The organism is Mycobacterium sp. AZCC_0083 (assembly GCF_014202335.1).
Taxonomy (GTDB): domain Bacteria; phylum Actinomycetota; class Actinomycetes; order Mycobacteriales; family Mycobacteriaceae; genus Mycobacterium.
This window is the reverse complement of the sequence record NZ_JACHGP010000024.1, coordinates 1-114,453: the sequence shown is the minus strand read 5'-3', so window position 1 is coordinate 114,453 and position 114,453 is coordinate 1. Positions and strand designations below refer to the sequence as shown.

The window sequence follows — 114,453 nt, the reverse complement described above, 5'->3', positions numbered from 1 at the left end:
CTCCGCCACCACAGCACCTACGACGAACACACCGCCTGGGCACACCGCCAACCCGCCAAAGCCGCTTGACACCTTACGAACCTGGGATGTCTAACGAAACCGCCGTCCTCTGTGCTGGCGGCGATGGCACTGCGAGCCGTCGCAAACTTTGTCGCGGACGATGCGCGCCACACCTGCTGAGATCACCTTCGGCAGAATCGGAGCCTTGGCACGAACTGCGGCAAGGTGCTCGACCAAGTCTTGCGCCGTCGCCTCGTGGGATAGACCGAGCGAAAGCGCAACCCGGGCCATCGGATACCGCGGATCACGGCACAATGCGCCAGTGGCGCGCTGTGTCCTAATTGATCGTCGACTGACTGAGGGATTCCAGCACCGCCAGGTACTCGCGAAGGCCCTTGTCTCGGGTCATCGGCCGCTCACCACCATAAGAGTCGCAGCATCTGGTCTGACACGCCGGTTCACATTCTGGCGGTGTGTGATTCGATATCGAACTGCTCCAAGACCCGGGTCACGACGTGCGCGACAATGGACGTCGACCCGGTGATCCAGCTGCAACTACCGTGGCGTTCGACGTGCGGCAACCTATCTGATGGTGGCGGCAACGTCGTTGGCCATCGCTGCTAGTTGGGGACCCCAAGTAGACCAGTCATGGTTGCCGCTGGTCGGGAAGTCGAAGTGAGCGTTGTGGCCCATGTTCGCGCGGTACTGCTGGTAGAAGATCTTGTTGGTGCCCTGGGCCTGATCGCAGTACCCGACCATTACGGCGGGATCACTACATCCCAGCGTGCTCGGGCTAAACACCCAGAGCCGCGAATTGTTGCTCACTAACAGGCCAGAGTGAACGTTGGGGTCGTGCCACTTCCAACGACCCGCTTGAGGTAGCCCCCACATGCTGCGGGTGTCCACCCCACCGAACTGCGCCATTCCCGCGGTGATCGCGCCATTGACCGCAGTGCTCGACGGATACAGATAACCCGACAACGACCCCGCGTAACGAAACCGATCGGGGTGGAACTCAGTCAGCGTGATCGCGGCGGTTCCTCGCTGGGCCGCCCCGACAATCGCATGACCGCCCGGTGCCATTCCCTTATTGACCGCCAACCAGTTCGGGAGTTCACCAGACAGGAACGTCTCCCACTGCTTGCTGCCGTCCTGTTCCCAGTCGGTGTAGAGACTGTAGGCACCACCCGCCGGTGCGACTACCGACACACCTTTGCCGGCAAGAGTATTCATCGCATCGCCCGCGGTAACCCAGTTGCTTACGGTGTCGCCCGCATTGAACGCGTCCAACAGAAAGACAGCGTGCCGACCGCCGCCCAGAAACGCGACGGGTATGTCACGATCCATCGCCGCCGATGGCACCGTCAGGTACTCCACGTCGGCAGCCGTCGCGGTCCCCGAAGCATTGGCAGACAGACCCACGGCCAACAGCATCGTTGCCGCCACACCACGAAGTACCGTCATCGCCCTCATGCAATGCATCGCTGTAATCCCTTGCTTGTCACGGCAATCGCGCTCCGATGCGTACAACGGTGGGTAGACACCACGAAGGACCGGGGCCGGGATCCATCGATCAGGGCTGTCCGTAGACGGCTACGACGACGGTGCGGTCGAGACTGTTCGCCGACCACACCCCGATGAGGGTGTTGCCGCAGTCCTGCATGATCGCGAGGGAGGCGGGGTCGTAGTACCACATGTTGATCAGCTCGATTCCGCTGATGGACAGTGCTGGATTGATGGCAACCGTTTCTGCGACCTTGCCGGTGAACCCGGCTGCCCTGGCCCGATCCTGCGACGTGGATCCGTCGGAACCGATGTCGCCATCCAGATTTCGGTTGTTCAGTACGTCGTTTGTGTGCCACTCTGAGGCGAGCTGCAGTTGGGGACTCACGTAGAGAGTGTTGGTGCAGCCAGCATGGCGTTGCACGGTGTACACGTTGGACACCACACTCTTGTTGAGCCGTGCATTGTCGGCATGACTCGCTGGCGCAGTCACCATAACGACAGCGCCAGCGATTACAACGCCGAGCAACACGGCCGATCGATCAGACATCCCCAACCTCCATGCTTCCCTGGTCATCCCGCGGTCGGCCGATGGTGCGCCGCAGACGTACACGACACACAGCCCGTAGCGGTGGCTGCGACGCAGAGCGCCGGTTGAACTTGCGACTCGTCATAGCGTTCAAACGGGTTCGAATTTCGAAATGAGCCACCGGTCGTGCACCTTCTCGAGTGTGACTCTGACACTCGATGCGGTATCGGTGGGCGCATCGTTGCCGATGGTCGCGGTTTGATTGACGAACACCAACACCACCGCGTGGGCCGCGGTGGCCGATACCGACGCCGCCGCGGGTACGGTCGCGACCGCCGAGATCTGCCGTTGCTTGGCACCAGGAATCACAACGTCATTGGTCAACGACGCATAGGAGTCCCGGAAAGCGCCGGTCATCCGATCACGCGCCGCCGCGAGGTTCCCCTCGACGGTGTCGGGCCTGTACGACAACATCGCCACGGTGCTGTCGATCGCCGCTTGGACAGACTCGACCCGAGTTCGCTCGGCGTCCCGCGCCGTCCCGCCCACGAACTTCAGATAGCCCGCGACACCGCAGAGCAGCAGAGCCACGCCAGGCAGGACGGCATAGGCAACAAGCCGCAGAAGCCACCCCCGACCACGGCCAGCTCCGCCGGTGTCGGACGGACCGGCTGTGTCGGCGATTGGTTGTTCGCGGCGGGCATCGCAGCTCGCATCCTCACTGTCGTTGGCGTCATCGGCGTCCAATGACTCCCCCGACGAATCTGGCCGGATCGACCTGAATCTGGCGAGAATCCGCGCTGGACGCCTCCCGCACCTGTCCAGCGGCATCCCATCGTCACCGGCTGCATCGACGAGGTCGGCGACTGCGGGCACCCTGGGGAGGGCTGCCTCCACACCTGCTATGGACATGTTGATCTCTGCTTTCGTTTGCGTCGGTGGCGTCACGGAACGAATTGGACGTTGGACACTTTGGTGGTGTCGCCCACCTTCTGCATGCTGATGCGCATACGCCAGGCACGCGGTTCCTGTTTGGCCGCACCGGCATTGGACGTCGTGACCGCAACGGAAATGAGCGCCTCAGCAGTGTCCCCGTGCACCGCCTCCAACCCCGACTCGGTGATCGTGCCCTGCGAAGTGGACTGTGCCTGCTTGACCACGTCGACGAATGGTTGCGACCGCTGCTGGAAGTCGTTGTAGAACGCACCCGTCGCCGAGTCCAGAATCCGCTTGATGTCGGCGTCGACCTCGGTGTAGCTGATCGTGGTCAGATTCAGCGCGCCCTGGCGCCCGGCCGCCAGAAACGCGGCACGCTGCTGTTCACGCTGATGAGAATCGTTGGCTCGGAAGCCAAGCCAACCCGCCAAGGCGCCCAACGCCACCACGGTCAGCACGCCCACGGTCAGCGCCAGTCGTAGCCCGTGTCGATTCGAAGGCAACTGCGCCAGCGACTCGGAGCGCTCCGTCGGCTCGCTCTCGACCGCCTCACCGTCGATATCATCTGTCACATCCGCACTTTCGCTTACGGGCTCCCGCAGCGCTAGTTGGGTACCTGCGGCATCAGCATCGTCTGCCACGTCTGCTCCTTTGGCTTGTCTTGGGCCAGATTGGACTGGGTGTAGATATGGCCGTCCGGCCCGACATAGGTACCGGTGGCGGGGTCGTAGCCAGTGACGGCAAGCGGTGGAGCCGGGCCGGGCGCGGCCTGGGCCGCGCCGGCGGGCGGTAGCGCCGCGGGTGGCGATCCCGGCGGAAGCTGCGGTATGTCTTGAGCCGACAAGGTGGCGTTGGGATCGCCCTTCCAGTTCATGCCGTCATTGAGAGGTACGTAGTTCTCGTCGCTTTCGCACATCTTGACCGTGGGCGCGTACTTGCCCGGGCGGGTAATGCAGGGGTCATTGCGCGCGCCACGAACGTTGAACATCGAGTCTTGTGGGACCCGGCAATACAGGTCGCCCGCGGGTCGGTCGGGATAGTCCTCGAAGCTGGGTGGCCGCTGCTGCTGAACCGGCAAGAAGCCGGTCGTACAGGGCGGCGGGACGTTGACGTTCAAGTTGAAGTCCAGATAGGTGCCCTTGACAGGCTGAATGGTGTCTTCGTTTGCGATCATTCCGGCCTGGAGCGCTGCGACCCCTTGCGGAATGAGCACGAGAAGCTGCTCGATCGCTGGTTGGTAGGTGATGGCGACCGAATTGATGCTGACCAGGTTGGCCAGCAGCACCGGCAGTGTGGGCTGCAGGCGCTCGACGAGGGCACGAACCTCGTCGCTGGCCTGCGGGCCGTTGTCGAGGAACCCGTTCAGGGAATTATCGTGCTGCCGAAGCCCTTTGGTGATGACCGCGAGATTGTCCGCCCATGCGTCGATCGCGCCAGCCGTGTCCGTCTGGGAGTCGAGCACCGGGGCCGAGTTGTCGATGAGGTTGATGAGCGGGTCGAGGTTCTTTCGTGCGTCCAGGGCCAATTGCGTCGAACCTTGGACGATCCGGGATAACTCGGGGCCGAGCCCGCCTACAGCGGTATAGGACTCGTCGATCGCCGTCTTGAGGTCGTCCCGTGGGATCGCCTTTAGCCCCTTGGTGATCGTGTCGAGCAGCTTCGTGGTGTCGGGCCCGATGGTGGTTCGGTTCTCCGGGATCACGTCGCCGTTCTTCAATGGCGGCGAGTCAGCGTTGCGGGGTGTCAGTGCGACGTACTGTTCGCCAAGGGGAGTCTGACTGTGCACTGAGGCGTCCAGATCAGACGGAATCTTGATGCCGTTCTTGAGCGAAAGCACCGCCACCACGCCGCCGGTGTCGGTCAACCGAAGGTCCTCCACCAGACCGACTTCGCTACCGCGGTAGGTGACGTTGGCCTTCGGGTAGAGATTGCCCGTTTCGGACATGGTCAGGTCCACGTGGTAGCGGCCGAGGCCGAACCAGTTGCCGGGAGCCTTGATGTAGCCGAAGACCATTATTGCCATCGCGATGATGGACACCACCGCGAACACGATCAGTTGGATGACGGTGCGCCTGTGCAGCCGCATATCAGGGCCCCTGGTCCAGTTGGTAAGGCACCACTAGCGGATTGCGCGCGGTGACCGGGCTCGGCAGCTGCCCGATCGTGCGACCCCAATACATCTCCAGTTTGGTCATGTTGCCCTCCCACCTGGTCCCCGTGAACAGACCGGTGTCCAGCCGGCTCAGGGTCAGGTCGAAGACCGCCGACAGGTTGGCGTAATCACCGCGCACCCAGTTGCCAAGTGTTCCCTTGATCCATGGGAAGGTCGCGATCACGTCGAGCGACCGGGTCATCGCAGGGCCTGCGTTGGCCAGTGACTCCAATACCGGTCCGACATCCTTGAATTCCTGTACCAGCGAGGTCTTGGTCTTATCGACCGAGTCGGCGGTCAGCGCGCTTAGTTTGCCGAACTGATCGAGCGCTTCATTCAGGTTGTCGCGCTGATCGCTGAGTACCGCCAACGCTTGCGGTATGGTGCGAATTGCCCTGTCCACCACGGGTTTATTCGCGGCGAATTTGCCGACGAGCTGATTGAGGCTGTCGGTTGCGGCGATGATGTCATCCTTCTGATCGTTGAGATAACCAACGAACCGGTCGAGCTGCTCCACGAGGCTGCGCAAGTCTGATTCGCGCCCGACGAAGGCGGTGCTGAATGCCTGCGTGATGTCCTGGATTTGGCCCACGCCACCGCCATTGAGCAGCATCGACAGCATCGCCAGCGTCTGCTCGGTGTCGGGGTAGGCGCCCGCCGACGCCAGCGGGATCACTGAGCCGTCCGTCAACTCGCCCTGCGGCGGGATACCGACCGGTGGCGCCAGCGCCAGATGAAGGGTAGCCAGCAGGCTCGTCTGCGCCAGCGTCACCGTGGCATTGGCGGGCAGGTGAACGTCGCCATTGAGGCGCATGGTGACCAGCGCATGCCAGCCCTGACGTTCGATCTTGCTGACGGAGCCGACGGCCACGTCGTCGACGTTGACTGGCGAGTTCGGCTGAAGGTTGCTGACGTCGGGCATCTGAGCCTGCACGACGAACGCGCCGGTGCCGCCGCCTTCCGTGCCGGGTAGTGGCAGAGAGTTCAGTCCGCGCCACCCACAGCCCGCCAGTGTCGGCAGGAACGCCACCGAAAGTAGCAATGCGGCGAGTCGCGACCACCACCGACTCGTCATGATCCGGCCCCGTTCGGCACCATCAGGCCGGGCAGACCCGCGGCTGGGTTGGTGGCAACGGGCTCCGCCGACTCAGGCGGCGGTGCCTCGGCGGCCAGCGGCGCGATCGGCGCGGGCGCCTCGGCGGGCGGGGGCGGGCCGACGGGCGACACGGCTGCGGCGGGGTTGTAATCGGGGCGCATCCAGTCCTCGCTGTACGTGATCTCGTTGGGTCGTGCTTGCGCGCCGACGATGAGGTTCTCCCCGATCGGCAGGAAGTTGTACTGCCGGTTCTTGATGATTGGTGCGAGGTACTGCACGCACAACTTCGCCGAATCTTCGGCGTTCATCCTGGATGCGGCTTGAATTGCACCGCACAGGAACGTGATTGGGTTGGCGAAGTTGTTGAGAGCGAGCGCGCCGGTGAACGCCGCATGTGCCGGTTCGTAGATGTTGAGGAAGTTTTGGAATGCTGTCGGCGCCACGTGCAGCGTTTGTTTGATGTCGTCGAGGCTGTCGTGCACGGCCGTGCTGATCGTGGCGAGTTTGTCGGAGGTGGTGCCGAGCGCTTCGCGGTTCTCGGCGACGAAGTCCTTTACCTTGCCAGAGGCGGTGTTGAGGTCATCGACGACCTGCCCGACCTCATCGGGGTCGTTGGCCAGTAGTCCCGTCACGGCCGCCAGGTTGGTGTTCAACGCACGCATCACGTCGGCGCTGTCATGCAGGGCCGAAACCAAGGTCGACAGATTCCGCAGGGTCGAGAACAGATCATTGCTGTGATCACCCAGCGCCGAAAGCGTCTGTGACAGCTTGATGATCGCGTCGCGGATGCTGCCGCCATTCCCCCGCAGGTTGTTGGCAGCCGTGTTGATCAGCTCCCCAAGCGGGCTGACTCCGCCGGGTGTGGTGGGCTGCAGCGCGTCGGCGAGCTTCTGCAACTGGTCTCGCAGATCGTCCCACTCCACGGGAACGGCCGTGCGGTCCTGAGGTATCACCGCGCCACTCGACAGTGCCGGCCCGCCGCTGTACACCGGCGTGAGGGCGATGGCCCGCGCGGTAATCAACTGCGGCAACAGAATCACGGCCTTGACGTCGGCGGGGATCTTGTACTGGTCGTCGACCCAGAAAGTGATCTTCGCCCTCGATGGCTCTGGCTCGATCTCAACGATCTTGCCGACCGGCACTCCAAGCATGAATACGTCGTCGCCCCGGAAGACACCGTTGCTGTTGTCGAAATAGGCGACGAGTGTCGTCTTGCCGATGTGGCGCACAGTGGCGACTACGGCAATACCACCAACTAGCACGACGGCCAAGAACGCTGCGACAAGTGCCTTTACGCGACGTGGTGTCATTGTCCACCTCCGCTAGGGACTGGCCCGGCCGGTACTTCACCGGGAGCTGGCTCGTATACCGGCTTCGGGGTCGGCTCGGGAGTGTTCGCCAGGTTCGGCGCCGGCGGCAAGGCCGGCGGGCCTGGAGGCGGCCCACCCGGCGGCGGTGCAGGCAGCGGCTCGCGGTAGGGGTAGCAGCCGGTAGGCCCGGGCAATGGCAAACCGGGCGGACCGCAGCCCTGATCGCCGGGGTTTCCGGTAATCGCGTCGGGCAGATTCAGGTGGGGTTCGCCGCCCTGCCCGGTGCGCGGGTACGGCACCGGCAACGCCGGGGTGCCGGGCTGGCCGGTTGGCGGGTCGATGCGTTCCGACGGGGACAGGGTGTTGGGGTCGAGGCCGAGATCGGAGAATGCGGCATCGACGAAGGGTTGCACGAATTGCCCCGGTAGCAGGTTGGCCAGATACGCCTTGAAGAACGGGCCGGACGATACCGATTCGCCGAGCGACATGGCGTAGGCGTTGAGCAGCTTGATGCTCTTCTGTACCTGCGCCTTCCTGTTGTCGACGATGGTGAGTACACCGTTGAGCTTGTCGAGCGCCGGACGCAACTGTGCCCGATTCTCGTCGATGAAACTGGACAGCTGGTGTGCGAGCGCAGAAATGTTGGCAGATATGTTGTCCAACGAGCTGCGCTGGGTCTGCAACGCGGCCAACAGCGAATTGGTGTTGCGGACCAGTCCGACGATCTCCTCGCTGCGTTCGGCTAGGACCGTCGTGGCCTTGTTGGCATTGGCCAGCAGGTCCCGCAGTTGCGCGTCGCGCTCGTTGATCGTTTGAGAAATCCGAGCAACGCCGTCCACTGCGATCCTCACGTTGCCAGGAGTCTCGGCGAAGGTCTGAGCCAGCGTGGTCAGCGACTGGTTCAGCTGATCGGTCTTGAGCCCGCTGATCGTGGTGGACAACTCCCCCAACGCGTCGGCCAGCTGGTAGGCCGGCTTCGTGCGTTCCAGCGGAATCGGGCCGTCCTGCGTGCCGTCACCTCGCGTAGTGATGTCGAGGACCTTGGTCCCAAGCAACGCCTTGGTTCTGATGGTCGCTTCGGATCGGTCGCCGATGCGGACGCCGTTGGAGACGTCGAAGGTGATCAATACCTTGTTCCCGTCCAGTGAGATCGAGTTGACCTTGCCCACTCGCAGGCCTGCCACTTGGACGTCTCCCCCGGTCATCAACCCACTCGCTTCAGAGAAGTAAGCCGAGTACCGCTTACTGCCGTTGAGGAACGGAACATTCGCGAAACTCAGCACGAAGGCAACGATCAGGGCGATCGCGGCAACGCCAATCGCGCCGATGACCACTGGGCTGCGCCACTTGATCGACTTCACTTGGGCGCGCACCTTCCGGTGGACTGGCCCGCCACTTTTACGTAGACCGGTTGACCGCCCTTGCCATTCAGCTTCAGGGACAGATCACAGAGATAGAAGCTGAAGAAGTCGCCGTAGAGCCCTTGGCGACCCAACTTCTGGTATGCGTCGGGCAGCGTGTTGAGCAGGTCATCGAAGTACTCGTGGTCGGCCACCACGATGCCGGCAGCCCGATCGGTTTGCACCACGACGTCGTGCAGCGGCGGGCGACTCTGATCGAGCAAATCGGCAACCGTGGCTGCGGCGGCGTTCGAGTAACCAATCGCGTTGGCTATGTCGGTTTTTCGGGCGGCCAGGCCGCCAATGAGTGTCGACAGCGAGTCGACCGACTTGGCCAGCTCGTCGCTCTGACCGCCCAGGGTCCCCAACACCACGTTGAGGTTGCCGATCACTTCGCCGATCAGGGTGTCGCGGTCGGCGATGGTGTTCGTGAAGGCCGCTGTCTGAGCCAGCAGTGAATTGATCGTGCCTCCCTGTCCCTGAAAAGCCGAGATCAATTGACTGGACAGACTGTTCACCTGATCGGGGCTTAGCGCGCGAAACAGCGGGCGGAAGCCCCCGATCAAGGCGTCGAGGTCGAGTGCAGGCCGGGTCCGGTCGAGGGGAATGGTCGCCCCGGGTGACAGGAGCTTGCCGTCCCCCGGTCCATCCGCGAGTTCCAGGAACCGCCCCCCGATCGGGTTGTCGTAGCGGACGTACGCCTTGGATCCGTCGGTGAGCACCACCGTGTCGTCGACGGCGAAGTCGACCACCGCGTGACCGTCGCTATCGATGGTGATGTCCTTGACCTTGCCGACCTCCACACCGGCGATGCGTACGAAGTTGCCGCCGGAAAGCCCTGACACGGTGGCGAACACGGCCTTGAAGGTCTTTTGATTGCCCTCGACGCGCAGTTGGGCGAAGACCATGACGAGCGCAGCAGCACCCAGCAGGCAGACCGCCACGAACGCGGCGAGACGCCACACCGTAGCCCTGAGGTTGTCTCTCATTTGGCCAATTCCTGTCAACTCGGCGGGGAGTCGGGGGCTGGCGCCGGTGGTGGCGGCGCGGCTGGCGCTCCTGGCGGCGGGTACAGCGGGGTTCCGTCGGGCCCGTACAGCGGCGCGCCGTAGGGGGGCGCCCCTGGGTAGGGAATGGGGCCGATGGCTGGCGGGCCAATGCCAAGGAAGTAGGGGAATTCGGGGATGCCCCGAGTGGCGGGGAAGTAGTTCGCGAACCACGGATGTCCGATGCCAGGGTTGGGCCTGATGTCCAGCCCGGTGCCCCAACCCGTGTTGGTGACCAGCGCGCGCACGGGATAGTTCTTCGCAACATCCGGCAGCGACCCGCAACTGGGCTTCCCACCGGGACCGCCCTTCGCCGCGACGATGGGCAGATTGTCGGGATAACGGTACGGGTCATCGCCGTACAACAGACCGCTGTCGATGACGAGCGAGTACCCGTTGCCACCCCGGGTCTCCCGGCCGCCGTGGTCAATGAAATGTTTGGCGCCGACCAACATGCAGGTGTACTCCGGGTTGTACTTCATCAACAGATCGGTCGTCGGTTGCAGTCCGTTGATGCCAGAGACGAAATTGTCGGCGTTGGGCCCGATGAGGTTGATGCCGGCATGTGACAGCCCGATCGTGTTGAGCAGCAACGTATTCAGGTCCGACTCATGACTGGTGATCGTGGCGCTCGTGGTCGTAGCTGCGTCCAGCACGGACACGATGTTGTCGGCCGCACCGTTGTAGGCATCGCTGAACCCCTTGAACGAGCGCCAGTCCCGCGCGACGGTGTCCATCCGATCGTTGTAGGCGATCAGCACCTCGTTGGCGGCGGTGGTGGCCTCGCCGATCCGTTGGCCCTGACCGCGTACCCCTTCGGCCAGGGCTGCCAGCACGGCGTTGAGTTTCTGCGGATCGATTTCCCGCAGCACGTCCACCAGATCCTGGAAGACCGTGTTGACCTCGGTGCTGACGTTGCGCGACTGCAGCACTTGTCCGCTGGTGAGCCGCTTCGGGCTCGGGTCGTCCGGGTAGATCAAGTCGACGTATTTGGTGCCGAATGCCGTGGTTGCCTTGATCTGCGCGCCAACGTTTTGCGGGATGTACTTGATCTGGTCGGGGTCGATGTCCAGCGTCAGCCTGACCCCAGACCCTTGGCCGGTGATCGTGCCGACATGACCAACCTCGACACCACGCAACTTCACTCTGGCACCGGTGTACATCACCAGTCCAGCGCGGTCAGAGGTAAGGAAGACCGGAACAGCCCGCGACAGCTTTCCCGAGAACAGGGCGATGCTCAGTGCGATCAGCCCGACGACGGTGACGACGAGTGTGACGGTCCACCACAGCGGATGGACGCGTTGCAGCATTGATCTGTTGGGCACGGCGCTATCCGGACATGTGGAAGTTACCGGTGCGCCCGTAGATGGCGAGCGACACGAAGAGGATCACGACTGCCGATACCACCAGCGACGTTCGCACCGCGCGACCGACGGCTTCGCCAACCCCGGCGGGACCGCCGGAGGCGGTGTAGCCGTAATAGGTGTGAACCAGCATGATCACGACAGCCATCGAAAGCGCTTCGAAGAACGACCAAACCAGGTCGAGCGGGATCAAGAACGTGTTGAAGTAGTGGTCGTAGACCCCTTCCGACTGGCCGTAGATGAAGGTGGTGCCGAATCGGGCGGCCAAGAACGACATCAGCATCGCGACGCAGTACAGCGGAATGACGACGATGACACCGGCAAGCACCCGCGTGGAGGCCAGGTAGGCGATCGAGCGAATCCCCATGACCTCGAGGGCATCGATCTCTTCGTTGATCCGCATGGCGCCCAGCTGCGCCGTGGCGCCGGCCCCGATCGTCGCCGCCAGCGCAATCGCCGCAGTCAAGGGCGAGATCAGCCGAACGTTGAAGAATGCCGAGGCGAACCCCGTCAACGCCTCGACACTGGTGGCGGCCAGCTGGTTGTACCCCTGTACGGCGACCAAGGCGCCGGTCATCATCGTCAGGAAGCCAACGACCGCCACCGAACCTCCGATGATCGCCAGCGCGCCTGCCCCCAGGCCCATTTGGGCGATCAGCCGCAGCGTCTCGGTCTTGTAGTGCACGACCGCGTCCCCGATCGAAAGGATCGTGCGCCCGTAGAACTGGGTCTGCTCCCCGACGCGAGTGCCCTCGTCGATCCACCCTCGCACCCTGCGAGTGACGCGTGGATATCGGGCAGCGATGACGTCGGCGCCGCTCATCCGATGGCTCCGACGGTCGACACACTCACGGCGGTGGCGATGATGTTGATCGCGAACAGCGCAACGAATGTGTAGACGACAGTTTCGTTGACCGCGTTCCCAACACCGGCCGGACCGCCTCCGACCGACATGCCCTTGTAGCACGCGATGAGGCCGGCGGCCAGTCCGAACAGCGCGGCCTTGATCCACGCGACGATGACTTTGCTGATTCCGGTGATGAACGTCAGGGACGACACGTACGCCCCGGCACTGACGTCTTGAAAGAACACCGAGAAGAAGAATCCACCCGTGATACCGACGAGGATCACCAACGACGACAGCAGGACCGCGACGAATGTTGCTGCAAGGACACGCGGTACGACCAGCGACTGGATTGGATTGACACCCATGACGCGCAGCGCGTCGAGTTCCTCTCGGATCGTGCGCGCACCCAGATCTGCGCACATGGCCGTGGCGCCGGCTCCCGAGATCACCAGCACCGTCACGATCGGGCCGATCTGGGTCACCCCACCCTCGCCGGCGCCGACGCCGGAGTAGTCGGCAGCACCGAACTCGGAGAGCAGGATGTTGAACATGAACACCGCCAACACGGTGAACGGGATCGCCAGCAGCAAGGTCGGGAGCAGGGCCACGCGTGCCACGAACCATGACTGCAACAGGAATTCGCGCCAAGCAAACGGTCTCCGCGGAATGAGTGTGAGTGTCTCCCAGGACATTCGGAAGAATTCGCCAAGCGAGCGCAGCGGTGTGGTTGCGCCAGCGGAGAGCGCCATCAGTGCTCCGTTCGCCGGGCAGGTCGGTGGCCCGCGTGTCCGGTAAGAGACGTCACGTGCGTGGACATGGGAAACGGCCATGGGCGCAGGTTCGCCACCCGAGTTGACCGACCGGCCGATCCGGCGATGTGCACAACACCTCCCTCTCAGGGGTCACGTCTCTACGCGTCCGTTTCGTATACGTAATATCCGTATACCGTATCCCTCAAAATGCGAAAGGACAACCACTCGTATTCGAGCCCGCCAAGCAGGTCGCGTCCGACATCGGTACGCCGTCGGATCTGTCATCTCGCGCGGGCGCGGCAACACGTCGATCAACACCCAGAGCTCCTCTTGCCCGGGCTCGAACTGTCGCGCAAACGCATCGTCGTCGACATCGCGAGGAGCGCGCCCACCGGCAGCTCCGACATACGACTGGGCGAAAGGCCTTGTCAAATAGAACAAGTCGCGCACACCTGGTTTCTCAGAATGTGCTCCAGCCATTGTCAGTCGGCATGATCACGCCGTTGACGTTGTCAGAGTCGTCCGACAACAGCCACAACATCGCTCGGGTGACAACCTCGGGCTCCACGACCTGGGTTGCCGTGGCGATCGCGGTGGCGGCCCGCTCCTTCGCGAATTTGGACCTGAATTCGATGTCCATCGCCGTCTGAACCGCACCCGGTGCGACCGCGTTGGACCGCACGCCCGTCGGGCCGTAGTAGTAGGCCACCGACTTCACGAACCCATGGAGGGCATGTTTTGAGGTCGTGTAGGCAGCACCAGAGACCGATGAGCGCAGCCCAGCCTCGGACGAGGTAAACACGAGTGCCCCCTTACCCGCACGGATCATCGTCGGCAGCACCGCGCGCGTCAGCCGCATCGGCACCGTGACGTTCAGCTCCATCACGTTGTCCCAGGTCTTGTCGTCCACCTCGCCGGGTGGCAGCCAGCCGTCGAAAATGCCTGCAACACTTGCGACCCCGTCAATCCGATCGCCTGCGCTGGCGACGACGCGGTCGACGGCCCCGTCGTCGGTGAGGTCTCCCGCAACCGCGTGTAGCCGGTCGGTTCCCGCCTCTTCACTGAGCGACTGCAGTCGGTCCGTCGACAAGTCGGCAGCGATGACCGTGGCACCGTTGGCGATCAGGGCCAGCACGGTCGCCCTCCCGATGCCGGCGCCCGCCCCGGTCACGATGATCGTGCGCCCCGCGAATCGGGCGTCGCTGCCGGTATGGTGTTCACTGCTGAATTGCATGAAGGTGGCTCCCTTTCGAGTTAGATTCGGTGGCAAGCACATTCGGTGCGATCTACGGGAGATTGACTATTCGCCCGGCGGCGCTGCAGTCGAGATGGCCGCCATCGCACCGCCATCGACCACCAGATCGGCGCCTGTGACGAACGAGGCCGATGGACTGAGTAGGAACTCGACTGCCGCAGCAATCTCCTCGGCGGTGCCCAATCGACCTGCCGGCGAGCTGGCGATCAGCTGGTGCACCAACCGTTGGTCGCTGCCCACGAGTTCGGCGTGACCCATCGGAGTCGCGATGACGCCGGGACTGACCGAGTTGACCCGGGCCCCTCGCTCGCCCCACGGCAGTGACGCGGCCCGGACCCTCAGTTGGGCCGCTCGCTTGGCGAACACATAAGCGGTCGCGCGGTCTTCGTACCGACTGGCATCGAGCAAGCGCGACGTCGCCAGCTCCCGAGCTGGAATGGTACTGACGGCCCGCTCGTCTTCCGGTGACAACCCCGGAAACATATGGCCCACGTTGCTGGCTATCACGACGGCGGCTGCACCACGCTGTACGTGTCCGACGAACTCTTCCAGCATGAATGCGGGTCCGAGAACATCGACGAACAGGATCGCCTGAATCGGGGCTTGCGCGGGTGACACTCCCGCGGTGTGGATGATCCGGGTGACCGGGCCAAGCGCTGCGGCGGCGCCTGCGAGCGCGGCCATCGACTCGGGTGAGGTCACGTCGGTTGGCTGGGCGGTGGCGTCGAAGCCATCCGAGACGAGCTTTCCGACGGTGTCATCGAGCGATTCCTTGGACAGATCGGCGATCAGCAGCTTCGCGTCCGCCCCGAGCCGACGACCGATTGCGCGGCCCATTCCCCCGTTTCCGATGATGACGGTGACGTTCTCGCGCACTTCACCCTCCTCATCAGTACGGCCGGATCCTTCAATGCACACTGTGACCTAAAACGGTATACGGGATATGGGATGCATACAAGCACCGTGTGGGATAAGGCCCTGACCGTGCTCGACCGCACGCTTGGGACACCGACCTCGTCAGTGCACGCGATGCAGGTCGAGGGACATGTCGCCAAGGCGCGGGATCGGGGGACGGGATTGCTGGGTTCCCCCAACATCCGTCACTTGACTCTCAGCACGGTGCTGCCGCACTGTGGTACATCGCACATGGTGCGGCTGTTCCTACGTGCACGACAACGGAGGTCGCGATGGAGGAATTCGGTCCCGACTTAGCGGGTTACATCCGTCTCAAACGCCAGTTGTTGCGTCCAGAACTGATTGCCTTGCCCGACGAGCGACAGCGGATGGCCGCCGATTTGGACCACCGCTCGGATGTTGCCTCGGCGCTCGGACTGAGTTTGAGCGACTACGACCGGCTCGAAGGTGGCCGTGAGCACCCCTGCGAGTCGGTCCTGTACGGCCTAGTCGATCTTCTCGAGCTGACCAGCGAAGAGGCCGCGGCGCTGATTGCGCTGGTCGACGCAGCGCAGCAGGGCGCTCGCCTAGGAGTCCATCCCAGTCTGCATACGCTGCTACAGAGCTGGCCAATGACCGCGTCCTTTGTTTGCGACACCCGATTCAACGTGCTCGCCTCGAACCCCATCGCCAAGGCCCTGTCACCGATGTTCGATCAGGGGGCAAACGTACTGCGCGAGATGTACCTCGATCCCGACGCCTACGACATGATCCGCAACGTGGAAGAAGTCGACGAAGTGACCGCGGCATGGGCAAAGCAGCTGTCTTCCACACACTGGAACGACACGTCCTGGATCCGGATGGTCATCGAGATCTCGATGAGACGACCGCGCTTCCAACTCGCATGGGAGGCCATGGCGACACCGAGCGGTGTCGGCGATCTGCTGCTGGAGCATCCCGCTGTTGGGGCGTTGGACCTGCACTTTCATCGCTTCCAGCCCGAAAGCTGCCCGGATCAGTTCCTGATCACCTTGCACGCCGACCCGGAGTCTCCGTCGGAGGGCGGTCTACGTCTGCTCAAGGACTTCGCGCCGCCGCAGTGACGACTCCCTAGTGCTGCCGCGAGGCGCTATCCGTCGGGATGTAGCAGGTCAGTACCGATGGAATCGATTGTTGGCCGCCCCGACAACGCCATCGCCATGTCGAGTTCCGTACGGAACACGTCGATCACACCACTGACACCGCGAGCACCGCCCGCAGCCAGCCCCCACCAATACGGTCGGCCCACCAGCACCGCACGCGCACCCAGTGCCAGCGCCTTGAGGATGTCGCTGCCACGCCGCACGCCACCATCGACGAGTACCTCGGCGCTGTCGCCGATTGCCTCGACCACTTGCGGCAGCACTTCAGCGGTCGCAGGAGTGTCGTCCAGTTGCCGCCCGCCGTGATTCGACACCACTATCGCGTCCGCCCCCTCACGAACAGCCGCCCGTGCATCGTCCACCGTCAGAACGCCTTTCACGACGAGAGGCCCGGGCCACAGCCGGCGCAGCCACTGCAGTTCGCTCCACTCCGCGGCAGGGTTGGTGAGTTCGTCGTTGACCCATTGCATCAGTGCCATTCCCTTGGCGCCAGGGGCTAGATCCTTGAAGTTGACGAAGGTGATCTCCGGTCCTCTGACGAGATGCGTGACCCAACCCGGATGACGGGCACCCTGATAGACGTTGCGGGGTGTGATTCGCGGCGGGATGCTCATGCCGTTGCGCAGGTCTCGTTCCCGTCGGCCGAGAAGTGGCACGTCGACGGTGACGACCAACGTTGAATACCCAGCCGCGATCGCGCGGGATATCACGTGCTCGAGGGCCTTGCGGTCACGCCAGGGGTAGACCTGCAGCCACAGGTCCCCAGAACCGGCGTCGGCGATCTCCTCAACGGTGAAGGCGGTCGATGCACTGACCACGAACGGGATGTCGGCTTGGCCGGCGGCTCTTGCGACTTCGAGATCGGCCCGGCGGTGCACGAGTCGCTGCAAGCCGGTGGGTGCCAACAGCAGCGGCATCGACAAGCGACGGCCCAAAACCGTTGTCTCCATGGAGCGTTTGCTCACATCGACCTGCTGGCGAGGATGCAGGCGCAGCTGCGCGAACGCCGCCCGGTTTAGATGCATCGTCGTCTCGTCGCCTGCGGCACCGTCGGCGTAGTCGAAGACGAACTTCGGGAGTCGGCGTTGTGCGATCCGTCGGTAATCCTCGATCGTCACCGGCCGGTCGGTCATGACGGCGACGCCTCGGCGAACTCATTCAGGTGGGCCTGCTGCAGTTGCAGCGCCCGCTGGGCCGACTCGTCCTTGACCGAGTCGTAGCCACGGACCGCTTCGGGCATCGACGCGATCCGGACAGCGGCGTCATAGTTGTCATCACTGAGTTGTTCCAACAGTCCCAAGATCTCACGCTGGTAGTCCCCGATGCGCCGTCGTTCCTCGCGCCGGTGCTTGGTCTTTCCGAAGACGTCCAGCGGAGTTCCACGGACGCGGCGGAGCGCCGAAAGCACGGTGAACGCGGGTTCGATCAACCCGAATGGAATTTCAAACTTTCGTGCCCGGCCGGTCAACGGATCGCGTGCGTTGAACAGCTGTGGCGCCAGGTTCACCGCGATGCGGAAGTCGCCATCGAACTCCTCGTGCAGTCGTCTCTTGAATGCGGGATCCTTGTACATCCGCGCCACCTCGTACTCATCCTTGTACGCCATCAGCTTGAACAGGTAGGTTGCAACGGCCCTGCCCAGCTCGCCATCCACGCGCCCGATGCGCTGCTCGGCGGTCCGGACCTCGTCGACGAAAACTCGGTAACTGCTGGCGTAACCAAGGCTTTGGTATGTCGCCAGCCGTTCGGCACGGTCGTCGACGATTTGCGCAACGGATGGCTCGTCGTCGGTCCCAGACGCCGCGGGGCCGGAGAGCAACTGACCGACCGAACCGTCTCCAACCGCAAGCAGCCGCCCCAGCCGCAACGCCTGCAGATTCTTCTCAACGCTGACCCCGTTGAGCTCGATTGCCTCTTCAATGGCCTTGACGCTGACCGGAAGTCGACCTCGTTGTGCAGCAAATCCGATCAACAGCACGTTGGAGTAGATCTCATCGCCCAGCGCGCCGATCGCCAGCTCGTTGGCATCGACCAGATCAAGCCGGCCGCCGGTGGCCGCCCGCAGTGTCTGCACCATCTGCTCGTCACCCAGGTTCAGATCAGGGTTGTCGGCGAACGCGACCGTCGGCTTGACATCCCGATTCACGACCGCGCAGGCGCGTGCAGTGTCGTACAAATCCAGCGTCGCCTGCGCAGCGGCCACCACGATGTCTCCGCCGATGATCAGATCGGCGGACCCGGGTGCGATCCGCGGTGAGAGCAGGGCGTGGGCTTGCGAGCTGATCCTGACATGGCTCTGCACGCTGCCATTCTTCTGTGCCATCCCAGTCTCGTTGAGAACCGAGACGAACCGCCCCTCGACGAATGCAGCACGGCCCAGGATCGCACCAATGGTCAGCACGCCGCTGCCTCCGATTCCGCCGACGACGATGTCGTAGGTCTCTTGATCATCGCCTGCGAGGACGGGATCTGGAATCGCGGAAACGGTGTCGAGCGCCTCAATGCCCACGATTCGACGCACTCGCGGTGTCGCGCCGTAAAGCGTCACGAAGCTCGGGCAGTACCCGTCGACACAGCTGAAATCCTTGTTGCAAGAGGACTGGTCGATCCGGCGCTTCCGGCCCAACGGAGTATCGAGCGGTTCCACGGAAATGCAGTTCGACGTCGAATTGCAATCGCCGCAGCCTTCACACACGTCGGGGTTGATATAGGCGCGCTTGTCCGGGTCGACGGCGCGGCCGCGCTTGCGGTGACGGCGCAACTCGGCTGCGCACTCTTGGTCGTATACCAGCACGGTCACGCCTGGGACCTTGGCCAACTCGGTCTCGACGTTGAGCAACTTCTTGCGATGCTCGACACGTACCCCACGAGGAAGGTTGCCGCGCTTGCGGACTCGACGTGTGTCCTCGGTGACCACGACAACCTTTGATGCACCTTCGGCCATCACGATGCGGCAGATCGTCGGCGTGTCGAGCTGGCCGGGAATGTCCTGCCCGCCCGTCATCGCGATGAACCCGTTCACCAGAACCTTGAACGTGATGTTGACACCCGCGGCGACAGCGGCGCGCACGCCCATCGAACCCGAATGAGAGAACGTGCCGTCGCCGACGTTCTGGAACATGTGAGTGCGATCGGTGAAGGGCGACATACCGACCCACATGGCGCCTTCCCCACCCATGTGATGCAGGATCTCGGTCTGGCGGCCGTCCATCTCACTCATGGTGGCCATCGCGTGACAACCGGTGCCGCCCAAGTTCATATGGCCGTCGGGCACCCGCATGGAGGTGCTGTGCGGGCAGCCCGAGCAGAACCCCGCCGCCCGGACCAGTGCTCCGCCGACCGGGGTAAGGCTCAAGTTGCGCAGATCCATGGCCGGCGTCTTGTCCGGCGCGGTATCGATGTCGTATCGGCCGAACCGCCTGCGCAGCGCAGAGGCGACGATCCGGGCGTTCAAGCCGCTGAGTTCCGGAACGAGGGGCGCGCCGCGTTCGTCTGTCTTCCCGACGATCAGCGGCCTCTCCGTAGCGGACAGCCGATTGGCCAGCCTGTTCAGCTGGTCTTCGATGATCGGGTGCTTGGCCTCGACGACGATGACTTCGTCCAGGCCGCGCATGAAATCGAGCGCGCCGCTTTCTTCGATCGGCCATACGAGTCCGAGCTTGTAGACGCTGACACCGGCTCGTGCGGCACGGTCCTCGTCGATGCCGAGATGAGCTAGGGCATCGATGACATCCAGATACGCCTTGCCGGCAACGGCAATACCCAGCCGGCGATTGGTTCCGCCGACTGCGATCTGGTTGAGTCCGTTGGCCCTGGCGAACCGGCCAACCGCCGGAATACGCCGAAGGCGGATGTCTTCCTCGATTTCGAGCAGGCCCTTGCGCAACTGGATGGGTGGCGGTTCGTGGCCATCAGGAACGGAGAATCCGGGGATCTGGCTCAGATCGATTGTCGCGGCGGCGTCCACCAGGTCGTTGAGGCAGATCATGCCTACCCATAGCTTGCTGTAGCGCGACAGTGCCCAGCCGGCCAAGCCGAACGTCAGGAACTCCTGGAGTGTGGAGGGGCTCAGGATGGGCATGCCCATGTGCATGAACAGGGGCTCGCTTTGCTGTGCCGTCACAGTGCTTCGGGCCTCGTGATCGTCGCCCGCGAGTGCAAGCGCTCCACCAAGGCGCGAGGTTCCGAAGTAGTTCGCAGTCCGCATCGCGTCCGTTGATCGTTCGACGCCCGGCCCCTTCCCGTACCACATGCCGAAGACGCCGTCGAGGCGGCTACCGACGCCGCCGGTATCGAGGTTTTGCGTGCCCCAGATCGCAGTCGCTGCAAGGTCTTCGTTGATCGCAGGGTTGAACTCGACGCCGAGGGTCTTCAGTCGTGAACGCTCCCGCCGTAGCAGCGAATCAAGTCCACTCAGCGGCGATCCTGGATAGCCCGTGACATAACCGGCTGTGTTGTGGCCGGCGGCCGCATCGAGCTTGCGCTGAATCACGGGCAGTCTCAACAGGATATCCGAACCGGTCAGATAGGCCTGGCCCGTTGTGAAGTCCAATTCATCGAGCGCCGGGTCATGTTGGCGTCCTTTGGGCGTCGGCATGTGAAGGGGAACGACCTTTTCATCGAGTGTGGAGGCGACTCCGCTACGCCGCCCTAACAAACCAGCGGGCCACTAAACCGTATACCGGATACGGTATAAGAGCAAGCGGAACGGGCTCACATTTCCGGTGCCGGCGACCGGTTCGCTCACTTGGTCGGCGGTAACACACCCGCGGGCGTCGCCTCGAACAGGCTGGGTCCAATAACGTTGGTGTGTGGCCGAATTAGGGAATTGCGGCGGTCGGCGTGGCGCGCGGACGCCGATCGCGCAGGAACAACTGGTCTGGGTCGAATGCCCGAAGCACATCGAGCTCCGCGGGTGTGGGTGCCGGCTCCACGATGGGGCGTGGTGCGACGGCATAGGCGAATCCGGTTCGGCGTCGAACTTCGGCGAGAGCTTCGTCGACGTTGTCACCCGACGCCGGGAGCAGTGCGGTCAATACGAAGGATGACTCACCGTCGACGCGCTGGAAGACGCAAAGGTCGGTCACGATGGTGCGAACGCGTGCTCCTGGTGAGGTCACGTACCGCACGCTGTCGACAAGCCTGTCTCGCTGGTGCGACACCGTGACGATCACCTCGTCAGCGCCGCTGAGAACGTCGTTGGCGCCTCCGGAGCCGACGATGAAGTCGCCGTCGTCGGTATAGGTGGAGTTGATGGCCCCGGTGCCGTCGATCTGGCCCGCTCCGACGAGGCCGACGCTCTTCGTCGCCGGACCCGAAACATAGGTGCCGAGCACGCTCATCACGTCGGTGAGCATCTTGTTGGTCGGCACATTCTGGCCCGCAAAGATGAACGGCTCTCCGGGGCCGGGGGTATAGCCGAACAAACCGATCTCGGCCATGAGGTCGACGTCGACGCCTGCATCGCGCAACCGGCGGGCGCCCAGCCACGCGGCGAGATTGGCAAGGCCAACCCCGGCGAGAATGGCATGGTGCCCGCGGGTTCGCACAGCTTGTTCGAGCCGCCGCGCGGTGACGACGACTTGAGTCTCCAGGACCCCGGCGGGGCGGTCGGTCGGTACGTCGGCGACCTTGGGCGGCGTCGTGCTGCGGCGCAGCGCCGCGACGCGGTTCGTACCGAGGTGGGCCAGATAGTCCCTGTGGCCAGGCAGCGCCAGTATCCACTCGGTGATGTAATCGCGAAACGTCGCCGTTGTCTTGCTGGCTGCCAGCGTCGCCGCCATGAACTCGGCATCCTCGGTATAGCTGTCGATCCCAGCGATGCCCGGGTTGTTGAACCCGTACGGATGAGCGCCGAACGGTGCTTCGCAGACCGCCCGCACGACGTGGCCAGGAATGCGGACGAGTGTGTTCATCCTGCGAATCTCTTCGGTGGACACCAGTTTCTCAACCGTCGCGATGACACCTCCGGTCGCCGCCAGTGCGCCGGCCTGGCCTTCGCCGTATGGCGCTGCGAGGACGATGTTGCCGAACTCGTCGGCGGCGGCGGCGTGCAAGAGCACGATGTCGGGCCGTAAGGCACTGACCAAGCTCGTCGAATTATGCTGTTCGCCAGGGACGTTGATGAGTTCGCCGCGGCGCGCTGCCTCATCGCCCATTGAGCTGCCTCTCATCGATTGCACGGGAAAGTGCGACACCCCCAGCGCTCCTGCCGTGAGCCGTGCAATCAGGGCCCACAGCGACCAGTGCTCGATCTCGACCCGCCCTTCGGAGATGGCTCGAACCAGCGCAGGGTTGGGCCGAGCCACTGGATAGTTCTCTCCGGCGAAGGACACGATGAGCTTGCGAACCAGTCCGAGTTCGATCAGAGCGTGCTGAAGATTCACCAGGCCCGCCGAGACGACGGTGAACTGCGGGTTGGTGCCGGCAAAGCGGCGGGCCAGTTCCTGCAGGGCGGCATTGGGCCTGGCGTCGGAGTAGCCGACGTGCACGGTCGCGCCCGGTTTGACGAAGCGCTCGATTGCCTCGCCGAGGTCCGCCAGTTTCGACGCCCCTTCGTCGACGCGCAGGTCGAACCGAACCTGTCGGACGGCGTTCGGAGCGTTCACGATGTCATTGTCAATCCACCACTGACACTTATGGTTTGGCCGGTGATGAAGCTCGCCGCGTCGGACGCCAGAAACACGATCGGGCCCGCCTGTTCGATTGCGGTACCCATTCGCTTGAGCGGCACAGCTCTGATCATCTTCTCTATGACGTGCTGGTCGGATTGCGCACGAAGCAGCGGCGTATCAGTAGGACCCGGAGAGATGGCATTGATGCGGATGCCGTCGCGAGCGACCTCGCGTGCCAACGATTTGACGAACCCGATCACGCCCGCCTTGGCGGCGGCATAGACGGTCTCCCCCATCGTTCCGACTTTGCCGGCATCGGAGCTCGTCAGGACGATCGTCCCCGACTTCTGTTCGCTGAGGATCCGTAATGCGGAGCGGCACAAAAAGATCGAACCCATCAGGTTGATGTCCACGATCTTCCGCCAGTACTCTTCGTCCTCCTGCGCGAAGAACGTCGTGTCGGACCATCCCACCGTGCTGGTCACGATATCGAGCCGGCCATGGGCCTCGATGACCTCGCTGACCAGTAGGTCGGTTTGGTCGGGCTTCGTGATGTCGCAGATGTGTTCGGAGACTCGGGCTCCTAAGGAGCGCAACGTCTCTGCGGTCTCGGCGACACCGTCCTTGTTGATGTCGGCGACTGCGACACTGGCTCCTTGGGCGGCGAACAGTTCCGCCGTCGCTCGGCCGATTCCACTACCACCACCGACGACGATGGCCACCTTGCCGTTGCAATCCACTTTGTTGCCTTTCTCGGAGTTACTTTCGGAACTGTGCGAAATCAGGGGCGCGCTTCTGCAGGAATGCCTGTGTGCCCTCGTGAAATTCGTCGGTGCCGTGGATAAAGTTGATCATCTGCTGGCCGTGTTGCACTGATGGCCATAGTTGGTCGCTTTCAAAGTTCAGCGAGATCTTGGCGACCCGCAGTGCCTGCGGGCTCAGCGCCAGCAGCTGCTGGCACCATTCATCGACCGCCGTGTCGAGTTCATCTGCCGGGACCGCCTTGTTGATCAGGCCCATCTCCACTGCATCAGGGGCCGGGATCTGCTGGCAGAGCATGACGATCTCTCGAGCGCGCCGCTCGCCGACGATGCGGGGCAGGAGCTGGGTGCCCCACCACACGGGCACGCTGCCCATCTTTGGTCCGGCCTGCCCAAACTTGGAATCCTCGGATGCGATGGTGAGGTCGCACAGCATCTGCAACTCGTTGCCACCACCGACGGCATATCCCTTGACGCGAGCAATGATCGGCTTGCCACAGCCGCGCATGATCAGCGACAGATTGCTGGTGCGTCGGTTCATGCGGGCGGCGCCGACCGGGTCGGAGGCGTTCTCCCATGCGATGTCACCGCCCGAGCAGAAGGCCTTGTTGCCGGCGCCGGTGAGGACGATGACCCCGACCGTCCGGTCGGCTTCGGCGGCGCTGAATGCCGCGATCAGATCGTCGAGTGTTTCCTCTCGGAAGGCGTTGTACTTCTCGGGTCGGTTGATGGTGATACGCGCGACGCCGTCGGCGACTTCGTACAACACGTCAGTGAGATGCATGCGTGCTCTCCTATGAGCTCAATGGGGTTGGAAAACGGGTGTGGTGCGCGACCGGAAGGCGTCGAATCCGGTCTGGGCGTCGTCGGATGCCATGTGATCGACGGCCAGGCAGCGCTCAGCGGCGATCGCGTCGGTCAGTGGCCGGTCTGCACCGATGCGCACCGCGGCCTTGATCGCGGCATTGCCCGATCTGCTCTTGCGGGCCAAGGTATCTGCCATGAGTTGCGCCTCATCGAAGACGTCGGCATCGTCGACGACCCGATTGACCAGGCCTAGCTGAAGTGCCGTCTGCGCGTCGACGGCTTCGCCGCTCATCAGCATCCACATAGCCACCCGTGGTGGGATCAGCCGCGGCAGCCGCTGGGTGGAACCGCCGGCGGGGAAGAGACCGAAGTTGGCGTGCTGGTCGCCCAGCACCGCGCTGCGCCCCAGCACGACGAAGTCACATGCCTGGGTCAGTTCAAGACCTCCGGCGTATGCGAACCCGTGGACCGCGGCGATCGACGGCACGGGGCTGTCCTGGAGCAGCAGCAGCGATTCGTGCCAGAAGTCGAGGAATGTGCTGAACTGGGTCTTGTCGCGCACCAGTGCGGAGACCTCATCGAGATCGCCACCGGCCGAGAACGCACGTCCCGTTCCGCGCAGGATCAGTGCGCCAACCGACGGGCTGCCCTCAATGCCGGACAGCGCGGTCCGAATGCCCTTCAGGACACCGGAATCGATTGCATTGAGCTTGTTCGGGCGGTTGATCGTCAGGGTGGCCACCGACGAGGTGATGCTCAGGACGACCCGTCCTTCACAGCTGTTCGACACCTCTCGCGTCAGTGGCAGCCACGAGAGTTCTTCGGTCACCGGGCCAACTCCCCGAAGTAGGTTCGCGCTATGAGCATGCGCAGAATCTGGTTGGTTCCCTCGTAGATCTGATTGATCTTGGCGTCACGCAACAGCATCTCGACCGGAAAGTCACGAACGTATCCGGCTCCACCGTGGACCTGTACGCCCGCAGACGCCACCTCCATCGCGACATCGGATGCATATGTCTTGGCGATCGCCGCCAACCTCGAGGCATCGGGATGCTGCTGGGTGAAGGCACGCACCGCGTCGTAAACCATTGCCCGTGAGGTGTATACGCCGATGGCCATATCGGCGATGAGAAACTGCACCCCTTGGTAGGCCGCGATTTCCTTGCCGAATTGCTTGCGTTGGCCGGCATAGCGGGTCGCGGCGTCCAGCGCTCCTTGAGAGATTCCCAGCGACATCGCTGCCACACCGAGGCGGCCTTCGTCGAATCCGCGCATCAGATAGCTGAATCCACGGTCGGACTCTCCGATGAGGTGATCGGCCGGTACTCGCACGTCGTCGAACTGCATTTCAGCGGTTGCCGAGCCGTGCAGGCCCATCTTCTTCTCCCAGCGCGCTGCAGCGACTCCGTGGCGGTCCGCTTCAACGACGAACAGGGAAAGCCCGCGGGGTCCGGGTCCGCCGGTACGCGCCAGCACGGTGTAGAAGTCTGCGAACCCGCCGTTGGTGATGAATCGTTTGGTGCCGTTGATGATCCAGCGGTCACCGTCCATTCGGGCCTTTGTGGTGATGCTGCCGAGATCTGAGCCGAAGTCGGGCTCGGTGACCGCGATGGCGCCGAGCATGTCTCCGGCCGTCGCTGCCTGCAGCAAGGGACGTACCCAGTCGGCTTCGTTCTCGCCGGTGGCATGCAGGGCGATCAGTTTGGTGGCCAGCCAATGCGCGGTCAGGTACGTGCATGCGCTCGGGTAGACGCGCGCGATCTCCTCTAGGACGACGCACTGATGCCCGATGTCGCTCTGGGTACCACCGTATTCCTCGGGTACCACGAGTCCGAAGAACCCCGCGGTGCCCAAGATCTGCTGGATTTCGGGGTTGAACGTCGCCGATTCCTCGGTCTGTTCAATCAGAGGCGAGATCTTGGACTCGGCGATATCACGTGTCAGAGAGGCGAGATCCCGTAGGTCTTCGCTGAGGTCTGATTGCTGCATCAGGTCTCCACCCTCGAGAACATCGGCGCCAGCACGCGGCGGTCACCGGTGCCTATCCACTCCACGTTCATCGCCACCCGCTGGCCGTGTACCGGTGGCGGTTCACCATCGGCACAGGTGATTTGGGCGAAGAAGCGCACCCCTTCGTCTAGATCGATGTATCCGGCCCAGAAGGGGACATCGAAGCCTTGAGGCGGTATCGCGATCCTCACCGCCTCATAGATCGTGCCGGCACCGGTCAGGCTGGTCGGCGTGCACGGCGTCGCGTCGTTGGGGCACAACTCGCGTGGGGGCACCCTGACGTCCGCGCAACGCGGACAGCGGCTTGCGCGCAACCGGTATGCAGCGCCGCTCCCGTCGAGAAGTGAATACCCCAGCGACAGCTCTCCCAGTTCGGGCATCTCTACCGCGCCGCCAGTATCGTGATCCCCGACGTTGCGAAATCACCTTCGTGGAAGCCACCGGAGATGTGGGCCAATGCAGTTCGGGCGCCACGCACCTGACGCGCACCCGCACGGTCGTTGAGTTGGTCGCTGATCTCGACGATCTGCGCGACTCCGGTTGCGCCGAGCGGGTGGCCTCGGTTGAGCAGGCCTCCGCCGGTATTGACGGGTATGCGGCCATTCAGCGCCGTGTCGCCGTTCTCGACCAGCTTGCCCCCCGCACCTGGTTCGCACAGTCCCAAGTCTTCGTAGTGGATGATCTCGGCGAACGAGAACGAGTCATGGACCTCTGCGACATCGATGTCCGACGGTCCGATGCTGGCGATTTCATAGGCTTTTCGCGACGTGGACCTGTCGAGCGAGAACGACGTCATGTCGCGGTCTTGATCTCGGTAGTACCCCGTCCCCAGTACCGATGCAGCGATGCGGATCGTCGGTTGCAGTCCGAGCTTTTTTGCACCGGCCTCGTTGACCAGAACCGCTGCTGCGGCGCCATCGCCGGTGGGGCAACAATCGAGCAGGTTCAGCGGCGACACCACCGCTTTGGAGCCCACGACATCATCGATGGTGATGGGATCGCGATACTGGGCCTTCGGGTTGTGTTGTGCCGCTGCTCGATTCTTCACCGCAACGGACGCGATCTGCTCGCGAGTGGTGCCATACATCTCCATGTGCCGGCGCGCTGCCATCGCGTAGTAGGCCGGAGGGGTGAACCCTTGTTCGCCCTCCAGCGCCATGCCATCGGAGGTCAGCGGGCGCCCGGCCCCGTCTCGGGACGACATCTTCTCCACGCCGACGACCAGCGCGATGTCGTGGATACCGGCGGCAAGTGCCATGTGCGCGATGTTGAATGCCACCGCACCCGAGGCACAGAACGCCTTCTCGTTGTAGACGGGCACTCCTTCGATGCCGAGCTCCCAACCGATCAGCTGCCCGACGCCGCTTTCGCGGGAGTGCAGCATGCCGCTACGTGCAGACCCGCAGGCGATCATCTCGATGCGCTGTGGTTCAACTCCGGCGTCGGTGAGCGCCTCGCGTCCGGCGGCGCGTCCAAGGGTCGCCAGGGTGGCGTCGCGGAACTTGCCGAACGGCGTCATCCCGACGCCGGCCACGTAGGTAGTGACCATCAATCGTCTCCTGTCCGGGGATACTGGATACGGACTACGTGTACGCAGTGGTTTCTTCAGCGGTACGTCAGACCGTCACCGGAGGCGGCGGCTTGGCGCTGAAACTGCGGGCAGCCGTCAGCTGCTTGCGGGCATGCGCGTGGTCTCTTGGCGAGTTGACTGATTCGCATCCGAGCAGTTCCGTACCCCGGTAGCAGTACACCGAGAACTTGTCAGGTCCGGTCTCGACCTTCTCGGTTCTGTCGTACCCAGAGGTGAGACCGGCCATTTGGAGTTTGCGGCCGTGCTGCTCGGTCCAGAACCACGGGACGACGTCGTATGGCGAGACCTGTTCGCCGGCAATGAACGCCGCGACGTGGCGTGCGTGATCGCTGGCGTTCTGCACTGACTCCAGGCGTATCCCCGATTGCGTGCCTGCAATGACGCGAGGGAAGCGTGCGCAGTCGCCGATCGCCGAGATGTTCGGGTCCGTGGTGCGCAAATGCGCGTCGACGAGTACCCCATCGCTGGTCGCCAGCCCGGCTTGAGCGGCCAGGGCGTCATTTGGAACGACTCCGACGCCGACCACCACGGTATCGGCGGTAATGCTCGATAGTCCAAGGCGCAACTCGATACGATCCGCGACCGGCTGCAGCGACGAGACCTTGCTCAAGAGCCGTACGTCGACGCCGGCGCCGGCGTGCAAGCTGTGGAAGTAACGTGAAATAGGCTCTGAGACAGCGCGTCCCATCAGGCGCGCCGCGGCCTCCAAGACGACGACTTCCTTGCCCGCATGGATGACCATCGACGCGGCTTCCAACCCGATGAATCCACCGCCGATGACGACTACGCGTTTGCTCGCGGCGATCCGCTCGCGCAGTTTGACGCTGTGGTCGGCGGTATGCAGGTGGCAGACGGATTCCGCGCGGGCACCCGCAACCGGCAAGGGGCGTGGGCGTGCGCCAGTCGCGAGCACCAGGTGGTCGTACTCCAGCGACCCGCGCCCCTCAAGGTGCACCGCGCGGGCGATGCGGTCAATACCGATGACTCGATGGCCAAGTGCGAGTTCTATGTCGTGATCGTCGTAGAAGGCGGGCGGCCGAAAATGCGTGTCCGACAGCGTTTCCTGTCCGGCCAGAAACTTCTTGCTCAACGGCGGCCGCTGGTACGGCAAGATCTCTTCCGTGTCGACCAGGGTGAGCTCGCCGTCCCACCCCATCGTCCGAAGTGTGGCGGCTACGGTGAAGCCGCCGTGTCCAGCGCCTACGACTACGACCCGGCGCGCTCTCACAACGCCTGCTCTTCGGGTAGGTAGACGACGATGCCGTCCAGTTCATCACAGGCTTCGAGCTGGCATGACAGTCGACTCGTGGCCCTTCGTTCTGACGCAGTGTCCTCCAACATGGCTTCCTCGTCCTCCGATAGCGGAGGAAGTGCGTCGAGGTCCTTCGAGTCGACATAGACGTGACAGGTCGCGCACATGGCCTGGCCGCCACATTCGCCGAGAATGCCTTCCACGCCGTTGGATTGAGCTCCCAGCATCAGCGATTTTCCGGAAGCGATATCGAATGTTTCTCGGATACCGTCGGATTGAACGTACGTCACCTTCGGCATGCCGGCCGCCCTTTCGTCGCCGTAAACTGTCGCTCCGTGTTCCGTATACGGTATACGGGACACACACAAATTGCAACCGCACGTCCGTCGCCGAAGCGATTGATCAGTCGAACTGAACGCCGTGGGCAGCCAGGTGTTCCACCAGGCCGCGGCCGGATTCCACGACGTGCTCGGTCATGTACTTGCCGGCAGTCTTGTGCTTTTGGGCCCGCATCGCGGCCAAGATCCGCGCGTGATCGGCGTTGGAATTGGCGTTCCACTCTGGAATCTGCTCGAGGAAGTCGCGCGGCAGATCCACCGACACCTTGCGCAGTGCGACTATGAGTTTTCGCGACCCCGACATGTGGTTGATCCTGCGGTGGAAGCTCCAGTTGAGCTCAACCATGGCACCCTGGCGCGTCTGCTCGGCGGCGTCGAGCATCGACCCGTGAAGCCGGTCCAACGATTCCAGATCCGCCGCGGTCGCGCGCTCGGATGCGCGTTCTGCGGCCATACCGGTCAAGACGCCCTCAATGGTGAAGGCATCCATGAGGTCTTCCTTGCTCAGCGGCGCCACCACGATGTGGCGCCCACTGTCGAGCGTCATCAGCCCCTCGTGCACCAGCTCGCGCAGTGCGTCGCGCACCGGCATGCGGCTGGTGCCGAACCGTTCGCACAGTTGTTGCTGTGAGGTTCTGGTTCCGGATGGGAGGACGCCAAGCAGAATTTCGCGTCGCAATGTGTCGGCGATCTGATTCCCGAGCGGATTGCGCTGCAGTTCGCTCGAGGTCAGCACGTTCGAGCCCGCGTCAGCACTCACCTAAATCCTCCTGTTGCCCACGGCCGACTAGGCCCGTTCATCCTGTATACCATATCCCTGTTTCATGTAACGGTCCCCCGCCTGGACGGATCGCCGCTGAACGTTTGCCACCACGACTCGCAACTCCCCTTTCCGCACCTTGCCCGTCGATGTCACGGGAAGCGCGTCGATCAGGTGCAGTCGTTCGGGAAGCGCGAACTTCGCCACCCCGCCTTCGCGCAAGAACGTACACAGATCCTCGAACGTCGGCGCTGCGTCGGCCACCGCCGGCACCACTACCGCGCAGCATCGTTCACCGAGCCTGCGGTCCGGGTAGCCGACCACGGCGACGGCGGCAACACCGGGATGGGTGGCGAGGCGCTCTTCGATACCACGCACGCTGATGTTCTCGCCGCCACGGATGACGATGTCCTTGATCCGGCCCGTGACCCGAATTCGCCCGTCCTCGTCCATGGTCGCGAGGTCGCCCGAACCGATACTAGGAACCGCGGAACGCCCACTGGCCAAGAAGAGGTCGAGCCACGTCTCCGAGGTCCAAAGGCCACGCCCCTCGAACTCGGCACGGATCGAGTCGTCAACCCAGCAGGTGAGATGTGGGCGGTTCGTTGACATCGACTCGCTCATCGCGGCTCGCGCGGCCACTACGCCGATACCGGCAGGCCGATGCACGTCGCTTCACCGGATTCCATGCCGTACAGGTCGTGGGTCTCGCCGAAATCCGAGAACAGGATCGTATTTGCGCCGAGCCGTCGTCCATCCAAAGACATTGCACCCGAGCCAATCCAAAGAATCTGAGTGCGTTCGGCAGACAATCGTAGCGCAGCGTCATCCGACCAGCGGTAACTGACGACGTTGAGATCTTCATCGGTGAAGTGTCCAAGCTCTTTGACGTCTACGCCGTCGGACTTCTTCGACCAATCGAATCCCTCGGGCCGCATCACAATCGGTTGCTGATACTTCGGCGAAGGAATGACCAGAGGCTTGCCGTTGACCGCCTCCCACACGGCGTTGGTGCCGTCCTTGCGCACCTCTTGACCATCGTCGTCAACCGAAACGTAGAACCCGTCCTTGAATTGACCGGTGTTGGCCAGTTCGGCGTAGGCAGCATCCGACTGCTCGCGGGTGACCCAATCCGGACTCCACTGCAGGAGAAAGATCTCCGCAGCCTCGAAGCGCTCGGGGCCGTAATAAGCACCCGCCGGGAAGAACGTCGCGTCGCCAGGACCTGCGATCTGTTCGTATCCGTAATCCGTTTCCCCAGAAAGGGTCAGCCGGATTTGGTCGAAGTTGTGGCGGTGCCGGGGCGCGGTGAACACGCCGTGCCCGTCGTGATACTTGACGAGGTCCGAGGTGTAACCGACACCAGGGGTCAGCTCGCCTTCGCGGATGAACTTGCGGGAGATCTTGCCGGTGCGGGTGTTGGCCTTCACCGGATCCCACGGCATCTCGGCGGTGTCCAAAACGAACATTGTGTGAGCTCCTCCTCAGCGCAGGGTAGTTAGTGTGAAACAGGTGTGCTTGCCCGGTCGGGCGGCCTCAACAACTTGGCTCGCGACTGACGGGTGCTGGCCACACCGGCGTCGAGATACTGAAGATCCGAACCCATGGTGACAATCTGGGCGCCGCGAGTTATCCACGTAGCGGCGGCCTCCTCGTTGCCCGTGAATACGCCAAACGGCATCTGCTGCTCAAGGCACACCGTGGCGATGCGCATAACCGCTTGTGTCACTGCCGGATTGGCCAGATCGTGCAGGTAGCCCATCGACACCGCTAGGTCAGCGGTGCCGACGAACACCGCCGTTAGGTCGTCGGTGGAGACAATCCCGTCAAGGTCGTCCAACGCATCGACGTGCTCGATCATGGCGATGACCGCGATCTCGTCGTTGACCCGCGCAATGTAGTCGGCGCGGCCCCCATGGAGGCGGCTGGCGCGGCGCGGCCCGAAACCGCGAATACCCTTGGGGGCATAGAAACATGACCGCACCGCAAGGTCGCAGTCAGCACGCGAACGCACACCCGGAATGAGCACGCCTTCAGCGCCGAGGTCCAGAGCCTGGCCGACCAGGGCCGGGTTGTTGTCAGCCACCCGTACGACTACGGCCGCCTCCGTGGGATGCAGCGCCGTCAAGACGCCCTGCAGCTGTGCCGCACTCATCGCAGAGTGTTCGGTGTCTACGACGACGAGGTCCACACCGGCGGCTCCCATGACCTCGGCGGTGAACGGATCGGGGATCGTGATGAAGCTCGCCACCGAGGATGAGCCTTCGCGTAGCCGCTTGAGCAATGGGTTGTCACGCATTGTCTACTCCGTCCCGGCGTCCATTAGACGCGCTGAGGATCGATACGGACGTCGAGCACGATCGGTCCGGCTGCGAAGTCGACTTTCTCCAGAGCATCTTCGAGTTCCTTCTTGTTTCGTACTGTGACGCCGTGCGCACCGATGGCCGCAGCGATTGGCCCGAAGTCGGGCCAGTCGAGTGTCGTGCACGCGGGGTCCATCCCGCGATTCGCCAGGTGCACGTACTCCGCGCCGTAGGCGCCGTCGTTGAGCAGCAGCACGATGATGTTGCGCCGCTGCATGACTGCGGTCACGAGTTCGGACAGACCACCCTCGGCGAAGCCGCCGTCGCCGACCGCCAACAGCACTGGGCTGTCAGGAGCGGCGTAGGACGCGCCAAGGGCGACACCGATACCCAGCCCGATCGACCCGTAGTTGACTGCATGGACGTACTGGGACGGGTGCTCCACGTGTAGGGCAACGAAAGCGTGCTTGATGAACCGCCCGTTGTCGGTGACAAGGATGCGGCCACTCGGCACGAAGCTGTCCACCAGGCGCAGCGCCGTGTGGATGTCGACGGTGTCATCGGTGCCGCGGTCGGTCGTCTCGGTGTTGCGCGCGGCGATTCTCTGGACCGCGCGATCGATGAAGGCGGTCTTGGCGACTTCGGCTTCGTCCAGCAACCGCACGAAGTCTCCCGCCGCGCTGGCCGCGTCCGCGGCAACGGCGACGTTGACATGTGAGTAACGGTTCAGACGGGCACGGTCGATGTCGACGTGCACGACCCGCTTGTCGTCGAGCAGTGCGCCCTCTGCAGTGGTCCACTCATTGAGTCCGGCACCGAAAGCGATGACGCAGTCGGCCTGCCCGATGATGTCGAGCGCCACGTCATCGGACAGGGTCCCGAAGATCCCGATGTTGCCGGGAACGTCGGAGAACAGGTCCTTGCCGCGCAGCGTCGTCGCGACGGGGGCACCGAGCCGTGCGGCCAACTGCACTACGGCTGCCCTGGCGTCGTCGCTTCGCGCCCCTCGACCGGCCAGGACCAGCGGCCGGTCGGCGGAGGCGATCACGCCGACGGCCTCTTCGATGGTGTCCTGATCGGCCAACACCGTAGGCGACATCGTCGGCGCGCCGAGTATCGGTTGATAGTCGACCTCTTCCCACTCGATGTCGATGGGGATGTTGACCATTACGGGCGCCGCTTCGGCCCAGGCGAGTCGGACAGCCTCAGCGATGTCGGCAACTGCGCTCGCCGCGCTGCGAACTTGATGAAAGTGCACTCCGGCGCTCACAACGACGGCCCGTTGGTCGATGTCCTGGATGTGATCGTGCTTGGTCATCGGGGTATCGCCGGCGAGAACCAGCATTGGGACTCGGCCCCGTTGTGCCTCGATCAGCGCGGTTAGCGTGTTCGTCAGGCCGGGTCCGTGTGTCACGGTTGCCGCACCGAGCTTGCCCGACACTTGGGCGTAGCCGAAGGCTGCCATCACCGCGCCGGCCTCGCTCGACGTCGGGACGTACCGTCCGCCCGCTTTCGTGCGGAAACTGTCGATGATGAACAGGTTGGCATCACCGACCACGCCGAACAACTCGTGAACATCGTTGTCGGACAGCGCCTGAGCCAGCGCTTCGTGGACATGCATCAGACTCGACCTCGCTGTGGGCACGACGGTGTCACAGGCGTGCCAGAACTTCCTCTGTCGTTGCCAGCTCGGCAAGCTTCGGGAAGATCTGGTTCACGCTGTGGCTGTGGGCATGAGCGTCGAGGTCCCCGATGGCGTCGGTGACGACCACGACATGGTAATTGCGTTCATGAGCGGACCGTGCCGTCGATTCCACGGCCTGGCTGGTGGTGACACCGGTTAGGAACAATTGGCCGGCACCGACCTCCATCAGCAAGGCCTCCATGCGGTCGTCGTGAAACGCGCCCCACCCGAACTTGCTGAACGTCTTGTCCGACGGTGCCACACCGAGCTCCTCGGGCAGGTCGGTCCAGTTCTCCGGCAGGTCCCCCATCTGGGGGGAGACGTCCACCCGTCCCGAACTGCCGCCTGCCACGTTCACCCACACCACCGGAAGGTTCTTGTCGCGGAATGCCTTCGCCAGTCGGGCGGAGTGCTCGAAGATGTCCGAGGATGTGTTCGGCGTTGTCGGCATGCCTGCCGTTGCGACCTGCAGGTCAAGCACGATCAGGGCGGCGTTGTCTTCAATTGCGCTCAATGTCATGAAAATTCCTTTCCGGGGTATTCGCCCGAGAGTTGTTGGAGCGGTTTGTTGAATCGCTACTGGTCACCGGCCATCGCGGCGACGAGAGCAGTGGTGTCGCAGTAGTCACGAAAATGCTTGATCAGGCCGTCCTCGTTGAACTCGATGACACCGCATATCGGAATCGACAGCGCCACCGATCCGTCGGCGCGGATGATGTGGTCGATGCGTTCGTTGTAAACGAGATTGCCTACCTGCGCGATGTTGAGCGTCTCAACGTGGATACGGTCCATCGCCAGCGAACTCTCGTTGGAAGGCCGCAGGATCTGTTCGTACGCCTCGTCGACGCCATGGACTTGAGGGAAAACCGGTGTGTTCCACCAAATCGCGTCTTCTGCGAAGTACTCGTGAAACGACGCGCACATCGTCGGAAAGTCGGTGTTCCAGGCATCGAAGAACTTCAGAGCACTCGCGGCGTGCGGATGATCGGTCATGGGCAGTTCCTTCCTGTTACGTCGTGACTACTCGTCGAAGACCAATGGCGCGCTGAACCAGCTGTGCCGCAACACATGGACGACGGGTACGGGCTCGCTGACCTTGCGTATGCTCGAGAACCGGTCGAGAAGTTGGCTGAGGAAGATCCTCATCTCCGTGCGTACCAGCTGTGCCCCAATGCACATGTGAGGCCCGAACCCGAACGCGACGTGCTGGGTTGCGTTTGCGCGACCGACGTCGAACGTATGTGGATTCGCGAAGGCTTCTTCGTCGAAGTTGCCTGCCGCGTAGAGCAAGAAGATCCGTTGACCAGCCTTGATCTTGACGCCACGAATCTCTGTATCCTGCAATGCAGTCCGGACGAATGAACGGGCGGGAGTTACCCAGCGCAACGCTTCTTCGATGCCGAGATTCACCCGTGACCGGTCCTCTTTGAGAAGAGCCATCTGATCCGGGAAGTCTGCGAACGCCAACATGGTGCCGGTGAGCAGTGCCCTTGTGGTGTCGCTGCCTGCGGCCAATACCGTTGTGCTGTAGGCCAAGATGTTCGCGTCCGTCACCGGTTGCCCGTCAAGGCTGGCCTGCAACATGTCGGCGACCAGACCGCTACCAGGCGTAACACGCTGGCGGGCGAACTCCTCTTCGAATACCGTGTTCATCGCGGCGAACGCTGTCTTTGCCGCTTCGATCTCCTCCAAGGTGTCAACGGAGTTCATGTCTTCGAGGGAGTCGCTCCAGTTCTTGACCATCTCGATGTCTTGCACCGTGATTCCCAACAGGCGGGTGGCGATCATGATGGGGAGCTGGTCGGCGATCTCGGTGACGAAGTCGATCGGAACACCTGGCTGGATCTTGTCGATCAGTTCGGTGATGTACTGCTCGATCAGCGGCTTCATGTCATTGATGTTGCGGACGGCGAAGGCCGGAGTGATCAGGCTCCGCAGTGTCTTGTGGCGAGGTGGGTCGGCAAACGCGAAATGCTCTGCATCGCTGGGGAAGAACCCGTCGAAGACCGACGTCTCGGCGGCGGTGTCCTTCTGCATGCGCAGATCGTTGAGGAACAGCCCATGGCCCGATGAGAAGACACCGGCCTGCCGGGCGGCCTCGCGGATGTCATCGATCTTCGTGAGTACGAAGATGTCCAGCGGTTCGTAGTAGTAGACCGGGTGGTCGCGCTGCAGGCGGGCGAACACCGGATATGGATCACCGATGTAGAAGTTGGGGTCCTCGAACGGAATGAACTGCTCGACCTGTGATGTCATGTACTTCCTCCGGGGCTGTGTTGGCATGTCGGCGATGGACGGCGGAACGCTCGAGGCACGGTCATAGGGCCGGCCCCGCAAGCTGACCCCCGTCGACGAAGAGATGGGACCCGGTGGCGAAGCCGCTGTCGTCGGAGGCCAGAAAGGCTGCGGCGCCTGCGATCTCTTCGGGCTGCGCAATCCGTGGGATCGGGAATCGCGCGTAGAAGGCGTCTTGGTCGAAGCCATCGAATGCAGGACCCTGGCTCATGGGAGTCTCCACTCCCCCGGGGTGCAGCGAGTTGACCCTGATCGCCGATGGCCCCAGCTCGAGCGCTGCCGACTTGGCCAACGACATGTTGGCGGCCTTGCTGGCCGCGTACGAGGCGAACCCTGCCGCTCCAACCATCGAGGCGGTCGAGGACACGATGATCACCGATCCGCCGCCGCGTTCACGCATTGCGGGGATGACGGCCTGGATTCCGAACACCGCGCCGAGCACATTGACGTCGAAGCTCATTCGGTAGTCGCTGCCGTCGGTATCCGCTATCGAGCTGGGGATCATCACGCCGGCGTTGTTGACAAGCACGTTGGGCGGACCGAACACCGCGTGGCATCGAGCGACAATGCGTTTCCACGACTCCCGCTCACGAACATCGAGCGTCTCGAAGCGCAACTGCTCCTTGGCGACGCCATCGGCGTTTGGGCTCGTGACGTCACCGACCATCACGAGGGCCCCCTCAGCGACGAAGCGCTCGGCGATCGCTCGCCCGATGCCGCGCGTCCCTCCGCTGACGATTGCGATCTTGTCCGTCAGTCGCGTGCAGTCCGTGGAAACCGCCATCGTCAGATCGCTCCCTGCAGCCAAACTGCCCAGGTACCACCAGTGGCGTGGTTGCCCAACGGGTTTCGAACGGCGATGATCATGGCTGCTTCGTCGGCGGGGTGACAGTACCTGCGCGATTCAGGAACAACTCACCGCCGCCGTCTGCCATGATCGCCTGGCCGTTGACGAACGACGCCTCATCCGAGCACAGGAACAGGTGCAGGTATGCCACCTCGATCGGCTCGCAGATGACGCGACGCGCGCCCTCGATCTTGCCGGTGCGGCGGGTGGCTCGCGCCTTCTCCAGTTCGTGATCGTCATACTTGTATGACTCGTCGATGTTGGTCAGCATCCGTCCTGGGCACACGCAGTTGACTCGGATGTTGTCGTCGGCGAGCTCGGCGGCGAAATGCCGAGTGATGCTGACGGCCGCCTGCTTCGAGGCGCTGTAGGCGGCCAGCTTCGCGCCACCCAATGTGGTCAGGCCGGCGATCGACGCGCTCGACGTCATCGCGCCACCGCCGGCGCGGCGGATCGCGGGTGCAGCGTATTTGAACGAGCGCCAGGCGCCCGCCGCATTGACCTGCATCACCTCGTCGAACTCGTCCTCGGTGACGTCTTCGAGAAGCTTCCGCGAAGCGGCACCGCCGATTCCGGCGTTGGCCACCATGATGTGCACGTGCCCGAAGGTCTGTTCGGCATGATCCACTAGTGCTTTCACTTGATCGGGATTGCGCACGTCGGTGTATTGGTACGTTGCCTTGCCGCCCTCGGCCTCGATCTTCCTGACCACATCAGCGCCGCGCTCGTCGTGGATGTCACCAAGCGCGATTGCGGCTCCCTCCTCAGCGAAGAGCCGTGCCGTGGCCTCACCCAGTCCAGAGGCTCCCCCGGTGATGATGGCGACCTTGCCCTCAAGCCTGCCCATTGGTTCGTTCTCCTCGCGTTTCGATGTGATCAACATGCGGCCGTTCGCCGCTTGGTCGTTTCTCGCCCTGCGAGCCGTGCGGTCACACCGGCTGCGATGTGAATAGGACGTGAACCGGTGTAGTGAGCTTGAATATGGAGCCCTCCAACCCGGGCTCGGGAGCATCGGGATCCAACCGAAGGTTCTCCAGCCGATTCACGATCCGCGAGACTCCCTCCTGTAACTCGACTCTGGCGAGGGACGAGCCAGCGCACGCACCGATCCCGACGCTGAACGCGAGGTGCTGACGGGGGTTCTTGCGTTCGAGATCTACCTCGTCGGGATCGTCGAACCTGGTGGCGTCACGGTTTCCAGACCCGATCACGGCGGCGACCTTGTCGCCTTCGTGAACGTCCGCGCCCTCTAGCTCAAAGTCTCGCTGGCAGATGCGGTTACGGAAATGAACCGTCCCGACCAGGCGCAACGCCTCTTCGATGAAGTTGCCGACGGTACGCGCATCGGCATGCCGCACCTTCTCGAGCATTCCCGGCGTCGTGAGTATCAGGTGCAGCGCGTTGACCATCGATGTACGCGTCGTATCGCTGCCGCCTGCGAAGAAGGTTCGAACCAGGCCGTACCGGGAATCTTCGGTCCACCCGTCAAGTGCCTCGTCGCGCCACACCCGGCTGATGATGCTGTCGTCGGCATTCGTCTTGCGTTCATCCATGTAGGGGCGCAGGAGCCGGTCCACTTCGTAGGTCGCGGCAAGCGCGATCTCGGCATGCGGTATCGCTTCCTCGGGTTTGAGGTAGACGATGCCCTTGTAGTGCTCGATCTTGTTCAGGTTGACCCGCATCTCGGCCATGTAATCGTCGTCGCGCCACGGCAGACCAAGCACACCGGCGATGACGCGGTCGGACACGCGTTCGGCATAGTCCTGCACCAGTTCTGCGCGCCCGCGCGGGGCGATCTCGTCGACCGTGGCTTCTACGATCTCAGAGACGACACCCGCGCGGTACCGCTCGATCTCGCGCGGGTTGAAGATCTGCAACCACCACCGACGGTGCGCCAGGCGTTCCTCACCGACGAGGCTGAATGGCGAGGCAACGATCCGGCTGTACTTCTCGCTTGGCACGATCTGGGTCGGCAGCGGCCGGGCGAAGGTATCTTCGTCGGTCAGGACGTCCCGAACCGCGTTGTAAGAAGCGGCGACCCAGTTCTTCGTCGGGTCCTCCCAGGTGACCTTCTCGCGCGCACGGGCTTCCGCGTAGTAGTCATAGGGGCACCTGTCGACGGTGTCGCCGAGATAGTGGATTGACTCACTCATGTGCTGATAGCTCCTCATTCCCTTCGTTCTGGCCCATCGGATGCCTTGCGCTCAGGCAGCCAATGACCGTGCGTATTCACCGATCTCGTGGAATGGGTGCTCGCCGGGTGGTAACGGCGGCACGATGCGGAACATCCGGTTATGGCAAATGGCGACCGCGAGGCCGGTGTCCAGGTCGGCCCACGCGATGGATCCTCCAGCGCCGTTGGATGCCAACGTGTGTCGTCCGGTGCCGATGACGGGTTCGGCAGGCGGTGTCTCGCCGCCCAACCAGTACCCGCCGATGCCGATCCATGGCACCTGGCCGAGTACCGGGTCGATCTGATCGGAATTCGGTCGGGGCTCGGTGAAGGCTGCGACGCGGTCTGCGCTGAGTAGCCTGCGGCCGCCCAGGTTCCCCTTACCCGCAATCATCGCGAAAAGTCGTGCCACGGAACGGGCGTTGGCGATACCGCCGGCGCCGGGGATGACGGCGTCGTAGAGGACTGGATTGTTCCACAACTCGCCGGGCTCCACCGCTGCCGGCATCGCCTGCGCCCGAAGTGGTGGCGGATCGACGCGCAGGGTGGCGCCGGTCGTCAGTTGGGCGATCCGGTCATGCTGGCGACCATTCATTCCCACGTAGAAATCGTCGATGCCGAGCGGCTCGAGAATGTCTTCGCGGGTGAACTGGGCGAAATTCCTACGGGCGGGATCGGTGCGGCGGACGAGCTCGCCCAATAGCCATCCGTAGCTCAGCGACGCGTAAGCGCTGGAACCCACGGGCAGGATTGGCTCGAGCGCGGCGATGCTCTCCACACACCACTCCCAGTCCTGCAGACGTTCAGGGGTGACGCCAGCAGGCATCTGCGGAAGGCCGGCTTGATGGGTCAGCAGTTGACGCACCGTGATGTCCTGCTTGCCGTTGACCTTGAACTCAGGCCAGTACGCGGCGGCCGGCGACTCATAGTCCAGCAAGCCCCGCTCAGCTTGTAGGTGAATCGCGGTGGCAGCCAGCCCCTTCGTCACCGAGAAGATGGGGAACAGAGTCGATCCCGTCACCTTGGTCCCGTGCGAATCGGCGTTGCCGATCCAGCTGTCGATGATCAGGTCTTCACCGAGATATGCCGCGACCTGTACACCGCGTTCGCCGCGATCGATCGCGGTCTGCAGCACCGCTTGCAGGGTCGCATCGCTTCGACTCATCGGATGAGTTCCGTTGCTGACAAGGAGATTCCTCTTCTCTAGAACTCGAAGTCGACGACAGTGCGGCTCTCGACCCCTTGCCGGATGAGGTCGACGAGATCGAGGTGCGCCTGGTGCCGTTCGTACGACGCATAGTCACCGACCGAGTCCAGATCGACGATGATCGCGAAGTCGCTGCTGCCCGCGGTGACGCCTGCGTCGGTCCCACACGCCACCGCACGCACCTCCGGAATTGCCTCGGGTAGACCGTTCACGCTTTGCGCGACCTTCGTGCGATACGACTCGTCAGCGTCGGCTTTGAAGTTGATCAGGACCGCGTGACGGAACGTCATTTCTTCCCTCCAGTGATTCGCAATTTCACACAATTGACCAGCGAACGGGTAATCAGGCCAGTTGGCTTCGCGGGCCGCCTTACGGGTCGAACTTGCCCTCATTCGTTACTCGTATACCGTATCCGGTGTACGGATATTAGGCAAGGAGGTGGTGTAACCGTTTCGATTCGACTACCCGGTCTGCTTAGAGCCGCTGAGTTGCTGGCACATGGACGACGAGCCCATCGAGCTTGCCGTGACACCCGATCTGGCACGAGAGACGGCTGAACTTCGTCGGCTCTTCGGATGTCGCTTCAAGCATGTCTTCCTCATCGTCGCTGGGCTGAGGTAGTGCGTCGAACCAGTCCGGGTCGACATAGACATGGCATGTCGCACAAGACAAATCACCGCCACACTCACCGACAATCCCGTCGACGAGATTGTTGACGGCTGCCTGCATTACCGACTCTTCGGTCGCGGCGACGATCTCTTGGCGTTGGCCGTTGGGCTTGATGAAGACAATCCGGGGCATGAGCAACTCCTTGCCAGATCATGCGCGATGGGCTTGCAGGCGCGCCCATATTGCTGTACGTAACGCCTCCCCCGCGCGGAGAGGACGCGCGTGTCGGGCGGGCGGCATCTGCTGCGAGGACGTGATTCCTCAGCGATGCGACTAGACAACGCGGACCGGTAGCGACAGCAGCTGGTTGATGAGTGTGCTCCACCCGCGCTGCGGCTCGCCGTTGATCTCCAGACGAATGTCGCGGCGGTGCATCTCCTCGAACAAGATGCGCGAGTCCATCTTTGCAAGCACGTTGCCCACGCACCGGTGCAGACCACTACCGAACGCTAGGCCGTCCCCACCTGCCAGCGCCTTACCGCGAGGCCGCAGTGGGTCGAAACAGTGTGGGTCGACGAACACCTCGGGGTCACGATTGGCAGCGATCAACATCAGTTGCATCGTGTCGTTGCGTCGGATTGCCTGTCCGTGGAAATCGATGTCCTCGGTGGCCGTGCGAGTGACGTTCATTGCAGGCGTCACGAAGCGAAGGAACTCTTCGACGACGGGGTTGAACTCGCCGGCGTCGAAGGCAGAGTTGCACGTGTCCCGAATATCCTTGTCCTCAAGGATGTGTCGCATGGATTGGCCGATCAGCGTGTGGGTTGTTTCATATCCGGCAATCAGCAGCGCTGCGGTGTACATGGCGTATTCGCCTTCGTCGATCTCGCGGCGGTCTAGGCACTGAGCAAGCACACTGACCACGTCCTCCTGCGGATCACGCAGCTTTTTCTGACCCAGCTCGGCCATGTACGCATTGACTTCCCCGAACGCTTGCGCCAACGCCGCCCCATCATCCTGGTTGACCTGGCCCGTGAAGATGGCGTCGGACCAGTCCACTACCTGGCCGCGCAGTTCGCGCGGCACGCCCATGACCGCCGCGATCACTCGGGACGGAATCAGCCGAGCAACATCCGCGATCCAGTCGAAGCTGCCACGCTGCAAAGCGTCGTCAAGTGTCTCGTTGACGATTTCACGGATCCACTCGTCAAAATGCGCAACCACCCGCGGGCCAAAGGATTTCATCGCCACGCGGCGCACGCGGCTGTGCACGGGTGGGTCCATGAACAGGATGTGCTTGCTCATGGGACCGTCGCCGCCCATGTTCGCCAGGGGAAAGAACGCACCGGGAACCGAGCTGAACGCCCCCGGCTCCTGCTCGATCTCGACAACCTCGTTGAACCGTGTGACAACCCAGAATCCGCCGTTGTAGGTGCCGTCGGCCGCGTCCTGCCAGTACAGGCCCGGCCGCGCACGCAATTCGTCGAAGGCATCGTGCGGAATGCCTGCCACGAACGTAGCCGGATCAGTGAAGTCTGGAATCTCGATCGAGCTATCTGCCAGTGTCGTCACAACTAACACCTCCATACATTTTGTGCGGGTCGGCGCTTGTCGCCTCCGGACAAGCGCGAAGCAGCGGCAGGACGCGAATCGTCCACCGCGTGCTACATCACACTCGACCTGGTATACCGTATCCCGATAGACGGTGTACCTGCAAGTGCCAAACGGTGGGCAGCACGGTGTTGGCTGAAACGCGATCCTTCGGGGCACCGGCGAGGATGTGCAGCACGTCTCGCACAACACATTTCGTCTGTGGACCGCCACAGCCAGCGGTCGGTTTCGTGGCGAACACGCGATAGTCACACCCGGTCATAGCCGCATCCGGTATCCGGCGGCGAGGCTGGGCGTGGCAAAGCGGTGCGAACCGATCCTCGGGACGCCGCCTCGCTGCGCGGGTGCATGTGGGGGACTGCGCGTTCTCGAAGTCGCCTGAGGACACTAGGTTTCCGACCGAAGTGACAATCTCGTCGCGGATGCTGTCGCATGGCGTCTTCGTCGTGGGTTGTTCGTAAGGCTTCATCGACGCGCGTGTCGAACGTCTAGTTACGGGCTAGCCGTCGGGCTAACGGTTGAGCAGTTCCAGGGAGCTCTCCCACAAGCGGGTTGCAGCCTCTGCATCGAGGGCATAAGCGGCCACGCCCTGTTGGCGCTCATGCCCGAGCTCGGGATCTACCACCTCCGCCTCATGGCAGTCTTCGAAATAGCGTCCTCCGATGCCGGCCAGCAGCGGAGTAGTGGCGACGAACACCGTTGTGGCAGCTCCCTCTTCGACCGTCTTCCAGTCGTAGGTCCGGTCGACCTCTTCCCATTCGGGTCCTGACTGATGCCGCTGCAGTTCGGTCCGGATGCCCCCCGGCATCACTGCATTGGCAGTGATGCCGTCTGCGCCCCAACGCCGTGTGGCTTCGACCGCGAAAAGCACACTGGCGGTCTTCGACTGCCCGTAGGCCAGCCACGGGTCGTAAGGCCTACGCTCGAACTGCAGATCGTCGAAGACCACTGGGCTGAAGAAGTGTCCTGACGATGTCAGTGCCACAACCCTTGCCGGTGCGCCGACGGCCAACGCGTCGTGTAATCCCACCGCCAAACCAAAATGCCCAAGGTAGTTCGTGGCGAATTGGTGTTCCCATCCCTCCTCGGTCCGCCGTAGCGGCTCCGCCATTACTCCCGCGTTGTTTATCAGCATGTTCAGCGGACTCTTCCACCGTTTGACGAAGGCGTCCACTGAATGCCGGTCAGCTAGCTCCAAGGGCTCTACAGCGATGTTGGAGTTTCCCGTACGCTCTGTGATCGACTCGGCGACACGACGTCCGGCTTCGACGTTGCGCACTGCCAGAGTTACCTCGGCACCAGCGCCAGCCAGGGCGCGGGCAGTTTCGGCACCGATACCCGAGCTAGCGCCAGTGATGACTGCGCGATGCCCCGTCATGTCCATTCCCGCGATGACCTCGTCGGCGGTGGAATGCCGACCGAATGGGCTGGTAATCGGATCACTTGACGGCACGGGAATCCTTCCTGACGCCACTCAAACAAACAGCATGACGGTATACGAACTAACCGTATACCGATAATTGTGTCGTCGCTACCGGGTTTCGCAATCGGTGCGTTCGGCGAGACGGCACCCGGACTCTTGGCCGCCGATAACTGAGTGGCCACTTGCGCAAATCTGGTGCCCGGCATGCTGCTCGGGCCGGTGCCGCAGGACGAGCATGCAACGTCATGAGCCACACAGCTGTTCCGATACCGTCCAAAGCTGCTCGGCGCGAACAGGATCCGTCGCATAGGGCATCACGTTATCGCTGACCGCGCATTCCTTGAGGTAGAGACCGCCCACTCCAGCCAGATCGTCGGACACCGATGCCCACACCGAGGTGGCCGCACCCTCTTCGGCCGAGATGACCTCCAGCCTGGCAGGCTTCGCGGCCGGCTCACTGCTGGCCGTCCCCAGCCCCATCATCGCCTTCATGTCGTCCCGTGACATGTGCCGCGACAGAGACGTGGCGACCGTACCGGGATGCACCGCGAAGCTCCGCACGCCGGTGTCGCGGTACCGGGCGTCCAGCGCGACGGTGAACAAGACGTTGGCCGTCTTGGACGAGCCGTAGGCCTTGAACTTGTCGTATGGCCGTCGCTCCCAGTTGGGATCCTCCAGATCGATGTCGAAGATGTGATGACCGTCCGAACTGAGGTTCACCACCCGCGCAGACCCCGTGTTGAGCAGCGATGGCATCACGCCGCGCGTCAGCTCGAAATGCCCGAGGTGATTGACGCCCAATTGAAGCTCGAACCCGTCCTCGGTTCGGCCGAAGGGCGTGAACATCACTCCCGCGTTGTTGATCAAGACGTCGATGCCCGGGAACCGCGCCACGAGCTCGGCGGCGGCCGAACGAACACTGGCCAGGTTGCCCAGCTCCATCTCGACCGTTTCGACTGCTGCGGTGGGCGATTCGGATGTGATGTCCTCAGCCGCAGACAGAAGACGTTGCGGATCCCGACCCGCGAGCACCACCGTGGCTCTGGCCGAAGCGAGCCCGCGGGCGGCCATCAGACCGAGTCCGCTGGTGGCGCCGGTGATGACGAAGACCTTCCCGGTCAGGTCAACGCCCGACAGGACCTCGTCGACGGTGAGTCCCATGTGCGTCCCTCTCGAAGGCGGTATTGGTTCAGTGAACTGCATTATTGCAGTGTCCTGCAATCAAGGCTAGTCCATGGACGGTTGACGTAATAGGTAATCCGCGTATGCTTCTTACTATGGAGGATCGCGCAGCGGGCTTCGACTACCCGGCAAGTAGCCGGTTCGGCACCGCCACGCTTGCCCCTGCGCAGCTCGTATTGAGCCAGGAGCTGGCCAACACCATCGGGTTGGGCCACCTGCCCGACTTCGTGGATCTGCTGGGCCAGGTCGACACCGCACAGCACTGGATCGACGCGGTCCTGCCGCATTGGTGCGCATCGTTTGGCGCAGACGACCCGCACCTACTCGCAACCGAGGCCGAACTCCCCCGCCTACGTGCCGTCCGAGACACCCTGCGCTCGGTCCTTGGCGACCACGACGCTCTCCGCACCGATGCCGTCATCACAGGCACCGCAGGCGTCACCATCACCAGCGCAGGCGCGCACCTCGAACCACGCGGTTCGGGTGCCGCGTGGCTGGCCGCGGCCATCGCCATCGAAGCCGCCACCGCCCACGGCCAGGACACCTTCCGCCGGCTCAAGCTCTGCCACGAACCGCTATGCCGCACCGCGCTTTACGACCGCTCCAAGAACAACAGCAGGGTCTGGCACGACACCGCAACATGCGGCAACAAGGCCAACGCCCGCGCCCACCGCGCACGACGCCGAGCAACCGCTCGCGACGACCCATCTCAATAAAATGGAGGACCGATGTCTGACACCTACCGCGCCTGGCAAGCGACCGGACAGCACCAGTTCGAGTTGGTGGACCGCGAGGTGGCTGCGCCGAATGCCGACCACGTTCGCATCCGGGTAGAGACCTGCGGTGTCTGCCACAGTGACTTCCTTGGCGCTGAGGGCATTCGTCCCGATCCCAGCCAGCCCGTCGTCCCCGGGCACGAGATCGTCGGAACGATCGACGCGGTCGGCGACGCCGTGACCACCTGGAAGGTCGGCGACCGGGTCGGAGTGGGCTTCCTCGGCGGGCACTGTGGTGTCTGCGAGTGGTGTGCCCGCGGCGACTTCGTCAACTGCACCAACCAGCCCCAGCCCGGCACGACCGAGGACGGCGGCTACGCCGAAGTCGTCTACGCCAGGGCCACCGGTCTGGTCGGGATCCCGACCGAGCTGTCGTCGCTGGACGCCAGCCCGCTGCTGTGCGCAGGCATCACCACGTTCAACGCGCTACAGAGCATCGACGCGCCTCCCGGCGCGCTGGTCGCCATCCAGGGCATCGGCGGTCTGGGCCACCTCGGTGTGCAGTACGCGAACAGACTGGGGTATCGGGTGGCGGCGATCGCCCGGGGCGAAGACAAGCGTGCACTTGCCGAACAGCTTGGCGCACACCACTACATCGATAGTGCGGCAACCGATCCCGGCGCAGCGTTGACCGAACTCGGCGGTGCTGCCGCCATCATCGCGACCGCCGCCAGCGGGGCGTCGATGTCGCCATTGCTGGCCGGTCTGCGGCCACACGGCCAACTGGTGGTCGTCGGCGCCGCGCCCGACCCCATCGAGGTCTCGACGTCCGACCTGATCTTTGGCGGTCGTTCGATCCTGGGGAGCCTGACCGGCACCCCCATCCAGAACGAGGACAGCCTGGCCTTCAGCGCCGCGAACGGCGTGGCCGCGATGATCGAGAAGCTGCCCTTCGAGGACGCCCCGAAGGCCTACGAACGGATGATGTCGGGTCAGGCCCGGTTCCGGGTCGTGCTCGACGTGGCAGGCAAGTAGCGAGTCGCGTATCGGCCACCAGGAGGGGGCGGCACGATCGCAGGTAACCACGTGAGGTACCTCATGAATATAGTATCGATGTGTGCCGCCCGGAGCCGTCCCAAGGACTGACGCGATGACCGTGGCCGACGGCTCCGAGCCCGAGCGGCTGGGATTGCGTTATCTCGTCCTGGCCCAACAGGTTCGGAAGGTGCTGGACAAACACATGGTCAGCAGCGGCCTGTCGCTGGCGCGCTGGAAGGTACTGGAAGTACTCGAGGGGACGGGCTCGATCCGTCAGACGGCGCTGGCCCAGGAGTTGGGCTTCGCCCCGCGGTCGGTCACTCAGGCGGTCGAGAGTCTGGCGAGCGACGGGCTTGTCGAACGCACGCCCGATCCGGACGACGGTCGGGCCAAACTCGTCGCGCTCACCGACGAGGGAGCCGCGGCGCTCGCGGCGGGCACCAAGGCGGGCGAACACATGCTCCGGCAAATCTTCGGCGCCCTCGACCGCAAGCAGCTGGCGCGTCTGGACGAAATCCTCAGAGTCATCGACGACACCACAGGGGAACTGAGCTAAGGCCACCGGCCCGTTCGTCGCCGAAGGTCTTGGCGCCCAGCGCGAACGGCGATACGGCACAGCGCTTCCACCGAGACTTCGGAATTCATGAGGTACCTCAGCGATGCTATAGTCCTGAGGTACCTCATTACTAGGTGCGAACGGAGAATCCATGGACACCCGACCGGTCGTCATCATCACCGGGGCCACCAACGGCCTTGGCCGAATCGCTGCCCTCGAGCTCGCCCGCTGGGGCGCCCACCTTGGCGTCGTCGTCCGCAGCCAGGTGAAGGTGGACGAGCTGCGCCGGGAGATCCTGCTGGTGGCCCCAGGTACGCCGGTCGACGCGTTCTTCGCCGACCTCACGTCGTTGCGAGACGTTCAGCGAGCAGGGAAGCAGATCGACGCACGCTACGAGCGAATCGACGTGTTGATCAACAACGCTGGTGTGCATGCCTTTTCCCAGCGCATCACACCCGACGGATTCGCCGAGATGGTGGCCGTGAACTACCTCGCTCCGTGGGTGCTGACCAACACGCTGCGCGGCAAGCTGGTGGCGTCGGCGCCAGCGCGGGTCGTCACGGTCGCGTCCGAGGGTGCCCGGTGGGCCGGCCGCATCGACCCCCTCCCAGATCTGACCGCGACCGCGACGTACACCAGGCGCGAGGCCATGACTCTGTACTTCCGATCGAAGTTGATGGACATCATGGTCACCCAAGAACTCGGCAGACGGTTGGCAGGCACGGGTGTGACGGCGAACTGCTGTGATCCCGGTTTCAACGTCAGCGGCCTCGGCAGGGACCTACCGTTCGCCGGAGTACTCGAACGACTTCTGCGCGCATTGCGGATCGGCGACCCGCGCCGCGGCGCAGGAATCATCGTGCGACTTGCCACCGACCCCGTCTTCGCCGAAACCACCAGTGGTTATTTCTCCGTCAAGGACGCCGCGCCCCTCGCCTGCCCAGAACCCGGACGTAGTGCGCGATTTCAAGCCGACCTGTGGGAGACCACGGCCACCCTGCTCGACGGAGTTCTGTCCTCAACCGGATGACAGGACACCAGATTCCGACGACCCGAATCAGCCCGAGCGCGAGGCGTTCGCGGCTGCCAAGGTGAGCCGGGCGATGCGTTTGGCGGTCATCGCCGCGGTCCGCGCCGGCTCGGCCGTACTCGCCGTCGCCAACGCGCCGTCGTAGAGGAGGACGAGTGCGTCGGCCAGCGCCTCGGAGTCAGCGAGCCCGGTTGCTGCGGCGAGTTCGACGAAGGTCTGCCGGATCCAATCGCGGTACTCCTCGATGGCCTGCTGGTGGGATTCTCCCGCCGGGGCTTCGGCGGCGGCATTGACGAAGGGACAGCCGCGGAACCCCGGAAGGGACACATAGTCAGCGATCGCGTCGAAGATCGCGAGGATCTTCTCGTCTGGATCGTCGACACCGGCCTGGCGCTCCTCGATTCGCTGCTGCCACGCATGGAGGCGGCCACGAAGATAGGCGGCGACCAGTTCGTCTTTCCCCCCGAAGATGTAATACAACGAGCCCTTGGCCACGCCCGCCTTCGCGATGACGGCGTCGATACCGGTGGAATGGACACCGTCGCGGTAGAACAGCTCGTCAGACGCGGCGAGCAGTCGTTCACGCGCCGACGGCCGTTTCGCTGTCTTCGTCGCCATCACGGCAGTTTACCAGACAGACTTGTCTGAACATCAGGATGCGCGTCAATGTACGCGACAGACGCAGGATCGTGCCCGCAGCAGTGGCGACAGGCGTTGACAGGGTTGGCGGGCTACGGCTATCTTCATCTTTAGTCAGACCTGTCTAAATGGAACGAGCAGGTCGCCAGACATCGAAGGGCCGAGAGATGACTCTGATTGCCGAGAGCAGCCTTGACGGCGAATACGTGCCAAGCCGCGTGGAACGCAGCCGCAACCAGGTGGCCGAGTATGAAGCCAGCGACGGGCGCGAGGGCGGAACGTTGGAAGGCCGGCCGGTGGTGATCTTGACGTCCGTGGGAACGAAATCGGGCAAGGTCCGGAAGAACCCGGTGATGCGGATCGTCGACGGTGATCGGTACGTGGCCGTGGCATCCGCGGGTGGTGCGCCCGCAAACCCGTCGTGGTACGCCAATCTGGTTGCCCACCCACGGGTTCGACTTCAGGACGGCGCCAGCGTCAAGGAGTTCCAGGCCCGCGAGGTCAGCGGGGACGAGAAACGGCACTACTGGACGGTGGCCGAGCGATTTTGGCCGCACTTTCCCGAGTATCGACGGCTCGCCGCGGGACGCGACATCCCGATCATGGTGTTCGAGCCCGTCGCACCGCGGACGTCCATCGGTATTCCGGCCGAGGAGCGCAACAAGACGCTCGTGCTGGAGGCGTTCGACACGTTGTTCAATCGGCGTGATTACGCAGCGGCGCAACGGTTCTGGTCGCCTGATTACATCCAGCACAGCGCGCACATCGAGCCGGGCCGTGACGGCCTGTTCAATCTGATCAAGGCCTCACCGGCAGAGATGCGTTACGAGAACGCGCTGACCATCGCCAACGGCGACTACGTGATGCTGCACGGCCGGTTCTCCAATACCGGGCTGCCGGCCAACTGGATCGCTGTCGACGTCGTGCGCATGCAGGACGGCCTGCTCGCCGAACACTGGGATGTCCTGCAGGACGAGGCCACAGCGGAGGAGTCCAAGAGTGGGCTCCCCATGTTCGGCGACACCTTCCCGACGAGGGGCTAACGCCATGCCGACCAAGATGAACATCTCCGCCCAGTTCGCCACCTCGCTGCACTCCCCCGAGCACATCGCGGCCGCCGAGCAACTCGGCTACGACCGGGCCTGGCTGTTCGACACACCGCACCAAAGCCCGGACGTGTGGATGATGCTCGCGTTGGCGGCCGAACGCACCACCACGATCGGCCTGGGTCCTGGCGTGCTCGTCCCCACCCTGCGTCATCCCATGGTCAACGCCTCGGCCACCGCGGCGCTGGAAGCGCTTGCCCCAGGACGGGTCGCGGTCGCATTCGGCACCGGCTTCACCGGCGCCCGCGCGCTAGGCGCCGCACCGAGCACCTGGTCGTTTCTGGAAGACTACATCCGCACGTTCCGCGCCCTGCTCCGCGGCGAACCCGTCCGCTGGCGGAACTGCCTGATGCAGATGCTGCACCCGCCCGGGTTCGCACCCCTGCGCCCCATCGAGGTTCCCCTCCTCATCTCCGCGCTCGGCCCCAAGGGCGTCAACGTCGCCATCGAACATGCCGACGGGCTGTTCACCGTCAACGGCGAGACCCGCTACGCCACGCAGTTCACCTGGGCTGCCCTCGGCGTGCACGGCACCGTCCTCGCCCAGGGCGAGACACTGGACTCGCCACGGGTGCAAGCGGCCGCTGGGCCAGGAAACGCATTGGCCTACCACGCCGCATACGAATTCGGCGGCGACGTCACCACCCTGCCCGGCGGCGACGTCTGGCTCGAGACCATCAACCAGACCCCGTCGCAGGAGCGGCACCTCGCGGTGCACGACCAACACCTGGTGGCGCTGAACCGCGCCGACACCGCCGCGTGGGCGGCGGGCAGTTGGAAGGCCATCACCCAGACCACCCTGACCGGCACAGCCGACCAAATCAGCCGCCGCGTCGCCGAACTCGCCGACCAGGGCATCACCGAAATCATCTACCAACCGACCGGGCCCGACATCATCGACGAACTCGAGGCCTTCCACGCGGTAGCGCGCAACGCTACAAATGCCGCAGCGTAAGACAATTCGCCACGCTAATCGAAACAGAATGTCGATTCCCGCGGAACTACAAGCCCACCTACGAGTCACGAGAGGCAATCATGACATCTACCGAGGAACAGACCAAGTCATTCGTCCTGCACGCATTCGACACATTGTTCAACAAGCGGGATTACGCAGCGGCGGAAGCGTTTTGGTCGGCAACTTACATTCAGCACAGCGCGCACATCCAGCCGGGACGCGAGGGCCTGTTCGAGCTCGTCAAAGCCTCGCCCGCAGATATGCGCTACGAGAACGGGCTGGTCGTCGCCACTGACGACTACGTGATGCTGCACGGCCGGTTCACCAATGTCGGCCAACCCGCCAACTGGATAGCCGCAGACATCGTGAGGATCGAAAACGGTCTGCTTGCCGAACATTGGGATGTCATCCAAGACGAAGCGACACGGGAGGACTCCCAAAGCGGGCTGCCGATGTTCAAAGACGAATTCCCTTCCTAGCCAGACCTGGAATCGGTCGTAGGCCATGTCCACCGGAGTCGTCATCGGACCTGACCCCGCCGCCGCGAACGCGGTAGACGATGCGGTTTCACAAGCGTCTACGGCCTTCCACCGCGGCGTGCGCCACGTGTGGCTCGGTCAACGATTCGATGTCGACGCGTTGGCACTGGCAGCGGTGATCGCCAGCGCGGTACCCGGCCTCGGCGTCGGCACCGCCATCGTTCCGATCAACCCTCGTCATCCGTTGCTCGTCGCCGCCGCGGCGCAGACCGCGCAGGCCGCCGCGCACGGAAACTTCAGCCTCGGCATCGGTCCCGGCGGAAACGCTCTGCAACAGCGCGCATTTGGAATTCCGCCTGGCAAGGAGATCGCGTTCCTCCGCGAATACCTCACCGTGTTGCGGTCGATCCGCGATGACGGCGAGGTCGACTTCCACGGCCAGGAACTGGTCGCAAGCCCACCCCTGTCACCAGCGGTAGCCGGCGGTACCCCGTTCCCCATCTACGTCGCAGCGTTGGGGCCGCGCGCGCTGCGGGTCGCGGGCGAACTGGCCGACGGCACCCTGTCCTATCTGGCCGGCCCACGCACCGTCGAAGAGTTCATCGCGCCCACCATCGCTCAAGCCGCCACCGACGCAGGCCGCCCACCGCCGCGGATCATCGCCTCCATCCCCGTGGCCGTCACCAACCACCCCGACGCAGCCCGCGCGGAGGCGGCGAAGAGCCTGGGGTTCTACGACCAATTCCCCTCCTACCAGAAGGTCATGGCGCGTGAGGGCATCAATCGCGCCGCCGACATCGCAGTCATCGGCAATCCGGATGAGGTGATCGGTCAGCTCCTGCGATACCGCGCCGCAGGCGCGACCGACCTGGTGCTCAACCCCTTCCAAACAGACGCATCGGCGCTGCACGCGGTGTGGGCCGTAGCCGGCGAACTGTAGGCCGACAGGAATCGCCTTTGTTCTCCTACTTCCCGAACAACTACACCTGGTCGTCTGCGGTGATGTTGTGCCTCATGGCCGGCGGTCAACTCGGGCAGATCGACCGCTTGCTGGCGTCGCTGCGCAACGGCGACCCCGACATCGACGCTTGGACCGCGGCTTGGGGCAACGCTGCAGCGGACCGAGAAGGACACGCCAAACAGGACCTGCGGCAAGGTTTTACGCGCAGCGCCAGTGCCCGGTATCTACGGGCGTCGACCTACTACCTGACCGGGGAGCGGCAAACACCGCCCGGTCTGGCGAAAAGCCGCAGCTACGCGGCGGGGCTGTTCGCGCGTTTTCCCCCCAAGGCGACGAAGTCATCTTCCAGGGCGCCCTCGATTCGCACTCGGCGTTGTCCAAAGGCTGGCTGCGCGCGTCGAAGCGCGAGCTCGACCCCGTGATGAGCACGCCATACCGGCCGTACCACACGCACGATGAGATCCAACCGCTCACGCCGGGCCAGACCTATCAGTTGGACATCGAGATCTGGCCCACCAGCGTGGTGTTGCCCCGGGGCTACCGCGTGGCGCTGACCGTCCAAGGCACCGATTGGAAGTTCCCCGGTGTCGTCAATGCGGGACGCCTGCTCAATTTCGGTGTCCCGCTGCAGGGTTCGGGGCCATTCCAGCACAACGATCTTCTCGACCGGCCGGCCGATATCTTCGGCGGCCGTACCACGGTGCACACCGGCGGCGACGCAGCGTCTTGGCTGCAGCTTCCGATCGTCGGATGAAACGGCTGACGTACCCGACAATTCGTGCAGGAAGACAGCCCCGACGAGATCAGCGCCACGATCGCGGACTTCATCTACGAGTGCCGCCAAGCGAGTCCGAATCATTGTTTCACTGATCGTCCCCACCAACGGTGGAGCCGGGAATACCCTCTAGCCGACCGCTGGTTACCCCTTGAGGAGTGTCGCCGCGTCGGTGGCGGCGGCCCAATTGGCAGATGGGATCACGGATATGGACGAGCCCGTCATCGATCGCGCATCGGTTCGTCAACGTCTTCTCGACGCCGCCGACGAGCTGTTCTATCACGAGGGCCTGCACCGGGTGCACATCGACCGGGTCATCGAGAAGGCCGGCGTCCCGCTCGACACGCTTCGCGACGCGTTCGGAAGCACAGACGAGCTCATCCGCACCTACCTGCGTGCCCGTCACACCCGGCTGCAGGACGCGGTTGCCCGAGAACTCCCTCGGTACAACACACCCCGAGAACGTCTGGTGGGCGTCTTCGAGGTCCAAGGGCAGTCGTTCGTCGAACCAGGTTTTCACGGGTGTGCGCTGGTGACCGCGAGCGCCGAAGCCTTACCGGGCGAAGTCGTCGAGGAAATCGTCACCGAATACCGGGACTGGCTACAGAACCTGTTCTTCGATCTGGCCTTTGCCGCCGAGGTACCGCATGCCGAGGAGCTGGCCGAGCAGCTTGTCGTGCTGTTCGACGGCGCAGGAGTTTCGGCATGGCTGGACAGACGACCCTCAACCGTCAACACGTCTCGCGCAGTAGCCGAAGCGCTCATCGACGCAGCCCTGCAGAGGCAGCCCTAGCCGAAGTGGGTGTGCGGCCGAGGCAATCGGGCACCGTCGACGAAGATGTCCAGCTTTTCGTTGTAGAACGCGATCATCCCGGCGATGGGAGCGACCTCGCGCAACGGGTAGTCGTAGGTCCAGGCGAGATCGGGATACACAGCCTGCCCGACCCTGACTGTCCAGTAGCCCGAGGTGATTCCTTTGTAGGGGCATATGGTTTCGGTGTTGCTCGGCTCCAAGTGTGAGAACGCGACGTCAGTGCGGTCGATGTAGAAACGGGTCGGCAGCCCTGTCTCGAAGAGCAAGACTGGGCTGTGGGTTTCGGCCAGAACGACGCCGTCGAGCTCCACCCTGATGTGACGATGGGAACGCAACGAGTCGACACGGATGTAGGGGTTGCGTGGATGACCGATAATGGGTTCATCCTCTTCGAACCACTCGAGCGCGTCCCATTCGAATCGGACGGTGCCGGCGACCGAACCCGAATCGTACACGCGGGCAGCAGACTTCAGTGTGCGCTCAGGCGAGGTCAACGAATGTAGCCGCGAGGAACCGAACTGCAGCTTCTGGGCGTGGTTCTCGTCCTGCAAACGCTCCATGCGAACGTCAGACACCGGAATGTAATACTGCGGGTAGTAGGAGATCTCCCAGACGTAAAGGGCGCGGGTCGTGTCGAATACGAGTACGTCATCGAAGTAGCCGCGTACCCGACGTGGTGAGGGCTCGACGAGACCGCGGTCCCCCACCATCTGGGGGTAGTCGCGATCGGGATTCCGCGACTCCGGAGTCACTGGTCCTCGGCTTCCGACGATTGGCGTAGTCATGAGGCCGACTCCTGTCTGCGTGGCGGGAGTGTCTGTCCACCCACCGCTTTAGACCGATCTGTATATATTTGACGTTACGCCCCGAATCAAGGTCGCGTCAACCTCGCCGATCACCAGCTGCCGACGGAAGAACCGCGGGTAGGCCGGCCGGTGGTAACGTTGCGAACAGCCCACACCTTCGGCGAATGCGGTGATCATCGTGGGCAAGGCGCAGCGATGGTAGTGAGCTACTTGACGGATATCAGCGATCCAACCCGGGACCTTCACGCGGGAACAACCCCCGAATTACGCGACGGTGCGGGTGCCGCTGTGCCACCGTTAGCGCGCGTCGCAAGTCCGGCATACTCTGCACCGCTGAGCGTATCTGGTGAGCTTGGACCAGCATTGCGGGCGTGGCGCGAGCGGTTGACGCCGGAAGGCGCCGGAGTGCCGGCGACCGGTCCACGCCGCACACCCGGTCTGCGGCGGCGCGAGTTGGCCATACTGGCCGGCGTCTCACCGGACTACATCACCCAGCTCGAACAGGGTCGCGCATCGACGCCATCGGCCCAAGTGTTGATCGCGCTGTCGCGCACCCTGCAGCTATCCGAAACTGAGCAGGAACACCTGTTTCGTCTCGCTCGGCAACCGGCACCGTCGAACCAGCAATCCGGCGCCTCACTGCCTCCCGAAGTGATGCGTCTGATCAATCAACTCGACGCGAGCCCGGCAGCCGTTTACGACGCGCTATGGAGCCCCCTGACCTGGAACCCGCTGTGGTCGGCGGTCCACGGCGACGTTCAGTCGCGACCCAACGCAGAGCGCAACCTGGTTTGGCGAACGTTCAACGACTTAGGTACACGACTCGTGCGGACGAATAGCGACAAGGCCGCCTTCGAGGAGCGGCTCGTCGGCGACCTTCGCCTGACGTCGAGTCGATATCAGCGCGACCCTGGCCTGACCAGCTTGCTGGATGATCTGACCCAACGAAGTAGGCGCTTTTGCCGACTGTGGGACTCACGAAGCGTCGACGTCTACGACAACGAACGCAAGACAATCAAGCATCCCTCGGTTGGGACGATCAGAGTCACGTGCAACGTGCTCTTGACACGCCGCAGCGATCTACGAGTCATCGTCTACACACCCGAAACCGGCACGTCTTTGGGGCGCCTCAAGGAATTGCGCGCCGCCATTACCGACGCCTAGCTGGACTGAACGATATTCGCGGTCCCGATACACACCACCGCACCGGTTCTTTGTTGGCTTCCAGATCTGCGTTCGTCGAGATGCGCAGTAATTCCCGCATCGTGTTTTGAGACCTCCGCTGTGTGATTGATGGGCCAAATGTTTGGCTCGGGTTCAGGCGATCCAGCGCACTATTCGAAACCTGTCGCCGGTGCGCCTGATTTCTGCGGCGTGCCCGCCAGCGAAGTGGTTGGCCAAGAGGAGTGCGTTCGTGTCCGCAGCGCGAGAAAGCACCTCGCGACGGGTCCACCGTGCTTGTTGGGGATCCTCGCAGAAGCAGCTGTTCCAATGCGGCTCCACGATCTGTATCGGATTGTTCAATACGTCACCGACGAAAATTGCACGGTCAGAGCCGGACTCGAGAGTGACGATCGCGCTTCCCGGCGTGTGGCCTGGGGCGGCCACGAGGCTCAAGTTCTCGTCAATGGTGTGGCTGCCGCTCCACAACACGGCCTGCCCGGCATTGTGGATCGGCGCAATGCTGTCCTCGTATGCGTTTTGATTGACAAGCGCGCCAAGCGGCTTGGTGTCGTTGAGCGGATTCCAATAATCGAAGTCTTCGAGGGTGAACAGATAGGAGGCGTTGGGAAACGTGGGAACCCACTCGCGATTTTCCAACACCGTGTTCCAGCCGACGTGGTCGAAGTGAAGGTGGGTGCAGACAACGATATCCACGTCTTCGGGTTTCACTCCCGCGCGACCGAGGTCCTGGATATAGGGAGTATCGAGGTGTGACGACAGCGGAAAGTAGGGGCGTTCCTTGCCGTTTCCGGATGCTGTATCGATCAGGATGTTCTTGCCGGCACTGCGGACCAAATACGATGCCGAACAGGTGACGACCTCGTTCGACTCCCGGTTCCAGAACCTAGGTGCCAGCCACGAACTGTGTCGCTCCCAGACCTCGCGGCCGCCTTCAGGGGCGAGCTGGGCAGTTATCGGGGCGCAGCCTTCCCATTCCGTGATGCGCGTGACTGTCACGTCACCCAGGGTGATCGATTCCATCAGTCTCCCTCGATCTGTTGTCTCCAGTAAGGCGTCCGCAACGGTTTGGTCCGCCCGCTCAATTGGCGACGGCGCAATCGCGGCATTTCGCGTAGCGACCACACCCGAGGAGTCGGCCTCGTGCCGAAGCCTGTCGCGTCTTTTTCGGCATCGAACAAGGCTATCAGACAGTTCTGTCTAATTCCATCGTTGGTTCGCTGATGAGACTGCGGCGCAACGGTTCTGGTCGTTGCGTTGGGACATTTCGTCCAGGAAGTCAGTGCTTGCCAGCGCATCCACTGCTGGGTTACTTGCGGTCGCCCCGAAGCCGGCACGCGCACGTGGTGACCCGAACGAGCGTGGCGTTATTGGTACCACTCTGCAACCAGTGAAAGGACGTCGGTCGGTACTAGCGTTGTAACCGCAAAACCGTTAGCAGACGCGTGGCAGCGAAAAGTGCGGAGACTGGCCCGTGCGTGATCATCGCGCGCTCCCTCAGGCAACTGCCAGCACCGACCTCGGCAACCAAAGGAGCCGCCGATGACCTCACCCACCCGACCCCACCCGGTCGTCGTCATCCGCCCAACTGGGATCCAGCGCGCCTTTTTCGACGAGGTCGTGACAAAGTCAGGAATTCCCGAAGCTGGGTTGGGCGACGGGGACGACGACGACCTGATCCGGGCCTACCTGCAGTCCCGGTTCGCCAGAATCCAGGATCGGATGCTGCGCGAGCTTTCACGCTTCCCCTCTGCCCGGCAACGCATTATCGGCGTCTTTGAAATCCTAGGCCCGTCGTTTGCCGAGCCAGCCTTTGAGCGTGACGTAGAGGAGTTAACCCTGGCCACCGAAGCCAGCCTGCCCGAGGCGCTGGTCGAGGGGGTGAGGACGAGATATCACAACTGGATTCACAACCTGTTCTGCGATCTGGCTCACGCCGCGCAGGTTACTCGTCCAGAGGAACTCGCCGAACAGCTTGTCATGATCTACCGCGGCACCTGCGTCACAGCCTGGATGGACCGACGGCCCGACACCGCCGCGACGGCATCTTCGCTGGCCCGCAAGGTGGTGGCCGCCGCGACGGACCCGTCCCCGAACTAGAACGGGCAGTCGAGCTGAAGACTCTGCCTCGGATCAGAGCCACGCCCTGTGTCTCTGGTAATAGACGGCGACACTTGATAATTCGACACGTGGGTCGAGCCGTCGACATCAGTTCGGCGTAACATTTCGTCGGGCACATTTGCCGACTCCCTGCGGTTCGCCAGCCGGTAGGGGGACCCGGCTCAGGAGGCGACCTCGCTGCGACGACGTTGCCCCTCAGGGAATATTGGACGATGGGCTTGCGTCTTTAGTCTGGTCGGTCTAAATTTTGGCTGGGCTGTCCGATCAAACAGATCGGTACAAAGACATGAGGAGCGGACATGACAAGCCCCACGGTGGTTCGGGATCTGGAAGGCAAGGTCGCGCTGGTCACCGGCGCGACATCGGGTATCGGTAGGGCCGCTGCGGTGCAGCTGGCCGCACAGGGGGCCACGGTGATCGTGCACGGCCGCGATGCCAGCCGGGGCGCTGAGGTGGTCGCCGAAATCGAAACACTCGGTGGCTCAGCGCGTTTCGTCGGCGCCAACCTGGGCGACCCCGCGGTAGCACTGCGGTTGGCTCATGAGGTCGGCGACGTCGACATCCTCGTCAACAATGCAGGGTTCGCCTGGTTCGGTCCAACCGAGAAGCTGGCCGTCAACACGCTGGATCAGCTGTTCGTCGCCAACGTGGAGGCCCCCTACCTGCTGGTGTCGGTACTGGCCCCGAAGATGGTGGCCCGGGGCGATGGCGTGATCATCAACCTGGCCAGCAGGGCCGGCATCGTCGGTAAGCCCGACAGTGCCGCCTACGGCGCCACCAAAGCCGCACTGGCCTCCTTGGCCCGCTCATGGGCCGCCGAATACGGACCCGCCGGCATCAGGGTCAACGCCATCTCACCGGGACCCGTCTACACCAACGCAGCCCCACGGGAGCTGTTCGATTCCATGGCCGAGACCACTCTGCTCGGTCGGGTTGCCGAGCCGCAGGAGATCGCCGACGTGATCGGATTCCTGGCTTCCCCCCGCGCGTCCTACATCACCGGTACCAACGTGGCCGTCGACGCCGGTCGCCCCGCCGCCGCAAATAAGCAACGAACCGAATTGGCATCATGAGCATCTCGATAATGGCGGTCAGCTTCGACGCCCGCGACGCCGCCCAACTCGCACAGTTCTGGGCCCAGGTCCTGCACCGCACCGTCAATGACGGCGCAACCGAGGACTCCGCGTCGATCCCGGCAGACACCGACGGTGAACAGGGACCCCTCCTGTTGTTTCACAAGGTGGCCGAGGACAAGACCGTGAAGAACCGCGTGCACTTCGATCTGCGGTCCAGCGACGTCGCCGCCGACGCCGAGCGACTGATTAACCTGGGCGCCAAGCAGATCCGCTCACTGGCGGAGAACGACAACCGATGGATCGGCTTCATCGACCCCGACGGCAACGAGTTCGATCTCGTGGCCAGCTGACCGCTGCCGCTGCCCGCACGAGGAAGGGATGCGCCATGAGCAACCCCGCTACGTTCGCTAGTACTGAAACACCCGTCATGCAGCGCCAGATCCTGCTTGTTGGACCATACGGCGTCCTTGGTACTGGCGTTATCGACGCCGTCGCCGAGAACCCGCAGTGGACGGTCACCACAGCCGCGCGTCGACCCGCACCGGCCTATCGAGCGCAGTCCGCACCCCCTCACATCAGCGTCGATCTGCTGGACCGCGAGGGCACGAAGAGCGCCTTCTCGTCTCTCTATGAGGTGACCGATCTGGTCTTCGCCGCCTACGTCGAGAAACCCACAATGGCCGAACCGTCGAGCCAAATGCCAGAATGTTGAGAAATACGCTCGACGCTCTCGCGGCGGGCAACGTGCGCATTGAACGTGTCGTACTCGCCGGCGGTGCCAAGTCCTACGGCTTCAGCCTCGGCGCCTTCAATGCTCCAGCGAAGGAGACAGACCCACGTCTCATTGCGCCGATCCACTACCACCAGCAGGAAGACATTCTGGCTGACTGGGCCGCTGAGACTGGGGCTAGTTGGACGGTTTTCCGTCCCCATCTGGTCATGGGACCAAGCCAGAACTCGCCAATGAACCTGGTTACCAGTCTCGCGACGTATGCCGCGATGAGTCGCGAACTGGGGTTGCCGTTGCGTTTTCCTGGCACCAAAGTGGGATGGAACAGTCTCCAGGAGACAACGGACGCCGAATTGTTCGGCCGCGCAACGTTGTGGGCCCTGGGTGAAGACAAAGCACGCAATGAGATCTTCAACGTGTCGAACGGCGACGTCTATCGCTGGAGGCAACTGTGGAATGAGCTCGCCGCCTTCTACGATCTGCCAGTCGCAGAGCCGCTTGCCATGTCCACCGTTTCTGAGATGAGCGAGAAGGCTCCGTTGTGGGATTCCATGGTTGCCCGCTATGGCCTGTACCCCACGCCCTATGAGCAGATCGCGAACTGGTCGTTCGTGGACTGGATGCTCAACTTCGGTGAAGAGACCATCTAGAGCACAATCAAGATCCGTCAGGCGGGGTTCGCGGATTGCATCGACACGCACCAGAGCTTCGGGCGGCAGCTCACGAGACTCCGCCAACTTCGCATCATCCCCTAAATGGTTCCACTCGGGTTGCCGCAGGCGCTGCGACCAAGCCGCCGGAGACCTCATGCGCTAGGAGGCACATCGTGGTGGGAGCAAAACCCTACGGGCAACTGAAGTATCGCAACGTCAATGGGTACCGGATGGCCTACGTCGACGAGGGCGACGGCAACGCCATCGTCTTTCAGCACGGCAACCCGACCTCGTCCTACCTGTGGCGCAACGTGATGCCGCACCTGGAAGGGCTGGGCCGGCTCGTGGCGTGCGATCTCATCGGAATGGGCGGCTCGGACAAGTTGCGCCCGTCGGGCCCAGATCGCTACAACTATGCCGAACAACGTGACTACCTGTTCGCGCTGTGGGACGCACTGGATCTCGGCGACAACGTGACACTCGTGCTGCACGACTGGGGTTCGGTCCTCGGCTTCGACTGGGCCAACCAACACCGCGACCGTGTGCAGGGGATCGCGTTCACGGAGGCCATCGTGATCCCGATGACATGGCCGGAATTCCCCAGCGCGATCCGCGAAATCTTTGAGGGCTTTCGCTCCCCGCGCGGCGAGCCAATGGTGCTGGAGCAGAACGTGTTCATAGAGCGTGTCCTACCTGCCCAGATCCAGCGCGAACTCAGTGACGCAGAGATGGACCACTATCGGCGACCCTTCGTCATGCCAGGCGAAGGCCGCCGCCCAATGCTGTCGTGGCCACGCAATCTGCCGATTGACGGTGAGCCGGCAGACGTGGTCTCGGTCGTTGATGAATACAGCAACTGGCTGGCGGCAACCGAGATGCCCAAGCTGTTCATCAATGCCGAACCGGGTGCCATTGCCCACGGCCACGTCCGCGAACTCATCCGATCCTGGCCCAGCCTGACCGAAACGACCGTTAGCGGAATTCATTTCGTTCAAGAGGACAGCCCGGATGAAATCGGTACCGCAATCGCGGAGTTCGTGCGTAAGTAATAACCACCCGGGCGCGGGCGAATGGTCAGACGGCGGTACGGCGTCCGTGCGTTGACAGCAGCGGCGAGTACAAGTAATCTTGATTTAGACAGATCGGTCTAATCAATGCGATCGGTCCCATCACCGAAGACGGACGCCGCACGAGCCCGTCCAACACAGCACGAAATAGGAGGATCAACTGATGACACGACTGGATGGCAAGGTCGCCGTGATCACCGGCGGCAGTAGCGGTATCGGACTGGCGATCGCACAGAGGTTCGTCCAAGAAGGCGCCCACGTCTTCATCACCGGGCGCCGACAGAGTGAGTTGGACGCGGCCAAGGCGTCGATCGACGACGGCGTGACCACCATCGCAGGCGACGCCACCATCTCCGCGGACTTGGACAAGCTCTTCGCCACCGTTCTCTCGGAGAAGGGCGCGCTGGACATCCTGGTGGTCAACTCGGGCCGGGTGGAGCCGGAGGAGTTGGGAAAGATCACCGAGGAGAACTTCGACCTCACCTTCGACCTCAACGCCCGGGCAGCCCTGTTCACGGTGCAGAAGGCGCTGCCGCTGATACGCAACGGCGGCTCGGTCATCCTGGTCGCCTCGATCGCGGGCTACGTGGGCATTCGCGGCTACAGCACCTACAGCGCCACCAAGGCCGCGCTGCGTTCCTACGCGCGCACGTGGACCCGCGAGTTCAACGACCGTGGCATCCGGTTCAACACATTGAGCCCGGGCCCGATCGACACCCCCATCATGGACGGTCAGGCCGACTCACCCGAGGGCGCGGCCGCGATCAGGGCGGCGTTTGCCGCGGCGATACCGCTGAACCGGATGGGCCGCCCCGAGGAGATCGCCGCTGCCGCACTGTTCTTGGCGTCCGATGACAGCAGCTTCGTGGCCGGCGCCGAACTGAGCGTCGACGGCGGTATGGCGCAGGTCTAGACCTGTGCGCACGACGGAGTAGGCGCGTTCGTCAGGTGAGTCGCCGGCGCGTATTGCGTTGGCGCAGCAATTCCGTCGTCTGGTCCGACACCGGACTCGCCAAGACCGCCGCGACCAAGTCGATCAGCCTGCTGGTGAACAACCGGTCGTCGGCGCGGGGCCGCGCGGCCGCGCGGGCGGCCAGTTCGACATGCGTGAAGCGGATCGCCGCAAAGCGGGTGTGGAAGATCTCGACGGACTCCCGGCTCAGCAGGGGGTCAACGCATTCGCGCCAGGTCAGGATGCCGACGCCGATGGCCTCGTTCATGAGAACGTCGAACTGCGGGTCCGGACGATTGACCAGTTCGGCAAAGATCCTCAGGAACTCGCGGCCACCGTCGGGGTCCGACAGCTTCGCCGCGACGGGTAGGACCAGCGCGGCTGCCAGTGCACGCAAGTCAGCTTGCCCGGCATCGCGGTACTGCTGAAGCAACACGTCACGGCGCGCGTCGACGTCGGGCCCGTGCTTGTCCATGATGGCTTTCAGCAGCCCCGCGCGGTCTGAGAAGTGGTACTGCAGGGCACTGGCATTGCGTTGGCCCGCATCCCGATTGATCTCGTTGAGCGACACGCCGTCGACCCCCCGCTCCGCGAACAGCCGCTCGGCGGCGGAGATGAGCTGCGACCGGGTGTCCTGCCCGGCCACCGACGCTTTCACTTCCCTGCCCTCCTCGTGCTAGCTTGATTGATGCGATCACATTAAATCACAAGTTGACCGCATTACACGCGATGGGAGCGCACAGTGGCATGGGACTTTGAGACCGACCCGGACTTTCAACGCGAACTGGACTGGATCGACACGTTCGTCAGGGACGAAGTCGAACCGTTGGATCACGTGCTCGGCGACACCGCGGACAAGACCGATCAGCTGGTCGCCTCGCTGGTGCGACCGTTGCAGCAACAGGTCAAGGACCGCGGACTGTGGGCGTGTCACCTCGGTCCCGAACTCGGTGGACCGGGCTACGGTCAGTTGAAGCTGGCACTGATGAACGAGATCCTCGGCCGCTCCCGTTGGGCGCCAACGATCTTCGGCTGCCAAGCTCCCGATTCGGGCAATGCCGAGATCCTCGCGCACTTCGGCAACCCCGCACAAAAGGACCGGTTCCTGCGCCCGCTGCTGGCAGGCGAGATCTCCTCCTGCTACGCGATGACCGAACCACACGCCGGGGCCGACCCGACGCTCTTCCGCACCCACGCCACCCGCGACGGCGACGAGTGGGTGATCAACGGCGAGAAGTGGTTCGCCTCGAACGCTTCGTCCGCGGCGTTCTTCATCGTGATGGTCGTGAGCAATACCGAAGTCGCTGCGCATCAAGGAATGTCGATGTTCCTGGTGCCCGCCGGCACGCCGGGACTGGAGTTCGTGCGCAACGTGCACACCGAGGGCGAGCACCACGGCTCGCACTCGTATCTGCGGTTCGACAACATGCGGGTGCCTGCGGAGAACCTGCTCGGCGACGAGGGCACGGCCTTCGCCATCGCACAGACCCGACTGGGCGGCGGCCGGATCCACCACGCGATGCGCACGATCGCGCTGGTTCGGCAGGCGTTCGACATGATGTGCGAGCGTGCGGTCTCCCGCCAGACCAGGGCCGGCACCTTGGCCACCTTCCAGATGACCCAGGAGAAGATCGCCGACAGCTGGATCGAGATGGAACAGTTCCGCCTTCTCGTACTGCGCACCGCATGGCTGATCGACAAGCATCAGGACTACCGCGTCGTGCGCAAGGACATCGCTGCGGTCAAAATCGCCATGCCGAAGGTGCTGCACGACGTGGCACAGCGCGCGCTGCACCTGCACGGCGCACTCGGTGCGTCCACCGAAATGCCGCTTGCGGCAATGCTGCTCGCCTCAGAGGTCATGGGGCTGGCCGACGGTCCGACCGAGGTGCACAAGATCACCCTGGCCCGCGAACTCCTCCGCGACCGCGTCCCTGCGCCTGGCCTGTTCCCCACCGCACACCTGCCCACCCGCCGCGCCGAAGCCCGTGCCCGCTATGCCGACCTGCTCGAACACGCCGTCGGCAACGACGACCCCGCTCTCCTCACTCGATGACCGCGACGCCCGCAGAGGCCGAGACGGGAGTCGATCTGGACCGGCTCGCCACCTGGATGGACGAGCAGGGCCTGCCCAGCGGTCCCATCACCCACGTCGAGCGACTCACCGGTGGCACGCAGAACATCCTGCTCAGGTTCCGTCGCAACGGGAGCGACTACGTGCTGCGGCGCCCGCCAATCCACAAGCGCGCCAAGAGCGACGAGACGATGCGTCGGGAGGCCCGCGTACTCGCCGCGCTTCGCGATTCGCCCGTTCCTCATCCCGCTCTGATCGCCGCATGCGTCGACACCGACGTCCTCGGCTGCGCGTTCTACCTGATGGAACCCATCGACGGATTCAATCCGGTCAGCGGGCTACCGGCACCACACCGAGACGATCCGGCGATCCGGCATCAGATGGGTTTGTCCATGGTGGACGCGGCCGCGGCGATGTCCAAGGTGGACGTCGATGCCGCAGGGATCGGAGACCTGGGGCGCCGGGAAGGCTATCTCGAAAGGCAGTCCGCGCGTTGGCAATCGCAACTGGAGAGCTACCGCGAGCTTCCCGGTTACGCGGGTTCAGAGCTATCCAGCGTCGACGCCGTCGGCCAGTGGCTGGACCGCAACCGACCGTCGAGCTGGCAACCCGGACTCGTGCACGGCGACTTCCACCTCGCCAACGTCCTGTTCTCACCATCAGGTCCCGCGCTTGCCGCAGTGGTCGACTGGGAGATGGCCACGGTCGGCGATCCGCTGCTCGACCTGGGCTGGTTGCTCGCCACCTGGCCGGACAGCGACGGTCGATCCGCGTCGACCCTCCCAATCGAGCCGTGGTCGGGATTCCCGACTAGTGACGAGCTCATTGCGAGGTACCAGGACGTCAGCGGTCGCGACTTGACCGCCCTGCCGTGGTTCCAGGTCCTCGCCGGTTACAAGCTCGGCATCGTCCTCGAAGGCACCCATGCCCGCGCTTGCGCCGGACTGGCCGACAAACCGACCGGCGATCTCCTCCACGCCGCCGCGGTGAGCCTGCTCGAACGCGCCGGGAAACTCATCGCCCAGTACTGACAGCTCGACCGAGAAGGCGTTCAGTCTTGCCAGAAGTCCATGACGAGCTTGCGGCGCTGGTCACGCGTGCCCTTCTCGACGAAGTCGGCGATGCCTTGCCGTTCGAGCTGACGGGGCGGTGCGACTTCGAAGATCATGCTGTTCGCCAGGTCGAGGTCGGCACCCTTGTCGAGGAAGTACTTCGTGACCTGCAGGGTGGCAGGGTTTTTGGCCAGCATGACCTCGACGAGTGCGTCGACCTCGTGATCGAGCAGTTCCGGTTCGCATAGACGGTTGATGAGGTTGTGGCGTTCAGCGACCGCAGCGCTGAACATGGCGCCAATGAGGTTCCACTCCTTGGCCTTTCGACGACCCGCGAATTTCGCGATCTTCGCGGTGCCACCCCAGCCGGGGGTGATGTCCCAGTTGATCTCCGGCATGCCCCACCGTGAGCGGTTGGTAGCCACCACGAAGTCACACACCAGGGTGAGCTCCAGTCCACCGCCAGTGCACACGCCATCGACAGCGGCGATCGTGACGGGCACCATGTCGTCGATCACGTTGACGGTGTCCTGATACATGCGGACCTGCCAGATGAAATCGTCAGGGCCCCAGTCGTTGAACTCCTTGATGTCATCGCCTGCGCAAAAGGTATCGCCGGCCCCGCGAATGATCACGACGCGACAATCCCGGTCGACGGAGACCTCCTTGACGGCGGCGTTGAGCTCAGCGGAGACCTCACGATCGAGCGCGTTGTGGCATTCCGGGCGATTCAACGTGATCGTCGTGACCGGCCCCTCACGACTCACGATCAGCTTGCCGGACGGCGACGGGTGATCAGACATGTGCGACTCCTCGATCTGGATTGGACACGATTGGCCGACGTTATCGAGTATGGTCTTCTTATGCAAGCGTCTTTTTTAGAGAGACAATCTATGATCGGTCGGACCATGAGCAGCGATCGAGGAGATCAGGCCCTCGCCGTCGACCTCGATTCGATCTATCGCACCGGCGAGGTCGTTGGAGACGCGTGGTCGTGGTTGGTCATGCGTGAATCGGTGCTCTATGACGTTCGCCGGTTCTCCCAGTTCCAGGCCCGACTCGGTGTCGCCCGCTCAACCCTGATTGCGCGCCTGCGGCAACTCACTTCTGGAGGCCTGCTCACCGAGCACCCTCAGGCGTCCGGGCCCGAGTACCACCCCACCGAGAGTGGCCGCGACTTCCTCACCTGCTTGATGGTGGCGATGCGCTGGAGCGACCGGTGGTACTTCGAGGGGCGCACGCGTCCAACCCCGGCGATTCACGTTGGCTGCGGCCAACCGCTCGAGGCGGTACTGCGGTGCGACGACTGCCGGGAGGTAATCTCCGCTCGCGACGTCACTGCCTGGAGACCCGGCCCCTTCACCGCATCACCCCGCCTGGGCCAACGACGGCGCACACCCAATCTGTCTCTGCTGGAACGGAACCGAACGTGTTCGATCGGCCGGACCCTGGGCGTGATGGGTGATCACTGGACGAGCCTGCTCATTCGAGAGGCCTTCTTCGGGACCCGCCGATTCGACGACTTCCAACAAAACCTCGCCATCGCGCCGAACATTCTGTCGGGCCGGCTTCGACGCCTCGTGGAACAAGGGATCCTCGTTGCAGCGCCCTACGGCGATTGGCCGGTTCGCCACGAGTACCGGCTCACTGAACGAGGACTCGACCTTTATCAGCTGCCACTCTCGATGCTCACCTGGGGTCAACGCTGGCTCGACCCCAATGAGTCAGACATCCACCTGACCCACACGGTGTGCGGCAATGAGCTCAAGCCGGTGCTCAGCTGCGACCGCTGCGCCGCCCCCATCGCCCGCGAGGACATTCGGCTGAGTTAGCGGACTTGGGGCGCGGAGATAAAGCGCCCGAATCCAACCAGGCGATGAGTGCGGGCGGTGGGACTCGAACCCACAAGCTCTCTCGAGCACGGGCACCTAAAGCCCGCATGTTTTCCAATTTCATCACGCCCGCAGCGTCCAAATAGTACCGCGCCGATCGCTCCCCGAATTTGTCGGAGGCCGTCTCTAGTTTGGAGACATCGGGACGGCGGGGGGCAAACAATGAGGTCCTTGGAGGAGTTCGACCAGGCCCAACTACTCATTGCAGCGGGCACAAACGACTGCGCCATCGCGCGGCAGACGGGCATACCGCGAACTACCGTGCGCGATTGGCGGCGCCGACGGCAGGTCCTACCGAGAACGCCCGGAGGCTCATCGGGGTGCGATATCAGCCACGACTTCACCGAACTTCCGGCTGCACCGTACTCGTACTTGCTCGGGATGTACCTTGGCGACGGTTACATCTCACGTCAACGCCGAGTCTGGCGTCTCCGTGTCACCTGCGCTACGCAATACCCCGCGATCATCGCTCGCTGCTGCGAAACGATCGACGCTCTGATGCCAAAGCAACACGCGACAGTCGTGCAGCGTAAAGGCCGCTGCGTAGACGTCTCGCACTTTTCCAAACACTGGCCATGCCTCTTCCCTCAGCATGGCCCCGGCCGAAAGCACAACAGGCCGATCCGGCTCGAGCCGTGGCAGGAAGCGATCATGTACGAGGAGACCGAAGAATTCGTCCGCGGCCTGATCCATAGCGACGGCTGCCGCGTCGTCGCCAATGATCGCGGGGTCATGAGCATCCGGTACCACTTCTCGAACCGGTCGGAAGACATCATCGGCCTGTTCACCGCCGCACTCGACCACCTCGAAATCCCCTGGACGCGGTCGACGAAGTACATCGTCTCGATCTACCGCAAGGCCGCCACGGCCCGCCTCGACGAGTTCATCGGGCCGAAGTCGTGATCGGCAGTCTCAGGTGTACAGCGTGATGGGCTGCACGTCGCCGGTCAGGAAGTTGGCGCCAACCTCGATCTTCTTGTAGTCGATGGGGTCGTGCAGCGAATGGGTGCGGATGTTGCGCCAGTACAGATCCAGGCCGACGTCACTGCGCACGGAGCTGGTGCCGGTGACCTCGTACACGCGCTGAGCCACCTCGAGGGCGGTCTCGGTGGACACCACCTTCAGTTGGGCAATGCCGACCTCCACCTCGGCGCGGTCGGCCGCGGTGACCTCCGAGCCGCGGGTGATCACCAGGTCGTAGCGGGCGTTCCAGTGGTCGGCGAGGGCTTCGACTGCGGCCACCCGCGACACCAGCTCTCCGAAGACCCTCTGCACCAAGGGATCTCGAGAATAGTGTTCGGCGCTGCTCAGCAGCCAGGCTCCTCGTCGATCCAGCGTGAGCTTGCGGGCCTTCTGCAGCGCGCCCTGCGCGATGCCGAGATAGAGGTTGCCGAATGCGAGCTGTATACCCGGCGTCACCAGCGTCGAATACGGTTCCTCGCCGACGACGCCGAGCACGTCGGACGTCGCGACCGCGGCGCCCTCGAACTCGACCGAGCCACTCGCCGAGAGTCGCTGCCCTAGGGCATCCCAATCATCGACGAACCGCACCCCGGCTCGTTCGTGATCGATGACCACCGCAAGTATCCGGTCGCGCCCCTGCTCGGCCCCCATCACCAGCGTGACGTCCCCGGTGGACGCGCCAGTGGAGTAGCGCTTGCGGCCGTCGAGCCGGTACCCGGGACCGTCCGCGGTCAACGCGAGGTCGGGGTCGATCGGGTTGACCGAGTCACCCCACAACCAGTTCCCGGCAGCGGAGGCCTGGAACCAATGCGACCAGCGAGCCGGATCCCCGAAGAAGACGATGCCCGCGTGGTTGACGTAGTGGTAGGCCAGGATCTGCGCGATGGACGCGTCCGCGCGCGCGAGTATGCGGACCGCCCGCAGCGCGGTGCTCCAATGTCCGCCGTGCCCGCCGTACTCGGTCGGGATGAGCAGGTCGACCAGACCTGACTCCTTGAGGAGTTTGAGTTCGGCGGTGGGTTGCTCGTTGGCACGGTCGCGGGCCAGTGCATCGACAGCCAGTGCCGTGGCGACGTCGGCGGCCGTCGCATCCCATTGCGCCGACTCCGCCGCGTCGGGCAACGTGGTCCAGGGAGTGCGCGGCATCGGTGCTCCTTCACTAAGAACGGCGAGGCCACGGTAGCTCCGCCGATCGGGCTCAGGAGCGAGCGTCGTGATCATCACTTCCGCGGCCAGCACGAAGACTTATCGTCACGGTGAGCGATACGGTGAAGAGCCGCTATGCGGCAGGCAGTCGGATCCCTGAGCTCTCGTCGAACAGGTGCAGACGGTCCGGCCGAACCGTCACGGCGACGCCGTCGCCGGGCACCGGCGGTCGTGCCCAGCGCGCCACCTCGGCGTCCTCAACGACGGCGGTCAATCGCTGTTCGCCGATCGTGATGATGAAGACGTATCGGGGACCGAGCAATTCGACCAACTCGAAGCGCCCTGCCCCACCGGCGTCGGGTCGCACCAACACGTCCTCGGGCCGCACTGCGACCGTCACAGCCGCCTGATCGGGACCGGTAACGTCCCAGTGAATGCCGTCGGCCGTGAAGGACCCGCCGTCGATCCGGCCTGTGATCAGGTTGGCGGTCGGCGATCCGATGAAGCCTGCGACGAACGTGTTGGCAGGAGTCCGGTAGAGGTCGTGCGGCGTGCCGCGCTGCTCGATCCGGCCCGCGTTGAGCACCACCAGCTGGTCGGCGATGGTCATCGCCTCCTCCTGGTCGTGGGTGACGTACAGCGCGGTGATGCCGAGTTCCTGCTGCAGCCGCCGAATCTCGGAGCGCAACTCGACCCGCAGCTTGGCATCGAGGTTGCTCAACGGCTCGTCGAAGAGGAACACCGACGGTGTGCGCACCAGGGCACGCGCGATCGCCACCCGCTGCTGCTGGCCACCGGACAACTGGCGCGGCTTGCGGTCGAGCAACTTCGTGATGCCCACCCGCTCGGCGGCCTCACGGGCCCGTTGTGCGGCAACGTCTTTGGCTATCCCCGCGTTGCGGAGTGGGAACGCGATGTTGCCCGCGACGCTCAACTGCGGGTAGAGCGCGTAGTTCTGGAACACCATCGCCACGTCGCGCTGCCTCGGGGTGGCGGCGGTGACGTCGCGGTCACCGATGTGCACCGTGCCGCTGTCGGCCGATTCCAGCCCGGCCACGATCCGCAGGGTGGTGGACTTGCCGCAGCCCGACGGCCCGACCAGCACCGTCAACGAACCATCGGGAAGGGACAGGCTCACATCGTCGACGACCGCGTTGTCACCGTAGGACTTCGTAATACCAACCAGCTCAACGGCACTCACTTGATCGCCCCCGTCGCAAGCCCGCCAACCAGGTACCGCTGGGCCGCCAGCGCCAGGACGTACACCGGCGCGATGCCAAGCAGTCCCGCCGCCGCCTGCTGGCCGAACTGCACATTGCGATCACCCTGAAACAGCGACAATCCGACCGTCAAAGTCTGACTCTCCTTGGTCACCGCGAGATACACCGCGAACAGAAAATCGTTGTAGCTCAGGAAGAACACCACCAGCAGCGCCGCCACGACACCTGGCCAGAGCAGCGGCAGCACCGCCTTGCGGAACGCACCGACCACCGACAAGCCGTCGATGACCGCCGCCTCCTCGATCTCGACCGGGATACGGCGCACGAAGCCGTCGAGCAGCCACACCGCGACCGGGACGTTGGCGATCCCGTTGACCACCACGAGGCCCAGCAGGTTGTTGGTCAGACCCGCATACCGCAGCAGAAAGAACAGCGGGATGATCGCCACGATCGGCGGTGCACAGTAGCTGGCCAGCAGGGCCGTCAGAAGTCGTTCCCCGCGGTAGCGGCGCGCCGTGAAATACGCTGCAGGCGTGGCGATCACGACTGCGAGCACCGCCGCGCCCACCGCGATCACCCAGGAGTTGCGCAACATCGTACCCAGCGCGATCGTGTCGAACACCTTGGTGAAGTTGGTGAGCGTCCACTCGGTCGGCCACAGCCGGGAGTTCAGCACGTCGTCGGGGGGCCGCAGCGACAGCGACACCAGATAGCCGACCGGTATCAGCGCGGCGATCGCGATCACCGCCAGCGCGACCCGGACCGCCCAGTAGTGCCGACGGGTCGGGTTCACGAGCCCTCCGCCTTCAGCGCGCGTGCCCGGGTGGCGGTGACGATCGTGGCGACCGCGCCGACGACGGCCGCGAAGATCAGCGTCTGAGCGGCCGCAGTGCCCATGTCGAAACTGCCACGAAGGCCGGTCTGGTAGATCGCGTACGGAGACAGGGTGGTCGCGAAACCCGGTCCCCCTGCGGTGATCACGACAATCAGGTCGAACACCTTGTAGCCGATCACCAACTCCAGGACGGCCACCGCACACTGGGTGGGCGCAATCGCAGGCCACACCACGGTGGTGAAGGTCCGCCACGTGCCTGCACCGTCGATCCGGGCCGACTCGAGCAGCTCGGGGCGCACCACGCCGAGCGCGGCGAACGAGATCAGGACGGCGAACGGCGTCCACTGCCAGACGTGGATGAGCAGAATCACCAGGAACGCACCGACTCCGGAGCCCAGCGGATTGAACCCGCCAAGGCCAATGGCCGAGAACGCTTGCGCGAAGCCGCCGCCGACCGGAGCGAGCAGCAGTTTCCACGCCACCCCGATGAGGACGGGGGCGGTCACCAACGGCAGCAGTAGGAGCGCGCCGACCACGCCGAACTTCGTCCCGCGGGCCCGAAGCAGTACGGCGAGCGCCAATCCCAACGAGGTGGTCGCGACCGTCGCGAGCACGGCGAAGACTGTGGAGCGCGCCAGCGAAGGGACGAACGCCGCCGACGACAGCGCCGACGAGAAGTTCTCGGCACCGGAGAAGCTGCGGAGCGGATGGGCCAGCGATGAATGCGTAATCGCCAGGGCGATCAGGTATCCCGTCGGATAGACCAGGAACAGCAGCAGCCCGGCCACGGCCGGCAGCGCCAGCCAGAGCGGGACACGCCGACTCATGTCAGCGATTTCTCCCAGCTGGACTGCGCGTTGCCCAGTGACTGTTCCACGGTTTGGCTGCCCGCGATCGCCAGCGCGAGCTGATCGACCAGATCCTGCAGAAGCTTCGGTGCGCCAGCCTCCTTCGGCCACACCAGGGGTCGGCCACCGAGGCCTTCCCTGATCGGTCCGATCGCCTTGGTGACCACCTTCGCGTATCCGTCGGCGCCGAGTACGGCGCCACGGACCGGGTCGATGCCTGCGCCTGCCGTCGACGAGACGCTGAGATTCTGCGCCGCCGCCGTGGCCCACGCCACGAAGGCCGCTGCCGCGTCGGGGTTCTTGGCGGCAGTAGAGATGCCGAGCCCGAATCCGGCGTCCAGCGCCGTGCGCGGCGTCTTGTTCGTTCCGCCGACGGGCAGCGATACCGCACCCCACCGACCCGAGATCTTCGACGCCGTTGGATCCTCGGCACGCAGTGCCATGTCCGTCCAGGTGTCCAGCAGCGCGCCCTGCCCCGACAGGAACGCCTGGTTGGCCTGGTCGAACCCGATCTGCAACGGGGTGGGCAGTGCGGAAGGGGTGACCGCGACGAGGTGGTTGGCCGCGGCGATGGCGGCATCGGAGGTCAGTGCGGGCTTGCCGTTGGCGTCGACGAGCTCCCCGCCGTAACCGGTGAGCCGGTTGATGAACGAGCAGCCCAGGATCATCGGCACCTGCTGGCCGGACACGATCGCGCCGTACGCCGAGCCGCGGGCGTCCGTGGTGATCTTGGCCGAGACGGCGTCGTAGTCGTCCCAGGTCTTCGGCGGTTCGACCTTGTAGCGGTCCAGCAATTCGGCGTTGTAGAACAGGATGTGGACGTCCCCGTCGTAGGGCAGGCCGTAGCGCTTGCCGCCGAGCAGGGTGTACGGGTCGTAGATCGACGGCAGGTAACCGGCCACGTCGATCTTGTCCTTGTTGGTGTCGATCCACGCGGTCAGGTCGGTAAGGGCACCGGCGTCGACGAGATCGCCCAAGCCGAAGTAGAAGTAATCGAAGACGTCGAATTCGCCTGTGCCGCTTTGCACGTCGAGGATCTGCTTGCTGGTCAGCTGGTCGTACGGCGCGGCCGTCACGTCGAGATCGCCGCCAGAGGCCGCCTTCCACGCCGGCGCAAGCACGTCGCGGAACGACGTGACGTGCGGTTGGTTCACCAGCAGCTTGAGCGTGATGCCGTCGAATCTGCCTGACACTGGGGCATTCCCCGCCAAGGCGCGGGCACCGTCGGAGGAACCGCAGGCGGCCAGCACCGGGCCAAGGACGGCTGCCCCGCCAGCCAGACCGATCAATTGCAGCGCGCGGCGCCGTGAAAAGGGGGAAGTAGTCACGACCTCTGAAGCTATAAAGCCGCGGCCACCGAGGGCGAGGTAAAAACTCATCACGATCGCTAGGCGGAGTCGTCGTTCCACCCCGCCTGCAGGTGAAGGCCAGAAACCGGGCGCGGTACCGTGGAACGATGTCCACTACACGGCGTAGGAGGCCAGCACTCATCCTGCTGGTCGTCGTCGCCGCGGCCGGCTGCCTTGGCCTGGCCTGGTGGCAGTGGACCCGCTACGAGTCGACCTCGGGCACCTTCCAGAACCTGGGCTACGCCCTTCAATGGCCGATGTTCGCCGCGTTCTGCTTCTACGCCTACTACAAGTTCGTCCGCTACGAGGAAGCCCCGCCCGTGAAGGCCGGCAAGGGCGAGCCAACCGAGATCCCGGCAGGCCTGCTGCCCGAACGGCCGAAACCCGCACCCGCATCCGCGAACGACCCGGCGCTGCGCGAGTACAACGCCTACCTGGCCGCGCTCGCCAAGTCCGACGCCCCTTCCGATACCGCCGATGACAGGACCACCCCATGAGCAGCCCCGACCCCGAAGCACCAGCCGAACGCCCGGAAGCCGCTGACCCGGCGCCCGTGGCACCGCAGGCGGAGACGATCCGGAAGGCACTGCTCGGCTACCGCGTGATGGCGTGGACGACCGGCATCTGGCTGATCGCGCTGTGCTACGAGATGGTGCTGAAGTACATCGTCAAGGTCGAGGACCCGCCCAGCTGGATCGGCATCGTGCACGGCTGGGTGTACTTCGTCTACCTGCTGTTCACGGCGAACCTGGCGGTCAAGGCGCGCTGGCCGATCGGCAAGACCGTCGGCGTGCTTCTCGCCGGCACCATCCCCCTGCTCGGCATCATCGTCGAGCACTTCCAGACCAGGAACATCAAACAGCAGTTCAACATCTGACGTCCTCAGGTCAGGTGCTTGAGCACTTCTTCGGCCAGCCGCTCGCCACGATCCTCCTGAAGGAAGTGCGAGGCACCCTCGATCTCGACCTGCTCCGTCGCGGTCGGAATCAGATCGCAAAAGGCTTGTCCCGCTTTCGGATACGGAAAGACCGGATCCTGATCCGAGAACGCCACCAGTGCCGGCTTCTGCCACCGTGACAATTCATCGGTGACCGCACGCATCGCCTGCGCGCCCGGCGCATCCTCGGTGAGCGGCACCAGCAGTGGGAACTGCGCCGCCCCGGCCTTCGACTCCGCATTGGGATAGGGCGCGTCATAGGCGGCGACGACGTCATCCGGCAATTCGGTCGCCGTTGCGCCCTGAATCACGAAGCCGACCGGTAGATCCGGATTCTTCTCGGCGAAGTTCCGCCACGCCATGAAGCCCTTGGAGACGCGGCCGGTGAACAAACCCGTATTGAAGATCGCAAGCGCGCCGACGTCATCTGCGTTCTCCACGGCCCAGCGCAGCCCAATCGGCCCACCCCAGTCCTGCACGACCACGATGGCGTCGCGCAGATCGAGGCCGCCAAGGACCTTCGACGTCAGCTCCACATGCCGGTCGTAGGTGTACCAGCCCCGGTCGGTGGGTTTGTCGGAGCGCCCGAATCCGGCGTAGTCGGGGACGACGACGCGGTGTCCGGCAGCCACCAACGGGCCGATCATCTTGCGGTACAGATACGCCCAACTCGGTTCTCCGTGGAAGCACACGATCGGTCTTCCGTCGCGAGGCCCCTCGTCGAGGTAGTGCATTCGCAACCCGTCGACGTCGGCGTAGTTCGGGGTGAAGCCGTAACCCGGGAGATCTGTGAAGCGGTCGTCGGGTGTGCGGAAGACCTCGGATGTCGTAGCCATCGCCTCAACCTAACTTCACTTGACCGACCGGTCAACTACTTCCTATGATCGGCCCATGCCCCGCACGTCGGACGCCCGCGAGCGCATCGTCTCGACCGCTGCGCGGCTGTTCCTCGAGCGCAGCTACCAGGCGGTCGGGGTCGACGAGTTATGCCAGTCCTCCGATGTGCGCAAAGGCAGCTTCTACCACTACTTCTCGTCGAAGTCAGAACTCGGCAAGGCCGTGATCGACCTGCACGCGCAGGCGTTCGAAAAGCAGCTGTCCGGCTCTGTTGCCACCACCCCGACGCAGAAGCTGCACGCGATCCCCGACGCGATCGGCGCGATTCAGACCGCGCTGGAAGCACAGTTCGGTCGCGCGGTCGGGTGCCCATTCGGCAACTTCGCCGCTGAGCTGTCGACCACCGACGACGATCTGCGCAGGCACCTCGCCGACAGGCTCGCCGCCATGGAGCGCCACCTGGCAGCGGTGTGCCACGACGCGGCCGCGGCAGGCGCACTGCGTGCAGGCACCGATCCGGATCGACTCGCGCATGCACTCTTGGCGCAGTACCAAGGCATCATCTTGCTGGCGAAACTCAATGACTCAGGCGTATCTGCTCTAGCGCCGGCACTTCACGACTTCATCGACGGCTATGTGGTCGACGGATCCGCAAGCTCGGTCAGCCAGCGAGCGCGCGCAGCGCAGGCACCAGCAGCGCCAAAGCCCGACCCCGATGCGACGCCGCGTCCTTCTCCGCAGGAGTGAGTTCGGCGGCCGAGCGCGCTGACCCGAGGGGCACGAAGATCGGGTCGTAGCCGAACCCGCCGTCGCCGCACGGCTCGCGCGCCACGACCCCGGGCCACTCCCCCCGCACCACGGTCTCGCCAGCCGACGACACCAAGGCACACGCCGAGACGAACGCGGCCCCGCGCCGGGAATCGGGCACGTCGCCGAGTTGGCCCAACAGCAGTCTCAGATTCGCCACATCGTCGCCGTGGGATCCGGCCCATCGCGCCGACAACACACCCGGCATGCCGTTCAGCGCGTCCACCGCCAACCCGGAGTCGTCTGCCACGGCGGGCACGCCGGTCGCCTGGAACGCATCACGCGCCTTGGCCAACGCGTTCTCCTCGAACGTCGCACCCGTCTCGGGCGCCTCGTCGAACGCCGGCACGTCGTCCAACGACAGCAGGCGCAAGCCCGACACCCCCGCGGCGTCCAGCACCCGGTGTAGTTCGGCCAGCTTCTTGAGGTTGCGGCTGGCAACCAGCAGGTCGGTCATCGGGTAACGCGTCAGCTCCCGAACGCCTTCTTGGCCGGCGTGGACGGCTCAGGCAGCACGCCGGGGTACGGCAACGCGAGCGCCGCCTGCTGAATCGCGAACAGTTGCTCGGTGGCGACGAGCGCCAAGTCGAGCATCTTGTCCAGCGTCGAGCGCGGGAACGTCGCGCCCTCACCCGTGCCCTGGATCTCGACCAGAGTGCCGGTGTCGGTGGCGACGACGTTCATGTCCACCTCGGCGCGCGAGTCCTCGGTGTAGGGCAGGTCAACGCGCACCCGGCCGTCGACCACCCCGACGGACACCGCGGCGATCGCGCAGGACAACGGCCGCGGGTCGGACAGCCGGCCCGCGGCGGACAGGTACGCCACCGCGTCGGCCAACGCCACGTAGGCGCCGGTGATCGCGGCGGTGCGGGTGCCACCGTCGGCCTGAAGCACGTCGCAGTCGATCGCGATGGTGTTCTCGCCGAGCGCGCCGAGGTCGATGCACGCTCGCAGTGAGCGGCCGACGAGTCGGCTGATCTCCTGGGTGCGACCGCCGACGCGGCCCTTGACCGACTCGCGGTCCGACCGTTCGTGGGTGGCGGCGGGCAGCATGGCGTACTCGGCAGTGAGCCAGCCCTGGCCGGATCCCTTGCGCCACCGGGGCACGCCCTCGGTGACGCTTGCCGCGCACATCACCCGGGTCTGCCCGAACTCGACCAGCACCGAGCCTGCCGGGTGGGAGGTGAAGCCGCGGGTGATGGTTACCGGGCGCAGCTCGTCGTCGAGGCGGCCGTCTTCTCGTCTGGACACGCAGCAACCCTATCGGGCGGCTATGACTCAGTGATGGGTGACGTCGAACGTCTCGTCGCACACGACCGCGTGCACCGGACCGTCGAACTCGGCCTTGGCCTCGCTGATCACGTCCTCACGGGACGTCCACGGCGGAATGTGGGTCAGCAGCAGTTCACGCACACCGGCGTTCCTCGCCGCCATGCCCGCCTCGGTGCCGGACAGGTGAAGTTTCGGCGGACGGTCGGGCGCGTGGGTCCAGGACGCCTCGCACAGGAACACGTCGGCGCCACGCGCGAGTTCGACCAGCGCGTCGCAGTACCCGGTGTCACCGCTGTAGACGAACGTCGCACCGGACGGGTCGGTGAACCGCATGCCGTAGGACTCCGTCGGATGGCACACCAGACGGGGCACCACCGAAAGCGACCCGATGTTGACCGGCTGGTTGTCGACCCAGTTGTGGATCTCGAAGACGTCGGAGAAGTCGTCGATCTCGCGGCCCTCTGGTGAGGACGCCGCACCCAACCGTGCCCAGGTGTTGGCTGGCCCGTACATCAAGGCGCGGCCCTCTGGCGGATTGGGGTGGTAGCGGCGCCAGACGAACAGGCCGGGGAGATCGAGGCAATGATCGGCGTGCAGGTGCGAGAGGAGCACGCTCACGGTGCCGGGATCGGCGTGGCGTTGCAGCGCGCCCAGCACGCCGCCGCCGAAGTCGATCACCAGCGGTGGCGTATCGGGTGCGCTAACCAAATATCCCGAAGCCGGCGAATCTGGCCCGACGACACTGCCGGAGCAACCCAGTACGGTGATTCGCACGCTCACTAGCTTGCCATGCCCGATCTTGCTTTCGCGAAAACATCACGGCATTGAGCGATGAGTTTCATTCTTGCTACACGATGTGATGTCTCACGGGGTTCGACGGCCGCAGCGGCGTCACACCCGAATCGCCGGGAATGTGGCGAACGACTCATCCCAGCAAAGGGCTGCGCGGGTCAGTAGGACAGCTGCGGCGCTGTCCCGGACTTGCGCTTCTCCCGGGCCTTGCGCTCAGGCCCGGACAGCAGGTACGCGGCGAATACGCCCGCAATGCCGCCACACAGGTGGCCCTGCCACGACACCCCGAAGGTGCCAGGTAGCGCGCCGAGCAGAACTCCGCCGTAGATGAACAGGACGACGATGCCGACGATGATCTGCCACGCCTTTCGGGTGAAGAACCCGAACACGATGAGGAAGGTCAGCCAGCCGAAGATCAGCCCGGAGGCGCCGATGTGGTTGGTCTCCACGCCGGGCGGGGCGCCGATGTTGCCGATCAGCCAGGTACCGAAGCCGCCCAAGATCCAGACGATCGCGGTCGCGTAGATGAACCGGGACATTCCGGCCAGCGTGACGAGGAAGCCGAGCACCAGGGCAGGCCCAGTGTTGGCGATGAGGTGTTCCCAGTTGGCGTGCAGCAGTGGCGCCCAGATGATGCCCCACAGCCCGTCGGATTCCAGTGGTCGGATGCCGTCGGCGTTGAGCTCCTGGTGGTTGACCGCATCCCACGCCTCGATGACGTAGAGCAGCGCCACAAAGCTGACGACGGTGGCCCCGCCGATGACCCAGGCGGGGCGCTCCTTCTTCTGCGGCGCGGGTGTGTAACCGGCAGTGCCGCCGCTCATGCCCATAGCTGCCCTTCCAATGCGTCCTCTGCATCATCAAGGCTACCGGCGTATGCGCCGGTCGACAGATACTTCCAACCGGCGTCGGCCACCACGAACGCGATATCGGCGCGCTCGCCTGCCTTGCGTGCCTTGGCCGCCATGCCAAGCGCCGCGTGCAGGATGGCGCCGGTCGAGATGCCTGCGAAGATGCCCTCGACCTGGACCAGTTCGCGGGTGCGTTTGACGGCGTCGAACGAGCCGACGGAGAAGCGCGCGGTGAGCACGTCGGGGTGGTAGAGCTCGGGGATGAAGCCCTCGTCGATGTTGCGCAGCGCGTAGACGCCCTCGCCGTAGCGTGGCTCGGCGGCGACGATCTGAACGCCGGGTACCTGCTCGCGCAGGAACCGCCCGGTGCCCATCAGCGTGCCGGTCGTGCCCAGACCCGCGACGAAGTGCGTGATCTCCGGCAGGTCGGCGAGGATCTCCGGACCGGTGCCGTAGTAGTGCGCGTCGGCGTTGGCCGGGTTGCCGTACTGGTAGAGCATCACCCACTCGGGGTGCTCGTCGGCCAGCTGCTTGGCCGTGGCCACCGCGGTGTTCGAGCCGCCCTCGGCGGGCGAGTAGATGATCTTCGCGCCGTAGAGCTCCAACAGCTGACGACGCTCGATCGACGTGTTCTCCGGCATCACGCAGATCATTCGATAACCCTTGATCAGCGCGGCCATCGCCATGGAGATGCCGGTGTTGCCACTCGTCGGCTCCATGATCGTCGCGCCCGGCCGCAGCAGCCCGTCACGCTCGGCCTGTTCGATCATCCGCAACGCGGGCCGGTCCTTGATGGAGCCGGTCGGGTTGCGGTCCTCGAGCTTGGCCCACAGCCGAACGTGTGGGACGTCGGTCCCGTCGTCCCACTGCGGTGAAAGCGTGCGCAACCCGACGAGCGGGGTGTTGCCGAGCGCCTCGAGCAGTGAGTCAAACCTTGTCATGCGGGGCCAGCCCTACCCGCCGGCGACGGCGGGCAGGATCGTCACCGAGTCGCCGTCGGAGATTTCGGTGGCCAGCCCGCCGGAGAACCGCACGTCCTCGTCGTTGACGTAGATGTTGACGAACCGGTGCAGCTTGTCGCCGTCCACGATCCGCTCGGTGATCCCCGAGTAGTTGGCTTCGAGATCGGTGATGACCGCCTGCAGCGTGTCACCGGTGGCGTTGACCCGCTTCTCCCCTCCGGTGTGGGTGCGCAGGATGGTCGGGATGGAAACGATGACGGTCATGGGCTGGTCCTTCTAGTAGGCAGAGACGATGTTGACGGGTTCTTCGGTGACGACGCCGTCGAGGATGCGGTAGCTGCGCAGCTCGTGCTCTCGTGCGTCGCGGGTGGAGATCAGGACGTAGTGGGCGTCGGGCTCCGAGGCATAGGAGATGTCGGTGCGGCTCGGGTACGCCTCGGTGGCGGTGTGCGAGTGGTAGATGACGACGGGCGTCTCGTCGGCCTCGTCCATCGCGCGCCACACCTTGAGCTGTTCGCCCGAGTCGAACCGGTAGAACGTCGGCGACCGCTCGGCGTTGTCCATCTTGATGAATCGCTCAGGACGGTCGGAACCCTCCGGTCCCGCGATCACACCGCACGCCTCGTCGGGATGGTCGGCGCGCGCGTGGGTGACCATGGCGTCGACCAGATCGCTGCGAATCACCAGCACGGTCCGTTCCCTCCTAGTCGCAGAACGCACTACTGTCCATGGTCGCTGAACGCTCCCGGCAACATGCCACGGTAGGTCGGTATTCCAGCGACCGACTCGGCGGCCAGCACTCCGGCCAGGACCGCTCGGGCCAGGCAGTCCGCAGCTGCGGCACCGACGACCGTCGTCAACTTCGTCTCCGGCGACATCGCAGCGGGGGTATCGCCGGCAGGTTCGACCTCGATGGCACCGGTCGCCAACGCGAACACGGAGTCACCGTCCAACGGGGTGTGCGAAGGGCGGATGGTGCGGGCAAGGCCGTCCTGGGCGGCCACCGCGACGCGCCGGCACGCGGCCGGGCTCAGCAGCGCGTCCGTGGCGACGACGGCGATCGTCGTGTTCAACGGCGACAGTTCGGTGACGCGGTCGGCGAAGGCGCTGATCTGATCGGCAGGCGGCGCGACGAGGTTCAGCTCGGCGATGTGCTCGGCCATCCACGGCAGCCCGGTCGCCGGGTCGGCGACGTTGCCCGCCGCATTGACCGCGACGATGGCGCCGACCGTCACGCCGATGTCGTCGAGCCGAATCGATGCCGTGCCGATGCCGCCCTTGAGCGCGCCCGCACGTGCACCGACGCCAGCGCCGACGGTGCCGGTCGCCACGTCGACGCCTGCGGCCTCGGCGGCCGCGTAGCCGAACTCGGCGGTCGGGCGGCACTGCCAGCCGCCGACGGGGAGGTCGAAGATCACCGCGGACGGCACGATCGGCACGACGCCGCCGTCCATCACCACGCCGCGGTCGTGCTGTTCGAGCCAGGTCATGACGCCATCGGCGGCGGCCAACCCGTACGCGCTGCCACCGGTGAGCACGACGGCGTCGACGTAGCGCACGCTGTTGGCCGGGTCCAGCAGGTCCGTCTCACGGGTGCCAGGCGCTCCCCCGCGGACGTCGACGGCGCCGACGGTTCCCGGTGGAGTCAGTACGACGGTGGTCCCGGACGCCCAGCCAGTCCCGAGCGTGGCGTCGTCGTCGAGCCGGTGGTGGTGCCCGACGAGGATGCCCGACACGTCGGTGATGGAGCCGGTCACGAGCGGCTGTTCAGGCCAAGGACGAGGTACTCCTGCAGCACGGTCAGCCACTGATACACGTCGAGATGCCCGGCCATCGGATGCTCGGGCGGAAGCCGGTCTGGGCCATCGGGACCGATGTCGAGCATGGTGCCCAAGGCAAGTCGCACGTCGTTGACGGCGGCCGCCCAGCAGTGCCCGTCCTCCTCGGTGATCTCGAACTTGCCGCCCTTCGGCGGGACGGTGTCCAGCAGCCGGTGTGCCGCTTGACGTTTGGCGTCGATGATGTCGGGCTCGTGCAGGCCGCGCAGTGCACTGTTGAGGCTCTCCGCGGCGGCTGAACCGGCCGGATGTTCGGTCTGGGGTTTGTAGAAGTCGGGCAGCAGCCGCTTCATCGTGTCGTCCTCTGGCGGCGTGGAGTGACCCGTCCGCATGCCGGTGATTTCCGCGAGTTCATCTCTTGGCGAGGTTGATTCGCGGCCATCGAGCATGTCCACCAATGACTTCACCAGGCTCTGCAGCAGCGCCGACTCATGCGCAGCCAACGACGAACGCAGGCGCGTTCCTTCCGCGGTGTCCACCCGCTTCCACTTGCGCACGTACGCCTCAGCGGTCCTGCTGCATCGTGGCCCACAGCCCTGCGGCGTGCAGTTTGGAGACGTCGACCTCCATCGACTCACGACTGCCCGCAGACACGACGGCCTTGCCCTCCTCGTGCACCTGCATCATCAATTTGGTGGCGTGCGGTTCGCTGTAGCCGAAGAGCTTCTGGAAGACGTAGGTGACGTATGACATGAGGTTCACGGGGTCGTCCCAGACGAGCGTCACCCACGGGCTGTCGGTGGCCGCCTCCTCGCCCGAAGACGGATCGACGCTCGTTTCCTCGCTCGTCCCCGGACGTGTCTTCGCCGGCGTAACCATGTCGCCAAGAATAGCGGGGCGCCAAACCCGATACGGTTGGGCGTGTGACCGTGGCGTTGCTCACCGACAAGTACGAACTGACGATGCTTGCCGCCGCGCTGCACGACGGCACCGCGGAGCGTCGCACCACCTTCGAATTGTTCGCCCGCCGACTGCCGGAGGGCCGCCGCTACGGAGTGGTCGCGGGCACAGCCCGGTTCGTGGAATCCTTGCCGCAGTTCACGTTCGACGACGACGCGCTTGGCATGGTCGCGGAGTTCCTCGACCCGGCGACCCTGGCCTACCTGGCGAGTTACCGGTTCAGTGGCGACGTCGACGGCTACCCAGAGGGTGAGCTGTACTTCGCAGGCTCCCCCGTGCTGTCGGTGCACGGCACCTTCGCCGAGTGCGTAATCCTCGAGACGCTGGCCCTGTCGATCTTCAACCATGACTCGGCGATCGCTTCGGCGGCCGCCAGGATGGTCAGCGCAGCCGAGGGGCGACAGCTGATCGAGATGGGCTCGCGTCGCACCCACGAACAGGCCGCCGTCGCCGCTGCGCGGGCCGCCTACCTGGCCGGGTTCACCGGAACCTCGAACCTCGCCGCACAGCGCCGCTACGGCGTGCCGACGACGGGCACCAGCGCCCACGCGTTCACGCTTCTGCACGCCACCGGGGACGGCCCCGACGAGCTGGCGGCGTTCCGGTCGCAGGTCGCGGCGCTCGGCGTCGGCACAACGCTGCTCGTCGACACCTACGACATCACCGCGGGGGTGGCCAACGCCGTCGCTGCCGCAGGTCCAGACCTCGGCGCCGTCCGCATCGACTCCGGTGATCTCGGCGTGCTCGTTCGACAAGTCCGCGCCCAACTCGACGGCCTCGGCGCCACCGGGACGAAGATCGTCGTGTCGAGCGACCTCGACGAGTTCGCCATCGCCGCCCTTCGCGCCGAGCCCGTCGACAGCTTCGGGGTGGGCACGTCGCTGGTCACCGGGTCCGGCGCCCCCACCGCGGGCATGGTCTACAAACTGGTCGAGGTGGATGGCGTCCCCGTGGAGAAACGCAGCAGTCACAAGGAATCCCACGGCGGCCGCAAACAGGCCCACCGGTTGGCCAAGCCGTCGGGCACCATCGTCGAAGAGGTCGTGCATCCGGCCGGTGAGCCGCCCGCCGCGGAGGGTGACCTCGTCGCCCGGCCGCTGGCCGTGCCGCTGGTCCAGCAAGGCGAACCCGTCGCCGATCTCGTCCTGGCCGACGCCCGCGAGCGCGTTGGCGCTGGGCTGCACAGCCTGCCCTGGCACGGGCTGAAGCTCTCCCGCGGCGAGCCGGCCATCCCGACCCGCATGGTCCCGCTGCGCCGTGGCTGACCCTCCCGCCCGCACCACCGCCCTGCTGGCCGCCGCCGTCGCCGCGCTGGGTGGTACCGAGCGCAGCGGCCAGATCGAGATGGCCGAAGCGGTCGAGCGCGCCTTCGACAGCGGCGAACACCTCGCCGTGCAGGCGGGCACCGGTACTGGCAAGTCGCTGGCCTACCTGGTGCCTGCCATCGCGAAGGCCATCGAAGCCAATGAACCGGTGGTGGTCTCGACGGCGACGATCGCGCTTCAGCGTCAACTCGTCGACCGCGACTTGCCGCGCCTTGCGGACGCGTTGACCGCCGAGCTGCCCCGCAGGCCGGTCTTCGCTCTGCTCAAGGGTCGCGGAAACTATCTGTGCCTGAACAAGATTCACAACGGGTCGGCCGAGTCAAGCGAGGACCGGCCGCAGGAGGAACTGTTCGACGCGGTCGCGACGACGGCCCTCGGCCGCGACGTCAAGCGGCTCACCGAATGGTCGTCGGACACCGAGACGGGTGACCGCGACGACGTCGTCCCCGGCGTGCAGGACCGGTCATGGGGCCAGGTCAGCGTCTCGGCACGTGAGTGCATCGGCGCCACGCGCTGCACGTTCGGCACCGACTGCTTCGCCGAGAAGGCCCGTGCCAAGGCCGGCTCGGCCGACGTCGTGGTGACCAATCACGCACTGCTCGCCATCGACGCCATCGCCGAGGCCAACGTGCTCCCCGAGCACGACCTGCTCATCGTCGACGAGGCGCACGAACTCGTCGACCGGGTGACGAGCGTGGCGACCGCGGAGCTGTCGGCGACCGCACTCGGGGTCGCCCAGCGGCGAGCCGGGCGGCTGGTGGAACCCGAACTCGCGCAACGCTTCGAGGCCGCGTCGGCGACGTTCTCCTCGGCCATCCACGACGCTGAACCCGGACGTATGGACCGCCTCGACGACGAGATGGCCACCTACCTGACGGCGCTGCGCGACGCCGCCGACAAGGTCCGCTCCGCCATCGACACCGCGCCCGGCGACCCCAAGGCCGCGGCGGCCCGCAACGAAGCGGTGACGACGCTGACCGACATCAGCGACACCGCATCGCGCATCCTGGTGTCGTTCGGGCCTGCCATCCCCGACCGCACCGACGTGGTGTGGTTGGACCACGAGGAGGCGCGGGGCGCCAGCACCTCGATGCGGGCCATTCTCCGAGTTGCACCGCTGTCGGTGGCGAACCTGTTGCGCGGCAGGATCTTCGACCAGTCGACGGTGATCCTGACCTCGGCCACCCTGACCGTCGGCGGCACGTTCGACGCGATGGCACGGTCCTGGGGACTCAGCGGCGACGACGAGGACCCCGGCTGGCGAGGCATCGACGTCGGGTCTCCCTTCGCGCACGCCAAGTCCGGCATCCTCTACGTCGCCGCGCACCTGCCTCCGCCTGGCCGCGACGGCGCGGGGTCCGCCGAACAACTCGATGAGATCGAGGGCCTGATCACCGCGGCGGGCGGGCGCACGCTTGGCCTGTTCTCGTCGATGCGCGCGGCCAAGGCCGCCACCGAGGCGATGCGTGGTCGGCTCGACACCCCGGTGCTGTGCCAGGGCGAGGACACCACGATGGCCTTGGTCCGCCGGTTCGCCGAGGACGAGGAGACCTCGCTGTTCGGCACGCTGTCGCTGTGGCAGGGCGTCGACGTGCCAGGCCCGTCGCTGTCACTGGTGCTGATCGACCGCATCCCGTTCCCCCGGCCCGACGATCCACTGATCACGGCGCGGCAGCGCGCCATCGCCGCACATGGTGGCAACGGGTTCATGGCCGTCGCGGCCAGCCACGCCGCGCTTCTGCTCGCCCAGGGCGCGGGCCGGCTGCTACGCGGCGTCGACGACAGGGGCGTCGTCGCCGTGCTCGACTCGCGGATGGCGACGGCGCGGTACGCAGGATTCCTGCGGGCGTCGCTGCCGCCGTTCTGGTCCACGACCGACTCCGAGCGGGTCAGGGCCGCGCTGGAGCGCCTCAGATCAACCTGAGTTGGCAGCTCACGGCCATTTCGAGTCGGTGCCGCACTGCGTTCACTATCCTGACAGCGAACTTTCAGCGCGCGCCGCCCCGGCCGCCGGACGACATGAAAGGCGGCGGCATGAGCCGACGGCACCTCGCAGGCGTCGCCATCGCCGCGTGCACGGTCCTGCTCGTCGCGTCCTGCTCGACGACGCTGCAAGGCAAGCCGGTCTCGGTGTTCAGCGACCCGTTCAGCGTCGCAGGGATGCCTGCCACCGACGGCCCCACCGGCTTGCGTGACGACGCCGCCGAGCCGTCGCGCGTCGTGATCGGCACCGACAACGGCCGCATCGACGAACTCGGTCGCCAAGCGGTCAGCGACATCGAGGAGTTCTGGCAGCAAGCCTTCCCAGGCACGTTCGACGGCGAGTTCACCCCCGTCAAGCAGGTCATCTCCTGGGACTCCGACGGATTGGACGGAGAATTCTGCGGCGATGCCACCTACGGCCTGGTCAACGCCGGCTACTGCTTCGACGACAACACCATCGGATGGGACCGCGGCCAGCTGCTGCCCGCACTGCGCAAGGCCAACGGCGACATGGCCGTCACGATGGTGCTCGCGCACGAGTACGGGCACTCGGTGCAACACCAGGCCGGCCTGGTCAAGCCGCGAACCCCGACGCTGGTGTCCGAACAGCAGGCCGACTGCTTGGCAGGGGTCTACATGCGCTGGGTCGCCGAGGGGCACTCGCCGCGGTTCACGCTGAACACCGGCGACGGGCTCAACAATCTGCTGGCCGCGATGATCGCCTTCCGCGATCCACTGCTCAACCAATCCGACCCCGAGGTCGGCGAGGACGAACACGGCTCGGCGTTCGAGCGGGTGTCGGCGTTCCAGTTCGGCTTCTCCGACGGCGCGGCGTCCTGCGCGGCGATCGACACCAAGGAGATCGAGCAGCGCCGCGGCGATCTGCCCGTGCTGCTGCCCGACGACCAGACCGGCGAGCTGCCCGTCACCGAACAGTCGGTGCGCTCCATCCTCGAGGCGATGGGCATCCTGTTCACGCCTGCCAAACCTCCCGCGCTGACGTTCGAATCGCAGGACTGCGCAGACGCCAGGGTCACCCCGCCGGTCGCCTACTGCCCATCGAGCAACACAATCATCGTCGACCTGCCCGAGCTGGCGAAGGTGGGCACAGCGGGAGAGGGTGGCGACGGCGGCGGCCTCGTCACCGGCGACAACACCGCATATTCGATCCTGGTGTCGCGCTACATGCAGGCCCTTCAGCGCGAGCACGGCGGTGTCGCGCTCGACAACGCCGAGGCCGCGCTGCGCACCGCCTGCCTCACCGGCGTGGCCACGGTGAAGATGACGCACGAGGTGACCACCCCCGACGGCAACACCATCGCGCTGACCGCAGGCGACGTCGACGAGGCCGTCTCGGGCATTCTGGTCAACGGCCTGGTCGCCAGCGACGTCAACGGCGAATCGGTGCCGTCCGGGTTCTCCCGCATCGACGCCTTCCGCGTCGGCGTGCTCGGCGATGAAGCGCGCTGCTTCAAGCGCTTCAACTAGGCCCCTCCTCCCCCGCGGTTTCGGCGCTCGCGGACGGTCAGCGTCCGGAATCGCGCCGAAATCGCAAGGGGGGTGGGTCAGTTGGTGGGGAGCCGCCACACGTAACCGGCCTCGAGCGCCACCCACAGCGCACCGTCGCGCCCGATGGCCATGCCGTGCGGCTCGCTGCCCGACGGCAGGTCGATCGAGACGACGACCTCACCGTCGGCGCTCACCTTGACTACCTGGTCGGAACCCCACAGGCTCACCCAGACCCCACCCATCGGATCGGCGACAACCGCGTGCGGCTTGCCGGGTAGGTCGAGTTCCTGGATCGCGTCGTCCGTCGGGATGCGGCCGAGCTTGTCGGCGCGGATCGCGGCGAACCACACCGCGTCGTCGTGCGTCGCGGCGATGCCGACGGGTCCGGCAGCGGGCGTCGGCACCGCCCGAATCGTCAGGTCGCCCGACGGCACCAATCGCCCAATTGCGTTGGCCGCGTTGAGCGTGAACCACAGGGCGCCATCGGGTCCCGCGGTGATCATCGACGGCATGCCGCCAGGAGCGGCGACGTCGGTGATCTCGCCGTCGAGGCTGATCCGACCCACCACGCCCGAGGACATCGCAGTGAACCACAACGCCCCATCCGGGCCCGCTGCGAGACCGAACGGCGCACTGCCGCTTGTCAATTCGAATGCGCTCAACTCACCGCCGGTGGTAATCCGGCCGATGCGGTCGTCGCCGCTGCGGGTGAACCACAGCGCGCCGTCGGCGCCGGCCACGATGATGGACGGCTTGCTTTCCGGCGCAACCAGATACACCTCTAGCGCACCGCCGTCGGTCACGCGGGCGATCTCGCCGCTATGCACCAGCGTCACCCACATCGCACCGTCGGAACCAGCGGCCAGCGCGTATGGCCCACCCGGAATGGGGACCTCCAGAATGCCGCTCACGCCAGGGTGACGAGGCCCAGTTCGGTGTCGGCGGCCAGCAACGGGTGGTGCGGCAGGACCCGGACCGTGTAGCCCACCGGCCCGGCGACCGGCAGTGGCGTCGTCGTCGTGAACACCTCGTTGCCTCCGTCGGCCGTCCCGGTGTGCGCCATCGACACGGTCTCCGGTTCCACCAGCACGTCCCCGGCGTCCACCCGTCCGACGACGGCCTCCACCACCACCTCGTCGGGGCGCAGCCCGGCCAACTGCACCGTCGCGGTCAGAGTGAGTTCCGAGCCGAGCAGCGGCGTATCCGGCAGCCCATAGCTGTCCACGTCGGTGATCTGGATCTTCGGCCAGGCGTCCTCCGCCCGCTGACGGTAGGCGGCGAGCTGCCTGGCCGCGCCGAACGGCACGCCGTCTTTCGCTTCGATGGTCCTGTGCAGCGACTGGGCGGCAGGCGCGTAGTACTTCTCGGTGTAATCGCGCACCATCCGCGACGCCAGCACCTTGGGTCCGAGCACCTGCAGCGTGTGCCTCACCATCTCGACCCAGCGGGCCGGGATGCCCTGCTCGTTGCGGTCGTAGAACGTCGTGGTCACCGAGTTCTCCAGCAGGTCGTACAACGCGGCGGCTTCCAGGTCGTCGCGGCGGGTCTCGTCGATCACCCCGTCGGCGGTCGGGATCTCCCAGCCGTTCTCGCCGTCGTACCACTCGTCCCACCAGCCGTCGCGAATCGACAGGTTCAGCCCGCCGTTGAGCGCGCTCTTCATGCCCGACGTGCCGCACGCCTCCAGCGGGCGCAGCGGGTTGTTCAGCCAGACGTCACAACCCCAATAGAGGAGCCGGGCCATCGACATGTCGTAGTCGGGCAGGAACGCGATGCGGTGGCGCACCTCGGGCCGGTCGGCGAACTTCACGACCTGCTGGATCAGCGCCTTGCCGCCATCGTCGGCGGGGTGCGACTTGCCCGCCACGATGAGCTGAAGGGGACGCTTCTCGTCGAGCAGCAGCTTCTCCAGCCGGTCGGGGTCGCGCAGCATCAGGGTCAGCCGCTTGTACGTCGGGACGCGCCTTGCGAATCCGATGGTGAGTACGTTCGGGTCGAATGCCGTTGCAATCCAGCCCAACTCGGCATCCGACGCGCCGCGCTCCAGCCACGACCGGCGCAGCCTGGCCCGCACGTCGTCGACGAGCAGCTCGCGCAGCTGCGAGCGGATCCACCACAGGTGACCGGGATCGACCTGCTGAAGCCGCTCCCAGGTTTCGGGCTCGCTCAGCGAACCGAGGTCGTCGCTGCCGAGCAGTTCGCGACCGAGCTCCAGCCATTGCGGCGCAGCCCACGTCGGTGCGTGCACGCCGTTGGTGATCGAGCCGATCGGCACCTCGGCGGTGTCGAAACCTGGCCACAGTTCGTTGAACATCCCTCGACTGACCCGGCCGTGCAGCAGCGACACCCCGTTCGCGCGCTGCGCCAACCGCAGGCCCATGTACGCCATGTTGAACTTGGACGGATCGTCCTCGGCGCCGAACGCGACGATGCGATCCAGCGGCACGCCGGGAAGCAACCGGGAATTCGCCCCAGAGCTGCCGAAGTAGTGCTCGACCATCTCCACCGGGAATCGGTCGATGCCTGCGGGCACGGGCGTGTGGGTGGTGAACACCGTGCTCGACCGCACCACCGCCAGCGCGGTGTCGAAGTCGAGACCACCGTCGGTGACGAGTTCGCGGATGCGCTCGACGCCGAGGAAACCGGCGTGGCCCTCGTTCATGTGGAAGACCTGCGGCTCCGGCAACTCTTCGACGGCGGTGAACGCGCGGATCGCCCGCACCCCCCCGATGCCTGCGAGGATCTCCTGCTTGATCCGGTGCTCCTGGTCGCCGCCGTAGAGCCGGTCGGTGACGCCGCGCAAATCGTGCTCGGTCTCCGGGATGTCGGAGTCCAGCAGCAGCAACGGAATTCGACCGACTTGGGCAACCCACACCCGCGCGTTGAGCTGGGCCGAGTCCGGCATCGCCAGTGAGACCAGAACCGGCTCGCCCGCGGCGTCGGTGAGCAGCCGCAGCGGCAGACCCTGCGGGTCGAGTGACGGGTAGTTCTCGTGTTGCCAGCCCTCGGCGGTCAGCGATTGGCGAAAGTAACCCGACCGGTAGTACAACCCAACGGCGATGAGCGGCAACCCCAGGTCCGACGCCGACTTCAGGTGGTCACCTGCAAGGATGCCGAGGCCACCGGAGTAGTTCGGCAACACCTCGGCGACGCCGAACTCCATGGAGAAGTAGGCGATGCCGTTGGGCAGCTCGACGCCTGCGGCGACCCGCTCCTGATACCACATCGGTCGGGTCAGGTAGTTGTCCAACTCGCCGGCTAGATGGTCCAGCCGGGCCAGGAAGGATTCGTCGACCGCCAGCTCGTCAAGACGCTTGGGGCTGACTGCGCCGAGCAGCGCCACCGGGTCGCCAACCTGGTCCCACAGTTCCTGATCCACCGTGGCGAACAAGTGTTGGGTGGGCGTATCCCACGACCACCGCAGGTTTATCGACAGTCTCTCCAGCGCAGCGAGACGCTCGGGCAGATGAGTGCGGACGGTGAACCGGCGGAGGGCTTTCACGTGGCTCCACCTTACTGAAAAATCCAGGGTGTGCAGGCGAGCGTGGGGCGAAGAGCAGATGTGCGGCGATGAGCGCTTGCGCGAAGAGCAGATGTGCGGGGGTCACTGTGATCACTGCATCGGGGCCCATGGGGTTGAGCCGGACACTACGGTGGGTATAGGACGCGACGAGGCTTTGAAACTAATCGGACGACAAGCGCGCGGCGGTGTGGCCGCGCCAGCGTAAGGAGTTGGGTGGTGGCCGGTCGTATCGAGATCGACGACGTCGCACCAGTGGTTTCGGGCGGCCGTTTCCCGGCCAAGGCCGTGACCGGCGAAGTGGTTCCGGTCAAGGCGACGGTGTGGCGCGAGGGCCACGACGCCGTCGCGGCGACGCTCGTCGTCAGGTACCACGGCACCGCGTATCCGCGGCTGGCAAAGACGCCCGCCGGCGTCCCTGCCCCACAGGTGACGGCGGTCCCGATCGAGGAGGTCGTTGGGGCGACTCCGAAGGTCAAGCCACAACTGTTGGCGATGTCACCCGGTCGCACCCCCGACGTCTTCCACGGCCAATTCACCCCCGACGCCGTCGGATTGTGGACGTTCCGGGTGGACGGCTGGGGCAACCCGCTCGCGACGTGGCGGAAGAACGTCACGGCCAAGCTCGAAGCGGGCCAAGGCGAGTCGGAACTGTCCAACGATCTGATTCTCGGTGCGCAACTACTCGAGCGCGCCTCGACGGGCGTGCCGCGCCAGGACCGCTATCCGCTGATCGAGGCGGCGGCCAGACTGCGCGAACCTGGCGACCCGTTCGCCCGCGCAGGTGCCGCGCTCGCACCCGAGGTCACCGAGCTGCTGCGCAAGTACCCGTTGCGCGAACTCGTCACCCGCGGTGAGCAGTACGGCGTCTGGGTCGACCGCCCGCTGGCCCGTTTCAGCGCCTGGTACGAGATGTTCCCCCGCTCCACCGGCGGGTGGGACGGCAAGGGCAATCCCGTTCACGGGACGTTCGCCACCGCCAGCAAGGCGCTGTCCCGGATCGCGAAGATGGGCTTCGACATCGTCTACCTGCCGCCGATCCACCCGATCGGCAAGGTGCACCGCAAGGGGCGCAACAACAGCGTGACTGCGGCCCCGAAGGACGTCGGGTCGCCGTGGGCGATCGGCAGTGACAAGGGCGGTCACGACGCCGTACACCCGAAGCTCGGCACCATCGAGGACTTCGACGACTTCGTGGCCGCGGCGCGCGACCAGGGTCTCGAAGTCGCGCTCGACTTCGCGCTGCAGTGCGCTCCTGACCATCCGTGGGCGAAGGCCCATCCGGAGTGGTTCACGGTGCTGCCCGACGGCACCATCGCCTACGCCGAGAACCCGCCGAAGAAGTATCAGGACATCTATCCGGTCAACTTCGACAACGATCCGGCGGGCATCTACGCCGAGGTGCTGCGCGTCGTCCGGTTCTGGATATCGCACGGGGTCAAGGTGTTCCGGGTCGACAACCCGCACACGAAACCGCCCAACTTCTGGGCATGGCTCATCGGCGAGGCCAAGAACGACGATCCCGACGTCCTGTTCCTGGCAGAGGCGTTCACCCGCCCTGCGCGACTGTTCGGGTTGGCCAAACTCGGCTTCACGCAGTCGTACACGTACTTCACCTGGCGTACGGCGAAGTGGGAGTTGCAGGAGTTCGGCGAATCCATCGCCGAGCACGCGGACTACTCACGACAGAGCCTGTGGGTGAACACGCCGGACATCCTGCACGAGAGCCTGCAGCACGGCGGCCCGGGGATGTTCGCGATCCGCGCGGCGATGGCGTCGACCATGAGCCCGACCTGGGGCGTCTACTCCGGCTACGAACTGTTCGAGCACCAATCCGTCCGCGCGGGCAGCGAGGAGTACTTGGACTCGGAGAAGTATCAGTTGCGTCCCCGCGACTTCGAGGCCGCCCTGGCCAACGGTGACTCGTTGGAGCCGTTCTTGCAGCGGCTCAACGAGATTCGCCACCTCCATCCCGCGTTGAGCCAACTTCGCACCATCAAGTTCCACCCCATCGACAATGACGCGCTGCTGGCCTACAGCAAGTTCGACCCGGTCACCGGCGACTGTGTCCTGGTGGTGGTGACGCTCAACGCATTTGGCCCGGAGGAGGCCACCATCTGGCTCGACATGGGCGCCCTCGGGATGGAGGCCTACGACCGGTTCTGGGTGCGCGACGAGGTCACCGGTGACGAATACCAGTGGGGCCAGGCGAATTACGTACGAATCGACCCCGCAAAGTCCGTCGCCCACATCCTGAACATGCCGCAAATTCCGAGCGAGAAGCGGCTCAACCTGCTGCGGAGGGAATGAACACATGACCCGCGCCAACGACATCGCCAGCGACCACCTTCGACCGGACAACGGCGACCTCGGCCGTCTGCTGTCCGGGGAGCACCACGACCCGCACTCGATCCTGGGCGCACACGAATACGGCGACCACACGGTGATCCGGGCCCTGCGGCCGTGGGCCAGCGAGGTCGTCGCGTTGATCGGCGACGAGCGCTTTCCGTTCGCCCACGTCGAAAAGGGACTGTTCGCCGTCGCGGTGCCGTTCACCGGCTTGATCGACTACCGGATCGAAGTCAGCTATCCCGGCGGCGACTCCCCCGTCGTACATACCGCGGCGGACCCGTACCGCTTCCTGCCCACGCTCGGCGAGGTGGACCTGCATCTGTTCGCCGAGGGCCGCCACGAGCGGCTGTGGGAGATCCTCGGCGCGCACCCGCGCAGCTTCACCACCCCCGACGGCGTCGTGGATGGGGTGTCGTTCGCCGTGTGGGCGCCGAATGCCAAGGGCGTCAGTTTGGTCGGCGAGTTCAACCACTGGGAGGGCGACGAGGCGCCGCTGCGGGTGCTGGGCTCCACGGGGGTTTGGGAGCTGTTCTGGCCAGGCTTCCCCGTCGACGGTCTGTACAAGTTCCGGGTGCACGGCATCGACGGATCCGTCGTCACCCGCGCCGACCCGATGGCGTTCGCCACCGAGGTGCCACCGCAGACGGCGTCGCGGGTGACGTCCAGCGATTACGCCTGGGCCGACGGCGACTGGATGGGCGGCCGCGCGCTGAGGAACCCGGTGTTCGAGCCGATGAGCACCTACGAGGTGCACCTGATGTCGTGGCGCCCCGGCCTGAACTATCGCCAGCTGGCTGGCGAGCTCACCGAATACGTGGTGTCGCAAGGGTTCACCCACGTCGAACTACTGCCCGTCGCCGAGCACCCGTTCGGCCCGTCGTGGGGCTACCAGGTCACGTCGTACTACGCGCCGACGTCGCGATTGGGATCTCCCGACGATTTCCGCTACCTCGTCGACCGGCTGCATCAGGCCGGCATCGGCGTGATCGTCGACTGGGTGCCCGCCCACTTCCCGAAGGACTCCTGGGCGCTCGGCCGGTTCGACGGCACGCCCCTCTACGAGCACTCCGACCCCACACGGGGTGAGCAACTCGACTGGGGCACCTACGTTTTCGACTTCGGCCGGCCAGAGGTGCGCAACTTCCTGGTGGCCAACGCGCTGTACTGGCTGCAGGAGTACCACATCGACGGCCTGCGCGTGGACGCCGTCGCATCGATGCTGTACCTCGACTACTCGCGCCCGGCGGGCGGTTGGACGCCCAACATCTACGGCGGGCGGGAGAACCTGGAGGCGGTCCAGTTCCTGCAGGAGATGAACGCCACCGTGCACAAGATCGCACCCGGCATCGTCACCATCGCCGAGGAATCCACATCGTGGCCCGGCGTGACCCGTCCGACGAACCTTGGCGGACTTGGCTTCTCGATGAAGTGGAACATGGGCTGGATGAACGACACGCTGGCGTTCATCAGCCGCGACCCGATCCACCGCAGCTATCACCACCACGAGGTCACGTTCTCGATGCTCTACGCATTCAGCGAGAACTTCGTGCTGCCGATCAGCCACGACGAGGTGGTGCACGGCAAGGGCACGCTGTGGGGCCGGATGCCGGGCAATGACCACGTCAAGGCGGCGGGGCTGCGCGGGCTGCTGGCATATCAGTGGGCCCACCCCGGTAAGCAGCTGCTGTTCATGGGCCAGGAGTTCGGCCAGCGTGCCGAGTGGTCCGAGGAGCGGGGCCTTGACTGGTTCCAGCTCGGCGAGGAGAGCTTCTCGACCGGAATTCAGCGGATGGTGTCCGACATGAACGGCGTCTACCGCAGCCGGCGGGCGCTGTGGTCGCGCGATAGCAGCCCCGACGGCTACTCCTGGATCGACGCCAACGACTCGGCCAACAACGTGCTGAGCTTCCTGCGGTACGGCGACGACGGCTCGGTGCTGGCCTGCGTCTTCAACTTCTCCGGCAGCGAGCACACCCGCTACCAGCTCGGCCTGCCACACACCGGCACGTGGCGCGAGGTGCTCAACACCGATGCGACGGTCTACAACGGTGCGGGCGTTGGCAATTACGGTGCCGTCGAGGCCCGAGACGAGCCGTGGCACGGCAGGCCGGCATCCGCCGTGATGGTGCTGCCCCCGATGGCCGCGCTCTGGTTCGAGCCCGCCTAGTACAGCGCGTTGGCGAGGTTCCTGCGGCCCGCGATGACCTGAGGATCGGCGGGATCGAACAGGTCGAACAACTCGATCAGCCGCGTCCGCACGGCCGTGCGCTCGTCGCCCGCGGTGCGCTTCACCAAGGCGATCAACCGCTCGAAAGCCGCAATGACGTCCTGCTGCAAGATCTCCACGTCCGCCGCGGCGAGGGCTGCGTCGATGTCATCGGGTGCGGCATCGGCAGCCGCCAACGCGTCGGGGCGCTGCGCGGTCGCGCGCTGCAGGAAGGCGATCTGGCGGACCGCGCCCTTGGCCTCGGCATGGTTGGGCTTGGCGTCGAGGATCGCCTGATACGCCGCGAGCGCGGCGTCGAAGTCGCCGCCGTCGAGATGGTCACGCGCCTGCACGAGTTCGGGATCGACCTCCTCGGCGTCCTCTGCCCCGGCTTCGAGCTTGCCCGCGGTCGCATCGAGCAGCGAGTCGATCCAGCGCCGCAACTGCTCGGGGGGCTGTGCCCCCTGGAAGCTCGACAGCGGCTGACCACCTGCGAGGGCGATCACGGTCGGGACGGCCTGCACGCCGAACATCTGCCCGACCCGCGGGACGGCGTCGACGTTGACCGTTGCGAGCGCCCACTTGCCGCCGTCCGCGTCCGCCAGTCCGGAAAGGAGCTGCCCTAGTTGGGCACTGGCCTCGCTACGCGGCGACCACAGCAACACCACGACCGGAACCTGGCTGGACCGGACGATTACCTCGGCTTCGATGTTCGCTTCGGTAATCTCCACGCCGCCGGGCGCACCGCCTGCCGGTTCAGCGCCGGCGCTGGGCGGGGGTTGTTTGAGAGCCGACAGGTCGACCGCGCCGGCCAAGCCGGCGCCCATGGAAGGTCGTGGACGCGTCACGCCCTCAAGTCTGTCACGTCGTGCCGGACGCCGATGTTGCCGGTGCGGCCACCGTTCCGGCACCCACGCGACCGGTGCGATCCACCCATATGAGGAAGATCACACTGGCCAGCGGCACGATGCTCGCCAGCAAAGCCAGGAACCACGTCGAGACCGTCCACTTGTACGCCATTCCGACCAAGAGTGCGACGACCACGAAAGCGATGAAGACCAGCCCGTGGGCCATGCCGAACACCTTCACGCCGATCTCCGTGCGCGGGCTGCCCAGGTACTTGAAGTACATCCCGACCAGCAGCCCGACCCAAGTGACTGCTTCGGCCAGCGCGACGAGCCGGAACCACCCGGCGACGTTTCGACCAGAAAAAGTGCTTGTCATGGCGCCATTGTGCCCGAAGCGAGCGTCAGCTACTACGCTGCGTCGTTTTAGACGGAGTTTTGGGTGGTAGTTGTCGTTACGGCCGGCGAAGAATCAGCGCGTCACCCTGGCCACCTGCGCCGCAGAGCGCCGCGACCGCGTAGCGAGGCCCTTCCTTCTTCCCGTCGCTTCGCTCGCCCAGGCGTGCCAGCTCAAGGGCCGCATGCAGGGTGATTCGCGCGCCCGACATGCCGATCGGATGGCCGATCGCGATGGCACCGCCATCGACGTTCACCTTCGCCGGGTCGAGGCCCAGCTCCTTGGTCGACGCCAGAGCGACGGCCGAGAACGCCTCGTTGATCTCGACGACGTCGAGCTGATCGATCGAGATGCCCTCCTTGGCGATCGCCTTCTTGATGGCGTTCGCCGGCTGGCTCTGCAGCGTCGAATCCGGGCCCGCGACCACGCCGTGCGCACCGATCTCGACGAGCCAGCTAAGTCCCAGCTCTTCGGCCTTGGCCTTGTTCATCACCACGACAGCGCACGCACCATCGGAGATCTGCGACGCCGAGCCTGCCGTGATGGTGCCGTCCTTGCGGAAGGCCCGCTTGAGCCCGCCCAGTGACTCAGCCGTGGTGTTGGCGCGAATGCCCTCGTCCTCGGTGAACTCGATCGGGTCACCCTTGCGCTGCGGGATCTTCACCGGCACAACCTCATCGGTGTAGACGCCGTCCTTCCACGCCGCGGCGGCCCGCTGGTGCGACAGCGCAGCGAACTCGTCCTGCTCGAGCCTGGTGAACTGGTCGACGTCGTTGCGCTGCTCGGTGAGCGCCCCCATCGGCTGATCGGTGAAGACGTCGAACAGGCCGTCGTAGGCCATGTGGTCGAGCACCGTGACGTCGCCGTAGTTGTAACCCGACCGGCTGTCCATCAGCAGGTGCGGGGCCTTGGTCATCGACTCCTGGCCACCCGCGACCACCACGTCGAACTCACCCGCGCGGATCAGCTGATCGGCCAGCGCGATGGCGTCGATGCCGGACAGGCACATCTTGTTGATGGTCAGCGCGGGCACGTCCCAGCCGATGCCTGCGGACACCGCGGCCTGGCGGGCGGGCATCTGCCCCGCGCCCGCGGTCAGCACCTGGCCCATGATCACGTACTCGATAAGGGAAGCCGGAGACTCAACATTCGGGAAGGCCTTCTCCAGTGCCCCCGCGATCGCGATGGCACCCAGATCACTGCCGGAGAAGTCCTTCAGCGAACCCATCAGCTTGCCGACGGGGGTACGGGCTCCGGCAACTATCACCGACGTCGTCATTTATTGCCTCCAAAGGCTTCTCGGCGGGCCGGTGTGGCCCATCACACATTCCGAAAACGTTCTAGTAAAGGTTACCGTTACGTTATGACGGCCGAGCAGGTTGATGCACGTCCAGTGCTTGCCAGTGCACTGGTGACCGGTGTCGATCACGTCGGCATCGCAGTCCCCGACCTCGATGTCGCGATCAAGTGGTATCACGACTTCCTCGGCATGATAGTTCTGCACGAAGAGGTCAACGAGGACCAGGGCATCCGCGAGGCCATGCTGGCCGTCCGCGGCGCACCCAAGGGCAGCGCTCAGGTTCAGCTGATGGCTGCGCTCGACGAAACCTCGACCATCGCCAAGTTCATCGACAAGCGCGGTCCAGGGATTCAGCAGCTCGCTTACCGGGTTAGCGATCTCGACGCGCTGTCGCAGCGGCTTCGCGATCAGGGCGTGCGGTTGCTGTACGACGCACCTCGTCGGGGCACGGCAAACTCCCGGATCAACTTCATCCACCCCAAGGATGCGGGTGGCGTGCTCGTCGAGCTGGTCGAGCCAGCCACAGACGAGCACTAGCAGAGCACTGAGTTCTCAGCTCAGGACCACTTCCTCGTCGGACTGCGGTCGGTCCGCTTGGCCCAGCATGGCGTTTGCCAGTGCCTGCGGTCCTCGAGCGCGGCCTCCCCAATCTCGGCCCTCCACACCACCACGTGAGCCGTGCTCGGCCTGATCTCGTGGTCACACCCCGGACAGCGGTAGGCCTTGGTCGCCCGCGCCGCCGCGACGGGCTTGACCTCGTAGTCGTACCCATCGGGCCCCTCCTCGACGCGGCGCTGCGCAGGGAGCGGCGTTAGCGAGCGTTGCCTGCGGGGCGGGACGCGGCGACTGGCCATGCCACCATTCTAGGCCGTCAGAACAGTCGGAATTCGCTACTGTCCATGCCGCGCATGACGTCGTAATCCAATGTCACACAACGAATTCCGCGATCGACCGCAAGCGTCCGTGCTTGCGGCTTGATCTGCTGCGCGGCGAACACCCCACTCACCGGCGCCAGCACGGTGTCCCGGTTGAGCAGGTCGAGGTAGCGGGTGAGTTGCTCGACGCCGTCGATCTCGCCGCGGCGCTTGATCTCGACGGCCACCGACTGCCCCAACTCGTCGCGGCACATCAGGTCAACCGGGCCGATCGCGGTCATGTACTCACGACGGACCAGCGTGTAGCCGACGCCCAGCAGTTCGACGTGCTCGGCCAGCAATTTCTGCAGGTGCGCCTCGACCCCGTCCTTGACCAGACCGGGATCCACGCCCAACTCGTGAGTGGAGTCGTGCTCGACGTCTTCCACGGTGATGCGCAGTTGCTCCCCCGCCTTGTTCTCCACCACCCAGACCAGCGCGCCCTCACCGTCCTCCTCGGTAACCCAGCACGGCGGGCTCATCCAGTTCAACGGCTTGTAGGCGCGGTCGTCGGCATGCACGCTGACCGAGCCGTCGGACTTGAACAGAAGCAGCCTCCGGGCCGAAGGGAGGTGGGCGGTGAGCCGCCCGACATAGTCAACGGTGCACTGGGCGATCACGAGACGCACGCGAACAACCTTAGGTGCAGGGACCGGCAAATTAAGCTGGGGCCACGATGACCGCCAACAAGAGTGTCGCGCAACGGCTGGGCGGGGTTCTGGAGAAGGTCACTCGGCAGAGCGGACGCCTGCCCGAGACGCCGGAGTACGGGTCCTGGCTCCTCGGCAAGTCCTCGGAGAGCCAGCGGCGCAGGCGGATCCGCATTCAGGTGATCATGACCGTGCTCATCCTGTTTTGGAACATGCTCGGGATCGGCTCGGCGTTGCTGCTCGTGACCGTCGCATTTCCCGTCCCGAGCATCTTCACCGACGCTCCGTGGTGGATCACGTTCGCAGCGCTACCGGCCTACGTCCTTCTGGCGTTGGTGCTCGGCATCTTCTGGATCACCGGGCGGACGGTCAACGCGCTGAGGTGGTCGATCGAGGAACGCTCACCCACCCGAGAGAACCAGCTCAACACCTTCCGGGCGCCTTGGCGGGTCGCGAAGGCGCACCTCGTTCTATGGGGCATCGGATCTGTGCTGTCGACGATCCTCTACGGGATGGTCAACACCATCTTCATCCCGCGATTCCTGTTCGCCATCGGATTCGCGGGTGTCATCGTGGCGACGGCCTGCTACCTCACGACCGAGTTCGCGCTGCGCCCGGTCGCCGCCCAGGCGCTCGAAGCCGGCCCCCCGCCTCGTCGGCTCAGCGCAGGGATCATGGGCCGCACCATGACGGTGTGGTTGCTCGGCTCCGGGGTTCCGATGGTCGGCATCGTCGTCACCGGGGTGTTCGCACTTTCGCTGCAGAACCTGACCGAGACCCAATTCGCCGTCGCGGTGATGATCATCGCGGTGCTGGCGCTCGTCTTCGGGTTCATCTTGATGTGGCTGCTGTCCTGGCTTACGGCGACCCCGGTACGGGTGGTTCGCGCCGCCCTCAAACGCGTCGAGCAGGGCGACCTGGACTGCAACGTGGTCGTGTTCGACGGCACCGAACTCGGCGAGCTGCAACGGGGCTTCAACTCGATGGTGGATGGCTTGAAACAGCGCGAACGGGTGCGCGATCTGTTCGGCCGCCACGTCGGGCGCGAGGTGGCGGCCGCCGCGGAGTTGCAGCGCCCCCGGCTGGGCGGCGAGGAACGCCATGTGGCGGTGATCTTCGTCGACATCATCGGATCCACACAGCTGGTCACCGGTCGGCCCGCGACCGAGGTGGTCGACCTGCTGAATCGCTTCTTCGCGGTCATCGTCGACGAGGTCGACCGCCACCACGGGTTCGTCAACAAGTTCGAGGGCGATGCCGCGCTGGCAGTGTTCGGTGCACCGAATCACCTCGAGGACCCCGAGGGCGAAGCGCTCGCGGCGGGCCGCGCGATCGCCAGGCGGATCCGCGACGAAGCCCCCGCATGTGATGCGGGCATCGGCATCGCGTCTGGAGAGGCGGTGGCGGGCAACGTCGGCGCCAAGGAACGCTTCGAGTACACCGTGATCGGTGAGCCCGTCAACGAGGCCGCCCGCCTGTGCGAGCTGTCCAAGACGGTCGACGGTCATCTGGTCGCCTCGTCGGAGACGGTGCTGCGAGCCAGCGAGACCGAAAGTGCGCATTGGACTTTGGGCGAGACGGTGACGCTGCGCGGTCACGACGAGCCGACCCGGCTGGCCACGCCGGTCTGACATCCGATCAGCCGGAGAGGCCACCGTGGACGGAAGCGCGCGCGGCCGCGACCGCATCGTCGACGGTGCGGTAGCGGACCGCTTCGAGCTCCGGTTCGGTGCGGAAGACGATGCCGTCCGGGTCGACGAGGTAACCGTCCTTGCCCTGGGTGCGCAATGCGGCGGCCATCCCCGCCAGCAGCGCGCGGGCCGCGTCGTCGATCTCGTCGACCCTCGACACGTCGAGGATGGCGACGTCGAAGTCCTTGCGCTCGCGGTCCATCGTGCGCACCACCTGCTCCGCGCCGCAGAACAACAGGTCGCCGTGCGTCTCGTAGACGCGCACGTTGTCGCACGGCTCGTACACGGCACGCAGCGACGCGCGGGAGTCCCGCGATACGTTCAGGAAGTGCAACCCAAGTTGCTCGGACATGCTGCGGCACACCCGAACTCCCCGCACACTGTTGCCCTTGGCGTCCAGCAGCGGTGAGTAGACGCCGATCCCGAGCTGGCCGGGCAGAACCGCGACGATGCCGCCGCCGACCCCGCTCTTGGCAGGCATGCCGACGGCGCTCACCCAGTCACCCGCGGCGTCGTACATGCCGCACGTCACCATCACCGACAGCGTGCGCCTCACCACAGCGGCGTCGGTGACCCGACGGCCCGTCATGGGGTTGACGCCGCCGCGCGCGAGCGTGGCCGCCATCCGCGCCAGGTCGGTGGCCGTCGCGTTGAACGAGCACTGCCGGAAGTACACGTCGAGCACGTCGTCGGGATCGTCGTCGAGCACGCCGAAGCTCTGCAACATGTACGCGATGGCACGGTTGCGGCTGCCGAAGGCCTTCTCCGACGCGTACACGTCGGCGTCGAGTTCCAGGCGCCGGCCCGCGAACGCCGAGTAGAAGTCCTGGATCAGCGCGAATCGTTCATCCGGCGTGCTCGCGGGGATCAGCGACACCGCGGCGATCGCGCCCGCGTTGATCATCGGGTTCTTCGGCGTCTTCGTCGTCTTGTCGACGCTGATCTCGTTGAACGCCTCACCGGAGGGTTCCACGCCGATCCTGGCGTCCACCGCGTCCTGCCCGATCCGGTCGAGCGCCAGTGCGTAGGTGAACGGCTTGGAGATCGACTGGATGGTGAATTCGACTGCGGCATCTCCGGATTCGTAGACGTACCCGTCGCCAGACGACAGCGATAGGCCGAACCCGTTCGGGTCGACCCGCGTCAGTTCGGGGATGTAGCACGCCAAGGCACCGTCGGATACCTGGGCGTGCTCGGCGCGAATCCGGTTCAGGTACTGCTGCACCAGTGCTGCCACGCAGCCGATCCTATCGAGGTGTCAACGGCGGTCGACCGACCGTCACTGCGGGTACGGCGCGAATCGGTTGTCGAAGCCCGCCTTGCGCGCGGCGAGTTGGGCGGCGCGCTCCGCGGGAGTGACGTAAATCGTGTTCGCGGGCAGCACGCTGGCGAGTTGGCTGAGCGGCACGACCTGCGACTGGACGGTCGGCAGATGCGTTGGGTCGAGGGGAAGGTCCTGGAACCGGATCGAGATGGTGCCCTGGTTCAATCCCCCGGTGGAGACCCAGTTCGCCACGCCAGGATCGGTCGGCGAGATGACGATCGTGTACACCCCGTCAATCGCGGTGGCCTGCACGTTGTTCAGGCTGGTCTGCTGATCCCAGTAGTCGTCGGTGATGGTCCAGTCGTTGGTCACAGGAACCACGAAGTAGGTCGCGTCGCCCGGATCGATGGTGAGCACCAGCGCCTGGTCGTCGGCCAGCTGGAAGTACCCGGCGCTCTGCAGTTGCGTGGCGAGGAATTCCGCGTTGCGGGTGGGGTTCTTCAGCACGTTGGGCTGGATGCGCGCGCCGGTCGTGGGATCGGTGGTGGCCACCGCGATGTACTGCGCCTCGCGCTGAATTCCGAGCAGCATGATGCCTGCGGCCACCACGCCCCGCAGCAGCGGCGGCGGGTCGGCCAGCGGCGGAACCAACGACACCAGCGTCGTCAACAGCGGACTATTGGCGACCAGCGTGCCGATCACCGGGAGCGCGAACCCGCCGAACTGACTGAACAAGCTGTTGGGTGGCCCGCTGACACGCTGGATCGACAGAGACATCGGTTCCTGGTTTGCCAAGTCCGACAGCGTGTTTCGCGTCGCGATCAGGGTGGAGTCCGATGTCAGCTGGATGTGATTCTCCCCCGGCGCTCCTGGCGCCGCACTCACGGTGATGGTGAACGTGCCGTCCGGGTTGACCACCAAGTCTCGTCCGCTGATGTTCTGCGCGGTGGTGCCCTGCAGTCCGGCCAGCAGGCTGAAGTTCGTGTTCTCCCGCACGCCGTCGGTGAGGTTCGCGAAGCGGCCGGTGATCACGTACGTCGACGTCCTGTTGACGCCCATGAAGCGGTAGATGGTGTCCGGGTTGTCGTAGAGGATGCGGGAGCCGTCGACGTCCTGCTCGTACCAGCCGTGTGGCGGCGCGACCTGCATGACGACCGTGGGATCCATCGAGTTCAGCAGCTGTTGCTGAAATGCCGCACCCATCGCGTATTCGTCGACGGCCCTGCTCAATTGGGCGAGGTTCTCCTGATCCGGACCATCCACCAGGTTGAATTGCTGCTGCGCCGCGTTGAGGAAGCCGAACCGCAGCACCAACTTCGCCAGCTGGACGGGCAGGCTGTCGACGGTCTGGGCGGCAATCTGCTCGGCCACGAGCTGCTGCGCGGTGCCCAGCGGACTGACCGCGGCGATCGAGGCGGCCGGCGCCGAGGCGTTATCGGTCTCGCGGCGCGCCACCGCCAGCATCGCCAACGGGGCCGGTGATTGCGGTGGTGTCGCCGGGGCGGTGGGTGTCTCCGTAACGGCGGTCGACGCGGAGTCGACCGCCGCAACCAGAGCTCGTACGGGCGGATCCGCCTGCGCGGGTTGTGATTTCACCGCCGCGACGGGAGCGCTGGCCGCGCTCGTATCGCTGGATGCCGTCGTGCCGCGGTTGGTTTGGGCCGTCACCGACGTCGGCGGGTGTGGCTTGTCAGCCTTCGACTCCGCTGAAGTGGTGTCGGCGTCCTTGGCCTCTGGGTCCTTTGTCCCTACGTCCTTCGTCCCTACGTCCTTGGTCTCTGCGTGCGATGCCGATGGCGGAGACGTCGAGGGCGAGCCGTTCGTCGCGCCGGAGCCGGCGGACGCATCCGAAGGACCGGCATCCGACGACGAATCGGACCCAGTGGTTTCGGCGGCCGCAATCCCGGGGCTGTTCGCAACAGCGGCCCCGATCCCCAGTGCCACCGCCAACCCTCCGACCCGGCCGATGAACCTGGCGGAGGACGGGGCTTGCCGTCGGCGATGCCGCGCCACGGGCCGTGGAGTGCAGGATTCATCGCGTGGCATCGACATTGAGGCGCACCTTCCGGGACGGGCAAAGACCCGAACGCCGGGGCGAGCGAAGCGACGGGGAGAATTTGGTTATAGCAGCGTTTGCCAGGTTTGCTGCGGGTTCTTCGGTTCCTGGTCATCGGACCCGGCCGGCCGGCCGGGCGCGAGATGAATCACACGACCCGATCCAAAAAGTTAGTGATACCGTCCGTCACGGTAATTAAGCTGGTGTCATGGATCGCGGTACGGGGCACGGATTGGTGGAGCACGACGGTCTGTTGCAGATCGAGGAATGCCTGGATTCCAGGGGTGACGTGGTGTTGCCGCCCGGGGTCAACCTGATATCACTCATCGACCGCAACATCGCGAACGTGGGTGACGAGGTGGCCTATCGCTATCTGGACTACACCGGCTCGTCGGACGTCCGGGCCGTCGAACTGACTTGGACCCAGCTCGGTCGTCGAATGCGGGCCATCGGCGCTCGTCTGCAGCAGGTCTCCTCTCGGGGTGACCGGGTGGCGATCCTTGCCCCGCAAGGTCTCGACTACATCGCCGGGTTCTTTGCGGCGATCAAGGCGGGCATGATCGCCGTGCCGTTGTTCGCACCAGAGCTCCAGGGCCACGCCGAACGTCTCGAAACGGCGCTGCGCGACGCCCGGCCCTCCAGCGTCGTCACCACCACCGCGGCGGCCGATGCGGTGTGCGCGTCGCTGTCGAAGCTCGAGTTCGCCCGCAGTCCGCACGTCGTGATCATCGACGAGATACCCGACGCCGCGGAGGACGCGTTCGTTCCCGTCGACATCGACGTCGACGACGTCTCCCACCTGCAGTACACCTCGGGCTCGACGCGGCCACCGGTCGGCATAGAGATCACGCACCGGGCGGTCGGCACCAACCTGATTCAGATGATCCTGTCGATCGACCTGCTGGACCGAAACACCCACGGTGTCAGCTGGCTGCCGCTGTACCACGACATGGGACTGTCGATGATCGGCTTCCCCGCGGTGTACGGAGGACACTCGACCCTGCTGTCACCCACGGCGTTCATTCGCAGGCCCCAACGCTGGATCCACGCGCTTGCGGCTGGGTCGCGGCGTGGACGCGTGGTCACCGCCGCACCCAACTTCGCCTACGAATACACCGCGCAGCGCGGCTTGCCCACCGCCGGTGAGGATCTCGACCTCAGCAATGTGGTGATGATCATCGGCTCCGAACCCGTGAGCATGGATGCGATCGCGACCTTCAATGCCGCGTTCGCGCCCTACGGGCTATCCCCCTCGGCGATCAAACCCTCGTACGGCATCGCTGAGGCGACTCTGTTCGTCTCGACCATCGCGCCGGCCGCTCGCGCCACGGTCGTCCATCTCGATCGCGACCAACTGGCCGTCGGTCGCGCCGTGCGCGTCGGGGCGGACGCCGCAAGCGCAGTGGCCCAGGTGTCCTGCGGGCAGATTGCTCGCAGTCAGTGGGCCGTCATCGTCGACCCCGACTCCCACGGCGAACTGCCCGACGCGCGGGTCGGCGAGATCTGGTTGCACGGCAACAACGTTGCCCCGCGTTATTGGGGACGTCCCGAGGATTCCCGGCTGACGTTCGGCGCCACGCTTCGGTCGCCACGGGGCGCGGGCAGCCACGCCGACGGCGCGCCGATCGACGCAACGTGGCTGCGGACCGGAGACCTCGGCGTATACCTGGACGGTGGGTTGTACGTGACCGGCCGCCTCGCCGATCTGGTGGTCATCGGCGACCGTCAGCACTACCCGCAAGACATCGAGGCGACGGCGTCCGCGGCCTCACCGATGGTGCGGCAGGGGTACGCCGCGGCATTCTCCACCGACGAGGGCGTCGTGATCGTGGCGGAACGCGCCTCGGGTACCCGCCGGGCAGACCCGGCGGCCGCGATCGACGCCATCCGAGCGGCAGTCTCCGACCAACACGGGCTCTCCGTCGCCGACGTCCGCTTGGTGCCGGCCGGCGCGCTGCCCCGCACGACGAGCGGCAAACTGGCTCGCCTCGCGTGCCGCAGCGCCTATCTTCGCGGCGAATTTGGCAGCCGGTAGATCGTGCAGTCGACGACACCCATACCCGGCTGGTCGGTGCCGCTGTTCTTCGTGGTCGGCGCGGTCTCGCAGTACGTCGGTGCCGCCATCGGCGTGTTCCTGTTTCAGACGACCGAACCGTCGACGGTGGCGTGGTTGCGTGCTGCCGCTGCCGGTACGGCGTTGTTGCTCTGGCGGCGGCCCTGGCGGAGTGGGCTGACCCGGCACGACATCTTCGTGGCGGTTCAGTTCGGCCTCGTGACGATCGCGATGAACATCGCGTTCTACGAGGCCATTGCTCGGATTCCCCTTGGCACTGCCGTGGCCATCGAGTTCCTCGGGCCAATCGCGGTCGCGGCCCTCAGTTCCCGGCGAGCCACGGACCTGGTGGCCGCCGCGCTAGTCTGCGCGGGAGTGGTGCTGCTCGCCGGGTTCGAATTCGACGTCGACTGGGCGGGATTCGGCTTCGCCCTGGCAGCCGCGGCCCTATGGGCGGGATACATCCTGCTCGGCAAGCGGGTCGCCGACAAGGGTGATGGGCTCGATTCGCTGGCGCTCGGGATGGCCATCGGCGCTGCGGTATTGGCGCCATTCATCTTGATCCCGCAGGCATTCGTCGACTCTTCGGTATTCCTCGATTCGCGGACATGGCTACTCGGTGTGGCCGTCGGTCTGCTGTCCACCGCGGTGCCGTATGTACTCGATCAGCTCGTACTGACGGTAGTCGGTCGAGCCAAGTTCGCGTTGCTGCTCGCGCTACTGCCTGCTACTGCGGCCATCATCGGCGCGACCGTTCTAGGACAGACTCCCACGCTCGCAGAGCTTGTCGGCATCGGGCTGGTCATGCTGGCGCTCCTGATCGGTGCACGGCCCGATGGCTCGTCGAGCACTGCGCCGACGGGCGCTCCACCCACCTAGCCGCGGACGCTCACGGGCACTGGCCGTTGTTCACACATCCAGGCGCCGCCGTTGCCTTGAAGGTCGGGGCGGCGAACGACGTCGCCACGGTCTCTGCCGGTTTCGCCGCGGTGACCGTAGCTCCCATCTTGAGGTTCGTCGGATCGATCGTCATCGCCGGGACCACCGGAGATGAATACGTCCCACCGGTCGACGAATCGCCCGAACCTCCGGCGAGATGGGTCACCGGCTGACTGGGATGCATGAAACCTATTGCGATCGCGACCAAGATGGCACTGCCACCAACCAATCCCGCGACTTCCTTGATGCGCATGACCGTCATCTGAGTCCTCCTCATCGGCAGCGGACACACCACCGTGGCCTCCACTTCCGTCCTACCTACGCGTGCGCCGACCGTCAATCAATTCCGACGCTGTCTACGCATACGCGAAGCCGACTATCAGCATCAATCACCCGCGTGTCGGATCGTAATCGACTGACCTCCAACATATTTCAGGCAAAAGTGCGTCGATGGAGCTGCGAACGGGCCGGTGACGTTCAACTGCTCCCCAGCGAATACCACAGGAAATCACAGCAGGATTCATGGTGCCGTCACAGCCAGCGCGCGACCATGGAATGATGAAATCACTTGCAGCGCCGCCCCATCAGGCAGGGCGTGTCCAGCGGCCCGCCGCGCACCGAGCAAACGTGGCCCTGAATCAGGTATTGATCACCGTCGGCTTCACCTCAGCAATCGTGGCAGCCGCGGCGGCCGGAACTGGCGTGGCTCAGGCCGCTTCATCGCCGAGTGTCGTTGGACAGAAGTATTCCGACGCCCGAGCGGCACTTTCTGGCGCCGGATTCACGGTCGTGGTCTCGAACACGGTCGGCGATCAGACCGCATGGCCCGATTGCATCGTCGCCCGCCAGCAAGACCAATCCGTGCCGCCACCAGAGAACACTGGCGCATCGGCTACCAACCAGACGCTGCTGGCCCTGAACTGCGACGCGCAGGTGGCTTCGGCGAAATCGCCAGGCAACTCGCTGGCGAGCCCACAAGGCCGTGCCGCCGCGGCGTCCGCTGCCGCAGCCACGACGAAACCGGCCGCTCCACCCGCCTAGTGGCTTTCACCCACGACGAAGCGTCAGCACGGTGATCTCGCTCGGGGCGAACACTCGGAAGGGCGGGCCCCAGAAACCCGTGCCGCGGCTGGTGTAGAGCTGTGTGCGCGCGCCGTGCGAGCTCAGTCCGTGGACCACCGGCTGATCGAGTCTGACGAGGAAGTTGAACGGCCAGATCTGCCCACCGTGGGTGTGCCCGGAGATCTGCAGGTCCACGCCCGCGTTCGCCGCCGAGGTGACCTGCTTGGGCTGATGTGCGAGAAGCAGCACCGGCAGCGCCGGGTCGGAACCCGCAAGGGCCGCATCCAGATTCGCGCCGTGCCCGTCGACACCCGACGCCTGGGCCGTCGCGTCGTCCACTCCAGCGACGATCAGCTCGTCACCCCCACGCTCGACGACGATGTGCCGGTTGTGCAGGGAGTCCCAGCCGATGGTCTCCATGTAGTCGAGCCAGCCCTGCGCCTCGCTGAAGTATTCGTGGTTGCCGGTGACGTACACGCGGGCGAGCTTGCCCCGCGCCGCGGCGAGCGGCTTCACCTGCTCCTCGCGAACCTCCACCGTGCCGTCCGCGAGATCGCCGACATGGCACACGATGTCGGCGTCGAGCTCGTTGACGCGGTCCGTCACCGCCGCCGACCAGCCGGCGCGGTCGATCGGCCCGAAGTGGGTGTCGGTGATGATCGCCACGCGCAGGCCGTCCAGTGCGCTTCCGAGCCTGGCGATCGGTACGTCGACCTGTTTCGTACGTGGAAGTCGCATTGCTTCGGTGTATCCCCACACGAGCAGCGCCGCGACGACGGCGACGACCGCGCCTGCCACGACGCGCGATCTCGTCGGATCGTCCACGCCGAGTGCGAACAACGCCAGCCGTAGCAGTTGGGCCAACACCGACCAGACGAACAGCACCCACACCCCGCCGAGCAGCGCGTCACCGGTCACGGCCGCCGAGTCCAGGTGCCTGCGGCCGTGGCCCCACATCATCGCCGCGGGCAGCCCAGCGAACACGGCCGCGAACACCAGCGTGCCGACGACCACCACCGCAGCCGGCCACCGCGTACCGGCCGAAAGCAGCGTCCACCACGGCACACCGAGCAGGATCAGCACGATCGCGAACACGGGAAGCAGGCGACGCCACGAGCGCCGCGAACGGTGGTGCTCGCCGGGCTTCACCTGAACGGATGGCGAGTCAGACATCGCGGAGCGCCTCGGTTTTCTGTGCGGCGGAACTATCGACGAGGTTACCCGCGTGCCGAATGTGCGCTGGGTTGCTGAGTCAGCACACGGTGCTGGATGCGACGAGATTCGCGTGGTCCGGCAGGATCACGTTCAGCATGATCACGACTGACGGTTCCTCCGCGACGTCCCGACGGCGCCACATCGTGCGCCTCGCCCTGTTCGCCGCGTTCTTGCTCGGGCTGTTCTATGTGGTCGCCGTCACGCGGGTCGTCGACGTCGAGGAGGTCCGGCGTGCGGTCGCGGCGACGGGTCCCGCTGCCCCGCTGACCTATGTCGTGGTGTCCGCGTTGCTCGGCGCGGTATTCGTCCCTGGACCGATCCTCGCTGCGGGCAGCGGTGTGCTCTTCGGGCCCGTGCTCGGCACATTCGTGACGCTCGGCGCGACGGTTGGCACCGCAACCGTCACCAGCCTCGTCGGACGGCGAGCGGGCCGGGACAGTGCACGTGCGCTCCTCGGAGGTCGACGTGCGGACCGCATCGATGCCCAGATCGAGCGGAGGGGATTGTGGGCGGTGGTCGGCCAGCGCTTCATCCCCGGCATCTCCGATGCGCTCGCCTCCTACGCCTTCGGTGCGTTCGGAGTTCCGTTGTGGCAGATGGCCATCGGAGCCTTCATTGGATCGGTGCCACGCGCATTCGTGTACACCGCGCTCGGCTCGTCGATAGGCGACTTGTCGTCGCCTTTGGCATACTCGGCGATCGCGGTGTGGTGTGCGACTGCCATCGTCGGCGCCGTCGCCGCACACCACGGATACCGCCACTGGCGCAGCAGCCGCGCCGGCGAGCGGGAGCCCGACGCAGCTGCAGATTCGGATTCCGAAGGGGACCCGAGCAACTGATCCGGCCATGAGCCGACGATTCTCCAACAAATGGCTCCACTTCGATGTCGGTTTTCCGCCAGTGATGTCAGACCCGTCGTGTAATGGTCGAAGCATGCACGAGGATTTCGACCGCTGTTACCGCGCCGTCCAGTCCAAGGACGCCCGGTTCGATGGCTGGTTCGTCACCGCGGTGCTCACCACGAAGATCTACTGCAGGTCGAGCTGCCCGGTTCGGCCCCCGCTCGCCCGGAACATGCGGTTCTACCCGACAGCGGCGGCCGCGCAGCGGGCGGGCTTCCGGGCCTGTAAGCGGTGCCGTCCGGATGCGTCGCCGGGATCCCCGGAGTGGAACGTCCGCGGAGACGTGGTGGCCCGGACGATGCGGCTGATCGCCGACGGCACTGTGGACCGGGACGGTGTCACCGGATTGGCGGCCCGCGTCGGCTACACCACCCGGCAGTTGGAACGGCTGCTGCAAGCCGAGGTCGGTGCCAATCCCCTGGCCCTGGCCCGCGCGCAGCGGACGCAGACCGCGCGGGTATTGATCGAGACGACGGACCTGCCGTTCGGCGACGTCGCGTTCGCCGCCGGCTTCTCCAGCATTCGCCAGTTCAACGACACGGTGCTGTCGATATGCGCACTCACGCCTACTGCGCTGCGGGCACGTGCCCGCACCCGCTTCGGGCGAGACGCCGGTGGCTCGGGAGTGTTGTCGGTGCGGCTGCCGGTGCGCACGCCGTTCGCCTACGAAGGCCTGTTCGGCCATCTGGCGGCCAGCGCCGTGCCCGGTGTCGAGGAGGTCCGCGACGGCGCCTACCGACGCACGTTGCGCCTGCCTAGCGGTAACGGTGTCGCGAGCTTGACCCCCCAGGTCGACCACGTCAGATGCGAGTTGGTGCTCGACGAATTCCGCGACCTGTCTACGGCGATCGCCCGGTGCCGGCGGCTGCTCGATCTGGACGCCGACCCGGAGGCGACGGTCGACGTGTTGAGTAGCGACCCCGAGCTGAGCGCCCTGGTCGCCAAGGCACCGGGACAACGCATCCCACGGACCGTCGACGAGACCGAACTCGCGCTGCGGGTGGTGATCGGCCAGCAGGTGTCGATAAAGGCGGCACGCACGCACGCCCGGCGTCTTGCGGAGGCGTATGGCGCACCGGTCGACGACGCCAACGGTGGGCTCACCCATGTGTTTCCCGCGGTCAAGCAGCTCGCCGAGATCGATCCCGCCCATCTGGCGTTCCCCAAGTCTCGACAGCGCACCGTCGCAGCGCTGGTCCGTGCGCTCGCAAACGGGGACGTCGTCCTCGATCCAGGATCCGACTGGAACCGTGCCCGTGATCAGCTCCTAGCATTGCCCGGCATCGGCCCGTGGACCGCCGAGGTGATCGCCATGCGCGGACTGGGCGATCCCGACGCCTTCCCGGTGACCGACCTAGGCGTTCAGTACGCCGCCAAGCAGTTGGGCCTGCCAACCCTCGTTCCCGCCCTGACCGAGCGCAGTTCTCGTTGGCGACCGTGGCGGGCGTATGCGACCCAGCACCTATGGACGGCACTCGATCATGAAGTCAATGACTGGCCTCCCCACGATGACAAGAAGCCAGCCGAGAAGGAGAAGTGATGGAAACGCTGCAATACCGCGCCGTCGACAGCCCGGTGGGGAAGCTGACCCTAGCGGGCCGCGAGAACCGGCTGCGGCATCTGCGCATGGACGATCAGACCTACGAGCCCAGCCACGAGGGGTGGGAGCCCGACGACGATTCGTTCCCCGACGCCGTCGCACAATTGGAGGCGTACTTCGCCGGCGATTTGGTCGAATTCGATCTCGAGATGGACCTGGTCGGAACGGAGTTTCAACGCCGCGTGTGGGCAGCACTGCTGACCATTCCCTATGGGCAGACTCGCTCCTATGGCGAGATCGCTTTACAGATCGGATCGCCCAACGCTTTTCGCGCAGTCGGGTTGGCCAATGGCCACAATCCGATCGGCATCATCGTGCCGTGCCATCGCGTCATCGGAGCGAATGGCAGCCTCACCGGATATGGCGGTGGAATTGAACGAAAGAAGAGTCTTCTCGATATGGAAAGGCAGCGAACGGATCCGGTCGCGACGCTATTCGACTGACAATTCGAATTGAAATGGAAATGCCGGTGCCCCCCGAACTGTTGTTTGGGGGGCACCGGTTGTAAAGGGTGTTCGGCGGTGTCCTACTTTTCCGCCCGAAGGGGCAGTATCATTGGCGCTGGTAGGCTTAGCTTCCGGGTTCGGGATGGGACCGGGCGTTTCCCTACCGCTCTTGCCGCCGTAACTCTATTCACTCATTTCCGAGTGCCCCCACATCTGGTGTGTGGGGAAGTGTTTTTGGTGGTGGGGTATGGATCTGAATTCGTGGTTGCGTGGTTGCGGACGCGTCGTGCTGCGGTGTAA

112 protein-coding genes, 1 tRNA gene, 1 rRNA gene and 1 pseudogene are annotated in these 114,453 nt (G+C 64.9%); 39 read left to right on the top strand and 76 right to left on the bottom strand.

Translation table 11 applies throughout. The annotated features are described in order from the left end of the window. Positions 1–582 precede the first annotated feature (582 nt). The 14 genes and pseudogenes from HNP02_RS38435 to HNP02_RS38370 form a co-directional block, all read right to left on the bottom strand. Positions 583–1,464, bottom strand: a complete 882-nt coding sequence (locus HNP02_RS38435) for an alpha/beta hydrolase-fold protein (protein WP_184445895.1) — start codon at positions 1,462–1,464, stop codon at positions 583–585. Between the two features lie 112 nt (positions 1,465–1,576). Continuing rightward, positions 1,577–2,053: pseudogene (locus HNP02_RS38430) on the bottom strand (CAP domain-containing protein); the annotation flags it as partial. A 129-nt stretch (positions 2,054–2,182) separates the two neighbouring features. Continuing rightward, complete coding sequence (locus HNP02_RS38425) at positions 2,183–2,944, bottom strand: hypothetical protein (protein WP_255507445.1); 762 nt, start codon at positions 2,942–2,944, stop codon at positions 2,183–2,185. Between the two features lie 32 nt (positions 2,945–2,976). Further along, the gene (locus tag HNP02_RS38420) at positions 2,977–3,540 is read right to left on the bottom strand and encodes a mammalian cell entry protein (protein ID WP_221318476.1); all 564 of its coding nucleotides are present in this window, start codon (positions 3,538–3,540) and stop codon (positions 2,977–2,979) included. A 32-nt stretch (positions 3,541–3,572) separates the two neighbouring features. Beyond that, the gene (locus tag HNP02_RS38415; protein WP_184445892.1) at positions 3,573–5,054 is read right to left on the bottom strand and encodes an MCE family protein; all 1,482 of its coding nucleotides are present in this window, start codon (positions 5,052–5,054) and stop codon (positions 3,573–3,575) included. Between the two features lies 1 nt (position 5,055). Next, positions 5,056–6,195 (bottom strand): MCE family protein, encoded by a 1,140-nt coding sequence (locus HNP02_RS38410; RefSeq protein WP_184445891.1) that lies wholly within the window; start codon positions 6,193–6,195, stop codon positions 5,056–5,058. Next, positions 6,192–7,526: an MCE family protein gene (locus HNP02_RS38405; protein WP_184445890.1), complete on the bottom strand. Its 1,335-nt coding sequence runs from the start codon at positions 7,524–7,526 to the stop codon at positions 6,192–6,194. Before HNP02_RS38405 ends, HNP02_RS38410 begins: the two co-directional genes overlap by 4 nt. Continuing rightward, on the bottom strand, positions 7,523–8,887 hold the full coding sequence (locus HNP02_RS38400; RefSeq protein ID WP_309241854.1) for an MCE family protein: 1,365 nt from the start codon (positions 8,885–8,887) through the stop codon (positions 7,523–7,525). The genes HNP02_RS38405 and HNP02_RS38400 overlap by 4 nt, the downstream gene beginning before the upstream one ends. Next, positions 8,884–9,915, bottom strand: a complete 1,032-nt coding sequence (locus HNP02_RS38395; protein WP_184445888.1) for an MCE family protein — start codon at positions 9,913–9,915, stop codon at positions 8,884–8,886. Before HNP02_RS38395 ends, HNP02_RS38400 begins: the two co-directional genes overlap by 4 nt. 14 nt (positions 9,916–9,929) lie before the next feature. Then, positions 9,930–11,282: an MCE family protein gene (locus HNP02_RS38390; protein ID WP_184445911.1), complete on the bottom strand. Its 1,353-nt coding sequence runs from the start codon at positions 11,280–11,282 to the stop codon at positions 9,930–9,932. Between the two features lie 19 nt (positions 11,283–11,301). Continuing rightward, positions 11,302–12,159, bottom strand: a complete 858-nt coding sequence (locus HNP02_RS38385) for an ABC transporter permease (RefSeq protein WP_184445887.1) — start codon at positions 12,157–12,159, stop codon at positions 11,302–11,304. After that, positions 12,156–12,932 carry an ABC transporter permease gene (locus HNP02_RS38380; protein WP_184445886.1) on the bottom strand — a complete coding sequence of 259 codons (777 nt, stop codon included), beginning with the start codon at positions 12,930–12,932 and terminating at the stop codon, positions 12,156–12,158. Before HNP02_RS38380 ends, HNP02_RS38385 begins: the two co-directional genes overlap by 4 nt. Positions 12,933–13,395: 463 nt before the next feature. Beyond that, positions 13,396–14,169, bottom strand: coding sequence for an SDR family NAD(P)-dependent oxidoreductase (locus HNP02_RS38375; protein ID WP_184445885.1), 774 nt, complete (start codon positions 14,167–14,169; stop codon positions 13,396–13,398). A gap of 66 nt (positions 14,170–14,235) precedes the next feature. Beyond that, positions 14,236–15,066, bottom strand: a complete 831-nt coding sequence (locus tag HNP02_RS38370; RefSeq protein ID WP_184445884.1) for an SDR family oxidoreductase — start codon at positions 15,064–15,066, stop codon at positions 14,236–14,238. A 311-nt stretch (positions 15,067–15,377) separates the two neighbouring features. Here HNP02_RS38370 and HNP02_RS38365 point away from each other — a divergent pair, with 311 nt between their 5' ends. Then, positions 15,378–16,187 carry a hypothetical protein gene (locus tag HNP02_RS38365; RefSeq protein WP_184445883.1) on the top strand — a complete coding sequence of 270 codons (810 nt, stop codon included), beginning with the start codon at positions 15,378–15,380 and terminating at the stop codon, positions 16,185–16,187. Between the two features lie 26 nt (positions 16,188–16,213). Here the strand turns inward: HNP02_RS38365 and HNP02_RS38360 are convergent, their stop codons facing one another. From HNP02_RS38360 to HNP02_RS38225, 28 genes are all read right to left on the bottom strand, one after another. Beyond that, on the bottom strand, positions 16,214–17,359 hold the full coding sequence (locus tag HNP02_RS38360) for an alpha-hydroxy acid oxidase (RefSeq protein ID WP_184445882.1): 1,146 nt from the start codon (positions 17,357–17,359) through the stop codon (positions 16,214–16,216). Then, a complete protein-coding gene (locus HNP02_RS38355) occupies positions 17,356–20,823 on the bottom strand; it encodes an indolepyruvate ferredoxin oxidoreductase family protein (protein ID WP_184445881.1) in 3,468 nt (1,155 codons plus the stop codon). The genes HNP02_RS38360 and HNP02_RS38355 overlap by 4 nt, the downstream gene beginning before the upstream one ends. 223 nt (positions 20,824–21,046) lie before the next feature. Beyond that, the gene (locus HNP02_RS38350) at positions 21,047–22,834 is read right to left on the bottom strand and encodes a CoA-transferase (RefSeq protein WP_309241853.1); all 1,788 of its coding nucleotides are present in this window, start codon (positions 22,832–22,834) and stop codon (positions 21,047–21,049) included. Continuing rightward, positions 22,831–23,562: an SDR family oxidoreductase gene (locus tag HNP02_RS38345; RefSeq protein ID WP_309241852.1), complete on the bottom strand. Its 732-nt coding sequence runs from the start codon at positions 23,560–23,562 to the stop codon at positions 22,831–22,833. Before HNP02_RS38345 ends, HNP02_RS38350 begins: the two co-directional genes overlap by 4 nt. A gap of 37 nt (positions 23,563–23,599) precedes the next feature. Further along, positions 23,600–24,385 carry an enoyl-CoA hydratase-related protein gene (locus tag HNP02_RS38340; protein ID WP_184445879.1) on the bottom strand — a complete coding sequence of 262 codons (786 nt, stop codon included), beginning with the start codon at positions 24,383–24,385 and terminating at the stop codon, positions 23,600–23,602. Positions 24,386–24,403: 18 nt separating this feature from the next. Then, positions 24,404–25,237 (bottom strand): enoyl-CoA hydratase/isomerase family protein, encoded by an 834-nt coding sequence (locus HNP02_RS38335; protein ID WP_184445878.1) that lies wholly within the window; start codon positions 25,235–25,237, stop codon positions 24,404–24,406. Next, complete coding sequence (locus HNP02_RS38330; protein ID WP_184445877.1) at positions 25,234–26,397, bottom strand: acyl-CoA dehydrogenase family protein; 1,164 nt, start codon at positions 26,395–26,397, stop codon at positions 25,234–25,236. The genes HNP02_RS38335 and HNP02_RS38330 overlap by 4 nt, the downstream gene beginning before the upstream one ends. After that, complete coding sequence (locus tag HNP02_RS38325; protein WP_184445876.1) at positions 26,397–26,798, bottom strand: Zn-ribbon domain-containing OB-fold protein; 402 nt, start codon at positions 26,796–26,798, stop codon at positions 26,397–26,399. Before HNP02_RS38325 ends, HNP02_RS38330 begins: the two co-directional genes overlap by 1 nt. A 2-nt stretch (positions 26,799–26,800) precedes the next feature. Continuing rightward, positions 26,801–27,967: a thiolase family protein gene (locus HNP02_RS38320; RefSeq protein WP_184445875.1), complete on the bottom strand. Its 1,167-nt coding sequence runs from the start codon at positions 27,965–27,967 to the stop codon at positions 26,801–26,803. Positions 27,968–28,034: 67 nt separating this feature from the next. Beyond that, complete coding sequence (locus tag HNP02_RS38315) at positions 28,035–29,237, bottom strand: FAD-dependent oxidoreductase (protein ID WP_184445874.1); 1,203 nt, start codon at positions 29,235–29,237, stop codon at positions 28,035–28,037. Beyond that, positions 29,234–29,560 carry a 2Fe-2S iron-sulfur cluster-binding protein gene (locus HNP02_RS38310; protein ID WP_184445873.1) on the bottom strand — a complete coding sequence of 109 codons (327 nt, stop codon included), beginning with the start codon at positions 29,558–29,560 and terminating at the stop codon, positions 29,234–29,236. The genes HNP02_RS38315 and HNP02_RS38310 overlap by 4 nt, the downstream gene beginning before the upstream one ends. 103 nt (positions 29,561–29,663) lie before the next feature. After that, the gene (locus HNP02_RS38305) at positions 29,664–30,359 is read right to left on the bottom strand and encodes a GntR family transcriptional regulator (RefSeq protein WP_309241851.1); all 696 of its coding nucleotides are present in this window, start codon (positions 30,357–30,359) and stop codon (positions 29,664–29,666) included. Between the two features lie 27 nt (positions 30,360–30,386). Further along, positions 30,387–30,971 (bottom strand): hypothetical protein, encoded by a 585-nt coding sequence (locus tag HNP02_RS38300; RefSeq protein WP_255507444.1) that lies wholly within the window; start codon positions 30,969–30,971, stop codon positions 30,387–30,389. Between the two features lie 29 nt (positions 30,972–31,000). Continuing rightward, a complete protein-coding gene (locus HNP02_RS38295; RefSeq protein ID WP_184445871.1) occupies positions 31,001–31,828 on the bottom strand; it encodes a hypothetical protein in 828 nt (275 codons plus the stop codon). 29 nt (positions 31,829–31,857) lie between these two features. Continuing rightward, the gene (locus tag HNP02_RS38290) at positions 31,858–32,658 is read right to left on the bottom strand and encodes an HpcH/HpaI aldolase/citrate lyase family protein (protein ID WP_184445870.1); all 801 of its coding nucleotides are present in this window, start codon (positions 32,656–32,658) and stop codon (positions 31,858–31,860) included. A 23-nt stretch (positions 32,659–32,681) separates the two neighbouring features. Further along, positions 32,682–34,283, bottom strand: a complete 1,602-nt coding sequence (locus tag HNP02_RS38285) for a thiamine pyrophosphate-binding protein (protein ID WP_184445869.1) — start codon at positions 34,281–34,283, stop codon at positions 32,682–32,684. Positions 34,284–34,314: 31 nt separating this feature from the next. Then, entirely contained in the window at positions 34,315–34,866 is a 552-nt protein-coding gene (locus HNP02_RS38280) for an isochorismatase family protein (protein WP_184445868.1), read from the bottom strand. 56 nt (positions 34,867–34,922) lie between these two features. Further along, a complete protein-coding gene (locus HNP02_RS38275; RefSeq protein WP_184445867.1) occupies positions 34,923–35,339 on the bottom strand; it encodes a limonene-1,2-epoxide hydrolase family protein in 417 nt (138 codons plus the stop codon). Between the two features lie 27 nt (positions 35,340–35,366). Continuing rightward, a complete protein-coding gene (locus tag HNP02_RS38270) occupies positions 35,367–36,602 on the bottom strand; it encodes a cytochrome P450 (protein WP_184445866.1) in 1,236 nt (411 codons plus the stop codon). A gap of 61 nt (positions 36,603–36,663) precedes the next feature. Further along, on the bottom strand, positions 36,664–37,425 hold the full coding sequence (locus tag HNP02_RS38265; RefSeq protein ID WP_184445865.1) for an SDR family NAD(P)-dependent oxidoreductase: 762 nt from the start codon (positions 37,423–37,425) through the stop codon (positions 36,664–36,666). A gap of 79 nt (positions 37,426–37,504) precedes the next feature. Then, positions 37,505–38,335, bottom strand: a complete 831-nt coding sequence (locus HNP02_RS38260) for an SDR family NAD(P)-dependent oxidoreductase (protein WP_184445864.1) — start codon at positions 38,333–38,335, stop codon at positions 37,505–37,507. An 82-nt stretch (positions 38,336–38,417) separates the two neighbouring features. Further along, complete coding sequence (locus HNP02_RS38255) at positions 38,418–39,641, bottom strand: cytochrome P450 (RefSeq protein WP_184445863.1); 1,224 nt, start codon at positions 39,639–39,641, stop codon at positions 38,418–38,420. A 51-nt stretch (positions 39,642–39,692) separates the two neighbouring features. After that, a complete protein-coding gene (locus tag HNP02_RS38250) occupies positions 39,693–40,826 on the bottom strand; it encodes a serine hydrolase (RefSeq protein WP_184445862.1) in 1,134 nt (377 codons plus the stop codon). Between the two features lie 38 nt (positions 40,827–40,864). Further along, complete coding sequence (locus HNP02_RS38245) at positions 40,865–41,158, bottom strand: Dabb family protein (protein WP_184445861.1); 294 nt, start codon at positions 41,156–41,158, stop codon at positions 40,865–40,867. A gap of 184 nt (positions 41,159–41,342) precedes the next feature. Then, complete coding sequence (locus HNP02_RS38240; RefSeq protein WP_184445860.1) at positions 41,343–41,669, bottom strand: 2Fe-2S iron-sulfur cluster-binding protein; 327 nt, start codon at positions 41,667–41,669, stop codon at positions 41,343–41,345. Positions 41,670–41,810: 141 nt separating this feature from the next. Next, complete coding sequence (locus HNP02_RS38235; protein WP_309241850.1) at positions 41,811–42,989, bottom strand: cytochrome P450; 1,179 nt, start codon at positions 42,987–42,989, stop codon at positions 41,811–41,813. A 610-nt stretch (positions 42,990–43,599) separates the two neighbouring features. Further along, a complete protein-coding gene (locus tag HNP02_RS38230) occupies positions 43,600–44,541 on the bottom strand; it encodes an SDR family NAD(P)-dependent oxidoreductase (RefSeq protein ID WP_309241849.1) in 942 nt (313 codons plus the stop codon). A 213-nt stretch (positions 44,542–44,754) separates the two neighbouring features. Further along, complete coding sequence (locus HNP02_RS38225; protein WP_184445859.1) at positions 44,755–45,672, bottom strand: SDR family NAD(P)-dependent oxidoreductase; 918 nt, start codon at positions 45,670–45,672, stop codon at positions 44,755–44,757. A 116-nt stretch (positions 45,673–45,788) separates the two neighbouring features. Between HNP02_RS38225 and HNP02_RS38220 the strand changes: the two genes are divergently transcribed. The 4 genes from HNP02_RS38220 to HNP02_RS38205 all read left to right on the top strand — a co-directional run bounded on the left by HNP02_RS38220 (position 45,789) and on the right by HNP02_RS38205 (position 49,033). Further along, on the top strand, positions 45,789–46,409 hold the full coding sequence (locus HNP02_RS38220; protein ID WP_184445858.1) for a CGNR zinc finger domain-containing protein: 621 nt from the start codon (positions 45,789–45,791) through the stop codon (positions 46,407–46,409). Between the two features lie 12 nt (positions 46,410–46,421). Then, a complete protein-coding gene (locus tag HNP02_RS38215) occupies positions 46,422–47,444 on the top strand; it encodes an alcohol dehydrogenase catalytic domain-containing protein (protein WP_184445857.1) in 1,023 nt (340 codons plus the stop codon). Positions 47,445–47,559: 115 nt separating this feature from the next. Further along, positions 47,560–48,003: a MarR family winged helix-turn-helix transcriptional regulator gene (locus tag HNP02_RS38210; protein ID WP_221318475.1), complete on the top strand. Its 444-nt coding sequence runs from the start codon at positions 47,560–47,562 to the stop codon at positions 48,001–48,003. Between the two features lie 151 nt (positions 48,004–48,154). After that, positions 48,155–49,033, top strand: a complete 879-nt coding sequence (locus HNP02_RS38205; protein ID WP_221318474.1) for an SDR family NAD(P)-dependent oxidoreductase — start codon at positions 48,155–48,157, stop codon at positions 49,031–49,033. A gap of 27 nt (positions 49,034–49,060) precedes the next feature. On the opposite strand, the gene HNP02_RS38200 is transcribed toward HNP02_RS38205, so the two are convergent. Further along, positions 49,061–49,651 (bottom strand): TetR/AcrR family transcriptional regulator, encoded by a 591-nt coding sequence (locus HNP02_RS38200; RefSeq protein WP_184445856.1) that lies wholly within the window; start codon positions 49,649–49,651, stop codon positions 49,061–49,063. A gap of 188 nt (positions 49,652–49,839) precedes the next feature. Between HNP02_RS38200 and HNP02_RS43925 the strand changes: the two genes are divergently transcribed. From HNP02_RS43925 to HNP02_RS38165, 6 genes are all read left to right on the top strand, one after another. Next, on the top strand, positions 49,840–50,715 hold the full coding sequence (locus HNP02_RS43925; protein ID WP_309241848.1) for a nitroreductase/quinone reductase family protein: 876 nt from the start codon (positions 49,840–49,842) through the stop codon (positions 50,713–50,715). 4 nt (positions 50,716–50,719) lie between these two features. After that, entirely contained in the window at positions 50,720–51,733 is a 1,014-nt protein-coding gene (locus HNP02_RS38185; RefSeq protein ID WP_255507443.1) for an LLM class flavin-dependent oxidoreductase, read from the top strand. A gap of 80 nt (positions 51,734–51,813) precedes the next feature. Next, a complete protein-coding gene (locus HNP02_RS38180) occupies positions 51,814–52,212 on the top strand; it encodes a nuclear transport factor 2 family protein (protein WP_184445855.1) in 399 nt (132 codons plus the stop codon). A gap of 25 nt (positions 52,213–52,237) precedes the next feature. After that, the gene (locus tag HNP02_RS38175; protein ID WP_184445854.1) at positions 52,238–53,152 is read left to right on the top strand and encodes a TIGR03564 family F420-dependent LLM class oxidoreductase; all 915 of its coding nucleotides are present in this window, start codon (positions 52,238–52,240) and stop codon (positions 53,150–53,152) included. A 394-nt stretch (positions 53,153–53,546) separates the two neighbouring features. Further along, positions 53,547–53,927 (top strand): CocE/NonD family hydrolase C-terminal non-catalytic domain-containing protein, encoded by a 381-nt coding sequence (locus tag HNP02_RS44235; RefSeq protein ID WP_375373760.1) that lies wholly within the window; start codon positions 53,547–53,549, stop codon positions 53,925–53,927. Positions 53,928–54,156: 229 nt separating this feature from the next. Beyond that, complete coding sequence (locus tag HNP02_RS38165; protein ID WP_184445852.1) at positions 54,157–54,741, top strand: TetR/AcrR family transcriptional regulator; 585 nt, start codon at positions 54,157–54,159, stop codon at positions 54,739–54,741. On the opposite strand, the gene HNP02_RS38160 is transcribed toward HNP02_RS38165, so the two are convergent. Further along, positions 54,738–55,472 (bottom strand): DUF427 domain-containing protein, encoded by a 735-nt coding sequence (locus HNP02_RS38160; protein ID WP_255507452.1) that lies wholly within the window; start codon positions 55,470–55,472, stop codon positions 54,738–54,740. The genes HNP02_RS38165 and HNP02_RS38160 overlap by 4 nt on opposite strands. Before the next feature lie 291 nt (positions 55,473–55,763). Between HNP02_RS38160 and HNP02_RS38155 the strand changes: the two genes are divergently transcribed. Continuing rightward, positions 55,764–56,732 (top strand): helix-turn-helix transcriptional regulator, encoded by a 969-nt coding sequence (locus HNP02_RS38155; protein WP_255507442.1) that lies wholly within the window; start codon positions 55,764–55,766, stop codon positions 56,730–56,732. A gap of 153 nt (positions 56,733–56,885) precedes the next feature. Here the strand turns inward: HNP02_RS38155 and HNP02_RS38150 are convergent, their stop codons facing one another. Continuing rightward, positions 56,886–57,773, bottom strand: a complete 888-nt coding sequence (locus HNP02_RS38150) for an MBL fold metallo-hydrolase (protein WP_184445849.1) — start codon at positions 57,771–57,773, stop codon at positions 56,886–56,888. Between the two features lie 519 nt (positions 57,774–58,292). Between HNP02_RS38150 and HNP02_RS38145 the strand changes: the two genes are divergently transcribed. From HNP02_RS38145 to HNP02_RS38120, 7 genes are all read left to right on the top strand, one after another. Then, the gene (locus HNP02_RS38145; RefSeq protein WP_184445848.1) at positions 58,293–58,850 is read left to right on the top strand and encodes a hypothetical protein; all 558 of its coding nucleotides are present in this window, start codon (positions 58,293–58,295) and stop codon (positions 58,848–58,850) included. Positions 58,851–59,170: 320 nt separating this feature from the next. Further along, positions 59,171–59,944 carry an SDR family NAD(P)-dependent oxidoreductase gene (locus HNP02_RS38140; protein WP_184445847.1) on the top strand — a complete coding sequence of 258 codons (774 nt, stop codon included), beginning with the start codon at positions 59,171–59,173 and terminating at the stop codon, positions 59,942–59,944. Beyond that, positions 59,941–60,297 (top strand): VOC family protein, encoded by a 357-nt coding sequence (locus HNP02_RS38135; RefSeq protein ID WP_184445846.1) that lies wholly within the window; start codon positions 59,941–59,943, stop codon positions 60,295–60,297. Before HNP02_RS38140 ends, HNP02_RS38135 begins: the two co-directional genes overlap by 4 nt. 35 nt (positions 60,298–60,332) lie before the next feature. Further along, positions 60,333–60,659, top strand: a complete 327-nt coding sequence (locus tag HNP02_RS42360; protein ID WP_221318473.1) for a hypothetical protein — start codon at positions 60,333–60,335, stop codon at positions 60,657–60,659. Beyond that, positions 60,653–61,327, top strand: coding sequence for a hypothetical protein (locus HNP02_RS42355; RefSeq protein WP_221318472.1), 675 nt, complete (start codon positions 60,653–60,655; stop codon positions 61,325–61,327). The genes HNP02_RS42360 and HNP02_RS42355 overlap by 7 nt, the downstream gene beginning before the upstream one ends. A 176-nt stretch (positions 61,328–61,503) precedes the next feature. Further along, a complete protein-coding gene (locus HNP02_RS38125) occupies positions 61,504–62,379 on the top strand; it encodes a haloalkane dehalogenase (protein ID WP_184445845.1) in 876 nt (291 codons plus the stop codon). Between the two features lie 181 nt (positions 62,380–62,560). Continuing rightward, entirely contained in the window at positions 62,561–63,310 is a 750-nt protein-coding gene (locus HNP02_RS38120) for an SDR family NAD(P)-dependent oxidoreductase (RefSeq protein WP_184445844.1), read from the top strand. Between the two features lie 31 nt (positions 63,311–63,341). On the opposite strand, the gene HNP02_RS38115 is transcribed toward HNP02_RS38120, so the two are convergent. Further along, positions 63,342–64,007 (bottom strand): helix-turn-helix domain-containing protein, encoded by a 666-nt coding sequence (locus HNP02_RS38115; RefSeq protein ID WP_309241846.1) that lies wholly within the window; start codon positions 64,005–64,007, stop codon positions 63,342–63,344. Positions 64,008–64,091: 84 nt separating this feature from the next. Between HNP02_RS38115 and HNP02_RS38110 the strand changes: the two genes are divergently transcribed. Next, positions 64,092–65,405: an acyl-CoA dehydrogenase family protein gene (locus HNP02_RS38110; protein ID WP_184445843.1), complete on the top strand. Its 1,314-nt coding sequence runs from the start codon at positions 64,092–64,094 to the stop codon at positions 65,403–65,405. Next, the gene (locus tag HNP02_RS38105; RefSeq protein WP_184445842.1) at positions 65,402–66,454 is read left to right on the top strand and encodes a phosphotransferase family protein; all 1,053 of its coding nucleotides are present in this window, start codon (positions 65,402–65,404) and stop codon (positions 66,452–66,454) included. Before HNP02_RS38110 ends, HNP02_RS38105 begins: the two co-directional genes overlap by 4 nt. Positions 66,455–66,474: 20 nt before the next feature. Here the strand turns inward: HNP02_RS38105 and HNP02_RS38100 are convergent, their stop codons facing one another. After that, the gene (locus HNP02_RS38100) at positions 66,475–67,278 is read right to left on the bottom strand and encodes an enoyl-CoA hydratase/isomerase family protein (protein ID WP_184445841.1); all 804 of its coding nucleotides are present in this window, start codon (positions 67,276–67,278) and stop codon (positions 66,475–66,477) included. Positions 67,279–67,383: 105 nt separating this feature from the next. On the opposite strand from HNP02_RS38100, the gene HNP02_RS38095 reads away from it, so the two are divergent. After that, positions 67,384–68,307 (top strand): helix-turn-helix domain-containing protein, encoded by a 924-nt coding sequence (locus HNP02_RS38095; RefSeq protein ID WP_184445840.1) that lies wholly within the window; start codon positions 67,384–67,386, stop codon positions 68,305–68,307. A gap of 49 nt (positions 68,308–68,356) precedes the next feature. Here HNP02_RS38095 and HNP02_RS38090 read toward each other — a convergent pair. Beyond that, positions 68,357–68,440, bottom strand: a tRNA-Leu gene (locus HNP02_RS38090). A 578-nt stretch (positions 68,441–69,018) separates the two neighbouring features. Here HNP02_RS38090 and HNP02_RS43400 point away from each other — a divergent pair. Further along, entirely contained in the window at positions 69,019–69,270 is a 252-nt protein-coding gene (locus tag HNP02_RS43400) for a hypothetical protein (protein WP_255507441.1), read from the top strand. A gap of 9 nt (positions 69,271–69,279) precedes the next feature. Here HNP02_RS43400 and HNP02_RS38080 read toward each other — a convergent pair whose 3' ends face one another. The 5 genes from HNP02_RS38080 to HNP02_RS38060 form a co-directional block, all read right to left on the bottom strand. Continuing rightward, a complete protein-coding gene (locus HNP02_RS38080; protein ID WP_184445838.1) occupies positions 69,280–70,476 on the bottom strand; it encodes an acyl-CoA dehydrogenase family protein in 1,197 nt (398 codons plus the stop codon). Positions 70,477–70,609: 133 nt separating this feature from the next. Then, a complete protein-coding gene (locus HNP02_RS38075) occupies positions 70,610–71,677 on the bottom strand; it encodes an ABC transporter ATP-binding protein (RefSeq protein ID WP_184445837.1) in 1,068 nt (355 codons plus the stop codon). Beyond that, positions 71,674–72,489 carry a carbohydrate ABC transporter permease gene (locus tag HNP02_RS38070; protein ID WP_309241845.1) on the bottom strand — a complete coding sequence of 272 codons (816 nt, stop codon included), beginning with the start codon at positions 72,487–72,489 and terminating at the stop codon, positions 71,674–71,676. Before HNP02_RS38070 ends, HNP02_RS38075 begins: the two co-directional genes overlap by 4 nt. Further along, a complete protein-coding gene (locus tag HNP02_RS38065) occupies positions 72,486–73,358 on the bottom strand; it encodes a carbohydrate ABC transporter permease (protein ID WP_184445836.1) in 873 nt (290 codons plus the stop codon). The genes HNP02_RS38070 and HNP02_RS38065 overlap by 4 nt, the downstream gene beginning before the upstream one ends. After that, positions 73,355–74,707: an extracellular solute-binding protein gene (locus HNP02_RS38060; protein ID WP_184445835.1), complete on the bottom strand. Its 1,353-nt coding sequence runs from the start codon at positions 74,705–74,707 to the stop codon at positions 73,355–73,357. Before HNP02_RS38060 ends, HNP02_RS38065 begins: the two co-directional genes overlap by 4 nt. Before the next feature lie 128 nt (positions 74,708–74,835). Between HNP02_RS38060 and HNP02_RS38055 the strand changes: the two genes are divergently transcribed. Together HNP02_RS38055 and HNP02_RS38050 are read left to right on the top strand one after the other, a co-directional pair. Further along, positions 74,836–75,225 (top strand): hypothetical protein, encoded by a 390-nt coding sequence (locus HNP02_RS38055; RefSeq protein WP_184445834.1) that lies wholly within the window; start codon positions 74,836–74,838, stop codon positions 75,223–75,225. Beyond that, on the top strand, positions 75,222–75,605 hold the full coding sequence (locus HNP02_RS38050; RefSeq protein WP_184445833.1) for a DUF3817 domain-containing protein: 384 nt from the start codon (positions 75,222–75,224) through the stop codon (positions 75,603–75,605). The genes HNP02_RS38055 and HNP02_RS38050 overlap by 4 nt, the downstream gene beginning before the upstream one ends. A 5-nt stretch (positions 75,606–75,610) precedes the next feature. Here HNP02_RS38050 and HNP02_RS38045 read toward each other — a convergent pair whose 3' ends face one another. After that, the gene (locus HNP02_RS38045; RefSeq protein WP_184445832.1) at positions 75,611–76,501 is read right to left on the bottom strand and encodes a haloalkane dehalogenase; all 891 of its coding nucleotides are present in this window, start codon (positions 76,499–76,501) and stop codon (positions 75,611–75,613) included. A 55-nt stretch (positions 76,502–76,556) separates the two neighbouring features. On the opposite strand from HNP02_RS38045, the gene HNP02_RS38040 reads away from it, so the two are divergent. After that, positions 76,557–77,249, top strand: a complete 693-nt coding sequence (locus HNP02_RS38040) for a TetR/AcrR family transcriptional regulator (RefSeq protein ID WP_184445831.1) — start codon at positions 76,557–76,559, stop codon at positions 77,247–77,249. Here HNP02_RS38040 and rdgB read toward each other — a convergent pair. The 10 genes from rdgB to clpS all read right to left on the bottom strand — a co-directional run bounded on the left by rdgB (position 77,164) and on the right by clpS (position 83,843). Beyond that, a complete protein-coding gene (gene rdgB / locus HNP02_RS38035) occupies positions 77,164–77,766 on the bottom strand; it encodes an RdgB/HAM1 family non-canonical purine NTP pyrophosphatase (protein ID WP_184445830.1) in 603 nt (200 codons plus the stop codon). The genes HNP02_RS38040 and rdgB overlap by 86 nt on opposite strands. Before the next feature lie 11 nt (positions 77,767–77,777). Beyond that, positions 77,778–78,560, bottom strand: coding sequence for a ribonuclease PH (gene rph, locus HNP02_RS38030; RefSeq protein WP_184445829.1), 783 nt, complete (start codon positions 78,558–78,560; stop codon positions 77,778–77,780). A gap of 27 nt (positions 78,561–78,587) precedes the next feature. After that, the gene (locus HNP02_RS38025) at positions 78,588–79,361 is read right to left on the bottom strand and encodes a cyclic nucleotide-degrading phosphodiesterase (RefSeq protein WP_184445828.1); all 774 of its coding nucleotides are present in this window, start codon (positions 79,359–79,361) and stop codon (positions 78,588–78,590) included. A gap of 170 nt (positions 79,362–79,531) precedes the next feature. After that, positions 79,532–80,203 carry a rhomboid family intramembrane serine protease gene (locus HNP02_RS38020; protein WP_184445827.1) on the bottom strand — a complete coding sequence of 224 codons (672 nt, stop codon included), beginning with the start codon at positions 80,201–80,203 and terminating at the stop codon, positions 79,532–79,534. Continuing rightward, complete coding sequence (locus tag HNP02_RS38015) at positions 80,194–81,165, bottom strand: cysteine synthase (RefSeq protein ID WP_184445826.1); 972 nt, start codon at positions 81,163–81,165, stop codon at positions 80,194–80,196. The genes HNP02_RS38020 and HNP02_RS38015 overlap by 10 nt, the downstream gene beginning before the upstream one ends. Before the next feature lie 12 nt (positions 81,166–81,177). Continuing rightward, the gene (locus HNP02_RS38010) at positions 81,178–81,450 is read right to left on the bottom strand and encodes a MoaD/ThiS family protein (RefSeq protein ID WP_184445825.1); all 273 of its coding nucleotides are present in this window, start codon (positions 81,448–81,450) and stop codon (positions 81,178–81,180) included. Positions 81,451–81,462: 12 nt separating this feature from the next. Next, the gene (locus HNP02_RS38005) at positions 81,463–81,876 is read right to left on the bottom strand and encodes a M67 family metallopeptidase (protein ID WP_309241844.1); all 414 of its coding nucleotides are present in this window, start codon (positions 81,874–81,876) and stop codon (positions 81,463–81,465) included. 29 nt (positions 81,877–81,905) lie between these two features. Continuing rightward, complete coding sequence (locus HNP02_RS38000) at positions 81,906–82,943, bottom strand: P1 family peptidase (protein ID WP_184445824.1); 1,038 nt, start codon at positions 82,941–82,943, stop codon at positions 81,906–81,908. Beyond that, entirely contained in the window at positions 82,940–83,521 is a 582-nt protein-coding gene (locus HNP02_RS37995; protein ID WP_184445823.1) for a DUF2017 domain-containing protein, read from the bottom strand. The genes HNP02_RS38000 and HNP02_RS37995 overlap by 4 nt, the downstream gene beginning before the upstream one ends. Positions 83,522–83,528: 7 nt before the next feature. Beyond that, positions 83,529–83,843, bottom strand: a complete 315-nt coding sequence (clpS, locus tag HNP02_RS37990; RefSeq protein ID WP_184445822.1) for an ATP-dependent Clp protease adapter ClpS — start codon at positions 83,841–83,843, stop codon at positions 83,529–83,531. Between the two features lie 44 nt (positions 83,844–83,887). Between clpS and HNP02_RS37985 the strand changes: the two genes are divergently transcribed. From HNP02_RS37985 to HNP02_RS37975, 3 genes are all read left to right on the top strand, one after another. After that, entirely contained in the window at positions 83,888–85,189 is a 1,302-nt protein-coding gene (locus HNP02_RS37985; protein ID WP_184445821.1) for a nicotinate phosphoribosyltransferase, read from the top strand. Next, positions 85,182–87,173, top strand: coding sequence for an ATP-dependent DNA helicase (locus HNP02_RS37980; RefSeq protein WP_309241843.1), 1,992 nt, complete (start codon positions 85,182–85,184; stop codon positions 87,171–87,173). The genes HNP02_RS37985 and HNP02_RS37980 overlap by 8 nt, the downstream gene beginning before the upstream one ends. 110 nt (positions 87,174–87,283) lie before the next feature. Further along, entirely contained in the window at positions 87,284–88,720 is a 1,437-nt protein-coding gene (locus HNP02_RS37975; RefSeq protein ID WP_184445820.1) for a neutral zinc metallopeptidase, read from the top strand. A 77-nt stretch (positions 88,721–88,797) separates the two neighbouring features. On the opposite strand, the gene HNP02_RS37970 is transcribed toward HNP02_RS37975, so the two are convergent. Both HNP02_RS37970 and glgP read right to left on the bottom strand, forming a co-directional pair. Further along, the gene (locus HNP02_RS37970) at positions 88,798–89,583 is read right to left on the bottom strand and encodes a virginiamycin B lyase (protein WP_255507447.1); all 786 of its coding nucleotides are present in this window, start codon (positions 89,581–89,583) and stop codon (positions 88,798–88,800) included. Positions 89,584–89,648: 65 nt separating this feature from the next. After that, positions 89,649–92,243 (bottom strand): alpha-glucan family phosphorylase, encoded by a 2,595-nt coding sequence (glgP, locus tag HNP02_RS37965; protein ID WP_184445818.1) that lies wholly within the window; start codon positions 92,241–92,243, stop codon positions 89,649–89,651. A 237-nt stretch (positions 92,244–92,480) separates the two neighbouring features. Here glgP and HNP02_RS37960 point away from each other — a divergent pair, with 237 nt between their 5' ends. Next, positions 92,481–94,571: an alpha-1,4-glucan--maltose-1-phosphate maltosyltransferase gene (locus tag HNP02_RS37960; RefSeq protein ID WP_184445817.1), complete on the top strand. Its 2,091-nt coding sequence runs from the start codon at positions 92,481–92,483 to the stop codon at positions 94,569–94,571. 4 nt (positions 94,572–94,575) lie between these two features. Next, a complete protein-coding gene (gene glgB / locus HNP02_RS37955) occupies positions 94,576–96,780 on the top strand; it encodes a 1,4-alpha-glucan branching protein GlgB (RefSeq protein WP_184445816.1) in 2,205 nt (734 codons plus the stop codon). Here glgB and HNP02_RS37950 read toward each other — a convergent pair. From HNP02_RS37950 to HNP02_RS37940, 3 genes are all read right to left on the bottom strand, one after another. Next, positions 96,777–97,667, bottom strand: coding sequence for a tetratricopeptide repeat protein (locus HNP02_RS37950; RefSeq protein WP_184445815.1), 891 nt, complete (start codon positions 97,665–97,667; stop codon positions 96,777–96,779). The genes glgB and HNP02_RS37950 overlap by 4 nt on opposite strands. A gap of 13 nt (positions 97,668–97,680) precedes the next feature. After that, positions 97,681–98,043, bottom strand: a complete 363-nt coding sequence (locus tag HNP02_RS37945) for a DUF3817 domain-containing protein (protein WP_184445814.1) — start codon at positions 98,041–98,043, stop codon at positions 97,681–97,683. 76 nt (positions 98,044–98,119) lie between these two features. After that, positions 98,120–99,340 carry an acetyl-CoA C-acetyltransferase gene (locus HNP02_RS37940; protein WP_184445813.1) on the bottom strand — a complete coding sequence of 407 codons (1,221 nt, stop codon included), beginning with the start codon at positions 99,338–99,340 and terminating at the stop codon, positions 98,120–98,122. Positions 99,341–99,424: 84 nt separating this feature from the next. On the opposite strand from HNP02_RS37940, the gene mce reads away from it, so the two are divergent. Further along, entirely contained in the window at positions 99,425–99,898 is a 474-nt protein-coding gene (gene mce / locus HNP02_RS37935) for a methylmalonyl-CoA epimerase (protein ID WP_184445812.1), read from the top strand. Between the two features lie 20 nt (positions 99,899–99,918). Here mce and HNP02_RS37930 read toward each other — a convergent pair whose 3' ends face one another. Both HNP02_RS37930 and nucS read right to left on the bottom strand, forming a co-directional pair. Further along, the gene (locus HNP02_RS37930; RefSeq protein ID WP_184445811.1) at positions 99,919–100,215 is read right to left on the bottom strand and encodes a hypothetical protein; all 297 of its coding nucleotides are present in this window, start codon (positions 100,213–100,215) and stop codon (positions 99,919–99,921) included. Positions 100,216–100,232: 17 nt separating this feature from the next. After that, complete coding sequence (gene nucS, locus HNP02_RS37925) at positions 100,233–100,904, bottom strand: endonuclease NucS (RefSeq protein ID WP_184445810.1); 672 nt, start codon at positions 100,902–100,904, stop codon at positions 100,233–100,235. Between the two features lie 47 nt (positions 100,905–100,951). Between nucS and HNP02_RS37920 the strand changes: the two genes are divergently transcribed. Further along, positions 100,952–102,556 (top strand): adenylate/guanylate cyclase domain-containing protein, encoded by a 1,605-nt coding sequence (locus HNP02_RS37920; RefSeq protein ID WP_184445809.1) that lies wholly within the window; start codon positions 100,952–100,954, stop codon positions 102,554–102,556. A gap of 7 nt (positions 102,557–102,563) precedes the next feature. Here HNP02_RS37920 and glsA read toward each other — a convergent pair whose 3' ends face one another. Beyond that, on the bottom strand, positions 102,564–103,853 hold the full coding sequence (gene glsA, locus HNP02_RS37915) for a glutaminase A (RefSeq protein ID WP_184445808.1): 1,290 nt from the start codon (positions 103,851–103,853) through the stop codon (positions 102,564–102,566). Positions 103,854–103,895: 42 nt separating this feature from the next. Continuing rightward, complete coding sequence (locus tag HNP02_RS37910; RefSeq protein ID WP_309241842.1) at positions 103,896–105,932, bottom strand: hypothetical protein; 2,037 nt, start codon at positions 105,930–105,932, stop codon at positions 103,896–103,898. A gap of 212 nt (positions 105,933–106,144) precedes the next feature. Between HNP02_RS37910 and HNP02_RS37905 the strand changes: the two genes are divergently transcribed. After that, positions 106,145–107,971 (top strand): fatty acyl-AMP ligase, encoded by a 1,827-nt coding sequence (locus tag HNP02_RS37905; protein ID WP_184445807.1) that lies wholly within the window; start codon positions 106,145–106,147, stop codon positions 107,969–107,971. Positions 107,972–107,974: 3 nt separating this feature from the next. Next, entirely contained in the window at positions 107,975–108,868 is an 894-nt protein-coding gene (locus HNP02_RS37900) for a DMT family transporter (RefSeq protein WP_375373759.1), read from the top strand. 10 nt (positions 108,869–108,878) lie between these two features. Here the strand turns inward: HNP02_RS37900 and HNP02_RS37895 are convergent, their stop codons facing one another. Then, the gene (locus HNP02_RS37895; protein ID WP_184445806.1) at positions 108,879–109,190 is read right to left on the bottom strand and encodes a hypothetical protein; all 312 of its coding nucleotides are present in this window, start codon (positions 109,188–109,190) and stop codon (positions 108,879–108,881) included. A gap of 296 nt (positions 109,191–109,486) precedes the next feature. Between HNP02_RS37895 and HNP02_RS37890 the strand changes: the two genes are divergently transcribed. Further along, positions 109,487–109,969 (top strand): PASTA domain-containing protein, encoded by a 483-nt coding sequence (locus tag HNP02_RS37890; RefSeq protein WP_255507440.1) that lies wholly within the window; start codon positions 109,487–109,489, stop codon positions 109,967–109,969. A 6-nt stretch (positions 109,970–109,975) separates the two neighbouring features. Here HNP02_RS37890 and HNP02_RS37885 read toward each other — a convergent pair whose 3' ends face one another. Beyond that, on the bottom strand, positions 109,976–111,163 hold the full coding sequence (locus tag HNP02_RS37885; protein WP_184445805.1) for a metallophosphoesterase: 1,188 nt from the start codon (positions 111,161–111,163) through the stop codon (positions 109,976–109,978). Between the two features lie 137 nt (positions 111,164–111,300). On the opposite strand from HNP02_RS37885, the gene HNP02_RS37880 reads away from it, so the two are divergent. From HNP02_RS37880 to HNP02_RS37870, 3 genes are all read left to right on the top strand, one after another. After that, positions 111,301–112,044 (top strand): TVP38/TMEM64 family protein, encoded by a 744-nt coding sequence (locus HNP02_RS37880; RefSeq protein ID WP_184445804.1) that lies wholly within the window; start codon positions 111,301–111,303, stop codon positions 112,042–112,044. A 94-nt stretch (positions 112,045–112,138) separates the two neighbouring features. Next, positions 112,139–113,647, top strand: a complete 1,509-nt coding sequence (locus HNP02_RS37875; RefSeq protein ID WP_184445803.1) for a DNA-3-methyladenine glycosylase 2 family protein — start codon at positions 112,139–112,141, stop codon at positions 113,645–113,647. Further along, a complete protein-coding gene (locus tag HNP02_RS37870) occupies positions 113,647–114,150 on the top strand; it encodes a methylated-DNA--[protein]-cysteine S-methyltransferase (protein WP_184445802.1) in 504 nt (167 codons plus the stop codon). The genes HNP02_RS37875 and HNP02_RS37870 overlap by 1 nt, the downstream gene beginning before the upstream one ends. A gap of 70 nt (positions 114,151–114,220) precedes the next feature. Here the strand turns inward: HNP02_RS37870 and rrf are convergent. Next, a 5S ribosomal RNA gene (gene rrf / locus HNP02_RS37865) occupies positions 114,221–114,333 on the bottom strand. Between the last annotated feature and the right edge of the window lie 120 nt (positions 114,334–114,453).

Bases quoted from the DNA above. Each gene is read 5' to 3' on its own strand.
- HNP02_RS38250 (WP_184445862.1), bottom strand. From the start codon at position 40,826: ATGAGTCGAAGCGATGCGACCCTGCAAGCGGTGCTGCAGACCGCGATC.
- clpS (WP_184445822.1), bottom strand. From the start codon at position 83,843: ATGGTTACGCCGGCGAAGACACGTCCGGGGACGAGCGAGGAAACGAGC.
- HNP02_RS37930 (WP_184445811.1), bottom strand. From the start codon at position 100,215: ATGGCCAGTCGCCGCGTCCCGCCCCGCAGGCAACGCTCGCTAACGCCG.
- HNP02_RS38100 (WP_184445841.1), bottom strand. From the start codon at position 67,278: ATGTCTGATCACCCGTCGCCGTCCGGCAAGCTGATCGTGAGTCGTGAG.
- HNP02_RS38045 (WP_184445832.1), bottom strand. From the start codon at position 76,501: ATGGCTACGACATCCGAGGTCTTCCGCACACCCGACGACCGCTTCACA.
- HNP02_RS38160 (WP_255507452.1), bottom strand. From the start codon at position 55,472: ATGGTGGGGGACCGCGGTCTCGTCGAGCCCTCACCACGTCGGGTACGC.
- HNP02_RS38285 (WP_184445869.1), bottom strand. From the start codon at position 34,283: ATGCATGTCCACGAAGCGCTGGCTCAGGCGCTGTCCGACAACGATGTT.
- HNP02_RS38010 (WP_184445825.1), bottom strand. From the start codon at position 81,450: ATGACCGTCATCGTTTCCATCCCGACCATCCTGCGCACCCACACCGGA.
- HNP02_RS38150 (WP_184445849.1), bottom strand. From the start codon at position 57,773: ATGGAATCGATCACCCTGGGTGACGTGACAGTCACGCGCATCACGGAA.
- HNP02_RS38240 (WP_184445860.1), bottom strand. From the start codon at position 41,669: ATGCCCCGGATTGTCTTCATCAAGCCCAACGGCCAACGCCAAGAGATC.
- HNP02_RS38200 (WP_184445856.1), bottom strand. From the start codon at position 49,651: ATGGCGACGAAGACAGCGAAACGGCCGTCGGCGCGTGAACGACTGCTC.
- HNP02_RS37945 (WP_184445814.1), bottom strand. From the start codon at position 98,043: ATGACAAGCACTTTTTCTGGTCGAAACGTCGCCGGGTGGTTCCGGCTC.
- HNP02_RS38410 (WP_184445891.1), bottom strand. From the start codon at position 6,195: ATGACGAGTCGGTGGTGGTCGCGACTCGCCGCATTGCTACTTTCGGTG.
- HNP02_RS43925 (WP_309241848.1), top strand. From the start codon at position 49,840: ATGACTCTGATTGCCGAGAGCAGCCTTGACGGCGAATACGTGCCAAGC.
- HNP02_RS38225 (WP_184445859.1), bottom strand. From the start codon at position 45,672: ATGGGACTCACCGTCGACGAGGTCCTGTCGGGCGTTGACCTGACCGGG.
- HNP02_RS43400 (WP_255507441.1), top strand. From the start codon at position 69,019: ATGTACGAGGAGACCGAAGAATTCGTCCGCGGCCTGATCCATAGCGAC.
- HNP02_RS37970 (WP_255507447.1), bottom strand. From the start codon at position 89,583: ATGTGGGTGACGCTGGTGCATAGCGGCGAGATCGCCCGCGTGACCGAC.
- HNP02_RS38295 (WP_184445871.1), bottom strand. From the start codon at position 31,828: ATGTTCGTTTTGGACACCGCCGAGATGCCGTGGGATCCGGTGAAGGCC.
- HNP02_RS38390 (WP_184445911.1), bottom strand. From the start codon at position 11,282: ATGCTGCAACGCGTCCATCCGCTGTGGTGGACCGTCACACTCGTCGTC.
- HNP02_RS38245 (WP_184445861.1), bottom strand. From the start codon at position 41,158: ATGACGTTCCGTCACGCGGTCCTGATCAACTTCAAAGCCGACGCTGAC.
- HNP02_RS38185 (WP_255507443.1), top strand. From the start codon at position 50,720: ATGCCGACCAAGATGAACATCTCCGCCCAGTTCGCCACCTCGCTGCAC.
- HNP02_RS37890 (WP_255507440.1), top strand. From the start codon at position 109,487: ATGAAATCACTTGCAGCGCCGCCCCATCAGGCAGGGCGTGTCCAGCGG.
- HNP02_RS38275 (WP_184445867.1), bottom strand. From the start codon at position 35,339: ATGACCGATCATCCGCACGCCGCGAGTGCTCTGAAGTTCTTCGATGCC.
- HNP02_RS38290 (WP_184445870.1), bottom strand. From the start codon at position 32,658: ATGCGTGACAACCCATTGCTCAAGCGGCTACGCGAAGGCTCATCCTCG.
- HNP02_RS38165 (WP_184445852.1), top strand. From the start codon at position 54,157: ATGGACGAGCCCGTCATCGATCGCGCATCGGTTCGTCAACGTCTTCTC.
- HNP02_RS38415 (WP_184445892.1), bottom strand. From the start codon at position 5,054: ATGCGGCTGCACAGGCGCACCGTCATCCAACTGATCGTGTTCGCGGTG.
- HNP02_RS37880 (WP_184445804.1), top strand. From the start codon at position 111,301: ATGATCACGACTGACGGTTCCTCCGCGACGTCCCGACGGCGCCACATC.
- HNP02_RS38360 (WP_184445882.1), bottom strand. From the start codon at position 17,359: ATGACCGACCGGCCGGTGACGATCGAGGATTACCGACGGATCGCACAA.
- HNP02_RS38375 (WP_184445885.1), bottom strand. From the start codon at position 14,169: ATGCAATTCAGCAGTGAACACCATACCGGCAGCGACGCCCGATTCGCG.
- mce (WP_184445812.1), top strand. From the start codon at position 99,425: ATGACGGCCGAGCAGGTTGATGCACGTCCAGTGCTTGCCAGTGCACTG.
- HNP02_RS38425 (WP_255507445.1), bottom strand. From the start codon at position 2,944: ATGTCCATAGCAGGTGTGGAGGCAGCCCTCCCCAGGGTGCCCGCAGTC.
- HNP02_RS38355 (WP_184445881.1), bottom strand. From the start codon at position 20,823: ATGCCGACGCCCAAAGGACGCCAACATGACCCGGCGCTCGATGAATTG.
- HNP02_RS38015 (WP_184445826.1), bottom strand. From the start codon at position 81,165: ATGACAAGGTTTGACTCACTGCTCGAGGCGCTCGGCAACACCCCGCTC.
- HNP02_RS37875 (WP_184445803.1), top strand. From the start codon at position 112,139: ATGCACGAGGATTTCGACCGCTGTTACCGCGCCGTCCAGTCCAAGGAC.
- HNP02_RS38215 (WP_184445857.1), top strand. From the start codon at position 46,422: ATGTCTGACACCTACCGCGCCTGGCAAGCGACCGGACAGCACCAGTTC.
- HNP02_RS38260 (WP_184445864.1), bottom strand. From the start codon at position 38,335: ATGGGCAGGCTTGAGGGCAAGGTCGCCATCATCACCGGGGGAGCCTCT.
- HNP02_RS38310 (WP_184445873.1), bottom strand. From the start codon at position 29,560: ATGCCGAAGGTGACGTACGTTCAATCCGACGGTATCCGAGAAACATTC.
- HNP02_RS38135 (WP_184445846.1), top strand. From the start codon at position 59,941: ATGAGCATCTCGATAATGGCGGTCAGCTTCGACGCCCGCGACGCCGCC.
- glgB (WP_184445816.1), top strand. From the start codon at position 94,576: ATGACCCGCGCCAACGACATCGCCAGCGACCACCTTCGACCGGACAAC.
- HNP02_RS37975 (WP_184445820.1), top strand. From the start codon at position 87,284: ATGAGCCGACGGCACCTCGCAGGCGTCGCCATCGCCGCGTGCACGGTC.
- HNP02_RS37920 (WP_184445809.1), top strand. From the start codon at position 100,952: ATGACCGCCAACAAGAGTGTCGCGCAACGGCTGGGCGGGGTTCTGGAG.
- HNP02_RS38120 (WP_184445844.1), top strand. From the start codon at position 62,561: ATGACACGACTGGATGGCAAGGTCGCCGTGATCACCGGCGGCAGTAGC.
- HNP02_RS38140 (WP_184445847.1), top strand. From the start codon at position 59,171: ATGACAAGCCCCACGGTGGTTCGGGATCTGGAAGGCAAGGTCGCGCTG.
- HNP02_RS38040 (WP_184445831.1), top strand. From the start codon at position 76,557: ATGCCCCGCACGTCGGACGCCCGCGAGCGCATCGTCTCGACCGCTGCG.
- HNP02_RS38220 (WP_184445858.1), top strand. From the start codon at position 45,789: ATGGAGGATCGCGCAGCGGGCTTCGACTACCCGGCAAGTAGCCGGTTC.
- HNP02_RS38395 (WP_184445888.1), bottom strand. From the start codon at position 9,915: ATGAGAGACAACCTCAGGGCTACGGTGTGGCGTCTCGCCGCGTTCGTG.
- HNP02_RS38300 (WP_255507444.1), bottom strand. From the start codon at position 30,971: ATGTCAACGAACCGCCCACATCTCACCTGCTGGGTTGACGACTCGATC.
- HNP02_RS38145 (WP_184445848.1), top strand. From the start codon at position 58,293: ATGACCTCACCCACCCGACCCCACCCGGTCGTCGTCATCCGCCCAACT.
- HNP02_RS38385 (WP_184445887.1), bottom strand. From the start codon at position 12,159: ATGAGCGGCGCCGACGTCATCGCTGCCCGATATCCACGCGTCACTCGC.
- HNP02_RS38325 (WP_184445876.1), bottom strand. From the start codon at position 26,798: ATGCCCGAACTGGGAGAGCTGTCGCTGGGGTATTCACTTCTCGACGGG.
- HNP02_RS38065 (WP_184445836.1), bottom strand. From the start codon at position 73,358: ATGAGTCGGCGTGTCCCGCTCTGGCTGGCGCTGCCGGCCGTGGCCGGG.
- HNP02_RS42355 (WP_221318472.1), top strand. From the start codon at position 60,653: ATGTTGAGAAATACGCTCGACGCTCTCGCGGCGGGCAACGTGCGCATT.
- HNP02_RS38055 (WP_184445834.1), top strand. From the start codon at position 74,836: ATGTCCACTACACGGCGTAGGAGGCCAGCACTCATCCTGCTGGTCGTC.
- HNP02_RS38320 (WP_184445875.1), bottom strand. From the start codon at position 27,967: ATGGTCACTACCTACGTGGCCGGCGTCGGGATGACGCCGTTCGGCAAG.
- HNP02_RS38175 (WP_184445854.1), top strand. From the start codon at position 52,238: ATGTCCACCGGAGTCGTCATCGGACCTGACCCCGCCGCCGCGAACGCG.
- HNP02_RS38095 (WP_184445840.1), top strand. From the start codon at position 67,384: ATGAGCAGCGATCGAGGAGATCAGGCCCTCGCCGTCGACCTCGATTCG.
- rdgB (WP_184445830.1), bottom strand. From the start codon at position 77,766: ATGACCGACCTGCTGGTTGCCAGCCGCAACCTCAAGAAGCTGGCCGAA.
- HNP02_RS37905 (WP_184445807.1), top strand. From the start codon at position 106,145: ATGGATCGCGGTACGGGGCACGGATTGGTGGAGCACGACGGTCTGTTG.
- HNP02_RS38180 (WP_184445855.1), top strand. From the start codon at position 51,814: ATGACATCTACCGAGGAACAGACCAAGTCATTCGTCCTGCACGCATTC.
- HNP02_RS38330 (WP_184445877.1), bottom strand. From the start codon at position 26,397: ATGCAGCAATCAGACCTCAGCGAAGACCTACGGGATCTCGCCTCTCTG.
- HNP02_RS37895 (WP_184445806.1), bottom strand. From the start codon at position 109,190: ATGACGGTCATGCGCATCAAGGAAGTCGCGGGATTGGTTGGTGGCAGT.
- HNP02_RS38270 (WP_184445866.1), bottom strand. From the start codon at position 36,602: ATGACATCACAGGTCGAGCAGTTCATTCCGTTCGAGGACCCCAACTTC.
- HNP02_RS38405 (WP_184445890.1), bottom strand. From the start codon at position 7,526: ATGACACCACGTCGCGTAAAGGCACTTGTCGCAGCGTTCTTGGCCGTC.
- HNP02_RS42360 (WP_221318473.1), top strand. From the start codon at position 60,333: ATGAGCAACCCCGCTACGTTCGCTAGTACTGAAACACCCGTCATGCAG.
- HNP02_RS37910 (WP_309241842.1), bottom strand. From the start codon at position 105,932: ATGTCGATGCCACGCGATGAATCCTGCACTCCACGGCCCGTGGCGCGG.
- HNP02_RS38020 (WP_184445827.1), bottom strand. From the start codon at position 80,203: ATGGGCATGAGCGGCGGCACTGCCGGTTACACACCCGCGCCGCAGAAG.
- HNP02_RS38210 (WP_221318475.1), top strand. From the start codon at position 47,560: ATGACCGTGGCCGACGGCTCCGAGCCCGAGCGGCTGGGATTGCGTTAT.
- HNP02_RS38050 (WP_184445833.1), top strand. From the start codon at position 75,222: ATGAGCAGCCCCGACCCCGAAGCACCAGCCGAACGCCCGGAAGCCGCT.
- HNP02_RS37940 (WP_184445813.1), bottom strand. From the start codon at position 99,340: ATGACGACGTCGGTGATAGTTGCCGGAGCCCGTACCCCCGTCGGCAAG.
- HNP02_RS38340 (WP_184445879.1), bottom strand. From the start codon at position 24,385: ATGCATCTCACTGACGTGTTGTACGAAGTCGCCGACGGCGTCGCGCGT.
- HNP02_RS38155 (WP_255507442.1), top strand. From the start codon at position 55,764: ATGGTAGTGAGCTACTTGACGGATATCAGCGATCCAACCCGGGACCTT.
- HNP02_RS38435 (WP_184445895.1), bottom strand. From the start codon at position 1,464: ATGACGGTACTTCGTGGTGTGGCGGCAACGATGCTGTTGGCCGTGGGT.
- HNP02_RS37885 (WP_184445805.1), bottom strand. From the start codon at position 111,163: ATGTCTGACTCGCCATCCGTTCAGGTGAAGCCCGGCGAGCACCACCGT.
- HNP02_RS37870 (WP_184445802.1), top strand. From the start codon at position 113,647: ATGGAAACGCTGCAATACCGCGCCGTCGACAGCCCGGTGGGGAAGCTG.
- HNP02_RS38105 (WP_184445842.1), top strand. From the start codon at position 65,402: ATGACCGCGACGCCCGCAGAGGCCGAGACGGGAGTCGATCTGGACCGG.
- HNP02_RS38255 (WP_184445863.1), bottom strand. From the start codon at position 39,641: ATGAGTGAGTCAATCCACTATCTCGGCGACACCGTCGACAGGTGCCCC.
- HNP02_RS38205 (WP_221318474.1), top strand. From the start codon at position 48,155: ATGGACACCCGACCGGTCGTCATCATCACCGGGGCCACCAACGGCCTT.
- HNP02_RS38080 (WP_184445838.1), bottom strand. From the start codon at position 70,476: ATGCCGCGCACTCCCTGGACCACGTTGCCCGACGCGGCGGAGTCGGCG.
- HNP02_RS38380 (WP_184445886.1), bottom strand. From the start codon at position 12,932: ATGGCGCTCTCCGCTGGCGCAACCACACCGCTGCGCTCGCTTGGCGAA.
- HNP02_RS38265 (WP_184445865.1), bottom strand. From the start codon at position 37,425: ATGGCGGTTTCCACGGACTGCACGCGACTGACGGACAAGATCGCAATC.
- HNP02_RS38280 (WP_184445868.1), bottom strand. From the start codon at position 34,866: ATGACATTGAGCGCAATTGAAGACAACGCCGCCCTGATCGTGCTTGAC.
- HNP02_RS38365 (WP_184445883.1), top strand. From the start codon at position 15,378: ATGGAGGAATTCGGTCCCGACTTAGCGGGTTACATCCGTCTCAAACGC.